A 115,343-nucleotide genomic window follows, 5' to 3' on the forward strand; every position below is an offset into this window, starting at 1 on the left:
CGCCGAGAACTTCGCCGAGACCCTCGGCAAGTACGGTGCCGGCGAGATCCTCGCCGCCGAGTCCGATGAGGCCGGCAAGCACCTGATCACCCCCGAGGTCGGCGTCCTCGTGGGCCTGGCCTCCGAGCGCCAGGTCCCCGTCCTCGTCGCCGCCTCCGCCGCCGGCAAGGAGATCGCCGGCCGCGTCGCCGCCCTGACCGGCTCCGGCGTTCTGTCCGACGTCGTGGAGATCAAGGACGACCGCTCCGTGGTCTACTCGATCTTCGGCGGCGAGTTCATCGTCGAGGGTGCCGGCTACGGCGCCTCCCCGGTCTACGCCCTGCGCCCGGGCTCCGTCGACCCGGTCGAGGCCGCCGCCTCGCCGTCCGTCACCGCCGTGGAGTACCCGGCCGCGGACGACACCGCCGTCGAGATCGTGTCCTTCACCCCGGCCGAGGGCGGCGACCGCCCCGAGCTGACCGAGGCCAAGATCGTCGTCTCCGGTGGCCGCGGCGTCGCGTCCGCCGAGGGCTTCGCCGACGTCGTCGAGCCGATGGCCGACGCCCTCGGTGCCGCGGTCGGCGCCTCCCGCGCCGCCGTCGACGCCGACTACTACCCGGGCCAGTTCCAGGTCGGCCAGACCGGCAAGACCGTGTCCCCGGACCTGTACATCGCCCTGGGCATCTCCGGTGCGATCCAGCACAAGGCGGGCATGCAGACCTCCAAGACCGTCGTCGCCGTCAACAAGGACGAGGAGGCGCCGATCTTCGAAATCGCCGACTTCGGCGTCATCGGCGACCTCTTCAACGTGGCCCCGCAGGCCACCGAGGAGATCAAGAAGGCGTAAGCCTTCCCGATCCGCGAAAGGGGCCGTCCGCAGCATGCGGGCGGCCCCTTCGCCGTGCCCGGTGCACCGGCGAGGCCGCGGCGACGCGCTACTCTGTCCGGGATGTCCAGCACCGATGATTCCCGCACCACCCGGCCGCGCCACCACCTCGACCATGCCGCGACGTCTCCGCTGCGCCCGGCGGCCCGCGAGGCGATGATCGCCGCACTCGGCGCCGGCAACCCCAATTCGCAGTATGCGGAAGGGCGGGCCGCACGGAAGATCCTGGAGGAGGCGCGCGAATCCATCGCCGCCGACCTCGGCGCCGAGCCCGTGGAGGTCGTGTTCACCTCCGGAGGCACCGAGGCCGACAATCTCGGTCTGCGCGGCCTGTACCTGGCGTCGGCGGCGAAGTCGGGCGCGCCCGGCACGGTGGTGACCACTCCCGTCGAGCATGACGCGATCCGCAAGGCCGCCGCGCACTTGGCCGAGCACCATGGCGCCCGCGTCGTGGAGGCCCCGGTGGACGCCGCCGGACGGGTGTGCGTGGGCGCGCTCCGGGAGCCGTGCGCCGACCCCGCCGTCGCCGATGCACCCCACCACGCGTGGACGTGCCAGTGGGCGAACAACGAAACCGGCGCCATCCAGCCCGTGGACGAGTTCATCGCGGCGGCCTCCGACCACGACGCGCCCGTCCACGTCGACGCCGTTCAGGCGGTCGGCCACGTGCCGGTGCATTTCGGGAAGTCGGGGGCGGCCACCCTCGCCGCGTCGGCCCACAAGTTCGGCGGCCCGCGCGGAATCGGCGTCCTGCTGGTGCGGCGTTCGACGTCGTTGACCGCGCTCAACGCCGGGGGCGGCCAGGAACGGGGCCTGCGGTCGGGCACTCCGGACGTCGCCGCCGCCGCCGGAATGGCCGCCGCACTGCGCACCGCGACCACGGCGATGGAGGAGGAACGCCGGGCCGTCGTCACGCTCCGGGATCGTCTGCTCTCCGGCATCCGCGACCTCGACGGCATCGTCGTGCACACCACCGAGCCCGCGTTGCCCGGGCACGTCCACGTCAGCGTGACGGGGGCGGAGGGCGACAGCCTCATCATGCTTCTCGACGCCGCCGGGATTTCCGCCGCGACCGGCTCGGCGTGTGCCGCAGGCGTCAATCGGGCCAGCCACGTGCTCGAGGCGATGGGCGTCGACGTCGCGGTGTCGCGCGGTGCGCTGCGGCTGACGCTGGGCTGGGATTCCACGGCCGCCGACGTCGATGCGGTGCTGTCCGTGATGGGTGATACCGTCGCACGGGCGCGCGCGGCGGGCATGGCCTGATCCCGTGCAGTGCGGTGACGGGGACGACGGAATCGGACGGAAACGAAGGGCGAAGCCCACGGGAGGTAGCGCGATGCGGGTGTTGGCGGCGATGAGCGGCGGCGTGGATTCGGCCGTGGCGGCGGCGCGGCTGGTCGATGCCGGCCATGACGTCGTCGGCGTGCACCTGGCGCTGGCCAAGGATCCCGTCACGCTGCGCGCCGGCGCCCGCGGCTGCTGCTCGCTGGAGGATTCCGGCGACGCCCGCCGGGTCGCGGACCTGTTGGGCATCCCGTTTTACGTGTGGGATTTCTCGGAGCGGTTCCGTGCCGAGGTCGTCGACGATTTCATCGATTCCTACGCCCGCGGCGAGACTCCGAACCCGTGCCTGCGCTGCAACGAGCGCATCAAGTTCCAGGCCTTGCTCGACCGTGGGCTGGCGTTGGGGTTCGATGCGGTGGCCACGGGCCATTACGCGTTGGTCGACGACGACGGTCGGCTGCGGCGCGCCGGCGATCCGGCGAAGGACCAGTCGTATGTGCTCGGCGTGCTCGACCGGCATCAGCTGTCGCGGTCGCTGTTTCCCATCGGCGACACCGAGAAGCCGCAGATTCGCGCGGAGGCGGCGGCCCGCGGCATCTCCATCGCGAATAAGCCGGATTCGACGGACATCTGCTTCATCCCCGACGGCGACACCCAGGCGTTTCTGGGCCGTCACATTCCGCGGCGGCCGGGTGCGGTGGTCGACGGTGCGACGGGGGAGAAGCTCGCCGACCACGGCGGCGTCGACGCCTTCACCATCGGCCAGCGCAAGGGCCTCGGGCTGCCGGGTCCCGCCGTCGACGGCAAGCCGCGTTACGTCACGGGCGTCGATGCCGGCACGGGCACGGTGACCGTCGGACGACGCGAGGACCTGGATGTCCGGGTGCTCCACGTCGATCGGGCGGTGTGGCTTTACGACGACGCCGGCGTCGACGCGGGCGGCCCCCCGGCGGAATTCGATGCGGAGGTGCAGGTGCGGGCGCATGGCCGCCCCGTGCCGTGCACCGTGTCGTGGACCGGCCCGGTGGATGCGGCGGGCACCGGAGGGGCGTTCATCTGCGTCCTCGCCGAACCGTTGCGCGGGGTGGCCCCCGGGCAGGCGGCCGTGCTCTACCGCCCCGACGCCGACGGCGACATCGTGCTGGGGTCCGGCACCATCGCGTCGACGGAGAAGGAGGCGGACCGGTGACCGCGTTTTCGGGTCTGGGGCCGCTGCCGGGTACCGACGTGCGCGCGGCGGCGGAGATCCTCGCCGGGGAATGCGGGGCCACTCCACACCTGCCCATCCTCGCCGACCGGGGACTCGGTGCCGACGCCATCGGGCGGACCGGCGCGATCCTGGCGGACCTGTCGATGGACGTCGGCCCGCGGTCGTGGCGCGTGGCCGATCGACCGGGGGCCGCGGCGTCGCTGGCCGCCGACCACCTGGAACGCGACCTCGACGTCTGCGAGGAGTTCTGGGGCGCGACGCCGGAGACCGTCACCGTGCCCGTCGTCGGGCCGTGGACGCTGGCGGCGTCAATCGAGCTGGCCGACGGTCACCGCATGCTGGTCGACCGCGGCGCCGTGTCCTACCTCGCCGCCGCGCTCGCCGAGGGGTTGGCCGCCCACATCGCCGACGTGCGACGGCGGTTCGGAGCGGAGGTGGCCGTCGTCATGCACGAACCCGCTGCCCCGGCGATCGCGGCGGGCCTGGTCGAGGCGGCGGTGGCGGGAACGTCGCTGCCCGCCGTCGGTTACCGCGAAATGGCCGCGCAGTGGCGGGTGCTCACGGCGGAAGGCTCGGGGCTGCCCGACATCGCCATCGCGGTTCCCGGGCTGGTCGCGCGGACGTCGGGGGAGGGGCCGCGGCCGCCGTCGCTGGAAAAGGCGCTGCTGGAATCGGGCGCCGCCCGAATCGCGCTGCCCATCGGGGCGATCCGTGGCTCGGCCACCCTCGACGAAGTCGGCCGCCTGCGCGCCGCCGGCCTGGATCTGCTGTTCGGCGCCGTGCCAGCGGTCCCGGGCGCCACCGACGAACACACCGGCGCATACCTGGAACCCGAAGCCCGCGACATCGCCGAACGCGTCGCCCGGCTGTGGGACGAACTGTCGTTCCCGCGCGCCGACCTCGTCGACCACGTCGGCGTCACCGTCGACCGCGGTTTCGTCGGTGCGCCCGCGTCGTGGATCGCCCCCGCCTACGCCGCAGGCCGTCGCACCGCGGAATTGATCTCGCGGGCGGCGGGAGACCTGTAGCGCGCCTTTCGGCCGGGTCGATGGCGTTGGAATGTTACGGTTGTCGCGCAAGGAATCGGCGTCAGGGAATCCGGTGTGAATCCGGAACTGTCGCGCAGCGGTGAGAGGGATCCATCCCCCGCATGAGGCCACTGGAGTGCACTGCACCGTCCGGGAAGGCGCGGGGGAGTCGCCTTCGAGTCCGAAGACCCGCCGGTTCGTCATCGACGTCGCATCTCGCGTAAAGATCGCGGCGGTTTTCCACGAAGGTGGACCAATTGAACAAGTTCCCGCTTCGCCCTGCCTCCGCCGCCATCGCCGCCTCGATGGCCCTGCTTCTGGTGTCCTGCTCCGGGACCGACGGCGCCGATGACGCCAACGGCGGCACCGTCAACGCCGACGGCAGCGTCACCGTGGAAAACTGCGGCGAGGAGATGACTTACCCGGCCGATCCGTCGATGCTGGCCTACGACTCGGGAATCATCTCCATCGCCCTCGCCGCCGGTGCGGGCGACAACCTGTCCGCGGTGGCGTCGATCGGGAAGGCCCACGACACCCTGGCCGCCAAGTACGGTGCCGACGTCATCGACGGCTTCGACGTGATTTCGGACAAGCAGCCCACGCTCGAACAGGTGGTGTCGCTGCAGCCCGACATCTACTTCGCCGGCTGGAACTACGGACTGTCGGAAGGCCTCGGCGTGACGCCGGACCTGCTGGACCAGCGCGACATCGCCACGTACCTGCTCACGGAGTCCTGCCGACAGGAGGGCACCGACCACCGCGGTCTCGTCGAACCGTGGGAGGCGCTGGACATCGATCTGCGCAACATCGGCGCGATCGCGGGCGACTCCGAGCTGGCCGAATCCGTCATCGACGACATCGATGACCGGCTGAAGAAGCTGAACGACGCTCCGCAGCCGGAGCAGACCCCCACCCTGTTCGTCTTCGACTCCGGCACCGACGCGATCTTCACGTCCGGCAAGTTCGGCGCGCCTCAAGCGATCATCGAGGCCGCCGGCGCCCGCAACCAGGCCGAGGACCTCGCCGACTCCTGGGTGCAGGTCGGTTGGGAGTCCCTCGCCGCCGACGCCCCCGACGCCTTCGTGTTCGTCGACTACGAGGGGCAGTCGCTGGAGGACAAGATCAAGATCCTGAAGAACCACCCGCTGACCCGCGACCTGCCGGCGGTCAAGGAAGACCGCTTCATCAACCTCAACTACTCGATGTGGGTGTCCTCGCCGCTCAACATCGACGCCGCCGAGCACGTTCGCAAGGGACTCGAGAAGTTCGGCCTCGTGCCGGAGTCGGACATCGAGCCGGCGATGACGCTGCCCGAGAGCCTGGACGGACGGGAGTACATCACCCGGTAGCCGCGACGCTACGGGACACCGGAGAAAAGCGAGGTTTTCGAAAGTGCGGAGCAAGGCGGCGACGCCGCTTCTCGTGTTTTTGTTGGCGGCGCTGACCGCCGTCAGCTTCGTCGCGTCGTTGACGTTCGGTTCGGTGAGTTACTCGCTGTCGGACGTGTGGTCGGTGCTCGCGGCCCAGTTTTCGGGCACGGTGCACCCCGACCGCGCCGTCAACGACATCGTGTGGGAGCTGCGCGCGCCCCGCGGGCTGATGGCGATCATCGTCGGCGCGGGGTTGGCGATGGCAGGCGTCGCCATGCAGACGTTGGTGCGCAACCCGTTGGCAGACCCCTATCTGCTCGGCATTTCCTCGGGCGCGAGCGTCGGTGCGACGGCCGTGATCACCCTGGGGGCGTTTTCCAGTTTCGGCATCTGGGCGTTGTCCGGTGGCGCGTTGGTCGGCGCGATCGCGGCCACCGCCACCGTGTATTTGGTGACGATGTTGCAGGGCGGCATCACCCCGCTGCGGCTGATTTTGTCGGGCGTCGTGCTGTCATCGGCGTTCTCGGCGGTGGCGAGCCTGCTGGTGTTCAAGGCACCCGATTCCCGCTCGGCGCAGTCGGTGCTGTTCTGGATGCTCGGGTCCGTGTCGGGGGCGCAATGGGACCGGCTGCTGCTGCCGCTGCTCGTTCTCGTGCCCGCGGTGATCCTGATGTTCATGTTGAGCCCGCGCCTCGACGCGCTGTCCGCGGGCCCCGAAACCGCGGCGGCCCTGGGCGTGCGGGTCGGACTGCTGCGCAAGGGGCTGTTCGCGGTGCAGGCGCTGTTGGTCGGCGCGATGGTGGCCGTGGCCGGTGGCATCGGCTTCGTCGGCCTGGTCATCCCGCATTTCGCCCGTCTCGTGGTGGGGTCGGTTCATCGCCGGGTCATTCCCGTCGCCGTGTTCGGCGGCGCGCTGTTCCTGCTGTGGGTGGACGTCTTGGCCCGTCTCATCGCGCCGCCGCAGGAGATTCCGCTGGGAGTGGTCACGGGCGTCATCGGCGCCCCGGTGTTCCTGCTGCTGATGGGCCGTTCCCGATACCGTTTTGGAGGACAGTCATGAGCGGGTCGAGCAACGCCGCGATCCTCGAAGTCGAGTCGGTGGCCGTCGACGTGGGGCGGCGCCGCCTGCTGTCGGACGTGACCTTCACCGCCACGCCCGGCTCGCTGACGGCCATCGTCGGCGTCAACGGCATCGGCAAGTCGACGCTGATGCGCGCCTTGGCCGGGATCACCCCGCCGGCTTCCGGACGGGTGCTGTACGGGGGTCGCGACGTCGCCGGCATGCGTCCGCGGGAGCGCGCGCGGTTGGTGGGCTTCGTGGGGCAGGATGAGCGTCCGCCCGGGGAGCTCACCGCCGCGGAATTCGTCGCACTCGGCCGCCTGCCGCACATGAATCCGTGGGATCTCGGCGGCAAGTCCGAACATGCGGCCGTGCGGGAGGCGCTGGAGCTCATGGGCGTCGATGCCCGGGCCGATGCGATGTGCGATCAGTTGTCCGGTGGCCAGGTGCGGCGGGTCGTGCTGGCCCGGGGGTTGGCGCAGGAAACCGGGCTGCTGCTTCTCGACGAACCGACCAACCACTTGGACGTGCACCATCAGATTCACCTGATCGAGGTGCTGCGAGGCTCCGGTCGGACGGTCGTGGCGAACATCCACGACCTGGATCTGGCCATGGCGCACTTCGATCGGGTCGTGTTGCTCCACGACCGTGCCGTGCTGCGGGACGGGGATCCGGCGCATGTGTTGGCGCCGGAGGCGGTGCGGGAGGCTTTCGCCGTGGAGAGCCTGGTGGTGCGGCCGGAGGAATCCTCGCGCCCGCACCTGGTCATCGAGTCGCTGTAGGGGCTCAGCGTTCCGGTTCGTCGATGGGCCAGCCGCCGATGCGGAAATCGGACACGTCGCGGCCCTGGCCGACCAGCCAATCCCGCAACGAGGACTGCGATTCGAAGTGGGACACGGCCTGGTATTCCATGAGCTCGTCGCCGTCCATCTCGGCCAGGTCCGGCCAGACCTTCTTGCTCATCACCCAGGCCAGGCGGGCGGCGGCCAGGGCGTCGGCGGTGGCCTCGTGTGCGTTGTCCAGGCGGACCCGGTAGTGCTCGCACACGTTTCCCAGCGTGCGCTTGCCCTTGCGGTGCGTGTCCCGCGCGCGGTCGATGACGAGCGGGTCGAATACCAGGCCGTCGACGGTGAAATCCGGTTGCCGTGAGCGCAGCACCGTCAGGTCGTAGGCGGCGTTGTAGGCCACCAGCGTCAGTCCGTCGCTCCATGCCCGCCGAATGGCCGCGATGGTGTCGGCCAGGACCTCGTCGTGCGGGCGGCCGTGCTCGCGGGCGTACTCGGTGGTGATGCCGTGCACCCGGGCGGCGCCCTCGGGGATCTCCACTCCCGGATCCGCGAGCAATTCCTCCGTCTGCGGCGGACCCCCGTCGATGCGGACCAGCGCCGAGGTCACGATCCGGCATTCGTGCGGGTCGGTACCCGTCGTCTCCAGGTCGAAGGCGAACATCCTGCCCGCGTCGAAGGTGGTCATGGGCACCACTTTAAACGGGTCCCCGGATTCGGGGCGGCCCGGGTGGAGGGGTCGACGGAGGGGTCGGCGGAGGGGGCGCGATTCCCCACGGTCGGGTGGTTGCCGCGGTGCAGCGTTCGGCTTCGGATGGGGGATCGCCTAATGTCGTTGTCGAAGTTATCGACGGTGCGTCGATAACATTCGTTTTCCGTTTCGGCGCGACTGATGTCGACGCGATTGATTTCGAAAGGTGTCCCACCCATGTACGAGTCATTCCTCCGTGCCGCGTTCGGCACGAAGAAGAGGGCCTGGGCGGTGATCGTCGCCTGGGTGCTGCTGGTCGGGGTCCTCGCGGCGATGGCCCCCGGCATCGACGACGTCAAGGCGGCCGGCGATGACGGCGCCCCGGCCGATTCCCCGTCGGTCATGGCCGAAGAGCGGTTGCGCGAGGAGTTCCCCGGCCGCGACGACGTCCTGCCGGCGATCATCACCGTGCAGGCGGGCAGCGAGAAGGCGGCCGGCGATGCCGCGGCCGCGGTCACCGCGCATTTCCGCGACTCCGCGGGCGACCGGACCCTGGCGCCGATCTCGGCGTCCTGCGCGGAGACGGGGTCCGGACTGCGCCCCGGCCGCGATTGCATGCCCGCGGGGGAGGAGGGCACGCGTTCCGACGACGGCCGCACCCGGTCGCTCATCGTGCCCGTCGTCGGCGATCCGACGACCGAGGAGTTCCGCGACGGCGTCGACGCCATGCGCACAGCCGCAGCCGACGTCGCCGCCGATGCCGCAGAGGGGGCGACGACGCACCTGACCGGCCCGGCGGGCATCGCCACCGACACGGTGAAGGTCTTCGCCTCCGGTGACCGGGTGCTGCTGTTCGGCACCATCCTGCTGGTGTTCGTCATCCTCATCGCGGTCTACCGCTCGCCGGTGATGGCGATCCTGCCGCTGGTCGCCGTCGGCGTGGCCATGCGCCTGGCGGAATCGGTCGGCGCCCTGCTCGCCGACGCCGGCGCCATCGTCATTTCCTCGCAGACCGCGTCGATCATGACCGTCCTGCTGTTCGGCGTGGGCACCGACTACGCGCTGATCATCAACGCCCGTTACCGCGAGGCGCTGGCCGCCGACCGCGACGCCGGTCGTCCCCGCGACCCCCACGGCGCGATGGTCGCCGCGATGGGCCGCACTGGAGAGGTGCTCGCGTCGTCGGCGGGCACGATCATCCTGGCGATGATGGCCCTGCTGTTCACGTCCTCTCCGTCGCTGCAGGGCTTCGGCCCGTACCTGGCCATCGGCGTCGGCTCCATGGCCGTCGTCGCCGCGACGTTCCTGCCCGCCCTGCTGCTGGTCGCCGGCCGTTCGGTGTTTTGGCCCGGCGGCGAGCAGCGCGCCCTGCGACGGGTGGATTCGCCTTTGTGGGAGAAGGTCTCGTCGTTCGTCGACGCACGCCCGAAGGCCGTGCTCGCCGGTGCGCTGGCCCTGCTCGTCGTCCTGTCGGCGGGCCTGGTCGGCTACAAGGAGTCGTACAACTTCCTCACCGGTTTCCGCGTGGACACCGATTCCGCCGCCGGTCAGCAGGTCATCGCCGAAGAACTGGGCGTCGGCGAAATCGCGCCGGTGACTCTGCTGGTCGAGGGCCGGGGCATCGACGCCGCAGCGCTCGAGTCGGCCGCCGGGGCGTTGCCGGACAGCCTGCCGGACACGGTGGCGCGGGCCACCGCCGGCGAGCGCGACGTGGCGGAGTCCGGCGATGCCGGGCGCCTGAACGTCATCCTCGCGGTCGACCCGTACGAGCCGGAGGCGATGGATTCGCTGCCCGCGCTGGAGGACGCCGCCCGCGACGCCCTGGCCGACGCCGGGGTGGAGGAGGTCGAGGTCGCCGCCACCGGCGAGACGGCCACTTCCACGGACATCCGTTCGGCCCTGGAGTCGGACACGCTGCTGCTCATTCCTCTGATCCTCGGCATCATCGGCCTGGTTCTGGGGCTGCTCCTGCGGAGCATCCTCGCCCCGGCGTACCTGGTGGCCACGCTCGCGCTGTCGTTCGTGGCCACCGTCGGCCTGACGACGTTCATCGCGGTGACCCTGCAGGGCGACTCGGGCATCGGCAATCGCGTCACCGCCTACATCCTGGTGTTCCTCACCGCGCTGGGCGTGGATTACACGATCTTCCTCATGTCGCGCGTGCGGCAGGAGCTGGCGCATTCGGGCATGCGCGAGGCGTTGCGGACGTCGCTGGTGCGCACCGGCGGGGTGGTGTCCTCGGCCGGCCTCATCCTGGCGGCGACGTTCTCGGTGCTAATGACGCAGCCGATCCGCGAGCTGTACCAGTTCGGTCTGGCCATGGCGTTGGGCATTCTGCTGGACACGTTCGTGGTGCGCCCGCTGCTCGTCCCCGCCATCGTGCGTCTCATCGGCGACCGTGCGCTGTGGCCGATCGTCCCGGCGAAGTCGGAGGCCCCGGCGGACGACGGGAAGGCGATCCGCGCGACCGCCTAGAATCGGCGCCGTGACCGATCCCACCGAAGACATCGTCGACTCCACCCCCGACAGCGCGCGCGATCCACTGTCCGACGCCCCCGCCCCCGAGGTGCGGCGGGCGTGGGAGGAGTTGGCGGCAGAGATCCGCGACCATTCGGCGAAGTACTACACCGGCCAGCCGGTCATCTCCGACGCCGAATACGACGCGCTGTTTCGCCGGCTGCAGCAGATGGAGGCGGAGCATCCGGAGCTCGCCGTGCCGGACAGCCCCACCCAGCAGGTCGGCGCCCGCGTCGACGCACCCGCCGACGGGGTGGCCTTCGAGCCGGTCGAGCACCTCCAGCGCCTGTACAGCCTGGACAACGTCTTCGACGAGGCGGAGCTGCGGGATTGGCTGGCCCGCACTCCGGCATCGGCCTATCTGACGGAACTCAAGATCGACGGCCTGTCCATCGACCTGATCTACGAAAACGGCCGCCTGGTCCGGGCGGCGACGCGGGGCGACGGCCGCGTCGGCGAGAACGTCACCGCCAACGCCCGCACCATCGCCGACATCCCGCATGAACTCGAGCTTTCCGACGAGTACCCGATTCCCGACGTGCTCGAGGTCCGCGGTGAGGTCTACATCCCCGTCGGCGAGTTCGACGGGCTCAACGCCGACCGTGCGGCGGCGGGTCAGCGCACCTTCGCCAATCCCCGCAACGCCGCGGCCGGTTCGCTGCGGCAGAAGGACCCGGCGGAGACGGCCAAGCGTCCGCTGGCGATGATCTGCCACGGCATCGGCCACGTCGAGGGGTGGCGGCCCGAGACCCAGCACGACGCGTACCTGGCGCTGGCGGCCTGGGGCCTCCACGTGTCGCCGTACACGGAGAAGGTGGAGGACCCGGAAGACGTCGTCAAGCGCGTCCTGTACTGGGGCGAACACCGACACGACGCCGAGCATGAGATGGACGGCCTGGTGGTGAAGGTCGATGCGCTGGCCGAACAGCGCGCGCTGGGTGCGACGTCGCGGGCGCCGCGGTGGGCGATCGCGTTCAAGTACCCGCCGGAGGAGGTCACCACCGAGCTGCTGGACATCCGCGTGTCCATCGGCCGCACGGGCCGCGCCACCCCGTACGCCGTGATGCGCCCGGTGACGGTGGCCGGTTCGACCGTCGAGATGGCCACCCTGCACAATCCCACCGAGGTCAAGCGCAAGGGCGTGCTCATCGGCGACCGGGTGACCATCCGCAAGGCCGGCGACGTCATCCCGGAGGTGCTCGGACCGGTCGCCGACGTGCGCGACGGCACCGAGCGGGAATTCATCTACCCGACGCTGTGCCCCGAATGCGGCACCCGCCTGGCGCCGGCGAAGGAGGACGACGCCGACTGGCGCTGCCCGAACACCCGGTACTGCCCGGGGCAGCTGCGGCGGCGCGTCGAGTTCCTGGCGTCACGTGGCGGCTTCGACATCGAGCACCTGGGCGAGCGCGGCGCGGCCGACCTCATTCACCGCGGCGTGCTTTCCGACGAAGGCGACCTGTTCGCCCTCACCGCCGCCGACCTCGAGCGCACGGAGGTGTACACCACCGCGGCGAAGAAGAAGGTCGGCGACGACGGCGTCGCGCGCGGCACCCTCAACGCCAACGGCCGGAAGCTGCTCGACTTCATCGAGGCCGCGAAGTCCCGCGAGCTGTGGCGGGTGCTGGTGAGCCTGTCCATCCGTCACGTCGGCCCGACCGCCGCCCGCGCCCTGGCGCAGCGGTTCGGGTCGATGGACGCCATCCGCGCCGCGTCGCGCGAGGAGTTGGCGGACACCGACGGCGTCGGCGGGATCATCGCCGATTCGGTCATCGCGTGGTTCGCGGTCGACTGGCACCGCGAGGTCGTGGAGAAGTGGGAGGCCGCCGGCGTGCGGATGGTCGACGAGGTGTCCGATCGTCCCGAGCAGGTCCTCGAGGGGCTGACCGTCGTGGTGACGGGGTCGCTGGAGGATTTCACCCGTGACAGCGCCAAGGAGGCCATCCTCGTCCGCGGCGGCAAGGCGGCGGGGTCGGTGTCGAAGAAGACTTCGGTGGTCGTCGTCGGCGACAACGCGGGTTCGAAGGCCACGAAGGCCGAGGAGCTGGGCGTGCCGATCCTCGACGAGGCGGGTTTCCACCGCTTGCTTGCCGACGGCGCGGCGGCGATCCGCTCGGCCGACTCCGCCGAGTGACGTCAAGACGCGAAAAGCCGGGCCCCGCGCAGATGCGGGGCCCGGCTTTCGTCTGGACCAGTCGATCCGAACTACTTGTGATCCGAACTACTTGATCGGGGTGGCCTTGATCTTCCACACCTCGTCGGCGTAGTCGCGGATGGTGCGGTCGGAGGAGAAGCGACCCGAACGGATGATGTTCAGGAAGCACATGCGCGCCCACTTCAGCTCGTCGCGGTAGTCCTCGGCCATGCGGTCGCGGGTCTCGCGGTAGTCGGTGAAATCGCCCAGGACGTAGTACACGTCGGCCGGCTCGTAGCCGGGGGAGTTGAGCAGCGAGTGGTGCAGGTCGTGGAACATGCCCGATCCGCCGTCGGAGAACGTGCCGTCGATCAGGGAGTCCAGCGCCCGCTTCAGGCCCGGCACCGACTCGTAGACCGCGCGCGGGTCGTAGGTCTTGCGAAGCTCCGGCAGCTCCTCTTCCTTCGCGCCGAAGATGTAGGCGTTGTCGTCGCCGACGGCCTCGACGATCTCGACGTTGGCGCCGTCGAGGGTGCCCAGGGTCAGGGCGCCGTTCATCATGAACTTCATGTTGCCCGTGCCCGAGGCCTCCTTGCCGGCCGTGGAGATCTGCTCGGAGATGTCGGTGGCCGGGATGATGTGCTCGGCGGGGGAGACGTTGTAGTTCTCGACGAACACGACCTTGAGTTTGTCGCCGATCTCCGGGTCGTTGTTCACCAGGTCCGCGATGGAGTTGATGAACTTGATGATCGCCTTCGCCCGGACGTAGCCCGGGGCCGCCTTCGCGCCGAAGATGGCCACGCGCGGCACGACGTCCCACTCCGGGTCGTCCTTGATGCGGTAGTACAGGTCCAGGATGTACAGGGCGTTGAGCAGCTGGCGCTTGTACTCGTGGAGGCGCTTGATCTGCGAGTCGAAGATCGCGTCGGGCGAGATCTCGACGCCCTGGCGGGCCTTGATCCACGCGGCGAAGTCTTCCTTGTTGCCGTGCTTGATGGCCATGACCTCGCGCAGGACGTCCTCGTCGTCGGCGAACTTCTCCAGCTCGGCGAGCTTGTCCAGGTCGGTGACCCAGTCGTCGGATCCCGACAGGCGGGTCAGCAGCTGCGGCAGGCGCGGGTTGCACTGGTTGAGCCAGCGGCGCGGGGTGACGCCGTTGGTCTTGTTGTTGAACTTCTCCGGCCAGATGTCGTGCCACACGCCGAGGGTTTCGCGCTTGATGATCTCGGTGTGCAGCGCCGCGACGCCGTTGATGGAGTACGCGGTGTAGCAGGCGATCCAGGCCATGTGGATGAAGCCGTTGGAGATCGGCGCCATGTAGTCGATGGTGCCGTGGTCGATGCCGCGCTCGGCGAGGTCGAGGCGGAAACGGCGGTCGATTTCCTGGATGATCTCGAGCACGCGGTGGAACAGGCGCTCGAAGATGGAGAATTCCCAGGTCTCCAGGGCCTCGGCCAGCACGGTGTGGTTGGTGTAGGCGAAGGTCTTGGAGGTGATGTCCCAGGCCTTGTCCCAGCCGAGGCCGTGCTCGTCGAGAAGCAGTCGCATTAGTTCGGGGATGGCGAGCACCGGGTGGGTGTCGTTGAGCTGGACGCAGTTGTACTCGGCGAAGGAGTCGAGGGAGCCGTGGTTGTCCAGGTGGGAGTCGATCATCGCCTGGAGGGAGGCGGAGACGAAGAAGTACTGCTGGCGGACGCGCAGCACCTTGCCCTCGTAGGTGGAGTCGTTGGGGTAGAGCACGCGGCACAGGTCGTGGACGCGTTCGCGCTCGACGATGGCGTCGGTGAAGCGCTGGGAGTTGAAGGCGTCGTAGTCGAACTCGCGCATGGGCTCGGAGTTCCACAGGCGCAGGGTGCCGACGTTGTCGGTGCCGTAGCCGGTGATCGGCATGTCGTGGGGGACGGCGCGGACGGTGAGGTCGTCGAATCGCACGATGCGGGACTCGTCCTCGCGGCGGACGACGAAGGGGTAGCCCTCTTCCATCCACGGGTCGGGGTGTTCGTCCTGGAAGCCGTCTTCGAAGGTCTGCTTGAACAGGCCGTAGCGGTAGAGGATGCCGTAGCCGGTGGCCGGCAGGTCCTGGGTGGCGCAGGAGTCGAGGAAGCAGGCGGCGAGTCGGCCGAGGCCGCCGTTGCCCAGCGCGGCGTCGTGCTCGGCTTCGAGGATGTCGGTGAGGTTCTTGCCGTAGGCGGCGACCGCCTCTTCGGCTTCGTCGACCAGGCCGAGGTTGAGCAGGTTGTTCAGCAGGGCGCGGCCCATGAGGAATTCTGCCGAGAAGTAGTGCTGCTGCCGGGTGGCGGCGTAGGCGCGGGTGGTGGCTTCCCAATCGTCGGCGAGGTGGTCGACGACGACGCGGGACATGCCGGACCAGAATTCCATCTCGGAGGAGGCTTCGGGCGTGCGGCCGGATTCGGCGCGCACGTGGGAGGCGAGGCGATCAGTGAAATTCGTCATGGGGCTTTGGATCTCCGATTGCGGGGGTGGGCGGGCGTCGGTGGACGCAGGCGGACTCCGACATTACCCCGCAATGCGGTCGGTCTCGCGCCGAGCGTTCCGGTCGGGGTTGCTTTGCGACGCCGACGTGGCGATCATCCGGCGTCCGATGGCGATGACGGCGATTGCGGTGACGTACATGACGATGGAGTAGACGGCGGCGGGCACGGCGAATTCCTCGTCGCGGACGACGGTCAGCGCGATGACGAGTCCGAGGGTGGAGTTCTTGATGCCGTATTCGACGGCCAGCGCCAGCTGGGAGGCGCGGTCGACGCGGGCGATCCACGCCAGTGCGCCGCCGACGAGAATGACGGCGATGTTGAACACGAGCACGGCCGGGCCGGTGACGATGGTCATGTCGATGATCTCCCCGCCGAGGTCGACGGCGACGGCGCCGATGGCCAGCAGCAGGACCAGCGCGCCGAAAACGGACATGCCGCGCTCGAGCTTGGCGGCGAGTTCCGGCTTCTTGGCGCGGATGACCATGCCGATGGCCACGGGGATGAGGATGATGCCGATGAGCAGGCCGAAGGTCTGGCCCAGCGGCACCGAGACGGAGAGTTCGGTGGCGCCGGGGAGAATGCGGCCCGCGACGTCGAGCCAGCCGGGCAGGGTGACGATGATCACCAGCGATGCGACGACGGTGAGGATGATCGACAGGGCGACGTTGCCGCGCGCCAGGTAGGTGACCAGGTTCGACGTCGATCCGCCGGGGCAGGCGGCGACGAGGACGAGGCCCAGCGCCATGATCGGCGGAAGGTCCATGACCAGCGCCACCGCGATGCCGATGGCGGGCACCAGGAACACTTGGCCGAGCGTGCCGATGATGGTGGCCCGCGGCGTGCGGGCCTGTTCCCGGAAGTCGGCGAGCGTCAGGCTCAGCCCGATGCCCACCATGATGACCGCGAGGGCCACCGGCAATCCGATGGCGATGACCGGGCTGTCCTGCATGCGTCGACGACCTTCCCCTTGGCTTGCGGCACCCGCCGATGACGGGCACATGGTTTTGCGGGGGATGGTATTCGCGTCGAGGGTGGTTGTGGGTGAAAAACGAAAACTTGGTCGCCTTTTGTGTCGTGCGCCCCATGCCCGTGGCTCGGGCGCGGCGGTTCCGGCGTGGCGACTCTAGTCCAGGATCGCGCCGACGATGTCGCCGATGCGGCCGAGGTGGGCGACCTCCGACGGGAGGAAGTCCGGGCCGCCGGGGCGGCCGATGACCAGCGTCCAGCCCTTGCCCATGGGTGCGGCGGCGAGGGAGGACTCCATGAGCGTCCACGACGGGGGAATCCACTGCTCGTTGTCGACGTCGAGGCGGCGCGCGGAATCCACCGGCGGCTCGGACAGCGTGCGGCCGTCATCGGCGGGGGCGGCCATGGACGCGACCACGCGGCGCGTGCCGCCGGAGGAGTGGCCGAGCACCAGCGCCCAGCCGGCGGTCATGGTGCGGGGCAGGCCGTCGACGAGCTCGCCCAGCGCGCGCTGCGGCTGATTGCGGTGCCGCGACAGGTCGGCGAGCATCGCGATCTGGCCGCGGCGGTCGACCGACCCGGAAAACGGGCGAATCGAATCGACTTCGACTCCGTCGAGTGACTGCGCCGCGCTGATGAGGGTGTCCGGCAGGCTGCCGCCGGGCAACTCCACCACGATGTCGTCCACGACCGTCCCGTCGGCGCCGTGCTCCACCACGTCGACGGAACGGATGTCCCCGCCCGTGTCGCCGAGCGCCGCCGCCAGCAGGCCCAAAGAGCCCGGGGCGTCGGGGATTTGCACTCGCAAGAGATAGGACATGGGTTACGGGAACCTTTCGTGGCGGCCGCCACCAGGGGCGATCCCGGGTGACGCCGGCCGGTATGGTCAAGACGGATCACAAGGGTACATGGCCGTCACCCGCCACGGGAATGTGAGTTGCACCACTGCTGAAACGTCGGGTCGAGTGCCGCGACGGTGCAGTAACGGCGCCGCGCCAACCACGCGACGACCCCGTGTCGACCCCGCACGGCGACGAATCCGCCGCAGCGGCTAACCTGTTCGGGGAAAACCCGGAGACAACGAAAGGGGTCACGCGTGCCCGCAATCTCGCGCGACGAGGTCGCCCACCTCGCACGACTGTCCCGCCTGGCTCTGACCGACGCCGAGCTCGACGAGTTCGCCGGTCAGATCGACGGCATCATCAACCACGTCCAGGACGTCCAGGAGGTCGCCGCCGCGGACGTCGAGCCCATGAGCCACCCGTCGTCGCTGTCGGGCGTCATGCGCGAGGACGTGGTCAAGCCCACGCTGACCGCCGAGCTGGCCCTGGACCAGGCGCCCTCCGTCGAGGACGAGCGTTTCGAGGTTCCGCAGATCCTGGGCGAGGAGGAGTGATCATGGCCGACAACGCCGCCAACGCCAAGCTGTTCACCGCCGTCGCCGACGACCCGATCCTGGGTCTGACCGCCGCGGAACTGGCCGAGAAGATCCACGCCCGCGAGCTGACCTCCGTGGAGGTCACCCAGGCGTTCCTCGACCGCATCGCCGCCGTCGACGGGGACATCCACGCCTTCCTGCACATCGGCGCCGAGGAGGCCCTGGCCGCCGCGAAGGCCGTCGACGAGTCCCTCGACGCGGGCGAGGCCCCGGCGTCGCCGCTGGCGGGCGTGCCGCTGGCGCTGAAGGACGTCTTCACCACCGTCGACGCCCCGACGACGTGCGCGTCGAAGATGCTCGAGGGCTACATGAGCCCCTACGACGCCACGGTCACCGAGAAGCTCCGCGCCGCGGGCATCCCGATCCTGGGCAAGACGAACATGGACGAGTTCGCCATGGGTTCGTCGACGGAGAACTCCGCGTACGGCCCGACCCACAACCCCTGGGACGTCGAGCGCACCGCCGGCGGCTCGGGCGGCGGTTCCTCCGCCGCGCTGGCCTCGGCCATGGCTCCGCTGGCCATCGGCACCGACACCGGTGGTTCTATCCGCCAGCCCGCCGCGCTGACCGCGACCGTCGGCGTGAAGCCGACCTACGGCACCGTCTCCCGCCATGGTCTCGTCGCCTGCGCGTCCTCGCTCGACCAGGGTGGTCCGACCGCCCGCACCGTGCTGGACACCGCTCTGCTCCACGCGGTCATCGCCGGCCACGACGAGCGCGACTCCACCTCCACCGATCAGCCCATCGCCGACGTCGTCTCCGCCGCCAGGGAGGGCGCCAGCGGCGACCTGACGGGCATGAAGGTCGGCGTCGTCAAGCAGTTCGACCGCACCGAGGGTTACCAGGCGGGCGTGCTGGACAGCTTCCACGAGGCCGTCGAGAAGCTGAAGGGGGCCGGCGCGGAGGTCGTCGAGGTCGACTGCCCGAACTTCGACCACGCCCTGAGCGCCTACTACCTGATTCTGCCGTGCGAGGTCAGCTCCAACCTGGCCCGCTTCGACGGCATGCGCTACGGCCAGCGCGTCGGCGACGACGGCACCCGCTCCGCCGACGAGGTCATGGCCATGACCCGCGCCGCCGGTTTCGGTGACGAGGTCAAGCGCCGCATCATCATCGGCACCTACGCCCTGTCCGTCGGCTACTACGACGCCTACTACGTCCAGGCGCAGCGCGTGCGCACCCTGATCCAGCAGGACTTCGAGCGCGCCTTCGAGGAGGTCGACGTCCTGATCTCGCCGACCACCCCGACCACCGCGTTCAAGCTGGGCGAGAAGGTCGATGACCCGCTGAGCATGTACATGTTCGACCTGTGCACCCTGCCGCTGAACCTGGCCGGCATGTGCGGCATGTCCGTGCCGTCGGGCCTGGCCCCGGACACCGGCCTGCCGGTGGGCCTGCAGATCATGGCGCCGCGGCACGGCGACGACCGCCTGTACAAGGTCGGCGCCGCCTACGAGAAGGTCCGCGGCCCGGTGGCCTGATCTTCTCGTCAGATCTGGTCGCCCGCGCGGGGTCGCCCCGCGGGTGACGATGACCGCCGTCCCTTCCCGGGGCGGCGGTTTCGTCGTCTGTGGCCACCGCACGCGCGGGCGAAAGTCGGCCGGTCCGTCCGGCCATGAGATCGACGATCGTCCCGCCGACGACGTTCGCCGGATCCTGGAGGCGCCGTCTCGCGGCGAAGAAGGTTGGTGGGAGCCGGCGGCGGCAACGGGGGAGTAGCCGTCGCGTAGCATCACTGCGATGGACGCACGGGGCACGGAAGCGAAAGGCGGTCACATGCGGGATGAGTCGATGCCGGCGCAGCATCATCTGCCGCCCAAGCAGGCGTATCTCGCGTTGTTCGCGCTCTGCGTCGGGTTCTTCATGAACCTCTTGGATCAGTCGATCGTCGCGGTGGCCACGCCGCAGATCATGGACCAGCTCGACGCCGAATACTCCGCCGCGATCTGGGTGACGTCGGCCTACCTGCTCGCCTACGCGGTGCCGCTGCTGGTCACCGGCCGCCTCGGTGACCAATTCGGGCAGAAGCGCGTCTACCAGGTCGGCATGGTCATCTTCACGCTGTCGTCGCTGTGGTGCGGCATGGCGGCGTCGATCGAATCGCTCGTGCTCGCCCGCTTCGCCCAGGGGCTCGGCGCAGCTCTCATCGGGCCGCAGACGTTGGCGATCATCACCCGCATCTTCCCGCCGGAGCGCCGCGGCAAGGCGATGGGCTGGTGGGGCACCGTCGCGGGCCTGGCCACCCTCACCGGCCCGCTGCTCGGCGGCGCGTTGACCAGCTCCGTCGGCTGGGAGTGGATCTTCTTCGTCAACATTCCCTTCGGCATCCTGTCGTTGGTGCTGGTTGCCACGTGGGTGCCGGATCTGCCGTCGACGTCGCGCAGCTTCGACATCCCGGGCATCGTGGTGTCGACGCTGGCGATGGTCGGCCTCGTCTTCGGCCTGCAGCAGGGCCAGCACGCCGGTTGGGCCCCGTGGATCTGGGCGCTGCTGGGCGGCTCCGCGGTGCTGTTCGTCATCTTCGTGCGACTGCAGGCCACGGCTCCGTCGCGCGGGGTGGAGGCGCTCGTTCCGCTTCGGCTTTTCGACGACCCGAACTTCGCCCGGGGAGCGCTGTCCATCGCGACGATGGCCTTCGCCACCGCGGCCAACGCGCTGCCGATCATGCTGTACGTGCAAACCCACGAACACCTCACCGCTTTCCAGGCGGGGCTGCTGGTGGCGCCGATGGCCCTGCTGTCGGGCGTGCTGGCGCCGTGGGTCGGGTCGATGGTCGAACGCACCAAACCCAACCGACTGTCCATGATCGGCTTCGGTTCGATGATCGTCGGCCACGTGGCCATGTTCGCCGTCCTGCGCGACTCGGTGCCCACGGCGGCCATCGCCGTCGTGGTCCTCATCCTCGGCGTGGGCAACGCCTTCGTGTGGGCGCCGAACTCCACCATCACCCTGCGCGGCCTGGACACCCGCATCGCCGGCGCGGGCTCCGGCGTCTACAACGCCACCCGACAGGTCGGCGCGGTCTTCGGCGCGGCCGCCACCGCGGCGTTCATCGAAGTCGGGCAGGCGGCCGGGGCCGGGGCCGCCGTCTTCGGCCGGTCGCTGCTGCTGCATGCGGCGGTTCTGTGCATCGGATTCGTCGCGGTGTCCGGGTTCACCCGACCCCGCGAATCCCACGTCGGGGCGTCGTAAAGCGGGCACCGACACGGAGGGGAACCAGGCACCCGCCGCCCGAAGCGCGGTGACGCCCGGTCGTCGCTATTGTGGAGATCATGCGAATCGCGACCCTGACCTCCGGTGGCGACTGCCCCGGTCTCAACGCCGTCATCCGCGCCATCGTGCGCACCGCCAGCTCCGAATACGGCTCCACCGTCGTCGGCTTCGAAGACGGCTGGATCGGCCTGATGGAAGACCGCAGGGTCCAGCTCTACGACGACGAGAACATCGACAAGATGCTGCTGCGCGGCGGCACCATGCTCGGCACCGGCCGCGTCCACCCCGACATCCTCACGTCGAGCCTGGACCGGATCAAGGAAAACCTCTCCGACGCGGGCATCGACGCCCTCATCCCCATCGGCGGCGAAGGCACCCTCAAGGCCGGCAAGTGGCTGTCGGACAACGGCGTGCCCGTCGTCGGCGTGCCCAAGACCATCGACAACGACGTCAACGGCACCGACTTCACCTTCGGCTTCGACACCGCCGTCGCCGTGGCCACCGAAGCCGTCGACCGCCTGCACACCACCGCCGAATCCCACGAGCGCGTCATGATCGTCGAGGTCATGGGCCGCCACGTCGGCTGGATCGCCCTCCACGCGGGCATGGCCGGCGGCGCGCACTACATCGTCATTCCGGAAGAGCCCTTCGACATCAACGTCATCTGCAAGTCCATGGAACGCCGGTTCCAGATGGGCGAAAAGTACGGCATCATCGTCGTCGCCGAAGGCGCCACCCCCAAGGAAGGCACCATGCGGTACGAGGAAGGCGGCATCGACCAGTTCGGCCACCAGACCTTCAACGGCATCGGCCAGGTCATCGGCAACGAAATCAAGGAACGCACCGGCTACGACGTGCGCACCACCGTCCTCGGCCACATCCAGCGCGGCGGCACCCCCACCGCCTACGACCGCGTGCTGGCCACCCGCTACGGCGTCCACGCCACCCGCGCCGTCCACGAAGGCGACTACGGCAAGATCGTCGCCCTGCGCGGCGAGCACATCGAGCGCATCGACATCGACGACGCCGTCGCCGAGCTCAAGGTCGTGCCGCCCCGCCGCTACGCCACCGCCAAGGCGCTGTTCGGCTAAGCGCCCCCGTGCCCGGCGACCTCCAACACGAAGGAGTCGCACCGGTAGGGAAGCGGCACCACGTCATCCGAGGCGAACCCCAGGTGGTCATGCAGATACCACCGCAGGTTCGCCTCGACCTTTTCCCGCGTCCGCTGCGCCGACCGCAGCCAGTACGACCGGGTGCGGGCCAACATGACGATCTGCTCCGGCGTCAAAAGCTGCTCCCATTCCAGTCTCAGCTCGTCGGTGATGCGCAGCGGGGCGGCGACGTCGGGGACGAAGCCGGGCTTCTGCACGTCGCCGGCGTGCATGATGCGCGTCAGCCGGTGCACCCACGGCACCCGCACGTCGAGGGTGTTCCACGTCAACACCACCCGCCCGCCGGGCCGCAGCAGCCGCGCGAACTCCGCCGACGCCGCCGGCACGTCGACCCAATGCCACGTCTGCGCGCAGGTGATCGCGTCGAACGAGCCGTCCGCCAGGCCCGTGGCCTCCGCCGTGGCCCGCACCCGCGCGACGTCGGGGCAGGCGCGCCCCAGGGCGGCGAGCATCTCCGCGCCGGGTTCCACGGCGGTGACCCGATGGCCGGACGCCACCAGCGCGGCGGTGAGCTTGCCGGTGCCCGCACCGACGTCGAGAACATCGAGCGCTGCGCCAATGGTCCCTGCGTCAGTGGTCCCTGCGCCGACCCCGGCGCCGACGAGGGCGACGACCTCCTGCGGATACCCGGGGCGCACGTCGTCGTAGCGTGCCGCGTCGCCGTCGGAAAGCCCCTCGCCGAAGGCCCCGGCACCGACCCGGCGATGCGCGCCATCGCGGAACACGGGCATCGCCGCCCGCGACGTCGGCGGAATCGGGGGATGATCGCTGGGACCGGGCATGGAACTACAGCAATCCGTGGGCCGACGCGAAGTCGCGGGCCTCGTCCTCGGAACCGTACGGACCGAAACGCAGCACCGAATTCTCCGTCACGTCGTAGATCAGACCCGTCTCCTGCAGCCAATGCACTTCATGGGCGCCATCGGGGGAGGTGCCGAGCTCGATCATGTCGACCCCGCCGGCGGGATCCTTCACCGCATCGGCGAACCCCTCGTCGGTGACCATCGTGGTGGAAATTCCGTTCGGCGAGCCGTCGTCAAGCAAGCAATTCACCGCCGGCACCTCGGCGGGAACGCCATCGTCCGGCGACCCCAAGCCGCGGGGATTGTCCATGAGCAGGAAGCACATCTCCGCATTCCAGCCCTCCGCGAGCTCCGCGGGAAGGGAATCCCGCAGGCCCTCCGGATGCAGCTCCGCGCCGAAACCCTCGTTCGACGTGCCCGTGAACATCGACGCGATCACCGCAATCGACACCACCACCGCCGCACCGATCCCGAGTCCGGCCAGCAGCCCCCTGCGGCGCGGTCGATTCGGCTCGTCCTTGGCGCTGTCATCCTGGGTGCGGGCGTGGGTCATCGGGACTCCCGGTGCGTGATCGGCGGCGACTGTGAAGCAACGAGAACAGGGTAGTCCACCGTCCCGGCCCCGGGGTGCCCGCCTCCACCCGGCCACTAGTACGATGTCCCCCATGACCGCCGCTTACGCTGATGATCTGATGGACTACGACGAGGTCCTCGAGCGCTTCGAACCCGTGATGGGCATGGAGGTGCACGTCGAGCTCGCGACGAACACCAAGATGTTCTCCTCTTCCTCCGCCAACTTCGGTGCCGCACCGAACAGCAACGTCGACCCGTGCAGCCTGGGCCTGCCGGGCGCGCTGCCGGTGGTGAACAAGACCGGCGTCGAATGGGCCATCAAGATCGGCCTGGCGCTGAACTGCGAGATCGCCGAGTCGTCGCGCTTCGCGCGGAAGAACTACTTCTACCCGGACCAGCCGAAGAATTACCAGATTTCCCAGTACGACGAGCCGATCGCGTTCAACGGCCACCTCGACGTCGTCCTCGACGACGGCACCGAGTGGCGCATCGAAATCGAGCGCGCCCACATGGAGGAGGACACCGGCAAGCTGACGCACCTGGGCGGCACGTCGGGCCGCATCCACGGCGCGACCCGTTCGCTGGTCGACTGCAACCGTGCGGGCGTGCCGCTGATCGAGATCGTCACCAAGCCGATCATCGGCGCCGGCGAGCGCGCCCCGGAGGTCGCCCGCGCGTACGTGTCGGCCCTGCGTGACCTGGTCAAGGCGCTGGGCGTGTCGGATGCCCGCATGGATCAGGGTTCCATGCGCGTCGACTCGAACCTGTCGCTGCGTCCGATCGGCCAGGAGGAGTTCGGCACCCGCACCGAGACGAAGAACATCAACTCGCTGAAGTCCGTCGAGCAGGCGGTGCGCTACGAGATGCAGCGCCAGGCGCAGGTTCTCGTCGACGGCGGGTCCATCCGCCAGGAGACCCGCCACTACCAGGAGACCGACGGGTCGACGTCCGCCGGCCGCATCAAGGAGACCGCGGAGGACTACCGCTACTTCAACGACCCGGATCTGCCGCCGGTCATCGCCCCGCGCGAGTGGGTCGAGGAGATCCGCGCGACGCTGCCGGAGCTGCCGTGGGTCCGCCGCGCCCGCATTCAGCAGGAGTGGGGCCTGAAGGACGAGGAGATGCGCGACCTGGTCAACGCCGGCGCGCTGGACCTGGTCGTCGACACGGTCGAGGCGGGCACCACCCCGGATGAGGCGCGTTCCTGGTGGGTGGCGTACCTGTCGCAGCAGGCCAACGAGCGGGGCGTGGACCTGGCGGAGCTGGAGATCACTCCGGCGCAGGTTGCCCGCGTCGTCGCGTTGATCAAGGAGGGCAAGCTGACCAACAAGCTGGCCCGCCAGGCCGTCGACGGCGTGCTGGCCGGCGAGGGCGACGTCGATGAGGTCGTCGAGGCCCGTGGCCTGGAGGTCGTTCGCGACGACGGTGCCATCGAAGCTGCGGTCGACGAGGCGCTGGCCGCGAACCCGGACATCGTGGAGAAGTACAAGGCCGGCAACAAGAAGGTCGTCGGCGCGATCGTGGGTCAGGTCATGAAGGCAACCCGCGGCAAGGCCGACCCCGCGCAGGTCAATCAGCTGATCGCGAAGAAGCTCGGCTAGTTTGCTTGACGACGCCCACGGGCCCGGCATCCGATGTGGATGCCGGGCCCGTGGCGTTTGGTTGGTCGTTGTGCGCCGCTGTACTTTTGCGGTGAATATAGGAGAATAATGGGCATTTGCTGGACCGTGTCGGGTGGGGGAATTTTCAGCCGAGGCTTTATGTGGATCCTGTGAACGCTCTGCATTTTGTTGAAGATATAGTTATCTGAAGCGTATTGCGGCCCCTTTTGCGTGATCGGCTTTCTGACGCTCGGAGGTGCGGGTGACCTATCGGCGCAGCGTGCTGCCATGGTGGGCATGCGGCAAGAGTCGCAATTGTGCAGCGTCAAGGGTGGGGGTGCGCATTGTTGTGGGGTGACCTGCGTTAATTCAAAATGCCGGGGGGTCGCCAAAAAATAGTTGCTCCAAATGGGGGAAATGTGTGCTTATCCTGATGGCGAAGTTGTTCAGCGATGTGGCCGGTGGCGCTATCGCGGCGTGAATGGCCACATATATGTGAGGAGATCACGATGAAGGTCAGGAAGACGACCGTGTGGGCCGGTGCCGCGATTCTCGCCTCCGGTGTGATGACGATGGGGGCTCCGGCGGCTCTTGCCGATGTCGACGATGACGGGGTTCTGATTCAGGCGCAGGAAGCCGGGGGCGACCAGGGCGGTGACGACCAGGGCGGTGACGACCAGGGCGGCGACGGCGGCGGCGACGGCGGAGATGACGGCGGCGACGGCGGCGATGACGGCGGCGACGGCGGCGACGGCGGAGATGACGGCGGCGACGGCGGCGACGGCGGAGATGACGGCGGCGACGGCGATGACGACGGCGGAGATGACGGCGGCGACGGCGGTGACGACGGCGGAGATGACGGCGGCGACGGCGATGACGACGGCGGAGATGACGGCGGCGACGACGGCGATGACGGCGGCGACGACGGCGATGACGGTGGCGACGACGGCGGAGATGACGGCGGCGACGACGGCGATGACGGCGGCGACGGCAACGGGGGCGACGATGAAGACGGCGACGGCAACGGGGGCGACGACAAGGACAAGGACAAGCCCCGTCCGACCGACCCGCGGGAACGTCCGCGGCCGGGTGATCGTGGCGTGCCGGCGCGTACCGGCGACACCACCGCCGCGTGGGCTGCTGCAGGTGGCGTGGTGCTGATCTCGGTTGCGGGTGGCACGTACGCGCTGCGTCGTCGTCAAGCCTGAGTGAGGTTGAGTTTCCGGGAGTGATGCGGACGGCGCCGGACGGGTGAGGGACCAACCGCCCGGCCGGCGCCGAACCCGTCGTTCATCGGTAAGAAGGTGGAAAGTGCGGGTTCGGTTCGGGAGGTGCGGTGATGTCCGGCATGACGCGATCGCGCGGCGGCGTGCGGTTGACGGATGTCGTGGTTGCGTTGGTGGTCATCGCAGCTTTCGCCGTCGGCGCGCACTTCCTCGGTTTCGGCCCGTTCGCGGATTCCCGGTCGCCGGTCGATCGTGTCGACGCCACCGTCGACGTCTCCGAGCCGATTGAGGACATTGCCACGTCGCAGCCCCTCGAGATGGCCATCCCGGCCTTGGGGTTGCGCGCCGACATCGACGCCCAAGCCTGCCCGTTGACGGACGGTGCGCTCGACCCGCCGACATTGGACACCGCTTGCTACTACGTCGCCGATGATCGTCCGTACTCGCTGCCGGGCACCGACGCGCCCGATCTGTCGGTGCTTGCGGGTCATGCCGCAAGTGGCCGGGATGCGGTGTTCGACGACCTCTACGACAACGGCACCGACACCTTCACCCTGGAGAAGGGCGACGAATTGCTCGTGCGCACCCGCGCCGGCGGGGATCGGTGGCTGGTGTACGAGGCGACCGATTTTCACGGCATCGACAAGGCGTCCCTCGGCGGCTCCGCCGAAGTGTGGGGCGATGGTCCGATGCCGGGGCGGATGCTGACCATCAGCTGCATCGAGTCCCGCAATCCCTTCGCCGCTGCGACGCACAACGTCATCGTCGGCTGGACCTTCGCGGGTCTTGCCGATGCCCCGGATCTCTGACGCACGGGGTTGGCGCCCGCCTACGCCATGAACGGCTCCACCACCAGCGACAACACCTTTTCGAATATTCGGCTTAATGCAGTGCCGGTTAATGCAGTGCCAGACCGACTCTTCGACGGACGTGGCGGGTTTCGTGACATCGGAGGGTCGCGACTTTCAGGAGAAGATCATCATGTCCACTTCGCTTGCTCGACCGCGCGGAGTGCGGTCGGCCGTTATCGCGGCATTGGCCGCAGTACCGTTGTTGCTCACCGCGTGCGGGTCGGATACGCCGCCGTCGCCCGCTTCCCCGGAGCCGGGGGAGACCGGGGAAACCGGGGAGGTCGATCAGGCCGCCATCGAGGCGTCGATGCCGGTGGAGATCTCCATGCCGGGCTTGGGTTTGTCGGAGCCTGTGGTCGATGAGTTGTGTCCGATGACGGCCTATGGCGTGGACCCGGTGCAGCTGATGGACGTGTGTTTCTACACCGCCGACGACAAGCCGTACGTGTTGCCGTCGACGGATCAGGAGGATGTCGCCGTGTTGGCGGGTCACGCCAACACCCGGCCCCCGGGTGTTTTCGATGACGTCTACGACTCGGTGAAGCAGGAGTTCAACGTCAAGCTTGGCGACGAGTTGCGCGTGCGGACGGAGGCGTCGGGAAGCAAGTGGCTCGTGTACAAGGCGACCGATTTCCATACGCCGATGAAGGTGGATCTCGCCGTCGACGATGATGTGTGGGGTACCGAGCCCATGCCCGGGCGCCTGGTGCTCTTGACGTGTTTGCGCGCGTCAACTCCCAACGAGCCCGTGTTGCACAATGCGGTGGTGGGGTACCAGTTCGACCGGGTCGAGGATGATGACGGGGTGGATGGCTGACGCTGGTTCGGTCTCAGGCGTCGTCGGGTCGGTTTTCCTTCTTCCAGGTGCGGAAGCCCTCTTCGGTGCGGCCGACGCGCCAGTAACCGGAGATGGAGGCGCCGCGGACCTGGAGGCCGGCGTCTTTCAGCATGGGGCGGATGCGTTTCATCACCGCGTTGGCTTCGCCGTGGATGAAGACCTGGATTCCGGTGGGGTCGAAGTCGGGTCGTGATTCCAGCTTTCCGACGATCGCCGTGGTCATCTCCACCAACGAATCCCCGGGTTCGGCGTCGGGGGCGTTCGACGGGGTGACGTGGGTGATTGCCGCGCCGGGGTGGTTGGGGATCAGGTCGACGTCGGCGTAGGCGGGGGCTTCAACCACGACGTCGGCGATCGCGTCGGCGGGAAGTGCCTTGATGGCGGATGCGATTGCGGGAATTGCGGTCGCGTCGCCGCAGAGGAGGTGGCGGGTGGCGTCGGGGTTGGGGGAGTAGGCGCCGCCCGGGCCGAGTGCTTCGATCACGTCGCCGGGGCGTGCCGACAATGCCCAGGCGCAGGCGATGCCGGAGCCGGAGCCGGGGTTGCCGGCTTCGTCGCCGTGCAGTGCGAAATCGATGGCGAGCGTTGCCGCGTCGGCGTCGATCGAATGGACGGTGTACGTCCGCATGATCCGTGCTGCGGTCTCCGTGGTCGCTGCATCGGTGGCGGCGGCTTCTCCGACCGGGGGTTCGAAGACCAGCTTCACGTAGGCGTCCGTGTTCGGGGAGTCCGCGAAAGGCGTGATGTCCGAGACGTCGAACATCACCCGCTGGATGGTCGGGGAGACCCGGTCGGAAGCGGTGACGGTGAACGTGGAAGTGATTCGAGCCATAAATGGAATCGTAGCCTAACCTTTGTTGATGTGGTCTCGGCCCTGGTGAGGAGTTGTCCTAGAACGGGGATGCGTCAGAAGGGAATGCCCGGTCGCGGCCCCAACGGCTTCGGCGGCTGCGGCACGCGGTGGGCATCCACATCAGCCCGACACCACCCAAACCCCTGCTCACGCCGACGCCTGGCCACCCGCGCCGAGACCTGCTGCCGCGACCACACCACATCATCGACACACGGCCACCCATCATCAGCCGCGACCACCAACCCACCGGCCTGTTGCCGCACATCCGGGTCACCGGAATTAAGCGGCCCGGCAACGAAATCAGCCAACTCCTCCTCGTACCGTCTGGTCTGACGGGCGTGTGTGCGCAGTGCGGCATCGATATCGGCCTGCTCCATCGCCGCCTGCCTGTCGGCTTCGGCTTTCATCCGCCGCAGATTATCCCCGTGAATCGTCGACGCCCGACGGGTGGCCCGCTGCGAAAACGTCTGCCGGCCGATATGGGCAATCGGACCATGAGCCACCGTGGTGGCAAACACATGTCCGGCATGGTCGACCCACGTCACCGACCCATCGGCATGCATCACCGCGCGCCAATGCTTCGAGGTCTTCAAGTTGTGGTGGCGCTGGCACAAACACTGCAGATTCCACGTCGCCGTCACCCCCAACCCATAACCACTGCCGGAACCACCACCGCCACTGGTGGTGTGGGTGGGGTCGTAGTCGATGACATGGTCGATCTGACATCGATGCGCCGGCACATCACACCCCGGGAACCGACACTGACCATCACGGCCGCGTACCCGCGCTTTTTGTGCTTCGGTGGGCACATACCCACCGGTGACCGAGTCCGACGACAACCGAACAGTCGCCGCCCGGGACAGCCACGCCTTGGTCAGGTACTTCGGCAACCAGCCGGCACCGTCGAGCCAGACCTGCACATCAGCCTCATCAGCAGTGCCGGTGGTGTTGGCGGCGCCGGTAGTGCTGGTGCCGGTGGTGTTGGTGCCGTCGACGTAGACGTTCATCGTCACCGACACCCCCTCACCGCCACCGCGACACAACGCCACAAGAGCATCGGGCAAAGAACACTCGTTGCCGTCGTTGCCGTCGTTGGCCTTCGCATCCCTAATCGCCCGCACGGTGGCGTCGAACTCGGCGAGACGGTCTTTGCGCAACACCACGATCAACTGCCCGAAATCACCAGCTCCCTCATTGTCGACCGCGTACGACTCACCGACAATCGGCCTCGGTTCATCGTCGGGTGGGGTCGACACCGGTTCGATGGCTTCGACGATGCGGCGCAACTCCCGGGCGAAGACCCTCGGCCCGGGCAGGGCCTGGAAGTCCTTCCTCGGGCACAGGTAGGCGACGAACTTGTCTTCCACCGCAGCGAGATTGTCGTCGGATACCGCGGCAATGGCCGCGGCAATCGTGGCCAGACGTTCATGCGGCCACGCTCCCGACCGGCATACGCCCAAGACTTTGGGCATGCGGCGCAGCATCACCCCGACGTCGCAGTATCGGGCGGCTTTGCCGCGTGACAGGCCCAGGCGCGTGGCCACGCAGGCGAGGTGGGAGTCGACGTCGTCGTCACCATCGGGGGCGACTGCAAGGCAGATGTCGATGTCGACGATGTTGCGCCGCCGGGCGAGGTTGCTCACCGGTTCATCGCGTTCGGTGGCCCACCGCTTCCGCGCAGGTGGTGGCTCGGTGTCGTGATGATCGTGATCGTGATGGTGGTGGTTGTTGGTTGCGTCATGGTCGAATGCCATGTCGATTCCCCCCGGCGCTGGATGCGCGTGTCGAAAGTGACTGTGTCGCGTGATCGCTGCTGCTGATCTGCCCCGATGCGGCAGCCTCCCCCGGCCCCGCCGTCACCATTCGTGATACAAGTGTTCGAGTCGATTCCTTCGAACATTGGGTAACGATTCGGGTTCGTTTCGCCCCACCGTTCACATGTGCATCAGGGCGCATGCGTACCCGCCGCCGTCGTCAAGCAAACAAGTCCCGGCCCCGCACCACCGGCTAATCCGGGGAGCCGCCCGACGAACCGCCGGAGGGAATGCGGAACACGCGCTCATCCGACGTGCCGCCCGAACGCCCCTCGGCGGTGTTGACGGTGCCGCCCCACACCTCGACGCCTTCTTCCGCCACCACCGGCGCAACCCAGCCGACGTGGCCGAACTCGCCCTCGAGCAACGTCGTCGGCGACCCCGCCACGGTCCAGGCCCCGAACGGCCCCGGCTCCGGAGGAGTGATCGGAATGGATACCACGCGCTGCGCCCCCGGCACCGCCACGACCACGTCCGGGCCGATTACCGCGCAGCCGCCCAACGAATCATCCAGGTCCACGCCGCCGACCGGCTCGATCAGCCCACCCGACCACTGCGCGAGCATCGGCGTCCCGTCGAGACGCACCGTCATCAGCGGCGGCGCCCCATGCGGGCCATGGCACATGGAAATCACCTCGATGCCGGGATCGCCGGCCAGCAGCGTGTTCACCTCGCCGTCCTCGTCGAGATACAGGCCCAGGGTCATCGCGTCTCCATGCTCGGGCAGTTCCCGCAGATCCGTGCCGCCACCCGGCAGCAGGGTCAGGCGCGCCACCGATCCGTCGGCGCGCAGCAGAAAAAGCTGTCCATCTTCGGCGACCGTCGGGCCAGCCGTGATCTGGGCGACGCGGGAACCGGCATCGGCGATCTCCACCGGCTCCGCCCCGGCGACGACCAGGTGCAGGCGCCCGTCGGCAGTCGCCACCACCGCCCGCCCCGGCCCCGGCGACGCCATCGCGGTGACCTCCGGCAGGCACGCGGCGAGGACGACGTCATCGATGGCGCATGGATCATCCGAACCCCGCGGCTCCCGCTGGACGCCCGGGGCGGGCATCGCGTCGCGCATGCCGGAATCGGGCATCGGCAGGCCGGTCGGCTCGGACTCCCGCGCCTCGAACGGCGTCTGCGTCGCGGGGGAATCGTCCATGCACGCGGACGTCGTCAGCGCCATCACGGCAGCTGCAGCCACCGCGACCGCGCGTCCCATCCGGTTGCGTCCCATGCCAGCCAGAATAGAAAAAGCGCCGCACCCCCGGCACGGCACCCGCCCGAACCGGTGTCCGGCGCTTACTGTTGACCATGTGAGCGACAACACCAAGAACCCGAATCCCCGCAACCTGGGCGACTACGAGGAGGGGCTTGACGACGACTTCGACGTCCCGACCTACCGTCGAATTGCCGACGACGGCCCCGAAGCCGATGTCGCCCCCGACACCGATGCAGAGTCCGACACCGAGCCGGAGGCGCGGATGGAGCCCGAGCAGGACGCGCCGACCGAGATCCTCGACGGCACCGGCGCCGGCCCGATCGCCGGCGATGCGGACGGATCCGACGAGGCCATCGCCGCCGCGACGTCTTCTTCGCTTGACGACGCCGACGTCGACGCCGCAGAAGCCGACGCGCCGGAAGTGGCCGGGGAGGCCGGGGAGGCTGCGGAAACGCAGGTGATCCCGCGCCGCGACATTTACGACGTGGCCGGGCGCACCGCCCCGCAGACGATCGAGCCGTTGGCCAAGACGGAGGATTACCGCGAGGCCGACGCCGACTTCGCCGACGCCGCCGACCAGCCGACGCAGGTGGCCCCGGCCGTCGCCGACGATGACGCCCCGGAGACCATGGTCGTCGACGATCGCGGCGACCTCGATGGGCGCGACGACTACGCCCGCGATCACGGCCGCGACGACTACGACCGCGACGATGCGTTGCTCGACGAGGGCGCTGCGCCGACCGCCGGTGCGGCAGGAGTCGCGGGAGCAACCGTCGCGGACTCGGACGACCCCGATTTCCGCGACGATGACCGTGACCGCGATTTCGACCCCCGCCGCGGCACCCTCGACTTCGGGCTCCTGCTGCTGCGCCTCGGCGTCGGCGGCATGGTGCTCATGCTCGGCCTGGCCACCTTCTTCCAGTTCGGCGGCGCCCCGGGCATCGGCACGCTGGAGGCGCAGTTCGCCGCCAACGGCTACAACTTCGCCGGGGTCATCGCCGTGGCCATCCCCACCGTCCAGGTCATCGCCGGCGGATTGCTGGTCCTCGGCTTGGCGACGCCGCTCGGGGCGGCACTGGCCCTGGCGATTTCCGCGTTCCTCACCATGTTCGAGGTAGCCGTGGGCGACTCCGGTTGGAACGTGCTCGCCGCCGGCGCCGAACCCGTTCGCCTGCAGCTCGCGCTCACCGCTTCGGCGCTGGCCCTGCAGTTCACGGGGCCGGGCCGATACGGCATCGATTTCAGCCGCGGATGGGCGCGACGTCCGCTGGCGAGTTCCTGGATCTTCTGCCTCTTGGCGATCGCCGCGGCCGTCGCCCTCTGGTACTTCTCGGCCGGCCAGCTGCCGTTCGTGAACACCACCACGGGCGTGACCGCCTGACTTTCTGCAGAGCTTTTTGACCGGCACCCCTCGCGGCGCGCGAGGGGTGCTTTCGCGTATTCGCGGGGTGAAGGTGCGTTGCGCGGCCGGAGTGGCAGGGGTGCCGCACGGGGGGAGGGGAGGAAATGTCGGCCGGTGAGCATGTCCCGAATTCGGCGGAGACACCCTTGAGTGGGTGTAACGCTGCGTTAACCGTCAAGCCAACTCGATGTCACGCGGCCGTGGCCGCTTCGGCGTGGTGTCGAGCCGTTGCGGCGTGCGGTCGCAAAGGGGATCGCCGGCTCCTTGTCCTGGCATAACTGCTGGAGAAGCGAGGGGTATTGGTGGTTTGGGGTGTTGGCGTGCGGAGCTCGGGCGTGGTGGGTCACGCGGAGTGCTGAGGGAGAGTATCGGCATGACAACAGATGTAACGCTGTAATGGGGTGCGGTAGGTGCATGTGTAAAGGAAAGATTCTTCTGGTTTTGTCGATGCGCGTCGAGGCATGTGATCTTCGCCTCGCCCACTAGTTATTCGAATGCCTTCGGGTGATGATGGTTCCGCCTTGCCCCGGCAATGCAAAAAAAGGGAGAACTCATATGCACTCGGAGAGTCACGGGCGATCGAAGTACGTCGTGACCGGAGGAGCGGGCTTCATCGGCTCGCATCTGTGCGATCGGCTGCTCGCCGACTCGCGCACGGAGACGGTCGTCTGCGTCGACAACCTGCAGACGGGCACCATGGACAACATCGCGGAGGCGCTGCGCGACCCCCGCTTCCACTTCGTCGAGGCCGACGTCCGTCAACCCATCGCACTGGACGCCGAACTCACCGTCGGCCTCGACGCCGTTTTCCACCTCGCCAGCCCGGCCTCGCCGCCGGCCTACATGGAGGACCCGGTGGGCACGATGCTCACCGGCGCCGTCGGCACTCTCCACGCCGCGCAGTTCGCCCTCGAGCACGGGGCCCGGATCGTCTACTCGTCGACGAGCGAGGTTTACGGCGACCCGATGCAGCACCCTCAGGCGGAGTCCTACTGGGGCAACGTCAACCCCATCGGTCCGCGCGCCTGCTACGACGAGGGCAAGCGCTTCGGCGAGGCGCTGCTGACGTCGATGAAGCAGCAGCACGGCCTCGACGCGGGCATCGTCCGCATCTTCAACACCTACGGCCCCCGCATGCTGCCCACCGACGGGCGCATCATCTCCACCTTCGCCGACCAGGCGCTGGCCGGCGAGCCGATCACCGTGTTCGGCGACGGTTCCCAGACCCGATCGTTCTGCTACGTCGACGACCTGGTGTCCGGGCTGGTGAAGATGATGGACTCCGCCGAGCCCGGCCCGATCAACCTGGGCAACCCGACCGAGCGCACCGTTCTGGAGATCGCCCACATCATCCGCCAGGCCACCGACGCCTCGTCGGAGATCACGTTCCACCCGCTGCCCGTCGACGATCCCACGCGCCGCCGTCCGGTCATCGACGAGGCGAAGGAAAAGCTCGGGTGGGAGCCCCAGGTGCCGCTGTCCGAGGGCCTGCTCAAGTGCCTCGACTGGCACATCGAACGCCGCAAGAACGCGGTCGCGGATCGGGTGAAGTGACCGCCCATTCCGACGGCTCCGCGCCACTGACCGACACGATCACCCCGCAGGTCCCCGATCGCCCCCGGCCCGCAGGCCCCGGCGACTCCGGGGATCTCGCCGGGTTCGCACCCGACGGGCCGCTGTTCGCCCGCACCCGCCCCGTGGCGGAGCACGTGGCGGCCCCGTCCCTGTTCGTCCCGGCCCTCACTCGACCCCAGCGCTTCGAGATGGCCCTGTACTCGCTGCTGTGGCTGGTGGCGGTCGTCGTCTTCTGGGTGTGGTGGGCCGATCCCGCGCATATCCTGGGGCCGTGGGCGTACGCGCTCAACACCGCGCTGCTGGCGTACCTGATTCTCCTGCCGGCGGTCTTCGTCTACCGCATGCAGCGGCTGCGGAAGGTGCGCCCCGACGCTCCCGTCCCGGATCTGCGCGTCGCCTTCGCGGTGACCCGCGCCCCGAGCGAGGGCTGGGACGTCGTCGGACGCACGCTGCGGGCCATGCTCGACCAGGACATTCCCATCGCCTACGACGTGTGGCTGTGCGACGAAGCGCCCACGCCGGAGATCAGGGAATGGTGCGCCGACCACGGCGTGCGAATATCCACCCGCAACGGCATCGAGGAGTACCACCGCGCGGAATGGCCCCGCCGCACCCGATGCAAGGAGGGCAACCTCGCCTACTTCTACGACACGGTGGGGTACCGCGACTACGACGTCGTCACCCAGCTCGACTGCGACCACGTTCCGGAACGCGGCTACCTGGCGGAGATGGTCAAGCCCTTCGCCGACCCCGGCGTCGGCTTCGTCGCAGCGCCGAGCGTCTGCGACTCCAATGCGGCCACGTCGTGGGCCGCGCGCGGCCGCCTGTGGTTCGAGTCCTTCTTCCACGGGGCCTTCCAGCTGGCGCACAACGGCGGCGCCGTGCCCGTGAGCATCGGATCGCACTATGCGGTGCGTACCTCCGCACTGCGCGAAGTCGGCGGCATCGGCCCGGAATTGGCGGAGGACTTCTCCACGTCCTACATCCTGCGTCTCGGCGGCTACGACGGCGTGTTCGCCATCGACGCCCGCGCTCACGGCCTCGGGCCGGACACCTGCGCGGCGATGCTCACCCAGGAATTCCAGTGGACCCGCAGCCTGACGGCCATCGCCCTGACGCTCGTGCCGCGCACCCTCCACCGGGTGCCCATGCGCCTGCGCCTGCGGTTCTTCTTCGCGGTCACGCACAACGCCGTGTTCGGCTTGCTCGCCTTCGTCGGTTTCCTGTTGGCGCCGATGGCGGTTATTTTCGACCACCCGTGGGTGTCGGTGAACTTTCTCGAGTTTCTGCTGTTGACCTGGCTGACGTCGCTGCCGTTGATCGGCATCGTCCTGTTGCTCAGGTCCGCCGGCCTGCTGCGTCCCGACGACGCCCCGGTGCTGTCGTGGGAGACCGCCCTGTACAAGATCGCCCGTCTGCCCTACCTGTGGCGCGGAGCGTTGGCCGGCATCGTCCAGGCGACCACCGGCAAGATCACCCAGTTCCGGGTCACCCCGAAGGACCGCGAGGGCATCGAGCCGTACACGGTGGGCCAGGTGATGCCCTATGTCGTGCTCACGCTGGCCAATGTCGCCGTCGGCGCCTGGGGGACGTGGGCGGACCGGGCCTTCGGCTACGCCGGCCTGACGTTGCTCGCCGCGGTGTCCTTCGCGGTCGTCGCCATCGCCGTGCCCGCGTTGCACGCGCGGGAGCTCAGGGCCGTCGAGTCGGCCGCGGGCCCGCGGTGGAAGGCGGTGGCCCCGGCGCTGACGCTCGCGCTTGCGGTTGCCGCACCGACTTTCGCGGTGGCGATCTGGTACTGCGTGGAACTTGCCGCCCTCATCGTCGCGTGACGACGACCCCCGCATCCCTTCACACCGTTTTTCCGAGGAGCAGGAACATGACCACCACCCCCCGCACCGTCCTGGTGACCGGAGGCGCCGGTTACATCGGCAGCCACGTCGTCGTCGATTTGATCGCGTCGGGCCACGTGCCCGTGGTCATCGACGACTTCTCCAACTCCGACCCGTCGGTGTTCGACCGCATCCGCGAACTCGCCGACGCCGACGTCGAATGGGTGCGCGGAGACATCACCGACGCGGCCGCACTGCACGATGTGTTCGAATCCCACGACATCGACGCCGTCCTCCATTTCGCCGGTCGCAAGGCGGTGGGGGAGTCCTGCGAGAAGCCCGAACTCTACTTCGACGTCAACGTCGGCGGGACGGCGGCGCTGCTCGCCGCGATGAACGACCACGGCGTGCGCGAGATGATCTTCTCGTCGTCATGCTCGGTGTACGGGGAAGCCGGCGGCGGCCCGCTGACCGAAGAATCGCCGACCGGCCCCACGAACCCGTACGCCTGGTCCAAGCTGACCTGCGAAACCATGCTGGAGCAGGTCGCGCAGCGACGGGAGGGGTTCGGCGCGGTGTCGCTGCGCTACTTCAACCCCATCGGCGCCCACCCCAGCGCCCTGCTCGGGGAGGACGGCCGCGAGAACTCGCCCAACATCATGCCGCGTCTGCTGGAGGTGGCGTCGGGGGACCGCGACCACCTGACCGTGCTCGGCGACGACTACCCCACCCGCGACGGCAGCTGCATCCGCGACTACCTCCACGTCATCGACGTGGCCCGGGCGCACGTGCAGGCGCTCGACCTGGTCTCCGAACCGGGCCACCGCGTCATCAACCTCGGCACCGGCGTCGGCACCACCGTCTTCGAGCTGGCCCGGGCGATGTCCGAGGCCTCGGGCAACGAGGTCGCCACCGTCGTCGGCGATCGCCGTCCGGGCGACGTCAGCGAGCTCGTCGCCGACCCGTCGCTGGCGCGGCGCGTGCTGGGGTGGTCCGCCGAATACGACGTCGCCGACATGTGCGCCGACGCCTGGCGCCACCACCTGGCCCGCGCGCGGCGGAGCTAGGGGCGCACGGCTCCGGCGAAGATCTTTCCGTCGGTCTTGCGGCCCGCGAGATCCGTGGTGTCGCCGGAGACGGCCGGCTCGCAGCCGCGGCCGAGGGTGACCTGGGAATCCGGGAGGAGGTCGGCCGCCTCGGCATGGGGATCGTCGATGGTGGCGTCGGTGACGACGGAACCGGGATCGTCGACGAGATTCCACCAGTAGGTGAAGTCGACGTAGGTGACGCCGTTGAGCCAGCCGACCGCGCTTCCGGTGCCCGGGGAGTAGGCGTTGCACCGGAACTCGGCACCGTCGGAATCCTTCAACGTCCGTGCGCCGATGACGCCGCCGTAGCCGCGGACGTCGAAGAAGTTGGCGATGACCTCCGCGCCGGTGACGTCACCGTCGATGGACAGCGCGGGGGCGGGGGAGTCGGCGCCGATGACGACCGTGTTGTGGGCGATGTAGAGGTCCTCGACGGTGGAGCCCTCCGGGCTCTGGGGCAGTCCGCCGTGCACGCTGATGGCGCCGTGGAACGAATCGTTCGTGGAATCGTCGATGCTGGCGTTGAACATCACGGCGTTGTCCGCGGTCGGGAGGCCCGAGTTGGCGAACACCAGGTAGCCGGGACCCATGTTGTCGCGGGAGATGTTGCCGATCAGGGCGGAATTGTCGACGTCGACGTCGATGGCGAAGCCGCCGCCGTCGGCGTTCGACGTCTTGTTGTCCTCGGCGAGGTTGTTGCGGATGGCCACCCGCGACGACGAGTACGCCCAGATGCCGATCGGGCCCTCCACCGCGTCGGACAGCCGGCCGTTGTCCTCGGCGACGTTGTGCTCCACCACGCCGCCGTCGACGGCGCCGATGACGATGCCGCTGCCGGTATTGCCCGTGGCGCCGGCGATGCCGGTGGTGCCGGAGACCTTCGAATACGACACGTTGACGTCGGTGTGGGCACGTTCGCCCAGCTCATCGGAGTAGAAGAGGATGCCGTTGCGGATGTTGTCCACCGCCGCGACGTGGGAGACCGTGACGCCGTCGAATCCGGCGCCCCCGCCGACGGCGCCGACGGCGATGCCGTTGCGCAGGCCCTCCACGGCGACGCGCTCGATGCGGATGCCGGCGCCGCGCGCCCCGGGAGTCGACGCCCACACCACGATGCCGTCGGGGATCTTCGCGGCGGATTCCGGCGACTGCCCGGCGTCGCCATCGTCGTTGAGGCCGGAGCCGTCGACGACGTCGATGTCGCGCACCGTGACGTACGACGAATCGGAGATGCGGATGCCCGCGCCATCCTCGGCGGCGATGATTCCCCGCTTCTCCGGCGCGGAGGTCACGACGATGGGGTCGTCGGCGGTGCCGTTGCGGCCGGACAGGTTCAGCGTGCCGGGGACCCGACCGTGGACGACGATGACCGTGCCCGGTTCGATCTCGGCGTCGGAGACGCGGTCGAGGGTGCGCCACGCTTCCTCCGCCGAGGAGCCGGATGCGGCGTCGTCGCCGGTGGCCGACACGTGGATCTCGACGGTCCGGTCGCCGATGCGGCGGTCGGCCACGTAATAGATCGCCGCGGCGAGGAACAGGACCAGGACGATGGCGAGGACTACGCGCGAGGCGGTGCTGTTGCGGGACAAGACGGGCTCTCCGGACGATGACGTCGATGGGTCCGGGGCCGGACCCGTGAATCCTCCCAACAATAACGCACCGCGTGTGACCTGGCGCGATTGGCGGGTCTAATCGACGATGCGGACCGCACCCTTGTCGGCGCTGGACGCCATCTTCGCGTAGGCGCGCAGGGCCTTGGAGACCTTGCGCGGGCGTTCCTTGCGCGGGGTGAAGGGCTTGTCGCGCTTGAGCTCCTCTTCGCGGCGGCGGGCCAGCTCGGCGTCGTCGACCTGGATTTCCAGGCGACGTTCGGCGACGTCGATGTAGACGGGGTCGCCGTCGCGGACCAAGGCGATGTCGCCGCCGGCCGCGGCCTCGGGGGAGATGTGGCCGATGGACAGGCCCGAGGAGCCGCCGGAGAAACGGCCGTCGGTGACCAGGGCGCACACCTTGCCCAGGCCCGCGCCCTTGATGAAGGCGGTCGGGTGCAGCATCTCCTGCATGCCCGGGCCGCCGGCGGGGCCCTCGTAGAGGACGAAGAGGACCTCGCCCGGTTGGAGGGTGCGGTTGAGGATCACCGATACGGCCTCCTCCTGGCTTTCCACGACGCGGGCGGTGCCCTCGAAGTGGAACTGGTCCTCGGAGATGCCGGCGGTCTTCAGGATCGCGCCGTCGCGTGCGATGTTGCCGCGCAGCACGCACAGGCCGCCCTCGGCGGTGTAGGCGTGGTCGACGGAGCGGATGCAGCCGTTTTCGGCGTCGACGTCGAGCGATTCCCAGCGGTTTTCCGTCGAGAACGGCTCGGTGGTGCGCACGCCACCCGGTGCGGCGTGGAAAAGTTCGATCGCCTCGTCGGTGGCGGAGCCACCGCGGATGTCCCAGTCGTCGAGCTGCTTTTCCAGCGACGGGGCGTGGACGGAGTTGGCGCCCATGTTCAGCAGGCCGCCGCGACGCAGCTCGCCCATGATGGCGGGGATGCCGCCGGCGCGGTGGACGTGCTCCATGTAGTAATCGGAATTCGGCGCCACCTTGGACAGGCAGGGCACGCGACGGGAGATTTCGTCGATGTCGGCGAGGTCGAAGTCGATCTCGCCCTCCTGCGCGGCGGCGAGGATGTGCAGCACCGTGTTGGTGGAGCCGCCCATGGCCACGTCGAGGGTCATGGCGTTGACGAAGGCGTCGCGGTTGGCGACGTTGCGCGGCAGCACCGACTCGTCGCCGTCGTGGTAGTAGCGGTTGGCCAGGTCGACGATGAGTTCGCCGGCGCGGGTGAACAGGTCGCGGCGGGCGACTTGGGTGGCCAGGGTGGAACCGTTGCCGGGCAGCGACAGGCCCAGGGCCTCGGTGAGGCAGTTCATGGAGTTGGCGGTGAACATGCCGGAGCAGGAGCCGCAGGTCGGGCAGGCGGAACGTTCGATGTCGAGCAGCTGATCGTCGTTGACGCCGTCGTTGGCGGAGGCCGAGATCGCCGAAATCAGGTCCGATCCGGGCTTGACGACGCCGTCGATGACGACGGAGGAGCCGGATTCCATGGGGCCGCCGGAGACGAACACGACGGGGATGTTCAGCCGCAGCGCCGCGTTGAGCATGCCCGGGGTGATCTTGTCGCAGTTGGAGATGCACACCAGGGCGTCGGCGGTGTGGGCGTTGACCATGTACTCGACGGAGTCGGCGATGATTTCGCGGGACGGCAGCGAGTAGAGCATGCCGTCGTGGCCCATCGCGATGCCGTCGTCGACGGCGATGGTGTTGAACTCGCGGGGAACGCCGCCGGCGGCGACGACCGCTTCCGCGACGATGTCGCCGACGTTCTTGAGGTGCACGTGTCCGGGCACGAACTGGGTGTAGGAGTTCGCGATGGCGATGATCGGCTTGCCGAAGTCGCTGTCGGTCATGCCGGTGGCGCGCCACAGCGAACGGGCGCCCGCGGCGTTGCGGCCGGCGGTGGTGACCTTGGAACGAAGGGGGATCATGGCTGCCCCATTCCTCTCTGGTAGGCGGCGATTTCTTCCGATGATAGACGCCGCACGCGGCGGTTGTCCCACCGGGCGGACTTATGTGTCCACTATGTGGACGGAGAAAAACCCGCCCGGCACAATGCCGGGCGGGTTCGCATGAGGTCCGTGAGGCCTACTCCTTCGGGGCCTCGTCGGCCTTGTCAGCCTTGCCGGCTTTGTCGGCTCTGGCCCGGGCGGCCGCCTCATAGGTGGCGTACTCCTCGCGGGTCATCTTGACGGATTTGCCGTCGCGGTCGAAGACCTCCACCTTCTCGTCGTCGGCCAGTCGGGCCGGGGTGACGGGGTCGGGGATCCGGCCGTCGGTCGCCTCGCTCAGGGCGGGCAGGGAATTGAAGGTGATGGCCGGCAGCGCGAAGCGGACGTCATCGTCTTCCGCGCCGTCCGTGGAGCGGCCCACCGCGTAGGCCCGGCCCCGCTTGTCGAACAGCACGCCCCGGAAGCGGTTCCACGGCAGCGAACGGCGGCCGCCGAGGAAATACACGGCGGTGATGCCGCGGGAGCTGACCGTGGTGCGCACCCGCAGAATCCACAGGGCGTAGACCACCGGCACCAGCAGCAGCGGGGACAGCCACAGGGAGAAGCCCATCGCCACGATCGCCAGGAACACCAGGAAGGTCACGGCCAAAAAGTGCGTCTTCTGGGGACGGAAGCGGGTCGTGGGCAGCGCGGTCGGCTGATCGTTGCTCATGGGGGCTCATTGTAGGGCCACGGTGCGCGCCCGCGGCACTCGGCCCGCGCCTAGTTCGACGCGGTGCCGCCGCCCCCGGTGCCGGAGTTCGCGCCCGCGTCCGCGCCGGTGCCGGTTCCGGTGCCGGTGTCGCCGGTGCCCGTGTCGCCGGTGTTGCCGGTGTTGCCGGAGTTTCCGGTATTCCCGGAGTCGCCGGTATTTCCGGAGTTGTCGGTATTGCCGGTGTTGCCCCCGTCGCCGGTGTTGCCGGTGCCGGCGTCGGTGCCCTGCTGGCCGCGGCCGCCGTCCGGTTGGCTCGGCGCGTCGGTCGGAGCGGTGGTGGTGGCGCCGCCCGTGCCGGTGTTGCCCGATCCCGTGCCGGTGCCGACGTCGGTGCCGTCGTCGTCGGCTTCCTCGTCGCCGCCGGTGAATCGGCTCGGAGCCAGCCAACCGGCGACGCCCTCTTCGCCCTCGCCGGGCTCGACGGTGGCGAGGTTGAGCATTCCCAGGATCAGGAGGGTCACCAGCAACACGACCGTCGACGGCCGCGCCCGTCCGCCGGCCGACAGGATCCGGCGCACGCGCTGGCGCTTCGACAACTCGGACCACGCGACCCGGTCGGTCGCCGTGGCCTGCTCGTCGGAGTCATCGGCATCGGCGTCGACGGCCGGCGCCACCTTCGTCTCGTCGAGATCGGCGGAGTCGGAACCGTCGGAGTCGTCGGCGTCACGAGCTTTGCGACGCCGCTCGTCGAGTGCGGCGCCCGCGGACGGAAGATCGCTGCGGCGACGATCGTCGTCGTCAAGCGAACCGGAGGTAGACTGCGCCTGCTTCGCCGAATTCGCCTGCTCGACCTCGAGGGAACCGGTGCCGCGATTCGATCCGGGCGTCGAGCCGCCGGCGTCGACGAAGGTCGTCGTCTTCGCATCGTCGCCGGAAGAATCCGGTCGAATGACGGGGGAGCGGCGCATGCCCTGATCCGGCGACGCCGACAGTGCGCTCAACTGTGCGGTGAGGGCCTCGGTCTGACGCAGCGGATTCGCCTCCGCGCGCTCGCCGTAATCGTCCCACCACGTGTCGATGATCTCCGACCGCACCGCACGTTCGATCAGCCACTGGTCGCCCGGGTCGCAGTCGGCGATCAGACGCATGGTCACCGTCCACGGCAGGCCCATCGCCGTGGGGGCGACCAGCTGCGTCGAGGACTGGATGCGGATCTCCGACAGGACGTGCTCGCGCACGCCTTCCGCCGCGACCGCGCGCTTGGCGGCCTCCAACGTACGTTCCTCCAGATCGCGCACCGAACCGCCGGCCGTCATGGGCACCGGAATCTCGATGACCGCGCGCGACCACCGCGACGAGTAGTTCACGCACATGCGGGCCTCGGAGTTCGGGACCACGATCTCCTCGCCGTTGAGCGTGCGGATCGTCGTCGCGCGGAGCGTCATGTTGACGACGTCGCCCTGCACCGTGCCGCTGGGGGAATGGAACTCGACCCAGTCGCCGATGCCGTACTGCTTCTCCGCGATGATGAATACGCCGCCGATCAAGTCGCCGATGACTCCCTGCGCGCCGAAACCGATCGCAGCCGAGATGACCGTCGCTGGAATCGCCGCCGCCGTCAGCGATACGCCGAACTGATTGAGCAGGGCGATGCCGAGGACGAAGTAGGCGACCATCTCGACGAGGTAGACCACCGCGCCGATCAATGCGCGGCGCCCCTTCGTCGACTCCTCGCCGTCGGTCATGTTGGATGTGGCCACGGCGATGACGAATCGCCGGATCCGTGGGACGAGGACCAGAAGGATCAGCAGCGCGGCGATGGACAAGCCGTGTGCGGCGATCCATGCCCACGAGCGCTGCAATAGATATAGAAGGAAGTCCATGGGCGCCACGGTAGGGACGCAGACTTAGAGGACGCTGAGGCGCGAGGCATAATGTGCGGGAGATCCGCGCACGCCGCGGGTGGTCGCGGCGGGTGGTGTCCAACTATGTGGGATTGACTGTCCACTATGTGGACGCTAGTCTCGGAAGGGACATGGGACGCCGGTGATGCCCCACCACGGGCGCATTCGGCGGCCCATCGTGCTCGGACCCGCCCGTACCCGACTACAGGAGCGCACCGGAATGAACGCCGCCCCACAGAACAGCCCCTCGCCCGCCACCGTGGCCGCACAGACGCGCCGCACGACGCCCGAGCGCATCACCGGCGCCAAGGCCATCGTCCGGTCCCTCGAGGAGCTTGGCGCGGACGTCGTATTCGGCATTCCGGGCGGCGCGATCCTGCCGCTGTACGACCCCCTGTTCGACTCGGAGAAGATTCGCCACGTGCTGGTCCGCCACGAGCAGGGCGCCGGCCACGCCGCCACCGGCTACGCGCAGGTCTCCGGCAAGGTCGGCGTGTGCATCGCCACCTCCGGCCCCGGCGCCACCAACCTGGTCACCCCGCTGGCCGACGCCCAGATGGACTCCGTGCCCGTCGTCGCCATCACCGGCCAGGTCGGCATGCCGCTGCTGGGCTCCGACGCCTTCCAGGAAGCCGACATCCGCGGCGTGACCATGCCCGTGACCAAGCACAACTTCATGGTCACCGACGCCAACGACATCCCGAAGGCCATCGCCGAGGCGTTCCACCTGGCCTCCACCGGCCGCCCGGGCGCCGTCCTCGTCGACGTGCCGAAGGACCTGCAGAACACCGAGATCGACTTCGTCTGGCCGCCGGAGGTGGACCTGCCGGGCTACCGCCCGGTGACCACCCCGCACTCCCGCCAGATCGAGGAGGCCGTGCGCATGATCGCCGCGGCCGAGCGCCCGGTGCTCTACGTCGGCGGCGGCGTCATCAAGGCCGATGCCTCGGCCGAGCTGCTGGCGTTCGCCGAGCTCACCGGCGTGCCGGTCGTCACCACCCTCATGGCCCGCGGCGCGTTCCCGGACTCCCACGAGCTGCACATGGGCATGCCGGGCATGCACGGCAAGGTGTCCGCCGTCGCCGCCCTGCAGAAGTCGGACCTGCTCATCACCATCGGCGCGCGTTTCGACGACCGCGTCACCGGTCAGCTGTCCACCTTCGCGCCGCACGCCAAGGTCATCCACGCCGACATCGACCCGGCCGAGATCGGCAAGATCCGCGAGGCCCACGTGCCCATCGTCGGCGACGCCCGCGAGGTTCTGGCCGCGCTTGCCGACGCCTACCGCGACCTGGACCTCCCGGCCCCGTCGATCGCCCCGTGGCTGCGCGAGCTCAACGAGCTGCGCGACGACTTCCCGCTCGGCTGGGAGGAGCACGCCGACGGGTCGCTGTCCCCGCAGTTCGTGCTGAAGACCCTGTCGGAGGTCGTCGGCCCGGACGCCATCTACTGCGCCGGCGTCGGCCAGCACCAGATGTGGGCCGCCCAGTTCATCCAGTACGAGAACCCGCGCACCTGGCTCAACTCCGGTGGCCTGGGCACCATGGGCTACGCCGTGCCGGCCGCGATGGGCGCCAAGGCCGCCGCTCCGGACAGGGAAGTCTGGGCCGTCGACGGCGACGGTTGCTTCCAGATGACCAACCAGGAGCTGACCACCTCCGCCATCGAGCACTTCCCGATCAAGGTCGCCCTGATCAACAACGGCAACCTGGGCATGGTGCGCCAGTGGCAGACGCTGTTCTACGAGGAGCGTTACTCCAACACGAAGCTGCGTCCGGAGGACAACTCCTACGTGCCGGACTTCGTGCGCCTGTCCGAGGGCCTGGGTTGCGTGGCCATCCGCGTGACCAAGGAAGAGGAGGTCATCCCGGCCATCCAGAAGGCGCGGGAGATCAACGACCGCCCGGTGGTCATCGACTTCATCGTCGGCGAGGACGCCCAGGTGTGGCCGATGGTCGCCGCCGGCAAGTCCAACGACGAGATCGAGTCGGCCCGCGGCCTGCGTCCGCTTTTCGACGAAGACATGTCGGCGGGGGAGTCCCCGGCGGACATTCACGAAACGATGGCGGACAACGTCGAGGACGCCGCGAAGGCGCCCGAGGCCAACCACCCGACCATGCAGACCCGGTAATCCCGGCAACCAGACGAAGAGGAAAGGGAAGCTCATCATGGCCGAACTGCACACCCTGTCCGTGCTGACCCTCGACGAGCCGGGCATCCTGGTCCGCATCGCGGGCATGTTCACCCGCCGCGGGTTCAGCATCCAGTCCATCACCTCGGGCACCACCGAGGTGGAGGGAGTCAACCGCATCACCCTGGTGGTTGAGACGGAAAATCTGCCCATCGAGCAGATCACCAAGCAGCTGAACAAGCTGGTGCCGGTGCTCAAGGTCGTCCGCCAGCCGGACGATCAGCTGGTGTCGCGCGCGCTGCTGCTGGTCAAGGTCACGGCGGACAACAACAACCGTCCGCAGGTGGTCGACGCGGCGAAGCTGTTCCGCGCCCGCGTCGTCGACGTGGCGCAGGAGTCCGTGGTCATCGAGGCCACGGGCGAGCGTTCGAAGCTGCGCGCCCTGCTGGAGGTTCTCGAGCCGTTCGGCATCCGCGAGCTGGTGCAGTCCGGCGTCGTCGCGGTGGCCCGCGGCCCGAAGCCGATGCTGGCGTCCCGGGCGCTGTAACCTCCGACACAATCTCCCGGCTAGACTGTTCCCGTGCAACCGGGGCGGTGGCCGCCGGGCGCACACGAAAAACAGATTTCCACGAAAGGCTTTTTCACTTCCATGGCTATTGAACTGCTGTACGACGACGACGCCGACCTGTCGATCATCCAGGGCCGCAAGGTCGCGGTGCTGGGCTACGGCTCCCAGGGCCACGCCCACGCCCAGAACCTGCGCGACTCGGGCGTCGAGGTCGTCATCGGCCTGCGCGAGGGGTCGAAGTCGGCGGAGAAGGCCAAGGAGGCCGGCTTCGAGGTCAAGTCCAACGCCGACGCCGCCGCGTGGGCGGACGTCATCATGCTGCTGGTGCCGGACACCACCCAGGCGAAGGTGTACGCCGAGGACATCGCCCCGAACCTGAAGGACGGCGACGCGCTGCTCTTCGGCCACGGCCTGAACATCCACTTCGACCTGATCCAGCCGGCCGACAACGTCACCGTCGGCATGGTCGCCCCGAAGGGCCCGGGCCACCTGGTCCGCCGTCAGTTCGTCGACGGCAAGGGCGTGCCCTGCCTCATCGCCGTCGACCAGGACCCGAAGGGCGAGGCCAAGGAGCTGTGCCTGTCCTACGCCGCGGCCATCGGCGGCGCCCGCGCCGGCGTCATCCCGACCACCTTCGAGGCGGAGACCGTCACCGACCTGTTCGGCGAGCAGGCCGTGCTGTGCGGCGGCACCGAGGAGCTGGTCAAGGTTGGTTTCGAGGTGCTGGTCGAGGCCGGTTACGAGCCGGAGATGGCGTACTTCGAGTGCCTGCACGAGCTGAAGCTCATCGTTGACCTGATGTTCGAGGGCGGCATCGCCAACATGAACTACTCGGTGTCCGACACCGCGGAGTTCGGCGGCTACCTCTCCGGCCCGCGCGTCATCGACGCCGACACCAAGAAGCGCATGAAGGACATCCTGGCCGACATCCAGGACGGCACCTTCACCAAGCGCCTCATCGCCAACGTCGAGAACGGCAACAAGGAGCTGGAGGGCCTGCGCGCCGAGTACGCCAGCCACCAGATCGAGGAGACCGGCGCGAAGCTGCGCGACCTCATGTCCTGGGTGAAGAACCCGCTGGACGCCACCGCCTAAGGCCTTTTCCCGCTTTACGACGGTCGACCTCCCCCGCACCACGGTGTGCGGGGGAGGTTTTTCGTCGTCAAGCGAGGGAAACGGCGACTAGTCGACGCACGTCGGGGACGATGTCCGTTAGTCTGATCGGGTACCCGTTTACCGTGCCCCCGTGAAAGGCAGGCCCGCCTTGGTTTGGTCAGCTGCTCGCCCCACCCCCGCCCGCCGGGCCCTGGCCCTCGTGGCCGGGGCCGCGACCGTGTTCGGTCTCGTCGCCTGCTCCGGCGACGACGGCGCCTCGAAGGCCGCGAAGGCCCCGTCGGAGTCGATCACCGTCGACACCGAGCTCGCCGCGTCGCAGAAGCTCCTGGATTCCGCCGACGCGGTCGTCGTGTCCGCCGATGACGACGATTCGCAGCGCCGGGCCGCAGGCATCGCCGTGTCTTCCGGCGTGCCCATGCTGGTGCAGCAGGGCGGCGACGCGTCCTCCGTGGAAGAGGAGATCGATCGTCTGGGCGCGGAGACCGTCGTCACCGTCGGCGACGCCGACGTCGCCGCCGAAGGGGAGCGCACCGTCGTCGCCGCCCCGGAGGGCCTGGACGGCCTGAAGAAGCTGACCGGCGTCGAGTTCGAAGCCGCAGAGGACGAGGACGAGCCGGCCCGCGCCGTCACCGAGATGGACGCCGCGAAGCCGACCGTGCCCGAGGTCGAGGCAGATGACGCCGAGGAGGAGTCCGCCGACGGGTCCGACGCCCTGGCCTCCGCCAAGCCGGCGTCGCCGAAGACCGGCGACGGCGACCCCCTGGCGTTCGCCGCCCCGGGCACCCCGCTCGGCGCCATCGCCACCGCCCGCGCCGCGGGCCTCGAGGTCGCCTGGCTGCCCATCGGCGACGCCCGCGCCACCTCGGAGTCCATCGAAGCCGCACGCGACGGCCGGACCCTCATCGGCCTGGGTGATGCGTTCGGCGGCGACGACAAGTTCGCCGCGTCCGCCGAGCTCGCCGCCGACGAGGACATCGAGGAGCTGCCCGGCGGCGGCCAGCTCGTCTTCCCCGGCCGCCACATGATCGCCACCTACGGCCACCCGGGCGCCCCCGTCCTGGGCGTCATGGGCGAGGAAACCCCCGAAGAGGCCGTCACCCACGCCAAGCAGCTCGTCGAGGAGTACCAGGGCCTGACCGGCGACAAGGTCATCCCGGCCTTCGAGATCATCGCCTCCGTCGCCCAGGCCTCGCCCGGCCCGCGCAACGACTACACCGAGCCGGCTCCCATCGAGGTGCTCAAGCCGTACGTCGACGCCATGACCGAGGCCGGCGGCTACGTCATCATCGACCTCCAGCCCGGCCGCGCCGACTTCGTCGACCAGGCCAAGTTCTACGAGGAATTGCTCAAGCTGCCCAACGTCGGACTCGCCCTCGACCCCGAGTGGAAGCTGACCCCGGACGGGTTGCCCAACGTCGCCGTCGGCCACGTGCAGGCCGAGGAAGTCAACCGCGTCATCGACTACCTCGCCGACCTGACCGCCGAGAACACCCTGCCGCAGAAGGTGCTCATGCTGCACCAGTTCCAGCTGCAGATGCTCCGCGACCGCGAAACCATCGACCTGTCCCGCCCGGAGCTGGCCGTCGTGCTGCACGCCGACGGACACGGCACCCCGGAGCAGAAGTTCGAGACGTGGAACGTGATGCGCCAGGACCTCCAGCCGGAGATCTTCATGGCCTGGAAGAACTTCATCGACGAAGACCAGCCGATGTTCACCCCGGAGCAGACCATGGACATCGAGCCGCGTCCGTGGATCGTCACCTACCAGTAGCCGCCCGGCCCCGACGACCGGCCGGGGCGACGCCCTCCCACGTTCCGGGGACTGACGCCCCCGTGGGCCACACCCGGGGGATATGATGGGTGGGTCCACGCCAACGAGCCGGCGTGGGCCCATCCTTTCGGGCGCGGTCGTGCCGGATCGGATCGGACGCATACGCACATAATCAGGAGTTGCTCGTGAGCCAGAACGCTCGCCCGGTCGTCCTCATCGCCGACAAGCTCGCGCAGTCCACCGTGGACGCGCTCGGAGATTCCGTGGAGGTGCGCTGGGTCGATGGCCCGAACCGCCCGGAGCTCCTCGCCGCCGTCGTCGACGCCGACGCCCTGCTGGTCCGTTCCGCGACCACCGTGGACAAGGAAGTCCTCGAGGCCGCCCCCAACCTGAAGATCGTCGGCCGCGCCGGCGTGGGCCTGGACAACGTCGACATCGACACCGCCACCGAGCGCGGCGTCATGGTCGTCAACGCCCCGACCTCGAACATCCACTCCGCGTGCGAGCAGGCCATCGCGCTCCTGCTGGCCACCGCCCGCCAGGTCCCCGCCGCCGACGCCACGCTGCGCGACGGCGAGTGGAAGCGCTCGTCCTTCAAGGGCGTCGAGATCTTCGGCAAGACCATCGGCATCGTCGGCTTCGGCCACATCGGCCAGCTGTTCGCCCAGCGCCTCGCGGCCTTCGAGACCACCATCATCGCCTACGACCCGTACGCCAACCCGGCGCGCGCGGCCCAGATGAACGTCGAGCTGGTCGAGCTCGAGGAGCTGGTCTCCCGCGCCGACTTCGTCACCATCCACCTGCCCAAGACCAAGGAGACGGCCGGCATGTTCGACGCCGACCTCCTGGCGAAGTCGAAGAAGGGCCAGATCATCATCAACGCGGCCCGCGGTGGCCTCGTCGACGAGCAGGCCCTGGCCGACGCGATCAAGTCGGGCCACATCCGCGGCGCCGGCTTCGACGTCTACGAAACCGAGCCCTGCACCGACTCCCCGCTGTTCGAGCTGCCGCAGACCGTCGTGTCGCCGCACCTGGGCGCCTCCACCGTCGAGGCGCAGGACCGCGCCGGCATCGACGTGGCCAAGTCCGTGCTGCTGGCCCTGGCCGGCGAGTTCGTGCCGGATGCCGTCAACGTCTCCGGCGGTGCCGTGGGCGAGGAGGTTGCCCTGTGGCTGGAGCTCGCCCGCGAGCTCGGCCTCGTCGCCGGCGGCCTGCTGGAGGGCGCCCCGACCGCGGTGGAGGTCACCGCCCGCGGTGAGCTGTCCACCGAGGACGTCGACGTCCTGGGCCTGGCGGCCGCCCGCGGCCTGTTCTCCACGATGATCGAGGAGCCGGTCACCTTCGTCAACGCCCCGCGCATCGCCGAGGAGCGCGGCGTGGACATCTCCGTGGGTACTGCCCCGGAGTCCGTGTCGCACCGCTCCGTGCTGGAGGTCAAGGTCATCGCCGCCGACGGCACGTCCTCGACCGTCACCGGCGCCCTGACCGGCCTGGAGCGCGTGGAGAAGATCGTGCGCATCAACGGCCGCGGCGTGGACATGCGTTCCGAGGGCCGCAACCTGTTCCTCACCTACAAGGATCAGCCGGGCGCCCTGGGCAAGGTCGGCGTCGCGCTGGGCCAGGCGGGCATCAACATCGAGGCCGCCGCCCTGTCCCCGGAGGCCGACGGCGACAACGCCATCCTCATCCTGCGCGTCTCGCAGGAGGTGCCGGAGGATCTGGTCGAGTCGATCGTGGACGAGATCGACGCCAACCGCGCGCTGCAGCTGGTGCTCAACTAGCTCCACCGGCCGTTTGCGTCGCGTGATGTGAACGGTGAGCGCAACAAATCCCCGGGGCCCTTTGGGCCCCGGGGATTCTTTCTTCCCGCCGTCCCACCGGAATTCGCGGTACCCGCCCCTACCAGCACGAGCAAGGGTAGCCTTGTCAAATGGGTGACGGGTCACCTATGGTGCTCCCGTGCGGCGGTGCGCCGCGTCAACGACGAACGGGAGTTCAGAATCGTGAACAACAACCATGGCCGGAAGATGATCGCCAAGGCGGTGGCGCTCGTGGCAGCGACCGCGCTGGCCGTGACCGGCTGCTCGCGCGGCGACGGTGGAGCCGAAACGGCCGCCGCCGGCGCGAACGGGGAAGGCGTCGAGCGAGTTGCGGCCGTCGGCCTCGGCGACGCCGACACGCTGCTGGCACTGGGCATCGACCCCGTGCTGATCGCTCCGTGGGGCGCCGAGGGCGACGTCGACGAATCCGGGGTGGGCCCGTGGTCGATGGAGCTGCTCGGCGACGCCAGGCCCGACGTCGTCTACGGCACGGGCACCGGATTCACGGCCGAGACCGTGGAGAAGATCGCCGCGTCCGACCCGACGCAGATCATCGCGGTCAACAACGCCGTCGACGAGCAGGCCAAGAAGGACCTCGAGGCCATTGCGCCGGTGACCCTCCACGACGACGAGTACGCCGATTGGCAGGTGCCGTGGGATTCCCAGGTGCGAACCATTTCGGAGGCCGTCGGCAAGCCCGAGGAGGGCGCGAAGCTGATCGCCGACACCGAGGCGAAGTTCACGGAGTTCAAGAAGGAGCATCCGGAGACCGCCGACCAGACCGCGGCGATCGTCATGCCCTACGACGGAAGGATCGGCCTGTACACCGACGGCGACGGCCGTGGCCAGTTCGTCGAGAACCTGGGCTACACCATCCCCGATGATCTGCAGAAGACCGACGACGGCATCTTCTACAAGGATTTCGCGCCGGAGAATTACGCGGATCTCAACGACGTCGACGTGTTGTTCGTGCTCGACTACATGGGCGCCGTCGATGCATTGAAGAAGGACCCGACGTTCATGAATCTCGACGTGGTCAAGGATGGTCGCGTGCGTTTCCTCGGTTCCGACACGGGCAACGCCATGAGCATGCCGAACCCGGTCACCATTCCGTGGGCGATCGACAAGTTCGCCGACCAGCTGTGACCGGAGCCCGCCGCGTCTGGCCCGTCGCCCTCGCGGCGACGCTGATCGCCTGTGCGGCGGCGTCCGTGTTCATCGGCGCCAGGCCGACGTCTCCGACCGAGGTGCTCGCAGTACTCCGCGACGGGCCCTCCGCGGCGACCAGCGTTTTCGGTGACCTGGTCCACGTGGTCTGGGAGCTGAGGGTGCCCAGGACGATCCTCGGATTGGGGGTCGGGGCTTCGCTGGCCATGGCCGGGGCGATCGCGCAGACGTGGACGCGCAATCCGTTGGCGGACCCCGGGATCATCGGCATCACCTCCGGCGCCGCCTTCGCGGTTGCGGTGGGCCTGACCGCCGGGGCGGCGGGATCGTTCGCCCGGGCCCCGCTGGCCATGGCCGGCGCCGCCGCGGCCGCGCTATTCGTGTTCGGGGCGTCGCGCGCATCGGCGGATCCGTTGACCCTGATCCTCGTCGGCGTCGGCGCGTCGGCGGCCTTCACCGCGGCCACGACGCTGCTGGCGCTGCAATCCCATGCGGTGCTCGACGGCATGCGGCAATGGACCGTCGGTTCCATGTCGGGAAAGGCGGCCGAGGACGCGGCGCTGGCGGCAGGCGGGCTGGTCGTCGGCGGAGTCATCGCCGCCACCTTCGCACGGTCGATGGACCTGCTGACCATGGGCGATGACGTCGCGGCGGGGCTCGGTGCATCGCCGGGGGCGGTCAGGGCCGCGATGCTCGCCGCCGTCGTCGTGCTCGCCGGCTCCGCGACGGCGGCGGTGGGGCCGGTGGCCTTCGTGGGATTCGCCGCTCCGCACCTGATCCGGCCGTTGACGGGGCCGTCGCTGGTCCGGTTGCTGCCGGCTGCTGCGGTCGCGGGAGCCGCGCTCACGGTCTTCGCCGACGTCGTCGGACGGATGGTGGTGCGGCCGGGCGAGGTCGAGGTGTCCATCGTGCTGGCCCTCGTCGGCGCCCCGTTGTTCGTGTACGCGGTCCGAAAGGGGGAGCGTCGTGCCCGCAGCTGATCGCAGGATCGTCGCCGCCGGGCTCACCGCCGCAGGATTCGGGGCGGTCGCGGCAGTCGCGTACGTGCTCATGCTCGGCCTCGGTCCGGTGTCGATCCCGCCGTCGACGGTCCTGTCCGTGCTCATGGGCGGCGGCACCGGTCGCGAGATCGCCGTCGTATGGGACCTGAGGATGCCGGTGGCCATCGCCACACCACTCGTCGGCGCGGCGCTCGGTCTGGCCGGGGCGTGGACGCAGACGTCGTCGCGCAACCCGATCGCGTCGCCGGACGTGCTGGGCGTGTCCGGGGGAGCGGCGGTGGCCGTGGTACTGGGCACGCTGGTGGCGCGGCCGGAGTTCGCCGATGGAATCCCGACGTTCTGGTGGCGCTGTCTGCTCGCGATGACGGGCGCCGCGGCGATCGTCGCCCTGTTGTTCGCATTCGGCGGACTCGGCACGTCGAGCCGGGTCATCCTCGTCGGCGTCGCCCTGTCGCTGATGTGTCATGCGGCGGTGTCCTACCTCATGGTCCGCGCGGACCTGTCGCGGGCGGCCGAGGCGCAGACCTGGCTGGCCGGGTCGACCGGCCTGGTCCGCTGGGAGGCGATTCCGCCGCTGCTCGCCGCCACGGTGCCGTTTGCGGCGCTCGGTGCCTGGTGCACGCGGGACCTTCCGTTGCTGGCGCATGACGACGATTCGGCGCGCGCGCTCGGCGTCGACGTCGAGCGAGTGCGGGCCACGCTGCTCATCGCGTCGACGGGCCTCGTCGCGGTGACCGTGTCGGTGGTGGGGCCCATCGGGTTCGTCGCGCTCGTCGCCCCGCAGCTGGCGCGGCTGGCGTCCCGAGCCCCCACCGCGCCGCCGGTGGCATCCGCCGCCGCGGGCGCGGCGCTCATCTCCGGGTGTGCGGTCATCGCGTCGCTGCTCCCGGTGACCGTGCCGGTGGGCCTGATCACCGCCATCATCGGCGGACCCGTTCTGGTCGCGCTGGTCGTGCGCGGATCGATTTCGAGGAGCATCCCATGAACATCACCGTCGAGGCGGTCGTCGCCGGATATGGCGAGGGCCCGGACATCGTCCGCGGGACGTCGTTGACCGCGTCACCGGGAGACGTGACCACGCTGCTCGGGCCCAACGGCTGCGGCAAATCGACTCTTCTGCGGACCATGTCCCGTCTGCTCGTGCCGCGTTCGGGTCGGGTGCGCATCGGCGACGTCGACGTCCACTCGCTCTCGGCCCGCGATTGCGCCCGCCGCGTGGCCGTGCTCCCTCAGCATCCGGTGGCGCCGGAGGGGCTGACCGTCGGTGAACTCGTCGCCCGCGGCCGACACCCTCACCGTCCTCGGTGGCGGGGGATCTCGGCCCGCGACCGCGCGGTCGTCGCCGAGGCGCTGGAACGCACCGGCACCGCCGAGCTCGCCGACGTCGACCTGGCCACCTTGTCGGGCGGGCAGAGGCAGCGCGCGTGGTTGGCCATGGCGGTGGCGCAGGAGACCCCGGTGCTGCTTCTCGACGAGCCGACCACCTATCTCGACCCCGCGCACGCCATCGAGATGCTCGACCTGGTGCGCGGGCTCGCCGACGAGGGCCGCACCGTCGTGATGGTGCTGCATGACCTGTCGATGGCGGCGATGTATTCCGACCGCGTGGTGGTGATGAAGGACGGTGCGATCCTCGCCGACGGCGGCCCCCGCGACGCCATCACCCCGGAGCTGCTCGCCGAGGCCTACGGCCTGCGCGCCGACGTCCTCGACGACCCGACCGGGGGGAAGGCGCCGCTGATCGTGGCCCGCGGCACCGTCTGAACCTTCAGGCGCCTTCGCGGCCGGCGCGCCAGTATCCCATGAACGAAACCCGCGACTTGTCGACGCCGAGGTCCCGCACCAGATGGCGGCGCAGCCCGGTCACCGCAGAGGCTTCTCCCGCCAACCACGCGTAACCGCCGCCGTCGGGATGATCCGCGGCGAGGTCCCAGACGACTTCTCCGGCGTCCGCCTCGACATCGTCGGGTCCGTCGTGCCCGGCGGTTCGTCCGCGGAGGAATCCCGGTTCGTCGGCGAGGAAGGCGCGCACGGCGTCGGAAAGCAATTCGCCGGGGGCGATGTCGTCCGGGCGGGCCAGCCTGACGACGTTCCATTCGGCGGGGGTGCGGAGATCGTCGAGATCGCGCAGATCAGGCGCTTCGACGACGATGCGCACCCGTGCGTCGGCGGGAACTCCGCCCTGTTCGACGATCCCGGCGATGGCGGGCAGGGCGGTCTCGTCGCCGGCGATGAGGATGGACGACGCCGCGCCGGGCCGCCACTCGATGCCGCCGAGACGCCCCGCGGACAACTCGTCGGGGCCCAGGATGGTGAGCGGATCGCCCGGCCGGACCTGCGCCAGCCAGCGCGCGGACGGGCTCGTGGTGCCGTGGGCGACCAGATCGACGTCGAGGGCCGTGCCGTCGGGGTCGATCCGGCGCACCGTATATGTGCGCACGTGCGGGGCGTCGGGCGCGGACTTGATCGACCGCAGCCGAGCGAAAGCGGTGTCGTCGCCGGCACCGTCCGCGTCGAAGAGATCCGGGCCGAGGTCGGGCAGGGGCAGTGCGCGATCGGTGACGTCGTCGATGCGGGGGAAGAAGAGCTTGATGCGCTGGTCGAGTCCGCCTCGACCGAAACGGCGGAGGCAGTCGCCGCCGAAGGTCACGCGGACTATGTTCGGGCGCGACCGATCGATCGTCGTGACGGTGGTCCGGAAAAGCCGGAAGGGCGCCAGACCGGGGGAGGAAGCGCTGATGACTTCTTGACTCATGAGGGTAGGCTACCCAAAACATCGATGCGCCTCCAGTGTGCGAGCGGCCCCACCGCATGGGATCCGGGGGTGGCTGCTGGCTAAGGTAAGACTTCCTTGCCGCCAGCATCGACCCGGGAGGTTCCCCTTTGCCGCTCATCACCGCGCTGGCCACGCCGCCGTCGATTGCGCCGCCCGCCTTCGACGCGACGACGTCGCCCGCGAAGTATCAGCTGCGGGTGATGTTCTCGCGCAAGCCGGTGACGATCCCGGCGATGCTGCTGATGATCGTGCACCAGGTGTGCGAGGCCCTGGTGCCCGTCGTCGCCGGGCGCACGGTCGACACCGCCATCGCCGACGGCAATTCCACGGCGCTGTGGTCGTGGATGCTCGTGCTGGCGGCGGTCTTCCTGGCGCTCGACCTCGCGGCACGCTTCGGCGGCCGTTTGGGCACCATCGCGATGCTCACCGTCGAGCACGCCCTGCGCATGCAGCTCACCGACCGCATCATCGACCGGCGCGGCTTCGCCAACGGCACCCGTCCGCCGGGCGCGTTGCTGGCCGTGGCCACGACGGACGCGCAGAACACCGCCCGCGCGGTCATGGTGGGTCTGCGCCCCGTGGCGGAGGTCGCGGCGCTGATCTTCGCGTCGATCATCCTGCTCACCGTCTCCGTGCCCGTCGGCCTCGTCGTCCTCGTCGGCGGCGCCCTGCTCACCTGGGGGTCGATGGCGGCGGGGGCGCCGCTGCGCCGTCGGGTGGGCCGTCGTCAAGCCGCGGCCGCCCGGGCGTCGGCCACCGCAGCTGACCTGGTGGCGGGTTTCCGCACGTTGGCGGGTCTCGGCGCCCGCCGCACCGCCGCCTCCCGGTACCGGGCACGTTCCCGCGAGGCGCTGGACGCCACGGTCCACGCCGTCGACGCCGAGGCCCGGCTCATCGGCTCCGTGGAGGTCCTCGGCGGCGTGTTCGTCACCCTCGTCGCAGTAGGCTCCGGCGTCGCGGCGATTCAGGGACACCTCACCGTCGGCGAACTCATCACGGTCGTGGGGCTGGCGCAGTTCATCATCGATCCGATGACGGCCCTGGGCAAGAACGCCTCGGCGGTGTGGGCGACGTCGGTGGCCTCGGCCGAGCGTGTCCTCGGCCTGCTCCGCGAGCCCTACGCGGTGGAGGAGGACGGCACTCCGGTGGGCCGGGATCTGCGTGACGACGACCCCGCCCGCATCGTCATCGACGGCGAGGCCGTGTCGCCGGGGGCGCATCGCGTCATCGCCGTCGGCGCGGAGGAGATGCAGACGATCGTCGACGCGCTGACGATCACCCGTCGCCCGCAGGCGGGCACGTACTTCGTCGACGGCGTGGACCTGGCGGAGGCCGACCTCGGCGACGTCCTGGACCGCGTGGTCACCGCCCCGCATTCGGCGGACCTGTTCGACGGCACCGTCACGGAGAACCTGCTGGCCGTGCGCCCCGACGCCACGGGGCCGGAGATCGACGCCGCGCTCGCCGCCGCAGGCTGCATCGACGTCATCGAGGTACTGCCCGACGGCACGGACACCCGCATCGGCGACGCGGGGGTCATGCTCTCCGGCGGCCAGCGACAGCGCATCGCATTGGCCCGGGCCCTGCTGGCGGATCCGCCGGCATTGGTGCTGGTGGATCCGACCACGGCCGTGGACTCGGTGACGGAGCAGGCCGTCGCCCGCGGCGTCGCCCGGCACCGAGCCGGCCGCACCACGATCGTGCTGACCTCCGCCCCGGCGTGGGCGGCCGAAATGGAGGTGGCGTGACATGCGCGCCATGAATCGCCTGGCCCGGGCACTGCGGCCGACGTTCGCCGCCGACAGCCGCGACGCCTCCGTCACCGCCGACCGGTTCCCGGTGGCGAGTGCGGGGGAGACCCTCCGGCACCTGCGCACCCTCGTGCGCGGGCGCGGACTCCGGTTGGGCGTCGCGGTCACCGTGCTCATCGGCGCCGCGTGGTGCGGCGTGCTCGTGCCCAAGCTGATGGGCGGCATCGTCGACGTCGTCGCCGGGGGCGGCACCACCGGCGACATCGGGGAACTCGCCCTGCGGATGGTGGCCGCGGCGATCGGCTCCGGCGTGCTGTCGGCGGTCGGCTTCACCCTCGTCGCCCGGCTCGCCGAGACCGCCATCGCCGACCTGCGCGAGGACATGGTCGCCACCGCGCTGGGCCTGCCCGTCGAGCGCGTCGAACGGGCCGGCGCCGGCGACGTGGTCTCCCGCGCCACCGACGACGTCGCCCAAGTGTCCGCGTCGGTCACCCAGACCCTGCCCATCGTCGCCGGCGCCGCGTTCACCGTCCTGGTGTCCATCGCCGGCGTCGGTTCGGTGGATTGGCGGTTCATGGTGGCGTTCCTCATCGTCGCGCCGGTCCACGTCATCGCGGTGCGCGGTTACCTGCGCACCGCCCCCGCCGTGTTCGCCGCCGAGCGCGGCGCGATGGGCGAACGCGCCCGCACGGTGCTGTCGACCATCCACGGCCTGCCCGCGGTGCGCGCGTTCGGCCTCGCCGCTTCACGACGACACGGCATCGCCGACTGGTCCTGGAAGGTCGTCCGCCACGGCGTCGACGCCCGCATCACCAACAACATCATCATGGCGCGCATGCACCTGGCTGAGTACCTGGGCATGGCGTCGACGCTGGTGCTGGGCTTTTATCTGGTGCGCGCCGGGCACACCACCATCGGCGGCGCCACCGCCGCGATGCTGCTCTTCATGCGCCTGTTCGCACCCCTGACGCGCATGGTCATGGTCCTCGACGTCGCCCAGTCCGGCGCGACGTCGCTGACCCGCATCGTCGGCGTGTTCGCCGAACGTCGCCCCGAACACGCCGACGCCGACCCCGATCCCTCCGCCGGCGTGGAACTGCGCGGCGTGAACTTCTCCTACGGTCGCGGCATCGCCGTCACCGACGTCGACCTGATCATCGCACCGGGGGAGACGGTCGCACTCGTCGGATCCTCCGGCGCCGGCAAGTCCACCCTCGCCGCCATCGTCGCCGGTCTGCGCATCGCCGACTCCGGCACCGTCTCCGTCGGCGGCCAGGATCTCACAGTCGACGCGGAAGCCGCCCGCGGGCGCACCGTCGCCCTGGTCACCCAGGAAGTCCACGTCTTCGAAGGGGCCCTGCGCGACGACCTGACGCTGGCCGCCCCCGACGCAGACGACGCCGCCGTCGTCGACGCCCTCGAGCGGGTCGGGGCCGACTGGTTCCACCGCCTGCCCGACGGCCTGGACACCATCGTCGGGCTCGGCGGCCACCGTCTCGACCCCGTCGCCGCCCAGCAGGTGGCGCTGGCCCGGGTGCTGCTGTCCGACCCGCCGGTCATCGTCCTCGACGAAGCCACCGCCGAAGCCGGATCCGTCGGCGCGGACTCCCTGGCCGACGCCGCCGACGAAGTCACCCGCGACCGCACCGCCCTCATCGTCGCCCACCGCCTCGACCAGGCCGCCGCGGCCGACCGCATCGTCGTCATGGAAGGCGGCCGCATCGTCGAATCCGGCCCCCACGCCGACCTCGTCGCCGCCGGCGGCCGCTACGCCACCCTGTGGGCCGCCTGGTCCGAAGGCCGCAGGAAACAAGCCTGATCCGCCCCCGAACAACGGACAAACGCCCGGCCCGCACACTCCGAAGGGAATGTGCGGGCCGGGCGTCGCAAAGCGGGGGAGAGGCCGTCGGCCCCGGACCCTACTTCTGCTTCATGGAACCGGTCTCGACGAAGCGCTGGTGCCAGCCCAGGGCCTCCTTGAGGTCGTGCGGGGTGTGCAGCGCCGACTGGCCGCCCTTCTCGGCGCGCTCCACGTACTCGTACAGCGCCTCCTTGTAGTCGGGGTGCGCGCACTTGTCGATGACGACCTTCGCGCGCTGGCGCGGGCCCAGGCCACGCAGGTCGGCCAAACCCTGCTCGGTGATGATGACCATGGTGTCGTGCTCGGTGTGGTCGTGGTGCGACACCATCGGCACGATGGCGGAGATGTCGCCGCCCTTCGCCGTCGACGGGGAGACGAAGGTGGAGATGTAGGCGTTGCGGGTGAAGTCGCCGGAACCGCCGATGCCGTTCATCATCTTCGTGCCCATGATGTGGGTCGAGTTCACGTTGCCGTAGATGTCGGCCTCGATCAGACCGTTGCAGGAGATGACGCCGAGACGACGGATGACCTCGGGGTTGTTGGAGACGTCCTGCGGGCGCAGCACGATCTTCTTGGCGTACTCCTCGGCCTGGTCGTTCATGCGCTCGGCCGCCTCCGGGGACAGGGCGAACGAGGTGGCCGACGCCACCGACATGGTGCCCTTGTCCAGCAGCTCGACCATGCCGTCCTGGATGACCTCGGTGTAGGAGGTCAGGTTCTCGAAGTCGGAGTCCAGCAGGCCGGCGAGCACGGCGTTGGCGATGTTGCCGACGCCCGACTGCAGCGGCAGCAGGTTCTCCGGCAGGCGACCCTGGGCGACCTCGTTTTCGAAGAAATCGATGAGGTGGCCGGCGATGGCCTTCGAGTCGTCGTCAAGCGGCTTGAACGGCGAGTTGCGGTCCGGGGCGTCGGTCTCGATGACCGCGACGACCTTCGACGGGTCGATCTGGATGGCGGTCTCGCCGATGCGCTGGCCGGAGCCGACGATCGGGATGATCTGGCGGTTCGGCGGCAGGCCCGGGTTCCAGATGTCGTGCATGCCCTCCAGGCCGAGCGACTGCCAGGAGTTGACCTCGACGATGATGCGGTCCGCGGCGTTGAGGTAGGAGACGCTGTTGCCCACCGAGGAGGTGGGGACCAGGCCACCGGACTCGGTGATGCGGGTGGCCTCGACGACGGCGACGTTGAGCTCGCCGAAGAAACCCTCCTCGGTCTGCGGACCCGAGTGCGACAGGTGCATGTCGGAGTACAGCGACGTGCCGTCGTTGATGGCCTTGCGCATGCTCGGATCGGACTGGTACGGCATGCGCCAGGCGACGCCGCCGGTCTCGGCCAGCACGGCGTCGAGTTCCGGAGCGGTGGAGGCGCCGGTGAGGACCTTGACGCGGAACTCCTCGCCGCGCTCGGTGGCCTCGGTGATGCGCTTGGCCAGCGCGCCGGGCAGCTCCTTCGGGTAACCGGCGCCGGTGAAGCCGGAGAAACCGATCATGTCGCCGGGGTTGATGAAGTTCGCGGCCTCATCGGCGGTCATCACCTTGCCGCGGAGACCCGCGTGTGCGATGCGGTCGGTCATGTCGTTGATTCCTCCTGGATCGTTTGGGCCAATGTGCGTGCGGCCTCATGCGTTCGCCGGTGCGTGACTCCGGCATTGGTCCACCGTCGAGTGTGGGCGATCACACCTTCGGTTTGGCCCTGAATCTACCAGATCGCTAACGGTGGTTCTCGGACCGATTTCGGGGTGGTTGGCGGCGATGCTTCCCGGATGGAAAATATTCATGAAGGGCCATTGGCGGGCGCACGTTTCGGTGCGGAATTCCCCTGTGGCGCACGTCGTGGGCTATCACTGTTGTGCTGCATGTCACGTCGTCGTTGGCGGGTGTCGACGATCGGGGGAGGGTGTCCGTGGCGCCGATAAAACTATGCATGACGACGGATAGGATTGGGGCAGCGGCCCACCGTCGCTTCAGCCCGTTTTTTTCAAGGAAGGATTCACGATGTCCGATCGCATCGCCCACGCGGGTCTCCGCGGGAAGATCATGTCCGCCGAGGAGGCGGCCGCATTCATCAACCACGGCGACCTGGTGGGTTTCGCCGGTTTCACCGGCGCGGGCTACCCCAAGGTCGTTCCCCCGGCCCTGGCCGAGCGCATCAGGGCCGCCCATGCCCGAGGCGACGAATTCAAGATCAAGATGATGACGGGCGCGTCGACGGCCCCCGAGCTCGATGGTGCGCTGGCGGACGTGAACGGCGTCGAGTGGCGCATGCCGTACCAGTCGGATCCGCACATGCGCAATCGCATCAACGCCGGTGACGCGGGATACTCGGACATTCACCTGTCGCACTCGGGTCCGCAGGTCGAGCAGGGCTTCTTCGGTCCCGTCGCCGCGGCCGTGGTCGAGGTGTCGCGCATTCGCGAGGATGGTTCGCTGGTGTTCGCCTCCTCCGTCGGCAACAACCTGTCCTACCTCAACGCCGCCGAAAAGATCATCATCGAGGTCAACTCCTGGCAGTCAGAGGATCTGGAGGGGATGCACGACATCTACGACGTGGGCCTGCCTCCGCTGCGCAAGGAGATCCCGATCACCAACCCGGGCGATCGCATCGGCTCCCCGTACATGACCGTCGACCTGGACAAGGTCGTCGCCGTCGTGGAAACCCACGCGGAGGATCGCAACTCCGCGTTCAAGCCGCTCGACGACGATTCGAAGGCCATCGCCGGCTACCTGCTCGATTTCCTCGACGGCGAAGTCAAGGCCGGCCGTCTGCCGGAGAATCTCCTGCCGATGCAGTCGGGCGTGGGCAACATCCCCAACGCCGTGCTCGCCGGCCTGTTGGACTCGAAGTACGAGAATCTGACCTCCTTCACCGAGGTCATCCAGGACGGCATGATCGACCTGATGGACGCCGGCAAGCTGACGGTCGCCTCCGCCACCGCGTTTTCGCTGTCGCCGGAGTACGCCGCGCGCATGAACGAAAAGGCGGCCGACTACCGCGAGAAGATCGTGCTGCGCCCCCAGGACATCTCCAACAACCCGGGGCTGGTGCGCCGCATGGGGCTGATCACCACCAACGGCATGATCGAGGCCGACATCTACGGCAACGTCAACTCCACGCACGTCGCCGGCTCGCGCATGATGAACGGCATCGGCGGTTCGGGCGACTTCACCCGCAACGCCTACATCTCCACCTTCGTGTCCCCGTCCATCGCGAAGGGCGGCGACATTTCCGCCATCGTGCCGATGGTGTCCCACGTGGACCATACCGAGCATGACGTGATGGTCATCATCACCGAGCAGGGTCTGGCCGACCTGCGCGGACTGGCCCCGCGCCAGCGTGCCCGGAAGGTCATCGAGAACTGCGCGCACCCGATGTACAAGGAGGCGCTCCTCGAATACGTCGAGCGCGCCGAGAAGGCCACCCCGTTCATGCACACGCCGCATGACCTGGACACCGCCGCCGACTTCCACCGCCGTTTCCTCGCTAACGGCTCCATGAAGCCGGAGTAGGCCGGAGCCCGTCGGTTACCCGCGTTCGGCCAGCAGCGCCATGGTCTCATCGTCGGTGAGCATGGCGGCGTCGAACGCGGCCACTGCGGCATCGGCGTCGAAGTTCACGCCGATGAGCACGACCTCGTTGGACGGCGCCACATCGGTGCGTGCCCACTCCACGGCCGGCTGGATGGACAGGTTCGGGCCGGCCTGGCTCCACACCTGCGCGATCTCCAGCCGGTCGGCGATCCAGCAGTGGCCCTTCGACCGCACCAGCCCGCGGGTGCCGCGCAGTGCGGCGATGAGGCGATCCCGGTCGAAGGGTCGGTCACCGCGGAACGTGACGGAGGAGATCCCGTACTCCTCGGTCTCCGGGGTGTGGGGAGCGGCGAGTTCTTCGGCGTAACCGTGGTAGGTCGCGGCGGTGGCTTCGTCGTAAAGCCCCGCATCGAGGATGACGCCCGCGCCTACCTCGCCATCGGTGACGCGCAGGATGCGCGCCCGGGGATTCATCGCGCGCACCGCATCCTCCGTGGCTCGGGCGACGCGCTCGTCGACGAGATCCGTCTTGGTGACGAGGATGAGATCCGCGAACTCGACCTGATCGACGAGAAGATCGGACACCGTGCGCTCGTCATCCGGCGTGGCCTGGCGATCGGCGTCGGCCAGCGCCGTGCCCGAGCGCAGCATGGTGAGGAACTGGGAGGCGTCGACCAGCGTCACCATCGTGTCGATGGGGGCGATGTCCGCCAAACGCGTGCCGTCGTCGAATTCCCACTCGAACGTCGCGGCGACCGGCATCGGCTCCGAAATGCCCGTCGACTCGATGACGATCTGGTCGTACTTGCCCGAACGGGCCAACGCTCCGACGCCCTCGACGAGGTCCTCCCGCAGCGTGCAGCAGATGCAGCCGTTGGACAGCTCGACCAAACGATCCTCGCCGCGGGTGAGATGCGATCCGGCGGCGATGAGCTCGGCGTCGACGTTGACCTCCGAGAAATCGTTGACGATGACGGCGAGTTTGCGGCCGCCGCGATTGGCGAGCAAGTGGTTGAGCAGCGTGGTCTTTCCCGAGCCGAGGAATCCGGAGAGGACGGTGACGGGGGTTCCGGCGGAGACGGGGGCGGGGTTCGTGTTCGGCATGGGGGACATCATCACGCAAGTGAAAACCGATTGCAACAAGGTGGAAAAGTCCCGCTGGATGACCGTGGCCTGAATGTGACCTGAACGCAGGCTTGACATTGATGGTGGATTAGGTCACAAAAGTAGGTAACCGTCAACGGTGCAATTCACGGTTTACGAGGGTGAATGACGCAAATTCGCCCGTTCCACCAGGCAACCGACGGGCGGAACCCTCCCACAGCCCCGGGCCACCACCCCGGGACCGACGAAAGGCAGGACCATGAAGTCACAGAAGAAGGCGATCCTCGCCGGACTCACCGCCATCGCGGCGAGCGCCGCGATGGTCGCGTGCAGCTCCGACGACGGAACCGGAGGAGGCGGCGACGGATCCGCCGTCATCAACGCCTACGGCTGCGAACCGCAGTCGCCGCTGCTGTCCACCGACACCAACGAAGCGTGCGGCGGCAACATCATCGACGTCCTGTACACCGGCCTGGTCACCTACGACGTCAACGGCGAAACCGACATGGCCGTCGCCGAGTCCATCGAGGCCAACGACGACGCCACCGAGTTCACCATCAAGCTCCGGGACGACTGGACCTTCACCAACGGCGAGGCCGTCACCGCCGATTCCTTCATCGACGCCTGGAACTACGCCGCCGCCTCGAAGAACGCCCAGAAGCAGCAGTACTTCTTCGAAAACATCCAGGGCTACGACGAGGTCGCCGAAGAGGGCGCCACCGCCGACGAGATGTCCGGCCTGGAGAAGGTCTCCGACACCGAATTCATCGTCAAGCTGACCAACCCGGAGGCCTCGTTCCCGATGCGCCTGGGCTACGCCGCGTACTACCCGTGGCCGTCCGTCGCCTTCGACGACGTCGAGGCCTACGGCCAGGCCCCCATCGGCAACGGCCCCTACAAGCTCGAATCCGACTCCGCCTGGCAGCACAACGTCGGCCTGAACACCGTCGTCAACGAGGACTACGCAGGCGACGCCCCGGCCAACGGCGGCGTGAACTTCGTGTTCTACCAGAACCTCGACACCGCCTACGCCGACCTCCAGTCCGGCCGCCTCGACGTCATGGACACCATCCCGACCTCCGCCCTGTCGAACTACGAAAACGACTTCCCGGACTCGCACGACTCCAAGGCGAAGATGGTCTCCCAGACCTTCGTCATCCCCGAAAACCTGGAGCACTTCGGCGATGACGAGGAAGGCAAGCTCCGTCGTCAAGCAATCTCCCTCGCCTTCGACCGCCAGCTGATCGTCGACACCATCTACGCCGGCGCCGCCGACCCGGCCGTCGACTTCGGCGTGCCGACCCTGCCCGGCCTGCAGTCCCCGGACAGCTCCGACACCATCGGCTACGACCCCGAACGCGCCAAGGAGCTGTGGGCGAAGGCCGACGACATCAACCCGTGGTCCGGCAAGTTCGAAATCGCCTACAACGCCGACGGCGACCACCAGGCATGGGTCGAAGCCATCACCAACGGCATCGCCGACACCCTCGACATCGAAGCCACCGGCAAGGCCTACCCCCTGTTCAAGGGCCTGCGCGACGACGTGACCAACAAGACCATCGGCTCCGCCTTCCGCGCCGGCTGGCAGGCCGACTACCCGTCGCTGGCCAACTTCCTGGAGCCCCAGTACATGACCACCGGCTCCGCCAACGACGGCGGCTACTCCAACGAGGAATTCGACCGCCTGCTGGCCGAAGCCGCCGCCGAAACCGACGAGACCAAGGCCAACGAGCTGTACAAGCAGGCCCAGGAAATCCTCGTCGACGAGCTGCCCGCCATCCCGATGTGGGTGCCCAGGGCCTCCTACGCCTGGAACCCGGACGTCTCCGGCGTCGACATGCTGTGGAACGGCACGTTTGACTACGCACCCATGAAGAAGGGCTGATCGCGGTGCCGTGGTACATCGGCAAGCGGCTGCTCCAAATGATCCCGGTGTTCTTCGGGGCCACCTTCCTCATCTACGCGATGGTGTTCCTCACCCCGGGCGACCCGATCCAGGCGTTGGCGGGCGACAAGCCCCTGACGCCGGCGGTCGAAAACGAGCTCCGCGAGCGATACAACCTGGATAAGCCGTTCCTCGTGCAGTACCTCATGTACGTCGGCGGCATCTTCCAGTTCGATTTCGGGCAGACCTTCTCCGGTCGGCCCGTCACGGCCGTTTTGGCGGAGGCGTTCCCCGTCACCATCAAGCTGGCCCTGATGGCGCTGGTGATCGAGACGGTGTTCGGCATCGGCTTCGGCGTCATCGCCGGCCTGCGCAAGGGCGGCTGGTTCGACTCGACCGTCCTGGTCGCGTCGCTGTTCATCATCGCCGTGCCGATCTTCGTCATCGGCTTCGTCGCCCAGTACCTCTTCGGCATCAAATGGGCGGTGGTGCCGCCCACGGTGGGCGGAAACGCCGGCTTCATCGACCTGATCATGCCCGCCACCGTGCTGGGGCTGGTGTCCTTCGCCTACGTGCTGCGACTGACCAGATCCTCGGTCGCCGAAGCCGTCGGCTCGGACTTCGTCCGCACCGCCTACGCCCGCGGCATGTCCCGCAGGGAAGTCGTCGCCTCGCACGTTCTGCGCAATTCGCTGATCCCCGTCGTGACGTTCATCGGCGCGGACCTGGCGGCCCTGATGGGAGGGGCGATCGTCACCGAGGGAATCTTCAACATCCCCGGCGTCGGCGGCCTGATCTTCCGGTCCGTCACCATCGGCGAAACGCCGACCGTCGTCAGCGTGGTCACCGTCCTGGTGATCATCTACATGGTGGCCAACCTGCTCATCGACCTGCTGTACGCGGCACTCGACCCGAGGATCCGATATGCCTGACCCAAGAAACGTCCCCGCGGGCACCGGCCTCGCCGCCGGCGACCCCAGGCTGGTGCGCGGCCATGCGCCCGTGTCCACCGAGGACGTGCTCACCCGCGACCAGAAGCTGCCCGACACCGTGCCGCTGGGCATGTGGGGGGAGGCGTGGCGACGCATGCGCCGGCGACCCCTGTTCTGGGTGTCGATGGCGATCATCGCCCTCGTGGCCGTCGTCGCGATGTTCCCCGGCCTGTTCACGTCGGTGGATCCGCGCGCCGCGGACCTGCGCAACTCGCTCGGCGACCCCGTCGACGGGCACCCGTTCGGGTTCACGCAGCAGGGCTATGACGTCTATGCGCGCGTCATCTACGGCGCCCGCCCGTCGGTGATCGTCGGCGTGTGCGTGACGTTGCTGGTGACGCTGCTGGGCATCCTCATCGGCGCCACCGCCGGCTGGGTCGGCGGCATCCTCGACTCCTTCCTGTCGCGCATCACCGACATCTTCTTCGCCATTCCGCTGCTGCTGGCCGGCATCGTCCTGATGCAGGTCTTCCCGCAGCGCGACGTGTGGACGGTGACGCTGGTGCTGTCGCTGTTCGGCTGGCCGTCGATGGCCCGCGTGGTGCGGTCGGCGGTGTTGTCGGTGAAGAACAACGAGTACGTCATGGCGTCGCGCGCGTTGGGTCTGTCCGGCGGGCGCATTCTGCTGCGGCACGTTCTGCCGAACTGCCTGGCGCCGATCATCGTCATGGCGACGACGTCGCTGGGCATCTACATCGTCGCCGAGGCCACGCTGTCCTACCTGGGCATCGGCCTGCCGCCGACCGAGGTGAGCTGGGGCAACGACATTTCCGTCGCCCAGAACACGCTGCGTCAATCGCCGGCGACGCTGTTTTACCCGGCCGGCGCCCTGGCCATCACCGTGCTCGGCTTCATCCTGCTGGGCGACGTGGTCAAGGACGCCCTCGATCCGAAGGAGAGGAAGAAGTGAGCGAAGCCCGCGAACCCGCTCACGCGGACGAGCCGCTGCTGTCGATGCGCGGCGTGGACATCGCCTTCGGCGGCAAGAAGGACCCGGCGCCGACGGTCTTCGACGTCGACCTGGACATCTATCCGGGCGAGACGGTGGCCATCGTCGGAGAGTCCGGTTCCGGCAAGTCGACGCTGGCGCATTCGATCATCGGCCTGCTGCCGGGCGGCGGTCACGTCACCGGCGGCACGATCACCTTCGACGGCGAGGACATCACCCATGCGTCGCAGCGCCGCATGACGGAGATCCGCGGCGCGGAGATCGGTCTGGTTCCGCAGGACCCGATGTCGAACCTGAACCCGGTATGGAAGGTCGTCCACCAGATCAAGGAGTCGTTGCGCGCCAACGGCATCGCCACCGGGTCAAAGGCGCACGCCCGCGCCATCGAGCTGTTGGAGGAGGCGGGGCTTCCCGACGCCGCCCGCCGCATCGACCAGTACCCGCACGAGTATTCCGGGGGCATGCGCCAGCGCGCGCTCATCGCCATCGGGTTGTCGGCGCGGCCGAAGCTGCTCATCGCCGACGAGCCGACGTCGGCGCTGGACGTGACGGTGCAGCAGCAGATCCTCGACCACCTCGACGGCCTGACCAAGGAGCTGGGCACGTCGGTGCTGTTGATCACCCATGATCTGGGCCTGGCGGCCGAGCGTGCGTCGCGGATCATCGTGATGAGCCAGGGCCACGTCGTCGAGTGGGGTCCGGCGTTGGAGATCCTGCAGGATCCCCGGCACGAGTACACCAAGCGTCTGGTGGCGGCGGCACCGTCGTTGCGGGCCCGGCGCGATGACGTCCTCGACGCGCGTGCGGAGGTCCGCGAGGAGGCCATGGTCCAGGCGACGGAGGCCGTCGAGGAGCAGGATCTTGCGCCGGAGGTGCCGATCCTCGAGGTCCGCGAGCTGACGAAGGTGTTCAAGGTCCCGGGCGGTCGCCCGTGGAAGAAGGACACGTTCACCGCCGTCGACGACGTGTCGTTTTCCATGCCGCGCGGCACGACGACGGCCATCGTCGGCGAGTCCGGTTCGGGCAAGTCGACGGTCGCCCAGATGGTGCTGGGCCTGTTGGAGCCGACGTCGGGCACTGCGGTGTTCGACGGCATCGACGTCGCGAAGCGGTGCGCGCACCGGCGGGGCGAGTCCGGCGAGTTGGATTTCCGGCGCCGGGTGCAGCCGATTTTCCAGAATCCGTACGGTTCCCTCGACCCGATGTATTCGGTGTACAACACCATCGCGGAGCCGTTGCGCATTCACGGCATCGGCGACGAGAAGTCGCGGCAGGAGCGGATCAACGAGCTGCTCGATCGCGTGTCCATTCCGCGGCAGATGGCGCACCGGTACCCGGGTGAGCTGTCCGGCGGTCAGCGTCAGCGCGTGGCCATCGCCCGTGCCCTGGCGTTGAATCCGGAGCTGGTGGTGTGCGATGAGGCGGTCAGCGCGCTGGATGTGCTGGTGCAGTCGCAGATCCTCGATCTGCTCAATTCGCTGCAGGCCGAGCTCGGTTTGTCGTACCTGTTCATCACGCATGACCTGGCGGTGGTCAAGCAGATCGCCGATCAGGTGCTGGTGATGGAGAAGGGCCGCATCGTCGAAACCGGCGGCACCGACGAGCTCTTCGAGAATCCGACGGAGCCCTACACCCGTCGCCTCATCGATTCGATTCCCGGTGGCAGCATCGAGCTCCACGCGGGATAGGGTCACCGCTTTTTCACTTGACGACGCCCCGTCCCCGACCTTCGTGGTCGGGGGCGGGGTTTCGCCGTGGTGCGGTGGTCAGCGAAGGTCGTCGTCCTCGAGTTCGTCCTCGAGTTCCAGGATGGCGTCGCGGAACGCGCCGTCAGACAGTCGGACTTCGCCGGTGATGGGGTGCGTCGCGAACGTCACGGCCTCGATCTCCATGTCGCCGCCGTTCCAGTGCATGAACCACGGGCCGGGCATGCCGGTCTGGTCGCGTCCGGCACGAACGGCAGCTTCGAGGCGACCAGATTCGATTCGCCCTTGAAGGACCACAACATGGAGCCCTTCTCGGGGTGCGTCATCAGATCGATGTCGCAGTGCAATTTCTCGGTGTTCTTGCGGGCGGCGTCGTAAAGCAAATCCACGTCCCGACCCTCGACCTGGAGATCCGACAGGTACGCCAGGTGTGGTCCCATCTTCATCTGCAGGACCTCGTGGAACGGGCCGAACTTCCGCGCGTAGGTGTAGGCGTCGGGTCCGAACTCGGCCGGCAACTCCCACAACAGGCGCGAATAGGTGTTCCGCAACAGTTCGACTTCGCCGATCCCCGGCACGTCCGGAGGGCCGTCCACCGCCGGCTTGATGAAGTCTTCGATGATGCGCCGCCACTTCGTGCGCGGGGCGTTGCCGAGCATGTGCTCGAGATTGTGCGTGTTGAAGATGGTCCCGTTGTCCAGCTCAAGGCGTGCGCCGACGCCGTCGTCGACGATCCCCTCCACCGTGATGCCGGACCACTTGAGCGTGCGGATGATCATTGCCAGGGACGGCCGTGCCGTCGTCGTTTCCCCCATGGCACGAAAAACTAGCGGGACCGAGGCGGGTCCGCAGAAGTGCAGTCACGGGGGTACGGCGACGGGGGAGACTGGACGTCGTTGGCCGCTGGTGGCGCCGGGTACTATCGTGGGCGATATCAATCGGCGCTGGCGCCACGGAAAGAAGGGCGGCACGCGATGATCCGCAGCGAGAAGGACGAGAAGGAACCGCTTTTCGACGACAACCCGTGGGACGACGGAAAGCCCGGAAATTTCGGTCCTGCCGACAACCGCCTGTCAGCGGGGATGAAGGCGGCGATAATCATCGCCGCGTTGGTGGCGGTCATCGCCGTCGCCGTGGCGGTGGCCGTTGTGGCGTTGACGGGGAACGACGGGGAGCCGGCGGCGGCTGCATCGTCCGAAACGGCGGGTCCTGCCATGGGCTCCACTTCTTCGTCGGAGACCGATGCCGAGACCGAACCCGAAGAACCGGCCATGGATTCGGCGGCGATGCTCGAGGGGGCCGGTTTCGACGTGGTGATTTCCGGGCCCGCCCCGAAGGCCGTCGAGAGCTGGGGCGACTACCGGCTGGAACGTTCGGAGAGCGGTCGCGTGCGCGTGGGCCAAAACTCGGGGCCGACGCAGGCAACGCTTGACGGGGGCCAATGGCCGATGTCGATGAATTCCTGCGGCATCGTGACGTATCTGGTCGTGTTCCGGAGCGCGAACGAAAACGTCATGCTCAACGCGAGTCTGGCCAATTCGGTGGGTGACGTCGTCGCCTCTCAGCAGGGCGACCGGGGCTGGATGCTGCTGACCAACTGTGCGACCCCGCAATGGGAGTTCATGTCGTCGACGGATGAGGGCAATCTCGGTGACGTCGTCTACGACGTCCACGAGTACCGGCAGTCGGCGACGGCGGCGGGTGCGGGGCAGGGTGCTGATGACGGTTCCGGGGTCAGCGCGGATGGTGGCGGCGAGGCGAAGTACTTTTACTATTGCGTCGAGGATTCTCCTGGTCAGGCGATCATGACCGACGGCTCCGTCGGCTACGAGGAATACTGCGTGCAGAATCCCCAGGCGACCCGCGCTTCGTTGGGGGAGCGGTGCTGCGGCGGCTTGAACGGGTCCCAAACTTGTGGTCAGGATCTGTGGTACGACGTGTGCCAGTCGCGCCCGCCGGGCTGGTGACGCCACCACCGTGACCCCGCCAATCTCATTTGGTAGGATTGCCGCGTCCATATAGTGAGAAGGGATCCCCGCGACAATGAGCGACACCACCGCCACCACCGGCCCGCTGAAGATCGCCGTCATCGACGGCGACGGCATCGGCACCGAGGTCACCGCCGAGGCCCTCAAGGTCCTCCGCGCGACCATCGGCGACTTCGAGACCACCGAGTACGACCTGGGCGCCCGCCGCTACGAGCGCAACGGCGAGCTGCTCACCGACGCCGACCTCGACAGCCTGCGCGAACATGACGCGATCCTCCTGGGCGCCATCGGCGACCCGCGCAAGGTGCCGCCGGGGGTCCTCGAGCGCGGGCTGCTGCTCAAGATGCGCTTCGCCCTCGACCACCACGTCAACCTGCGCCCGTCGAAGCTGTACCCGGGCGTCGAATCCCCGCTGAAGAACCCGGGCGACATCGACTTCGTCGTCGTCCGCGAGGGCACCGAGGGCGCCTACACCGGCAACGGTGGCGCCATCCGCGTCGGCACGCCCCAGGAGGTGGCCAACGAAACCTCGGTCAACACCCGCTTCGGCGCCGAGCGCGTGGTCCGCTACGCCTTCGACCTGGCCATGACCCGCCGCAAGAAGCTCACCCTGGTGCACAAGAGCAACGTGCTCGTCTACGGTGGTGGCCTGTGGCAGCGCACCGTCGACGAGGTCGCGCGGGAGTACCCCGAGGTCACCGTCGACTACAGCCACATCGACGCCGCGACCATCTACATGGTCACCCAGCCGTCGCGCTTCGACGTCATCGTCACCGACAACCTCTTCGGCGACATCATCACCGACGAGGCCGGGGCGATCTCCGGCGGAATCGGCCTCGCCGCGTCCGCCAACATCGACGCTTCCCGCACGAACCCCTCCATGTTCGAGCCGGTCCACGGTTCCGCCCCGGACATCGCGGGCCAGGGCATCGCCGACCCGACCGCGGCGATCCTCTCCGGCGCGATGATGCTGCGCCACCTCGGCCGCGAGGACGACGCCGCCCGCATCGAGCGTGCCGTGGAGGCCGACGTCGCCGCCCGCGGTGACGCTCCCATCGTCACCTCCGAAGTCGGAGACCGCATCGCGGTCGCCGTCGCGCAGGGGTAGGTCCACTCCGCAAGCGTCCATGGGGCGGCGGTGGCGCCGCCCCATGGAACGGCGCCGGGGACTGCCCTACGGTGGGTCAGGTTAGGCTAAGATTGGTCCATTCATGAAGTAGGTCCCAACCTTTTCCACCGTCAGGATTCAGCATGTCCCACGCAGACCACACCCGGCACGGCTTCGACCTCGAGCGCGCAATGGCCTCGGCGAAGGCGGACTGGGAAGCGGGTGCCACCCTGGGCACCCTCCGCCGCAACATTGACGAACTCGACGAGGAGATCGTCGCCCTGCTCGCACGCCGCCAGCACTGGGTCACCCTCGCCGCATTCGTGAAACGGGAATCCGGGGAAGAAGCGGTGCGGGCGCCCGAACGCGTCGACGAGGTCCTGGGCAAGGTGAAGGCCCTCGCGGATGAAAACGGGCTGTCCCGCGACATCGCCGAACCCACCTACCGCGCTCTGATCGCCGCATCCATCGACCATCAGCTGGGGGCGCACCGCCTGTTGCGGGCCCGGGACACCGCCCCGCGGGTCACCGCGGGACGATGAGGGGACCGCCCGCAACCGGATCCTCCACGATGAGGGCATCCAGGCCGAAGACGTCGGCAAGCAAACCCTCCGTGAGCACCTGCCCCGGCGACCCGGTCGCCGCGATCGCCCCCTCGTGCATGACCACCAGATGATCCGAGTGACGCACGGCCAGGTTGAGGTCGTGGAGGACCATCACGACCGTGCGCCCCAGGCGGTCCCGCAGAGTGCCGACCAGCTTGAGCACGTCGATGGCGTGGGCCAGATCGAGGTACGTGGTCGGCTCATCGAGCAACAGGGTCGGCGTCTGCTGGGCCAGCACCATCGAAATCCAGACCCGCTGGCGTTGCCCTCCCGACAACGACGACAACGGGCGCTCCGCCAGATCCGAGATGCCCGTCAAGGACAGGGCCTCCGCGACCTCCATCTCGTCCGACCCCGACCACTGGCGCAGCCAACTCTGATGCGGATGGCGCCCCCTGGACACGAGATCCGCCACCACGATTCCATCCGGGGCCAACGGCGACTGCGGGAGCATCCCCACCATCCGGGCCAGCTCCCGCCTCGCCACCGACGTCACGTCGCGCCCATCGACGTGCAGGGAGCCCTCCGCCGGGTGCGTGCGCGCCAATGACTTCAGCAGCGTCGACTTCCCGCAGCCGTTGGGGCCGATCACCGTGGTGACGGCCCCCTTGGGGATGTCGACGTCGACGCCATCGAGAATGACGCCTCCGCCGTAACCGGCCCGCAGCCCGCGTGCCCTGATTCCGATTTCGGTCGTTGTGGTCATGCGCTGGTCCTCCGATTCGAGCGGATGAGCAGATGGATGAGGAACGGGGCGCCGATGGCGGAGGTGACGATGCCCACCGGCAATTCCCACGGCGCGATGCCGCGGGCGATGACGTCGGCCACCGTCACCAGCGCGGCACCCGCCGCGGCGGACGTGGCCAGGGGAGGGGACGGTACGCCGGCCAGCCGCAGCGCCAACTGGGGCGCGACGAAGGCCACGAATCCGATCGGGCCCGCCGCGGCCACCGACGACGCGGCCAATGCGACGGCCACGAGCAACAGGGCGACCAGGCTGAGCTGGACCCGGCCGCCCAGGGCCGACGCCGTCGCCGGCCCGAGCTGCAGGACGGACAGGCGAAACGCCATCCACCCGAACAGGCCCATGGCGACGGCGACGCACAGCGCCACCGCCGCCAGCCCCGACCACGACGCCCCCGACAGGCTGCCGGACAGCCAGGTCCGCGCCGCGGCCGCATCCCGCAAATCGGACGCCGCCATCAAGTAGATGATGTACGCCTGCAGCAGCGCCGACACGGCGATGCCGATCAGCACCAGCCGGAAGGGATCCACGCCGCGGCGCCACGCCAGCAGCCAGATCGCCGCCGTCACCGTCAACGCGCCGGCGAACGCGGCGAGCGGGATGCCGACGCCCGACAGCGTCGGCGCCGCCGCCCCGTAACCGCCGCCGCCGAGAACCGTGCCCGCGACGATGATCGTCACCGCCATCGCCGAGGCGCCTTCGGTGATGCCCAGGACATCGGGGCTGGCCAGCGCATTGCGCGCGATCGACTGCGTCAACGCCCCGGCAATGCCCAGGGCAGCGCCCACGATCACGCCGCCCACCACCCGGGGCAGGCGCGAACCCAGCACCACCGTCCGGTCCAGCGAGGAGCCGCCGCCGAAGAGGACCTCGATGACGCGGGCCGGCGAAATCGCGTAGTCGCCCATGCCCAGGCCGACGACGACCGTCGCCAAGCACAGGACCGCGAGGCCACCGGCGGCGAGGGCCGCACGCGGCCGCCACACCGCCGACATGCCCGCGAACCGCAGGGGCGGACGCCCCGGCACCACCGGTGGGCCGATCAATGTGGGGGTCATGCCGTCACCAACTTCCTGCGGCGCACGACCGCGATGAAGAACGGGGCGCCGACGAACGCGAGCACGACGCCGACCTCGAGTTCGCCCGAAGGGATGATCACGCGCCCGACCACGTCGGCGAAGGTGAGCAGCGCGGCACCGGCCGCCGCCGAGGCCGGCAGCAGCCAACGATGGTCCGGCCCCGTGAAACTGCGGACCAGGTGGGGGACCATCAGCCCGACGAAGCCGATCGGCCCCGCCGCGGCCGTCGAGGCCCCGGCCAAAACCGCGACGATGACCATCGCCGCGATCCGGGCCATCGGGACGTTGACGCCGAGCCCCGCCGAGACGTCGTCGCCCAGGGCCAGGAGATTGAGCGTCGGGGCCGTGGCGAATCCCGCGAGGATCCCGATCGCCAGAATTGGGGCGATGGTCAGCGCCACCCCCAGATCGCCGGCGGCCACCGACCCCACCGTCCAGAACCGCACCCGGTCGAGGGCCCGCGCATCCGACAGGACCAGCGCGGACGTCAGCGAAGCGAGCAGGGCGGTGATGGCTGCGCCCGCGAGGATGAGCGTCAGCGGGTTGAGCCCGCCCCCGAAGGAGGTCACGCCGAACACCGCGAATGCCGCGATCGCCGCGCCGACGAAGGCCAGGGCGGCCGTCGCCGGAGTGGACAGCGACCCGGCGAGCAGCGTCCCCGCGACCACCGCGAAGGCGGCGCCGGCGGAAATCCCGAGAATCCCGGGCTCCGCGAGGGGATTGCGGGTGTAGCCCTGGATGATCGCCCCCGCCACGCCGAGCGCGGCGCCCACGGACAACGCCAGGATGGTGCGGGGCACCCGGAGGTTGGCGATGATCTCGCCGTCCGACCCGCCGCGCGACCCGGTGCGCAGGGACTCCAGGGCCGGCCCGATGGCATCGGCCAGTTGATCGGCCGACATCGGCCTCGAGCCGATGGCCAGGCTCATTGCCGAGGCCGCGATGATGAGCACGGGCAGCGCGATCATCCAGCCGGATCTGCGCCGGCGACATGGTGCGCCCGCGACTCCGGCGCTCGGGGCCCGGACGGTTGTGTGTGACATGTGATTCTCCGCAATAGGGGTTCCATTGATGCTGGCTAGGACATAGGCTAGCATTCAGGTTAGGCAAGCCTGCATTGCCTGTGAATGGTGGGCCTAAATCCCGTGCGTGGCGCGGGTGGCGCACCCCGGAACGAGTTAAGGAAACCAGATTCAGTGAAGCGAACCATTGGGAAAGCCGCGGCGATCGTCGCGGCGGCCGGCCTCCTCCTGACCGGCTGCTCGAAAGCCGATGAACCCGCGGATGGCGACCGGAAGGACGCCGGAACGGTCAGCATCGCCCATGCGTGGGGGACCGACGAATACCCCGTGAAGCCCGCCAAGGTGGTGGCCTCCGGCGTCGCCGTCGACAATCTCCTCGCCCTGGGCGTGACCCCCGACGTGGTCATCGAAACCCCCGAGGACAAGGGCGCCCCGTGGCGCGCCGAGGCGCTGAAGGGGGTCGAGCGCATCGACGTCCCCGATTTCCGCACGGTTCCCGTCGAGAAGATCGCCGCCGCGAAGCCCGACTTCATCGTCGGCGACTTCTGGCGGATCACGCAGGAGACCTACACGAACCTCAAGGAGATCGCCCCGACCCTCGGCGGCATCGGCGCGGAGGGCGAATCCCTCGGCTGGAAGCCGCAGCTGGAGGCCCTGGGCAAGATCTACGGCAAGGAGGGTGATGCGAAGAAGGTCATCGACGAAGACGCCGGGCGCTTCGACTCCGTGAAGTCGGACCTGCCGAAGCTCGAGGGCAAGACGGGCGTCATCGCCCAGTACGCGCCGCAGCGGGGCATGGGAGTGGTCGCGGATCCGGAGGAGCCGGGCAACTCCGCGCTCTACGACCTGGGCATGAAGGTGCCCGATTCCTTCGCGTCCCTCCCGCAGCGATCGGGCCGCGCCATGGTGTCCCCCGAGAACATCTCCGTGATCGACGCCGACTTCATGGCCGTGTACGCCGTCTCCGGCGGTCCCGACGAGATTCGCGCGATCCCCGGCTTCTCGGACCTGCGCCAGGTCAAGAACGACACGACCATCTTCGGCGATGCCGTGCTGGTGCAGGCGCTGAACAACCCGAGTTCCCTCAGCCGCGCCTGGGTGCTCGAGCAGCTCCGCCCGACCCTCGAAAAGGTCGCGAAGCAGTAGTCCCCGACGGGCCCCGCCCGGCGGGGCCCGAAGAAAGGTGCAGAAGAAAGGTGCAAACGATGAGTTCGAAACTGCTGCGGCGCTGCTCCGTGGCGTGCGCGCTGAGCATGTCGCTGGCTTTCGCGGCGGCTCCGGTCGCCGAAGCCGGCGTCGTGCGGGGCCCCGGTCCCGCCGCGTCGATCGATGAGTCCGAGAAGCTGCCGGTCATCTACGTCTCTGGCTCGAACGAGCCGAAACAAATGGCGGATGCCTTCGCCGCCTCGATGCGGCGCTTCGACGTGGACGTCCACCCGTTCATGGTGTGGGAGCCGTCCGATCCCGCCACCAGCCCCTATGTCACGGTGAAGGGAAATTCGGCCCGGATTCCAGCTTTCATCGAGAAGCTCAAGGCCGAGACCGGCCACGACAAGTTCGACGTGGTCACGTATTCGCAGGGTGGCCTGGTGACGAGGTACTGGCTGAAGGACTTCGACGGAGCGCGCCACGTCCGAAAGGTCGTGAGCCTCTCGGGGCTGATCAAGGGGTCGCCGTTCCAGGCCGATGCGGTGCGCAACGGCCAGTGCCCGCCGCCCGGGCTGGAGCTACTCGTGCCCCCGGAACTGGCGAAGAACCCCTCCGACGCCTGCCTGGAAATGTCCTCGGAGGGTGATGAGGTGCGCCGGTTGAACACCCCGTCCGAGGCGTTGCCCGGCATCCGGTACTACAACATCACGACGACCCTGGAATACGATGCCTCGCCCTACCGCATCAATCTGATGGACGGTCCGGGCGACTACTACAACATCGTCACACAGGACCTGTGCCCGAATGATCCGGTCGTCCATCTGACGATGACGATGACCCCGTCGGTGCAGTCCCTCGTCGCCTCCGCACTGAAGGGGGGTCCGCTGGAAATGAAGTGCATGACCCCCGATTCTCCGCCGGGGGCGCCGTCCCTGAAGGACGTCCCGCCGGTCGAAAACGGCCCCAAGGTCATCTGATCCGGTGGCCGGGCCGATGGGCCCGGCGGAAATGAAGCGGTGCCCTCCTCCTCGGCGGGCACCGCTTTCGCGTGCGCGGGGGCTTTCCTTCCGGGGCCGTTCAGGGCGGATGCCGCAGTGAAAATATGATTATTGCCACAGAGTGAGGAAAGCCTGGCCATAGCAAGCGAGGGCAACCTAATATCTTGCTTTGGCCCGGCCCCGGTTTCCCCGGAGGCCGGGAACCGACACCCCGGGGCCGCCGTACGCGGCGCACCCCCAGAAAGGAACCAATCAGATGACGAACCTCATGATCGTGGGCGCCGGGCCCAAGGCCGTCGCCGTCGCGGCCAAGGCGCACGCAATGCGGGAAGTCGGCCTGGATGCGCCGGAGGTCACCGTGGTCGAGCCGCACGGGATCGGCGCGAACTGGCGGGCGGTCGGCGGCTGGACCGACGGCAAGCACCTGCTGGGCACCCCGCCGGCCAAGGACATCGGCTTCCCGTACCGGTCCGAGATCGCGGGAACGCTGGGTCCCGCGGTCGATCAGCGCCTGCTGGCCAATGGATGGGTCCAGTACCTCATCGAGTCGGGCCGCTACTCCGAATGGATCGACCGCGGCAACCCCTGCCCCCGCCATGACCTGTGGGCCGACTACCTCGAATGGGTCGCCGGCCGGGTCGGCATGGACGTCATCGCCGGAACGGTCACCCGGGCGTCGCGGCACCCCGGCGATCCTGCGGCGTGGAGCGTCTCCATCGACGAAGTCGGCGGGGGCACGCGCACCATGTCGGCCGACGCCCTGATGATCACCGGACCGGGCCGCAGCGACCGGCGATTCGCGGAGATCCCGGGGGTGCTCTCCGTGGCCGCCTTCTGGGAGACGGTGGTGGCGGGTTCGCTTCCCGACGCCGCCCGTGTCTCGGTGATCGGCGGTGGGGAAACCGCGGCCAGCGTCATCGACGAGCTCGTGCGCCACGACCTCGAGATCATCGACGTCATTTCGCCCCTGGCCGCCATCTTCTCCCGCGGTGAAAGCCAGTTCGAGAACGCCCTGTACACCGATCCCCGGAAGTGGGCGATGTTGGACGACGACGAGAGGCGGGACGTCATCCGCCGCACCGACCGCGGTGTCTTCTCCGGGCGCGTGCAGGGATCCCTCCATGCCGAGGATCGGGTGCATCACGTCCACGGCCGCGTCGAAAAAGTGAACGCGGCGGGCGACGGCGGGCCCGCGCTCGCGGTCACCGTCGTCGACAGCCGGCATTCGGCGCAGGTGCTGAGCACGGACCTCGTCATCGACGCCCGCGGCAACTCCCCGATGTGGTTCGCGGGCTTGCTCGGCGACGACATCGTCGCCGAGCTCCGCGTCGCCGCAGGGGGCGACTTGGCGGTCGAATCCGTGGAGGCGGTGATCGGCCGCGACCTTTCGGTCGAGGGGATGACGCCGAAGCTCTTCCTGCCCGGCCTCGCGGGCATGGCGCAGGGCCCCGGGTTCGCCAACCTGAGTTGCCTGGGCGAGCTGTCGGACCGCGTCCTCGGCGGTTTTCCGCCCGCCTCCGCGCAGCGCGCACTCGAAGCCCGGGCGGAGGTGAAGGCATGAGCCGGGCCCTGGCTCGCTTCGCCGCCCGCGTCATCGGCCCGGACCGGCCGCATGACCGGGTCGCGGCGGACGCGGCGGCCGTCGTGGGCCCCGAATCCGTGCGCGTCGCGGATGACCCGTCCACCCCGGTGCCGGCGATTCTCTGCGCCGACGCCGACGCCGATGCCGGCGAGGACCTCGGGGAGCCCCGCGTCGCCGTTCATCCCCGGCCCTCGGGAACGCTGGTGACCGTATGCGGGAACGATGCGCCGTCCGTGGCACATCGCATCTGCGCGGGGTCGGGCGACGGCGTAACCGCCGCCCCGACTCCGTCCGGCGACGCGGCGGAGAACGCCGCCCGGTTCTGGACCGATGAACTGGAGGGGACCGTCGGCGTGCCCGCCATCGCCGAAGTGCCCGGCATCGAGGAGGACCGGGCGATCGGCGTGGCGAAGGGGAGGGTGCCGCGCGAGGCGTTGGGCGCGAACCCCGTCGCGGCGTTGGTCGCGGCAGTCGCGGCCTGCACCGGGGCACCCCGCGATTCGGTCGTGGGGGTCGTCCCCGAGACCGGCCCGGACACGTGGTCCGGGCAACCCCTGCCCGTTCGCGTGCGGCCGCGGCCGGGGCAGTCCCGCGAAGACGCCGCCGCCGAAGCTCTCGCGCGGATCGCAGCGGCCGACGATGGCGTCCGCCGTGTGGGTTTGCCCGGCATCGTGGCGGCGCTGGGCAGGCCGCCGTTTCCCGTGGCCGTCGTCATTCGGTCGCCCCACGATTGCGGAGGGGCGCGGATCGTCGACGATCGCGCCCCCGTGCCGGAATTTTGCCTGGCCGGAATCGACGCGGTCATCGGCGACGCCTCCGCGGTGTCCCTGAGCGTGCGTGCCCGCGGCGGGCAGGCCGGCGCCCGCTCACTCCTCGCCGCGGTCACCGCCGCGATCGAGGGGACCGGGCAGAAGGCCGCCCCGTCCGGCGCATCGGAACTGGGCGCATCGGAACCCGGCGCGGAAGCCGGCTCCGGGGCGCCCGGAGGCGCCGCCGGCGCGAACCTCGGCGTCCTGTGCGCCGCGGTGGCCGAAGTCCTCGACCTTCCGGAGGAAAAGGCGCCGGGCCCCGGCGACGACTTCTTCCGGCTCGGCGGCGACAGCATGGCCGCGTTGAGGCTCAGCGCCGCGTTGTCCGCGCGCGGGATGTCCCTCGAGGTCCGCGGCATTTTCGAGCATCCGGTGCTCGGCGAGCTCGCCGGCCTGATGCGCCCCGGCGCCGCGGATGGGTCCGGAACGGATGCCGCCGGCGGGGCGGCGGAGACGGCCGCGTCCGCCGAACCCATGTCCGCGTCCGGGCTCAGCGCCGAGCAGCTCTCGGCGCTGCTCGGGGAGGAGAACCGATGACGGGTGCCATCGCCGACGTCGTCGCGCTGACCCCGCAGCAGTCGGGCCTGTGGGCGACCGGCGCCGCAACGGAAGAGTATGACCCTTACCTGGTCGTCCTCCGGCTGCGGCTGACCGGTCCCGGAGCGCTCGATCGCTTTCGGGAGGCCCTTGGCACCGTCGTCGGGCGCCATCCGCACCTCGGGGGCCGGGTGCTGTCCGCCGGCGTGCCCCACCCCGTGCTCGTCGTGCCCGGGGCGCCCCGGTTCGACTGGTCCGAGATCGACGCCCGTGGGGCCGCGGATCCCGGCGCCGAATTGCAACGGCATGCGGAGCGGGAGCAGGCCCGGCCCCTGGACACGATCGCGGGCCCGTTGACCAGGGTCAAAGCCGTCCGGCTCGGTGAATCTGAGTGGGGGATCCTGATCACCGTCCATCACATCGTCATTGACGGATGGTCGATCCCGATCTTCCTGGGCGAGATCGTCGCGGCCATGGCAAACGAGGCCGACGAGCTGCCGCCGGCGCCGCCGATCCGCGATCACGCCGCTTGGGTGGCCGCGGCGGATCCCGGGGAAGCCCGCGACGCCTGGCGCCGCGCCTTCTCCGGATTCGCCGAAATGCCGATGGTGGGGCCCGCGGGAAGGCCGGCGGGCGCCCCCGAAGTGGGCGAAGTCGTGCTCGGCGAGGCCGATACCGCCGGGCTGCTGGCCTTCGCCCGGGAATCCGGTTTGACCGCGAACACACTCATGCAGTTGGCGTGGGCGCGGATCCTGTCGGGGCTCGTGGGCCGCGACGACGTGTGCTTCGGGCAGACCGTCGCCGGCCGGCACCCGTCGATCCCCGGTGCGGACCGCATGATCGGGGGCCTGGTTTCCACGGTCCCGGTCCGCGTGGACGTCGGCGATGCGTCGCCCGCGGAGGCGGGTGCCCGTCTCCAGTCGGTCACCGGAGCCCTGCGGGACGCGGATCACATCGGCATGTCCGACATCATCAAGTCGATCGGCGCGGGCGACCTTTTCGACACCCTCCTCGTCTTCGAGAACACGCCGCGCGGGGACGCCCCCGCCCACGGCGACGATTTCGATTGCGGCGGCGGTGCGCGCCTGGGCCTGGACCGCATCGACTCTCCCAGCCACTATCCGCTGACGGTCGTGCCGGTCATCGAGGGCGGGCGCCTGGTGGTGCGGGTCGAATCGGCTCCCGGGTCGGGATTCGACCCGGACATCATGGCGCGCCGCTTCGTGGCGGTTCTCGGCCGTTTGGCGGGGGCGGGCTCGCTCGCTTCCGTGGACGTACTGCTCGATTCCGAGACGCCGATCATCCGGGGCGCCCGGCCGGATCCCGGGCCGGGGCCGGAAACGGCGGATGAAGCGCTGCGCGCCATCGCGGACGAGTGCCCCGGTGCGGACGCGATCGTCGACGTGCACGGGACCGTCGATTTCCGGGGCGTGGCCGAGCTCGCCGAGGCGATGGCGTCGGGGCTGCGCGCCGCCGGGGTCTCCGCCGGCGACGCCGTGGCCGTGATGCTGCCGCGGGATCGCCGCGTGCTCGCGGCCCCCTTCGCGGTGGCGGCCCTCGGGGCGCACACCATCCACATCGATCCGGATTCGCCGCCGCAGCGCGCCGCGGCGATCATCGAGGATTCCGGGGCGCGCCACCTGTTGGCCGCCGACGGCGTCGCCGGCCGGGTGCGCGCTTGCCTGGGGGAGGACGACCCCGGGAACGCGCCGTCGTCGGAAGAGGACGCCAACTGGCGCTTGACGACGGCCATGCCGGACCTCTCCGGCGAACTGCGCTGGTGGGGGCCGCTGCGTGCTTCGGCCGGGACGAAAGCCCCGGCACCGGAGGACCCCATGTACGCGGTGTTCACCTCGGGCACGACGGGCCGGCCGAAGGGCGTCCTGGTTCCGCACCGGGCGCTGCTCAATCTGTGGCGGCACCACGGCCGGAACATCCTGGCGCCGCTCGCCGCCGAACTGGGGCGGCAAGTGCGCGTCGGGCATGGCTGGTCGACCGGGTTCGACGCCGCGTGGCAGCCGGGGATCGCCCTGCTCAGCGGGGCGACCGTCGTCATGCTGGACGGCCCCGACCGCTCGGATCCGGCGCGGCTGGTCGCGGCCCTGCGCGACAACGCCATCGATGTCTTCGACACCACCCCGTCGATGCTGGCGGAACTGGAACGCGCCGGGTTCTTCGCGGAGGGCGCGCCCCTGTCCGTCCTCGCATTGGGCGGGGAGGCCATCTCCCGCGACGTCTGGCGGAGGCTGCGCGGCATGGCCGGCCTCGAGGCGATCAACTGCTACGGCCCGACGGAAACCACGGTCGAGGCCCTCATGGCCCCCTTGTCCGAGTACCCGGAGCCGACGATCGGGCGACCGTTGGACGGGATGGCCGTCGCCGTCGTCGACCACCGTTTGCGCCCGGTGCCGCCCGATGGGTCGGGCGAACTGATCATCTCGGGCCCGCAGTTGGCGATCGGCTACATCGGCCGGCCCGAACTGACGCGGCGTTCCTTCGTAGAAAGTGAGGGCCGCCGCTGGTACCGCACCGGGGACATCGTCCGCCGCCGCAGCGGCGACGGGCTGCTGGTGTTCGGGGGGCGCGCAGACGAGCAGATCAAGATCAACGGTTACCGCGTCGAACCGGCCGAAGCCGGAGTGGTGCTCCGCTCCATCGACGGAGTCGAGGCCGCCGAAGTGATCGCGCACCGGGTCGGCAACCGGATGCGGCTGGCGGCCCTGGTCGTCGCATCGTCGCCGGTGGCGGACATCCGGGCTGAGGCGGCGAAGCTGCTGCCGTCGTACCTGCTGCCCTCGCCCGTGGTCGAATGCGCGTCGATCCCGCTCAACCGCAACGGCAAACTGGACTCCGCCGCGGCGGCGGCGATGGTCCGCGAAGAGATGGCGCGCACCGACGGGGCGCCCTCCACTCCCGAGGAGAAGGCGGTGGCCCGGTGCGTCCGCGCCATGACGGGCATGGACGTCGCATTGTCCTCCGGTCTCGCCGACGCCGGCATCGACAGCCTCGGCGTCATGGATCTCATCGTGCGCCTGCGCGCCGAGGGACTCGACGTCGGCGCGGCCCCGGCATTGGGCGCCGCGGACCTCAGGTCGCTGGCGGCGATCGTCCGGCCGATCGCGGCCGAGCCCCCGGCTCCCGCTGCCGGCGCCGACCCCGGCCGGCCGATCGAACTGGCCCCGCTGGCGGCCCGGTTCGCGGTGCTCGGCGGAGCAGTTGAATCGACCCATTCACAGGGCCTGCGCCTGCGCCCGGGCATCTCGGCCGATGCCGCCGAGTCCGCGTTGCGGCGCGTGATCGGCGCGCACCCCGCACTCGGCGCCCGGTACGACGATTCCGGCCCCCGGGCACGGCTGATCCCGCGGGAGGACCCGGAATTCGTCTTCCGCATCGCCGGATCCGGCGAACGGGACGAGGGCGGCGTCCTCGATGCCCACCACGGCGCACTCGATCCGGCCGCCGGCCGGATGGTGGCCGCCACCTATGGCGGCGGAACCGAACCCTGGCTGGTGGTCACCATCGCCCATCTCGCGGTTGACATGATGTCGTGGCGCTTCATCCTGGAGGATCTCGCGCTGGCCCTGGGCGGGCAGCCGCCCCTCGGCGAAGAAGCGCGCGGCGATGCCCCGCACGGCCCGTCCGAGACGGAAGCCCCCGGCAGCCCGTTCCGGCGGGTGCCCGTCCCCCCGGTGGGGCTGCGGCACGCGGACCCGCGGGTCGACCGGCCCGCCGACGTCCGCGCCCGGCACGAGGTTCTCGACGCCGCGACCACCGCCGCGGTGGAACGCGCGGCGCTCGAGCGCGGCGCATCCCTGCGGGACGTCCTGGAATCGGCCGTCGCCGTCGCCGCGACCCCAGATGAATCGGGGATGACGGCAATCACCCGCACCACGCTGGGCCGCCCCGACGGTGGCGCCGATCGGCGGGTCGGCTGGTTGACCGCCGAAGAAGCCGTCCTCATTCCCGCGGCCGACGCGAGGGGCTTCATCGCGGGCGGCGGGCCCCCGCCGTCGCCGACGACGGATCCGTCGGCGGTGGGCGCCGTGAACGTCAACTACCTCGGGCGCATGGACATGGCGATGCCCGAGACCCGCGAATGCCGGCTGATCGGCCAGGGGGAGTTCTTCCGGCGATTCGGCGCACCGGGCCATTCCGCCGTCCCCCCGTGCCACGGAGCGCAGATCACGGCGGCCATGGACCGGGGCCCCGGGGGACCCGTGCTCGGCCTGCGGTTCGAAATCGACGTCCCCGCCGTCGGCGAGGACGCGGCCGCACGATTCCGCACCGGCGTCGTTCGGGCGCTGGAAACCTTCGCCGGATCGGCGATGAACGAGAAAGACGAAAACGACTAATGATTGACCTGGAAACCCTCCGCGGCATCCTCGCCGAAGAACTCGGCGTGAGCCCGGCCGACATCGGCGCCGGCGATGATCTGGTGAACCTCGGCCTCGATTCCCTCGGCGTGATCGGGATCAGCGAGGAACTCCGCCGCAGAGGTTGCGGCGTCCACTATTCGGCCCTGGTGCTGGAGCCGACGCCCGAAGCGTGGTTGCGGATCATCGGCGAATCCGCCGCCGCCGAAGGTGGGGCGGACCCCTCGGGCGGGATGACCGTCCCCGGTGGCGCGGACGAGGATGATGGCGAGCCTTTCCCCATGGCTCCCATGCAGCACGCCTACTGGGTGGGCCGGCGCGACGACCTCGGCCTCGGTGGAGTCGCGGCGCACCTCTACGTCGAGTTCGATGGCGGGGGAATCGACGCCGCGGCGCTGGAGCGCGCCGCCCGCGCCCTCATCGACCTGCACCCGATGCTCCGCACCCGGGCGCTCGGCGACGGGCGGCAGCGGGTGCTGCCCGCCTCGCCCGGGCCGGCCCTGACCATCGACGACGCGACCTGCCTGCCGGAAGAGGAGATCGAGCGGCGGCTGCGGGAAAAGCGGGAGGCGAAGAGCCACCAGAAACTCGACGTGGATGCCGGCGAGGTCATCGACCTCACCCTCACGCTGCTGCCGGGGGACCGCCATCGCCTGCACGTCGACGTCGACATGTTCGCCTGCGACGCGATGAGCTACCGCACGCTCCTGGACGACCTCATGCGCATCTACCGGAGCGAGCTGGCGCACGGGACGGAGCCCGCCGACGGCGACGACGACCGCACCGTCCCCGAGCGACCCGGCGTGACGTACCGGGAGTACCGCCTGGCCATGGCGGATTCCGGCGGACCGGACCCGGAGGACGCGCGGTACTGGGAAACGCGGGTGCCCGAACTGCCGCCGCCCCCCGCCCTGCCCTTCGTCGAGGAGGCCCGGCGCGCCGACCCCCGGCGCAGCATCCGGCTCGAGCACAGAGTCGGGGCACTCGACGTGGCCCGGTTCGGCGATGCGGCCCACGCCGCGGGCGTGACGCCGGCGATGGTGCTGGCCACGTTGTTCACCGAGGTCATCGCCCGCTGGTCGACGCAGCGGAGGTTCCTGCTCAACGTGCCGTTGTTCGCCCGCGAGCAGGTGCACCCGGACATCGGCGGCGTCGTCGGCGACTTCACGAACTCCGTGATCGTCGGGGTGGACGCGGGTCCGGGAGCATCGTTCCTCGACCGCGTCCGGGCGCTGTCCCGCGAAGTCCATCTCGCGGCCTCGCACTCGACGGTGACGGGGCTCGACGTGCTCCGGTCGCTCGGCGCCCACCGGGGCGAGCCGGTCATGGCCTCGGTGGTGTTCACGTCCGGCCTCGATCTCGGCGAGGTCTTCTCGAGCCGGGTCCGGGACATCGCCGGCGATCCCGTGCACATCCTTTCGCAGGGCCCGCAGGTCGACATCGACGCCCAGGTCGTGGAATTGGACGGGGGACTGTTGGTCAACTGGGACGTCCGGCGCGATTGCCTGCCCGAGGGCGTCATCGGCGACATGTTCGGCGCGTTCACGCGCCTGCTCGACGCGGTCGCCCGCGATGTCCCGGACTGGAACCGCCCGCTGTCGGTGCCGCTGCCCCCGGCGCAGGCCTCGCGCCGGGCGGCCATCGCCCGCGACTCGGCCGATGGCGGCGCCGCGATCGGGCGGCGGACGCTGCACCGGGAGTTCCTGCGCCGCGCGGAGGAGGCCCCGGAGCGGGTCGCGGCCGTGTCCGCGGACGGCGCCGTCTCCTACGGCGAATTGGCGGACGGAGCCGCGGCGCTGGCGGCCGAACTGCGCCGTCGCGGGGTCCGATCGGGAGACGTCGTCGCAGTGTCCCTGCCCCGGGGAGTCGGCCAGATCACCGCGATCCTGGCCGTCCTCATGGCGGGCGCCGCCTACCTGCCCATCGGCGTCGGGCAGCCGGGTCCGCGCCGGGATGCGATTCTGCGGAGCGGCGGTGCCCGGCACGTCATCGCCGCTCCGGCCCGCATCGGCGAACTGCCCCCGGAGGTCGCCGTCGTCGATCCCGCGGCCGTCCCGGACGGGGCGGCGGATGGCGTGGACGCCGGCGCGGGGCCGGAGGACCTGGCCTACGTGCTGTTCACCTCGGGTTCCACCGGCGAGCCCAAGGGGGTGGAGGTCGCTCATGGCGCGGCGGCCCACACCATCGACGCGATCGCGTCGAGGTTCGGGTGCGGGCCGGAGGACCGGACCATCGCCCTGTCGGCGTTCGACTTCGACCTCTCCGTCCTGGATCTGATGCTCCCGCTGTCCGTCGGCGGCGCCGTGGTGCTCGTCGGCGAGGAGTCGACCCGCGACGCGGCGGAATGGGCGCGTCTGATCCGCGAGCACTCCGTCACCGTCGTCAATGCCGCGCCCGGGCTGGTGGGGATGCTCCACGACATCGCGTCGGACGACGAGCTGGCGGGCGTCCGGCTGATCCTCACCGGAGGTGATCGGGTGCCGCCGTCGTTGGGCCGCGCCCTGTCGAGGCGCGTCCCGGGGCTCCGGTTCATCGCCATGGGCGGCGCCACCGAAGCGGCGATCCACTCCACCCGCGAGGAGGTGGGGCCCGATTACCCGGACGACTTCGCGTCGGTCCCGTACGGGCTGCCTCTGGACGGGGTCCAGCTGAAGGTGGTGAACGAACGCGGCGAGGAATGCCCCGATCACGTAATCGGCGAAGTGTGGATCGGCGGCGCCGCCGTCGCGCGGGGCTACCGCGGCATGCCGGAATTGACCGCGTTGAAGTTCATCCGGTCCGGTTCCGTGGATTGGTATCGCACGGGCGATCTGGGCCGCGTGCTGCCCGACGGGCGCGTGGAGTTCATCGGCCGCGCCGACGGTCAGCTGAAGATCCGCGGCTACCGCGTCGAGCTGGGCGAGGTGGAGGCGGCGCTCGAATCTCTGCCCGGGGTTTCCGGTGCCGCGGCGACCGGGGCCGATGGCGCGATCGTCGCGGCGATCGTGCCGGCGCCGGATGCCGGGCGTGTGCCCACCGGCGCCGAGGCGCGCGCGGCGCTGGCGGGGATCGTGCCGGAGTACATGATCCCGGATGCGATCGCCGTCATCGAGGAGCTGCCCGTGACCGCCAACGGCAAGAAGGACCGGTCCGCCGTGTCCGCGCTGGTCGACCGTGGGCCGCGCGGCGTCGCCGAGCCCCCGGACGGTCCGGTCGAGTCGGCGGTGGCCTACCTGTTCGGGGCCCTGACCGGGGCCGGCGGCTGTTCCGCCGCGGACGATTTCTTCGACGTCGGCGGCAACTCGATCCTGGCCACGACCCTGACCGCCCGGATCCGCGAGCTTCTCGACGCCGCGGCGTTCTCGGTCGCGGACGTTTTCGAGGCGCGGACGGTGCGCGGCATCGCCGCGCGGGTGAGCGAGTCCGGCCGATCGCCGGGGGACGTCGCCGCGATGGCGGCGATGCTGATGGAGTTCGCCGATGGCGGGGAGGACGCGCGATGAGGGACCTGGAAGAGGTGCGGCGGCTGATGGCCCGGCACCGCGGCGAATCCGGCACGGTGGCCGACCGCCCGGCCCGGTCGCTGCCGGATCGGGCGCCCGCGTCGGCGGCGCAGAAATCCGTGTGGCTGGCCTCGGCGCTCGACCCGGACGACGTGTCGTACAACCTCTGCCTGAAGTTCACCTTCGAGGGCCGCATCGACGCCGAAGCGCTCGCGGGGGCCTTCGGGGATCTCGTCGACAGGCACGAAGTGCTGCGCACGACGTATCACGCAGACGACGAAGGAGCCCTGCAACAGCGCATCCACGCCGACCTCGAACCGGAGATCACCCGGCACGCGATGCCGCCGGGCGACGCGGGCGACGCCGCCGTCGATGCGCTGGCCGCCGAGCAGGTCCGCCGGCCCTTCGACCTGGCGGCGCAGTCGCCGCTGCGCTTGGCCATCTGCGAACGGGGCCCCGGGCGGGTGGATGCGGTGATGGTGATCCAGCACATCGCCTGGGACGGGATGACCATGCCCGTGCTGGCCCGGGACGTCGCCCGCGCGTATCGGCTGCGCACCGGCCGGCCCACCGAGGGGGACGGCTCCGTCCCGCCGTTGGCCGTCCAGGTCGCCGACTTCGCGGAATGGGAGGCGACCCATCCGGACGCTTCCGGAGAGGACCATTGGCGTTCCGTGTTCCCGGACGGTGTGCCGCAGATGAGGCCGATGCTCGGCGGGGCCGCGGATGCTCCCCCGAACGCCGGTGGACGGGTCGACGCAGTGCTTCCCGACGACGCCGCGCGGGCGCTGACGGCCATCGCGGAGGAGTCGTCGGTGACCCCGTTCGCCGTGTTCCTCGCGGCGCATCATCTGGTGCTGCGCGCGGTGACCGGGGCGCGGGACACGGTGACCGGCACGACGGTGGCCAACCGGGAGGCCGTCGGCGCGGATGAGCTGATCGGCAACTTCAGCAACCAGGTGCCCATCCGGATCTCGGACGGGGGAGCGGAGACGTTCGGCGATCTGGTGCTGCGGGCCGCGCGGTCCATCACCGGCGCGATGTCGGCGAAATCCATCCCGTTCGATCGGATCGCCGCCATCGCGGGGGTCGACCGGGCGGCGGGGGAGACCCTGTTCCCGGTGCTCGTCCTCTTCCTCCACGAGGGCATCGCCGGGCCGCGGCTGCCGGGCGCGGAGACCTCGTGGGAGCTGGTCCACGCCGATGCCGCGCTCCACGCGGTGGCCACGGAGGCGTTCATGCACCCGGGCCGGGTGGAGGTCCAGATGACCCACCGCCTGGACTCCGTGTCGGCCGAGGGGGCGCGGGCCCTGCAACGGGCGTTGGCCGCGGTGCTGTCGAACGCGGGCGCCGACGTGCCGACGGAGGAATTGGCGCAGGTGGCGCGGGCCGAGATCGAGTCGGCCGCCGCGCCCGCCTCCGCGATGGGCCGGGGCCGCCGGGTGCCGGTCGAGCCCGGCGACGTCGACGCGATGATCCGCGCGGCGTCGGCCGCGTCGCCGGATGCGGTGGCGGTGGTCGCGGAGGACCGCACTCTCACCTACGCCGAGTTCGATGCGCGGGTCTCGGCCTTGGCCGCGCGGCTCGCGGAGGCGGGGGCGCGCGCCGGCGAGATCGTCGCCGTCGTCGCCGAACGCGGTTCGTGGCTGCCCTGCGCGATCACCGCCGTGATCCGCACGGGCGCGGCGGTGGTCCCGGTGGATCCCCGGTACCCCGCCGAGCGGATCCGGATGATGCTCGACGACGCCGCACCCGCGGCCATCGTCCGCGCCGGCGATGTCCCGCTGCCGGACACGGCGGCCGCGATCATCGACGTGGAGCGTATCGATGAGGAGGGGCCGGAAGCCGGAACGCCCGAATTCGTTCCGGCGCGGCCCATCCGCGGCGACGACCCGGTCTACCTCATTTACACGTCGGGGACGACGGGCCGGCCCAAGGGAGTGGTCAACCACCACCGGGGCGTCGCGTCCCATCTGCAGTGGATGGCCCGCACCTTCGGCGACGGCCCGATCCGGATGCTGCACAAGGCGCCGATCTCGTTCGACGTGGGCATGGGCGAAGTGCTGCTGGCCCTGACTTCCGGGGGCACGGCCGTGATTCCCCCGGCCGATTGGTGGGCGGGGGACGCCGAGGGCCTTGCCTCGATGATCGAGGAACACCGGGTCACGGTGCTGTCGCTGGTGCCCGGCCTGCTGCGCGAGCTGCTCGCGGCGGGCGCGGCCGGGCGGCTGAGGACGCTGCGCCACCTGCTGCTCGGCGGCGAAGCGGTGCCCACCGATCTCGCGCGCCGGGCGAGGGCGGAGATCGGCTGCCGCGTGCACGGCCTCTACGGCCCGAGCGAAACTGCGATGGACGTCGCCTGGGTGGAATACGGCGATGATTTCCCGGAGGACGGCTTCCTGCTCGGCGCCGCCGAGGACAACAACGACCTCCACGTCCTGGACGAAAACCTGCGGGAGCTGCCCGTCGGCGAGGCCGGCGAGCTGTGCATCGGCGGGGTGCAGGTCGGCCACGGGTATCACGGGGCCCCGGACGCCACCGCGGATGCCTTCGTGGACGACCCCTTCGAACCCGGCGGAACCCTGTACCGCACCGGCGACGTGGCGAAATGGGGAGCCGACGGCATGCTGCGCTTCCTCGGCCGCATCGGCGACCAGGTGAAGATCCGGGGCAACAGGGTGGAACTGCTCGACATCGACGCGGCGCTGTGCAGGGTGCACGGGGTCGCGGCCGGCGCGTGCCGGCTCTTCGGGGTAACCGGCGCACCGGCGCGGCTCGTGGGCTACGTGGTCGCGGCCGACGGCGGAAAGCCGGACGAGCGCGCCATTCTCGCGGAGCTGGACCGGGCCCTGCCCGCGTACATGGTGCCCAGGACGATCGTCGCAGTGGATTCCCTCCCCACGACCGCGACCGGGAAACTCGACCGCGCGGCCCTGCCGGAACCCCCGGGCGCACATGCCGCCGGAGGCGACGCCGACGAACCGCGCGGGGCGGCCGAGCTGGCCGTCGCCGATGCGTTCGCGCGCGCCATCGGGAAGGATGTCCGGCCGACCGCGCAGTCCGGGCTGATCGAGCTCGGGGGCGATTCCATCACGGCGATCCGCGCGATCTCGCTGTTGCGCCGCAGCGGCTGGGAGGCCGAGGTGCGCGACATCCTCGGCGGCGGGACCGTCCGCACCGTGGCCGCCGCCGCGCGGCCGGTGTCCGCGACCGATCCCGCCGACGGGGCGGACGGCGGGGGATTCGCCGCGCCGGCTCCCGTCCATCCGTTGGCCGCGGCGCTGCTGGAGTCGGCCCCCGGCGGCGGTGGCCTGTGCCAGGCGCGGCTGCTGACCGCGCCGGCGGATTTCGGCGCGGAACGGCTGTCGGAGGTTCTGGAACGCCTGGCCGGGCTCCACCCCATCCTCTCCCGCGCGGTGGCCGGCGACGGCGGATGGCCGATGTTCGCGGAGCCGCCCGCCGGCGCCGAACCATTCACGATGGCGGAGGCGGAGGCGGAGGTCGCCGCCGCGGACGGGGCCGGGGAACTGATCGGGGAGCTCGCCTCCCGGCTCGATCCCGCCCGCGGGACGATGCTCGCCGGCGCGGTGGCCGAACTCCCCGCCGGGCGCCGCATCGTGCTGGTCGCCCATCACCTCGTCGTCGACGCGGTGTCCTGGGAGACCCTCATCGACGACTTCCGCGATCTCCGCGGCGTCGCAAAGCACACCGCCGCCGCCCGCCGGCCGGAAGCGGCCGTCGCGGACCATGCGCGCCGCCTGCGCGCCGCCACCCTGTCGGGCGAACTCGACGAAGATCTCGCCGCCTGGGAGAAGATCGCCGCGGACGCATCGGGGACGCTGGCCATCGACCCGGCCCGCGACACCGAAGCGACGGTCGACATCGCGGAGATCACCATGCCCGAAGCGTCGTCCGCCGCACTCGCTGCCGGCGTGGAGCGGGCCTTCGGGTGCCGCGGGCAGGACCTGCTCATCGCCGGGCTGGCCATGGCGCTGCGCCGTCTGGGCCTCGACGCCGACGGCACGGTCGGGATGACCCTTGAATCCCACGGCCGCGACGCGACCGGCTCCGTGCCACCGGTGCCGCCCGACGCGGTGGGCTGGTTCACCGCCGCGTACCCCGTCGCGGTGGAGGTCGGCGACGGCCTCGACCCCGTCGCCGCGGTGCACGCCGTGCGCCGGGCCCGCCGGCGCCTGCCCGATGACGTCCACGTCCACGGCTGCGCCATGTGGGTGGGCGGGCGACCGGCGCCCCGGCCCATCGCCTGCCTGAACCACCTCGGGACCGTCGCCTCCGATGCCCGGGAAGGGGACTTCGCGCCCGCCCCGGAAGCCCCCGCCCTCATCGGCGCGGCCGATGCGTCGGCGCCGCTGCCCAACGTCATCGACGTGATGTCGCACGTCGGCGCGGACGGGCTGCTGGCCGCGACCATCAGGGTCGCCGCGGAGGTGCCCGGCGCACCCGGCGCCGCGGACGTCGGCCGGGAGCTCGGGGCCGCGCTGGCGGACATCGCGGCCGCGGCGGCGACGGGGGATGCCCGGCGCGCACCCGCCGATTTCACCGCCCCCGGCATCACGGACGCCGACGTCCGCGCCTGGGGCGGCGAGATCGAGGACGTGCTGCCGCTGACGCCGATGCAGGAAGGGCTGATGCTTTCGTCGCTGACCTCGGGCGATCCCGCGGGATACGCGGTGCAGACGCCGCTGCGCGTGCGCGGCCGCGTCGATGCCGCGGCTCTGGGCCGAGCCGTCGGCGCCGTGCTGCGGCGGTTCCCCAACCTGCGCATCCAACCCGCGGCCACGGTGGACGGCACCCCGGTGGGCGTCGTCAGGCCCTGCGGCGCGTTCGGCTGCCGGGTCCGCGACGCGAACCGGGCCCCCGACCTCATCGCCGCCGACGCCGCCGAGGGATTCGACTTCGCCGCCGCGCCCCTGCTGCGGATCACGGTCGCGCACCCCGGCGACGGCGCCGACGGCGAGACGCTGGTGCTCATCTCGGCCCACCACATCCTCACCGACGGTTGGACCGGGCAGCTGCTGCCCTTGGCCATCTTCGCCGAATACGCCCGAGAGATCGGGGCCGACCCGGGCGTCGGCCGCATCGGCGACCCCGGGGCGTTCCCGGCGCTGCTCGAGGCGATCGCGGAAGACGGGCCGGAGGCCCGGAGGGCCTGGGAAGCCAGGCTGCGCGGGGTCGTCCCGGCGCTGGTCGGGCCGGAGGCCACGCCCACCCGGGCGGGTCAGTCGTCGCGGATGAGCTCGGTCGGCCAGGACGTCGTGGACCGGCTCCACGCGGTCACCCGCCGACTCGGGGTCACCCCGGCCGTCGCCTACCAGGCGGCGTGGGCGCGGACCCTCGGGATCGTCCTCGGCAGGGACGACGTCGTGTTCGGGGAGGTCGTGTCCGGGCGCGATCCCTCCATCGCCGGAGTGGCGGAGGGCATCGGCTGCTTCGCCAACCTCGTCGCCGTCCCGGCGTCGGTCGACCCCTCCGGCACCTGGGCCGGCGCGCTGGCGCAGATGCGCGACGAGCGCCTGCCGCTGCTGGGCCACGACCATTTCCCCATGACCCGGGCGCTGTCCGTCACGGGCGCGCGCCGGTTGTTCGACACCATGTTCGTGCACCAGTCCTACCCCCCGCACCAGGACCGGCTCGCGTCGATCCTGGAGTCCTGCGGGCTGGGCCACGTCGGCACCGACCCGGGCGGCACCACGGACAACGCGGCGCTGCTGATGGTGTTCCCCGGGGACTCCGTCATCGGGGGAGCGGGGACCCGGTTCCTGTTCACCTTCGCCGCGGGCGTCATCGACGACGCCGCGGCGGAGGTCATCGAAAAGCTCTTCCTCGGGTGCGTGCGCGCCATCGCCGACGCCCCGGACGCGGCGATCGCGGACGGGCCCGTGCCCGACGAATTCGATGCCATGGCCCTCGGGGGGATTCTCCGCTGACGACCCCGACCGGGACCCGAATCACACACTTCGAAAGGAAACACATGCAGACCCAGATCGGATCCGCTTGGCTGCGCCGCTTCGGGCGCGCAGCGGTGCGGGGGGCGACGCCCCTCGTGATCTGCCCCCACGCGGGCGGCGGGGCGGCGGCCTACCGGCCGTTGGCCGCGGCAATCGAGGAAGCGGCGCAAGGGGCGGTGGACGTCATCGCGCTGCAGTACCCGGGCCGCCAGGACCGCATCGCCGACCCCGCCCCGGAGACCATCGGCGGCTACGCGGACGGCGCGCTCGCCGAGCTGCGATCCCTGCTTTGCGACGGCCCGGCGCCCATCCTGTTCGGCCACAGCATGGGGTCGATGGTCGCCTTCGAACTGGCGCGCCGCCTCGAGGAGGAGGGGGTCGCCGTGGGGCGCCTGTTCGTCTCCGGTGCCGTGGCGCCGTCGCGGGTGGCCGACCTGCCGCCCCATCCCACCGACGATGAAGGGATGGTCCGCCACCTGGCGGCGCTGCGCGGAACCGGCGGGGACGTGCTGGGCCACCCGGACATCATGCGGCTCGCGCTGCCGGCCCTGCGCGCCGACTACGCGGCCTTCGACCGCTACGAGACGGCCGGGGAGGCGCCGCTGGCCGCCCCCATCAGCGCCTTCGGCGGCGAGGACGACGAACACGTCACGCCCGGCGACCTCTTCGGTTGGTCGGGGCACACCTGCGGCGGCTGCGACGTGCGGCTGTTCCCCGGCGGACACTTCTACATCGACGACCGCGTCGGGGCCGTCGCCGCCGCCATCGTGGGACTGGTGCGGCCATGAGCTCCATCGTGATCACCGGAATGGGCGTCGCCGCCCCTGGGGGCGTGACCGGGCCGACCTCCCTGTGGCGGATGCTGGAGGCCGGGCGCGACGTGCTCGGCCCCCTGCCCCGGGACCGCGGCTGGCCGTTGGACCTGCTGTTCTCCCTCGGCGACCGGCCCGGCTGGGCGCCGGTGCCCGATTCGGGCGGGTTCCTGGACGATGCCGCGGAGTTCGATGCCGCGTTCTTCGGGGTGGCTCCCCGCGAAGCGCCCGCGCTCGATCCCCAGCAGAGGGTCGGGCTGAGGGTCGCGTGGGAGGCGCTGGAGAACGCCGGATTGAACCCGGCGTCCCTGTCCGGGCAATGGGGCGGCTGCTTCATCGGGGCGTCCTACACCGAATACGGCCCGCGCATCGACGAAGTCAACGAGCTCTCCGGGTTCCGCGGGACCGGCGTGTCCCTCTCCGCGGTGTCGGGGCGGGTGTCGCATGCGCTCGGCCTGCATGGGCCGTCGATGACCGTCGACGCCGCCTGCGCGTCGTCCCTCGCGGCGATTTCCGCGGCCGTCGCCTCCGTCGCGTCGGGGGAGAGTGACTGGGCGCTGGCGGGCGGGGTCTGCGTCATGGGCTCCGCGGCACCCTTCGTCGAATTCTCGGCGAACGGCGCGATTTCGGCGGACGGGCGCTGCCGGCCGTATTCGTCGCGGGCGTCGGGGACCGTGTGGTCGGAGGGGGCGGCCCTGTTCGTGGTGGAACGGGAGGACGCCGCCCGGGCCCGGGGCGCGCGGATCCTGGGCCGGGTGCGGGCGGCCGTGGTCAACCACAACGGCTCCGGTGCCCCGCTCGCGGTGCCTTCCCAGCGGGCCCAGGAGGCGCTGTGCCGCAGGGCGCTGGCCGTGTCCGGCCTGGCCGCGGCGGACATCACGATGATCGAGGGCCATGGCACCGCCACGGCCGTCGGAGATCCCATAGAACTCCGGGCGCTGCACGGCACCTACGGGCAACCGGGCCCGGATGGCGCTCCGTCGGCGTCGATCGGGTCCATCAAGGCCAACCTGGGCCACGCCCAGGCCGCCGCCGGTGGCCTGGGCCTGGCCAAGGTCCTGCTGTCGGGATGGCACGGCCGGATTCCGCGGAGCCCGCACATCGGGGAGCCGACGCGGGCATTGGATTGGGAAGAGACGAGACTCCGGCCGGCGATGGCATCCGCCGAGTGGCCCGCCTGCGACGGGCGCCGCTGCGCCGTGGCGTCCTCCTTCGGGATGGCGGGGACCAACGCGCAGTTGATCATCGAAATGGACGAACGCGGGGGCGATTCCGCGCCCGGCGACACTGAAGGAGCATCACGATGAACACCGCACACCACGATGGCGCGCCGCCGATGGTCGTCGTCTCGTCGGCGCACCGCGGCGGAGTCGCCCGCGAGGCCGCCGCCATCGCCGCCTTCCTGCGGGAGTCGCCGGACGTCTCCGTCGGCGACGTCGCGGCGGCCCTCGACGCGACCCGCGGGTGGAGGCGCTTCCGCGCCGTCATCGTCGCGGCCGACCGGGCGGAACTGCTCGAGAACCTGGACGCGCTGGCGCAGGGCCGCGCCGCCGGGAAAACCGCGGCCGGCGAAGCCTCCGCCCGAACCATCGCGATGGTGTTCCCGGGACAGGGGTCCCAGCGCCCCGGCATGGGGCTGCTGGCGCACTCCGCGTCGCCCGGGTACCGCGCGACGGTCGCCGAATACGACCTGCTTTTCGACGAGATCTTCGGGTTCCGCCCCGGCAGGTACCTGCTGGAACCCGAACACGGCGACGACATCCGCGTCGTGCAGCCCGCCCTGTTCGTGCACATGATCGGGCTCGCCGAACTCTGGCGCGAGCACGGGGTGGAACCGGACATGGCCATCGGGCACAGCCAGGGGGAGATCGCCGCCGCGCGGGTCGCCGGGCTGATCGGGGCGCGCGACGCCGTCAGGGTCGTCGGGTCGCGGGCGCGGCTGGTCCACGACCTCATCGCCGACGGGCGGTTGGCCGCCGACAACGCGATGGCGGTGATCGGCGCGGACCGCGACACCGTCGAGGCGGCCCTGGCCCGGCAGGTCGGATGGGCGGAACTGTCCGTGGTCAACGCTCCGGGCATCCACGCCATCGCCGGAGAGACCCCCGCCATCGACGGCATCGTCGGCGACATGGCCGACCGGGGCGTGTTCGCCCGCCGCATCCGGGTCGACTACCCGGCCCACACTTCGCTCGTCGGCGCCTTCCGGGACGATTTCCTGGGGCTGCTCGATGACCTGGATGAGCCGCGCTTCGATCCGGCGGCGATCCCCTGTTTCGGCGGTGCGCTGGGCGGGCCGATCACCCCCGACCTCGACCCGGCGACGTACTGGTACTGGAACCTGCGCAACCGGGTCCGCTTCGATCTCGCGGTCGAACGGGCCGCCGAAGCCGGCGCCGACGTGTTCATCGAGGCTTCCGAGCATCCCACCCTCCAATTGTCGATCAATGGGATCCTCGCGGGAATCGGCGGGGCCGGCGGCCCGGGCGCCGTCAACATCGGGACGTTGCGCCGGGATGACGGCGACCTCTCCGGCTTCCTCGGGTCCCTCGCCGCCGTCCGCGCGGTGCATCGGGGCCTGGACGCGCCGGTCGGGACGTCGCCCGGGGCCGTGCCGTGGGGTTTCCCCGCCACCGTCTGGGAACGGGCGGAGTACTGGGCACCGGGACCGGACGCCCCGGTCCCGGGCGGCGGCGTGCCCGCGCGTCCGGCCCCGACTCCGGCCCCGGTTCAGAATCCGTTGACGCGGGCGGGAGAACCGCCGCTCGTTTTGTCGGAACGATGGTCCGCCCTCGGCGAAGGAGAGCTCGCCGCACCGGACTCCCTGTGCATCGTCGGCGCGGATGACGCCTTCCGCGCCGAATTGGCGGCCGCGGCGGCCCGCTTCGGCGACCGGATCGTCGATGAGCCGGCCGCCGCGGGACGCATCCTGGTGCTGCCGCCCGACGGCGGGACCGGAGACGAACCGGCGGAGGCCATGGCGGCGTTCCTCGCGGACGCCCACCGGGAGCTCGCGGATGCCGCGGGCACGGCCGGCACCGCATGCCTGGTCACGCGGGGCGGGGAATCCGCCGGAGACGCGGCACCGGGACGGGTCGACGCGGGGCACGCCGCGGCGGCGGCCATGATGCGCTGCATCGGCGCCGCGACCGGCCCGGGACCGATGCGCATCGACGTCGAACCGGACGACGACCCCGCCGAGACCGCCCGATCGGTGATCAGGGCCCTCCACGCCACGGGGGAACCGGAAATCGCCGTCCGGGGCCGCGAGCTTCTGGGACGCCGGTTCGTCCCGATTTCCGCCGGCACGCCCGACGTTCCGCCCACCGTGGTGATCATCGGGGGCACCGGACCCGTCGGCAGGGCCTTCGCGGCCCGGTGCGTCGCCCTCGGGGCCGCCGACGTGGTGCTCGTGTCCCGCAATGCACCGTCGGCGGCGGTCGCGGCCGAGATCGCCGGGCTGGCGGACGGGGGAACCGCCGCCGTCCGCCACGTGCGCTGCGACGCGACCGATCGGGCGCAGCTCGCCCGGCTGGCCGCGGACCTGGGCTCCGCCGGCCCGCGCCTGATCGTCCACTGCACCGTCGATTACGCCTCCGCCGAATCGGCCGCCGCGGACGACGGTGCCGCGGATGCCGGTGCCTGGCACCGCGCGGACGCCGCCAAGCGGGGATCGTTGGCCGCCGTCGTGGCGGAGCTGGCCCGCCCCGGGGACCGGGTGCTGGCCTGTTCGTCGCTGTCCGCGGGAATCGGGGGTCGGGGCCACGCCGCCTATGCCGCCGTCAACCGGCTCCTCGAAGTCGAGGCGGCCCGGGCCCGCGAAAACGGGGTGGACGCCCTCGCCATCCGGTGGGGCCTGTGGCACGGGGTCGGGGCCGACAACGACGGGGCGATCGGCGAGATCGAGGCCATCGGCCTTCGCCCGATGGACCCGGATGCGGCCGTCGATGCCGCGCTCGGGCTGTTCGGCTGCGATGACGCGATGGCCACGGTCGCCTCGGGCGATTGGCGCAAGGTGGCGGCGGTCCACGAACTCCGGGGAATGCCCGGGCTGTTCTCGCGCATCGCGGGGCCGCCTGCCCCGGAAACACCGGTGAAGGACGGGGAACCGGCGGCGGCCGAAACCGCCCCGGCCCCGGGAGCCTCCGCCGGAGCGGGGGCGATCGCCCGGTCGGTGCTGCTGGAGACCCTCGGATACGCCGAAGGCGACGACCCCGACCCGACCGTGCCCCTGGTTTCCCTGGGGCTGGACTCGGTCCAGGCCCTCGACGCATGCAACCGCATCACTTCGGCGACGGGTGCGGAGGTGCCGATCGCGGGCATCCTCTCCGGCGCCTCCCTCGACGACGTAGTCGCAATGATGACCGAGAAAGGACGAGATTGATGGACAACGATGACCGGAACGCGACGGAGACGGAGGCCGGCGGGTACCCCGACATGGTGGAATACCCGGCCGACGTCGCGCGCGCCTACCGGGAGGCGGGGTACTGGACCGGGGAGACGCTGCCGGGGTTCATCGGCCGCGTCTGCGCCGAGCACGGCGACGCCCCCTGCGTGACGGACGAATCCGGCACGCTCACCTACCGGCAGTTGATCGAATCGGCGGATCGCGCCGCGCAATGGCTTCGCGAGAGCGGCATCGCCCCGGGGGACCGGGTGCTGATCTACATGCCGAACACAGTCGCCTTCGTCGAGGTCTTTTGCGCCATCCTGCGGGTCGGCGCGGTACCGGTGCTGGCGCTGGCCGCCCACGGGCGCGCCGAACTCGTCCACGTCGCACGGCACTCCGGCGCGCGGCTGCTGGTCACGGAGGAGCGGAAGGGCATGACCGACCCCCTGGCCATCGCCGAGACGGTGGCCGGGGAAGTCGGCGATCTCCGCGTCGCGGCCGTCGGCGCGCCCGGGGCGAGGGCGTGGCGGGCATGCGGGGACGAGGGCGAGGCGCCTCATGAGGCGCCGCCGTCCTCGATGGCGCTGATGCTGCTGTCCGGCGGCACCACCGGGGCGCCGAAGCTGATCCCGCGCACGCACGACGACTACCTGTACTCCGTGCGGGAGAGCGTCGACGTGTGCCGGCTGCGCAAGGGCGACGTCATGATGATCGCGTTGCCGTGCACCCACAACTTCACGCTCAGCGCCCCCGGGATCCTCGGCGCGATGCAGGTGGGCGCGGAAATCGTGATGGCCCCGGACCCGTCGCCCGCGACGTGCCTGGAGCTCGTCGGCCGCCACCGAATCACCCACGTGGCGCTGGTTCCGCCGCTGTTGCTGGCATGGCTCAATTCGCTGGACCTGGCGGGCTCGGACCTGTCCTCGCTGCGGACGGTGTGGGTCGGGGGCGCGAAGCTGTCCGAGGCGGCGGCGCGCCGGGTGACGCCCGAGCTGGGCTGCCGGCTGCAGCAGGTCTTCGGCATGGCCGAGGGGCTGTTGAATTACACCCGCCTCGACGACCCCGACGAGGTCGTGGAAAAAACCCAGGGGCGGCCGGTTTCGCCGGCCGACGAAGTGCTCGTCGTGGACGACGGTGGAGAGCCGGTGCCCGCGGGAACGGAAGGCCATCTGCTGACGCGTGGCCCGTACACCATCCGCGGCTACTACCGGGCCCCCGACCACAACCGCCGCAGCTTCACGGACGACGGCTTCTACCGCACCGGGGACCTGGTGCGGGTGGACGAGCGGGGCAACATCACCGTCACCGGCCGCTCGAAGGACATCATCAATCGGGGAGGGGAGAAGATCGCCCCCGAGCTGGTCGAAAACGGCCTGCTCACGCACCCGGGGGTCCACGACGCCTCGGTGGTCGGCATCCCGGACGAGGTGCTGGGCGAGAAGATCCGGGCGCTGGTCATCCCCCGGTCGCGGGAGGAGGGGCAGTGCCCCACCCCGGCGCAACTGCGAATGCATCTGCGGCGCCACGGGCTGGCCTCGTTCTCGATTCCCGATGTGATCGACCTCGTCGACGAATTCCCGTTTACCGCGGTGGGAAAGGTGGACAAGGGCAATCAGCGGACCGGCGGCCGGTGACCCGGGCCCGGGTCACCCGCCGCCGAGGCGGAGGAAACCGAGCAGCAGGGCATTGAACGCCTCGGGCCGCTCCAAGTACCCCCAGTGCCCGGTCCGCGGAAGCTCGACGTACCCGCACCGCGGGATGGAGTCGGCGACTTCGCGGACCTGGGCGGGTGGAATCACGGCGTCATCGGCGTAGGCGAGGGCCAGGCAACGCGCCGTGATCCGCCCGTAGGCCTCCCTGCGGTCCCGGCCGTCATCGACCATCGCCTGCAGGCGGGCGCCGTAGCCGGGCGCGGGGGCGTGGCGGACGATGTCCATCCAATCGCGGCACGCGACGTCGTCGAGAAGCGTCGACGCCGACAGGTTGCGAGACACCTCCGCCGCGGCCGCGAACTCGGGGTGTTCCGCCCGCAGCGTGGCATCCGCGTCCGCGGAATTCCGGGACATGGCCAGTTGGGCCGGCGTCTGGCGGGCGTGGCCGGCGGCGAACACCGCCCCGCGCACCAGATCCGGGCGCGACAGGGCGAGTTCCTGGCAGATCCGCGCGCCCAACGACGTGCCCACCACGAAGGCCGGCTGTCCGTGCTCGGACTCGATGATGCCGGCGAGATCCGCGACCATGTCGTCGAGGGTGAAGGGGATGGAGTGACCGGCGGAGACCCCGGAGCCGCGGTTGTCGAACACGGTGACGCGGTATCCCGCCCGCACCAGCGCCGGCACCTGGTGCAGCTCCCACACGCGCCCGCCGTGCCCGCGGCCCATGACCAGGACGACGGGCGGGCCGTCGCCGCGGGTGCGCACGCCGTGGCCGCCCTCCGGCGGCGCCGCGGCCGTCATCGGCCGGTGCCCCGTTCGTAGGTGAACAGCCTGATCCTGCGGTCGGGCCGGGCGTCGAATTCCCCTTCGTCGCGCCACCCGGCGCCGCGCAGGATCTTGTGGACCACGGTGTTCCGGTAGTCGGGTTCCACCGCGAGCTTTTCGCACTCCGGGTCGCTGCGCAGCATCGCCGGGCCGAGTTCGGCCATGAACCGGCCGAAGATGCCCCGCCCGGTCAGCTCCGGGCGCCCGATCGCGATGTGGTAGCCGAGGTCATGGGGGGATGCCCCGTACAGGACGCCGATTTCGTCCCGCATGGGGCGGTAGACCTCGAGGTACCCGACGTCGCGGTCCTCGTACCGGATGATCGCCGGCATCGAATAGGTGCCGTCGAGCCGCGCGCGTGCGTCCGCGCGCCACCGGTCGGGGCCCCAGTCCTGCTCCCAGGCGGCGACGAGGTGGGGAAGGGCCATCCACCCGGCGATCAGTTCGGGGTCCCCGGAGTCGGGGTCGACTGGCCGGAGCCCGAAGGGGGGCGGCATGTCGGGCAGCGGGGGGCGTTCGGCGAGCACGGCGTCGGCGGGGACTTCGCGGAGCCGGGGCAGGATTGCGGCGGGATCGTTCACTGCGCGGCACCCGAGGTCGCGGGTTCGCCGGCTGCGGAGGCGGCCGCCCATTCCGGGCCGAGCCAGAACACGTCGGTGACCGGGCCGAACTTGGCGGTCGTTTCGGCGGTTTCGGCGGCGGGGACGGAATCGGCGACTATGCCGCCGCCGGCATGCGCGGTCACCCGCCGGCCGCGGAGCAGGGCACCGCGGATGGCGACCCTCCATTCGCCGTCCCCGTTGGCCCGGGACCATCCGACCGCCCCGGCGTAGAAGCCCCGGTCCGGCTCGTGCTTTCGCAGGTAGCGGAGCGCCTCGGCGGCGGGGTGCCCTCCGACGGCGGGCGTCGGGTGCAGCAGTTCCGCGAGCTCGAGGGAGGTGCACGAGGGGTCTCTGAGGATGCCGGAGATCGGGGTGCCGAGGTGCCAGGTGTGCTCGGTCTTCATCAGCGAAGGGCGGTCCGGCACATGGAGTTCCAGGCACAGCGGCGACAGCGCGCGCTTGATCGCGTCGGTCACGACCGCGTGCTCGGCGCGGTCCTTCTGCGAGAGCATCAGTTCCGTGGCGCGGGCGTGGTCCTTGACGGGGTCCGCGCACCGGGGCGCCGTTCCGGCGAGGGGATGCGACGAGATGATGGACCCGCGCTTGCGGATGAGCAGTTCCGGGCTGGAACCGACCAAATGGGCCGCATCGGATTCGGGCCCGGAGGGCGTGAGCAGGGCGAGGTACGCGTTGCCGCCGCCCGCGGCGAACGCGTCCGCCAATGCGGCGGGATCGGGGCGGGATTCGAGGTCGAGCACGAGGGCGCGCGACAGCACGAGCTTTTCCGCGTATCCGTCCCTGATCAGGTCCACGGCCTCGCGCACGCGCCGCGTGTGTTCGTTCCTGCCGGGGATTTCCCGCCATCCCGTCACCCGGGGCGGGACCCCCGGTCGGGGCGGTGGGGCGGCCCGGAATGTCTCGGGCGCGAAGAGTGCTGGTGCGTCGCCGTGATGGAACGGTAGCGCGCCGACGATCACCGGACCCCGGCGCCGGCGGAGGAGCCGGATCGCTTCATCGGTGCCGGACGGCACTTCGGCGATGCCTTCGCCGGCCACGCCGCGGCCCTGGGTTCGGAGGAGAAACGAGATCATCGGATTCCTTTGGGATCGGTTGCCGGATGGGGAGCGGACGGATCCGCACGACAGGTAAGGCTAGCCTTAGACCATATGGTTATTCAAGTATTCGCGGGCGGCCGGGCTTTTGCCCTTGGGGGTATGCGCGGGGGTGGCGTGGCGACGCTTCCCATAGGTGCGCCTATCCTTAGGTCAGTAGCCCACGCTAATTCGCCCGCCCCGGCATCCGGGGCACGGAAGCAAGGAGGACCGGCATGACCGGCAATCCCATTCTCGAACTCGAAGGCGTCGCCATCGCCGCGGGCGACGACGTCATTTGCCGCGACATCGGCCTGACGGTCAACGAAGGGGAGAGGCACATCCTGATCGGCCCCAACGGCTCCGGGAAGTCGTCGCTCCTCTGCGGCCTCATGGGGGTGCGGCCGTTCCGCATCGTCGCCGGCACCGCGACGCTGCTGGGCCGCGACCTCGCCGACATGTCCATCGACGAACGTGCCCGCGCGGGCATCGGCATGGCCTTCCAGCGCCCGCCGAGCCTGACCGGCGTCACCGCCCGCCGGCTCGTCCAGACGCTCGACGAGCACGGCGCCGGGGCAGATGCCGAGGACCATCCCTTCATCGCGGACCTGGGCGTGGACCACCTGCTGGACCGCGAAGTCAACCGCGGGTTCTCCGGCGGCGAAGTCAAGCGGTGGGAGGTCGCCAAGCTCGGGGTCCAGGGCCCGTCGCTGTGCCTCTTCGACGAACCGGAATCCGGGGTCGACCTGGAGCAGGTCGGCATCGTCGCCGAGGTCATCGATGACCTCCTGTCGAAGCCCGACGCCGGGGGCCGGGACCGTGCGGCGATCATCATCACGCACACGGGCTTCATCCTCGACGGCGTCGAGGCGACTACCGCGCACCTGATGATCGACGGGCGGATCGTCGAGTCGGGCGACGCACACGAAATGTTCGAACGAATTCGCCGCGACGGCTACGCGCCGGCGCGCGCCTGATCCGGCACCGCCGGAGCAACGAAAGGAATCGCGATCATGAGCACCGATCTCAGCGCCAACAGGGTGCCGCTCGGCGCCGCCACGGCCACCCCCGAACTGCTCTCGCCGGTCGGCTGGGCGCCGGAGGAGACCCGTTCCAGCACGAGCATCATCGTGGACCACGCCCACGGGACGCTCGACGTCAACGACGACGGCGTCGTCGTCATGCCCCTGTCCCGCGCCCTCGTGGAATACCCGTGGGTGCAGGACCTGATGTTCAGCCTGGTCTCCCCCGACGAGGACGAGGTGCTGCGGCGCGCGTTCGAGTCGACCCGGGAGCCGCTGGGCACGTTCACCTGGGTGCGCCCCGGCGCCACGGTGGACCTGCCGTCGCAGTCGTTCTGCGTGATGACGGTCCCGCAGGAGCGCCAGTTCATCCACGACGTCACCGTCATCGGGGAGGGGGCCGTCGTGGACATGGTGTCCGGCGCGGCCGTCGCCCCGGCGCTGACCCGCGGCCACCACGTGTCGCTGTCCGAGACGTTCATCGGCGACGGCGCGCAGGTCCGTTCCGTCGACGTCGACCGCTGGGGCTCGGACATGGACGTGACGTCCTATGCCCGCACCAAGATCGGCGAGAATGCGTCGGCCAGCAGCGTGTCCGTCGCGGTGTGGCCGCTGCGCCGCTGCCGCTCGGACTCCCGCACCGAGGTGGGCGCCGGTTCATCGTGCGTGAACCATTCGATCATCCTGGCCACGGGCGGGTCGGAGCGCGTCCTCGACACGGCCATCACCCTCGCCGGCCCGGAGGCCCGAGCCGAGCAGGTGTCCCGCATGGTGTCCGACGGCGGCACGATCCGCAACCACAACGTCCTCCAAGCGACCAGCGGCGACACCCGCGGGTTCCTCGAGTGCGACGGCCTGATGCTGCGGGCCGGCGGCCGGGTCGAGTCCATTCCGGTGCTCGACGCCGGGGTGGCGCGGGCGCAGCTGTCCCACGAGGCGTCGGTCGGCATGATCGACGACGAGAAGATGGATTACCTCATGTCCACCGGCCTGACGGAGTCCGAGTCCCGCGACCTCATCGTCCAGGGGTTCCTGAACCTGGACGATGAACGGATCCCGTCGTCGATCCGCAAGACCGTCCAGGGGCTGGTCGAAGCCGCCCGCGGCGCCGAGAACATGTAGGCGCGCGGCGGGCGCCGGCCCGCTAGTCCTCGAGCAGCGCGATGAGCTGCTCGCGGACCACCCACCGGCGGCGCTGCGAACGTTCCGGGCCGGCGACGCCGTCGGAGACGCGGATGCAGGCGGCCTCGATGTCGACGGTGCCCAGCTGCTTGCCGTCGGTGGTGGTGATGAGGTGCCCGCCGTAGTACTCGTCGGGCTCGATGGCATCGGCGGGGTGGCCCTGGCGGTCGAGCTCGTCGATGATCAGGTCCAGCACCGACCGCTTCTGGCCGGCGCGCGGCAGCCCGGCGAGCAGGGCGTCGCGGGTGATCTCCAGGTGGCCCAGGTGCTGGGCGCACTCGTTGTAGACGTGCGCCATCACGCCGCCGATGGTCGGTAGCCACCAGCGTTCCTTGTCGGTCGGGGGAGCGGCGGGCGCGGCCTGCGGGTCGGCGTCGCGGAGCTTTTCCAGGGCGGCGACGATGACCTCGCGCTGCGCGGCGTGACGCTCGAGCTCGTCGGCGACGGTGCCGGAGGCGGAGAACTCGTCGGTGCGGTCGCGGACGTCGGCGTTGCCCAGGCACACGTGGTCGAGCCAGTACCGCGAGGAGCCGCCGACGTGGCGCAGCAGCACCAGCGGGGAGTTCACGCCGGGGATGTCCGGGCGGGCGTTGGCCAGCTCGTCGTCCATGCCGCCGACGATCGCGGCGATCGCGTCAAATGCCGTGAGAATGTGGGATTCCAGGGGGCGGGCGGGGTTCTGCGTGTTCATGCACCCACCATAGCGGTGATGGATGTCACACTGCATGCTTCGCGACGCCTGCGGCGGTCACTGCCCGCCGGGGTTGATCAGGCCCGCGCGCATCATGGCGTCTTCGAAAGCCCCGTCGACGACGACGGAGGGTTTGCCGCCCGGGCCGTCGGGTCCGCGGACGTCCTGGATGAAAGGCCCGTCGCTGAAACCGCTGTCGACGGTGGCGGAGGACACCTCCGGGTCGTGGATGTAATACAGCCCGTCGAAACCCGTGTCGTCTCCGAAACGCTCGAGAAAATCGAAGAGCATGCCCACGCCCTGCAGCGACGCGTCGTCGACGAGCGGGACTCCGATGATCGAGCCGCGCCGCGGGGCGACGGCGAGCACCCCTTCGCCAAGTGCCGGGACGCCCACCCGCTCCGCGATGCGCGACGGCAACGACGCCAACTGCGAGGACACGAAGAAATGATCGCCCTCCAACAGCCACAGCGGGCCACCGCCCTCCACCTCCACCGACGACAGATCCGAGGGTTCGACCTCGGTGTTCTTCCGCGCCGCCGCGAAGAGCAGATCCAAATCCCGGCCGGCCAGCTGGGCATCGGTGAGCGTGGTGACGTGCGTCGGCAGATCCCGGCACATCACCTCCACGAACGGGCCGATGCGGCGCGAGTACGCGAACATCTCGTCATGGGCCTGCCCGGTCATCCGATCAAACAGACGGGACCGCAGCGAAGGCATCAATTCCGCGTCACCGGAAGGGATGTCGTCGTTAAGCGAAAAAGCCTCGTCGGCCGCGGGGGCGGAATCGGGGGTATCCCGGGAATCGGGCGTGCGGCGTCGGGAGAACATGGGGCCAACCTAGCAGCGGCGTTCGATATTCTGGAGGAAACAAACGCCGTCGGGCGGCGAAGGCCCGACCGGAGCCCCGGGAGACCCCATGACCGTCGAGCTCGACGAAATCCGAGAATTCCTCCGCGCCACCCCGCCCTTCTCGGAATTGCCCGAAGCGGAACTGAAGACGCTGCCCGGCCGACTGACCATGCGCTACGCCCGCCGCGGCCAGACGATCATCTCGGCCGGACGCGCCAACGACGTCCTGTACATCGTCCGCTCCGGCCTCGTCGACGTCTTCGACGCCTCCGGCACCCTCCTCGACCGCCGCGACGACGGCGGCACCATGGGCTACTCCACCATGATCTCCCACGAGCCGTCCCTGTACACCATGACGGCCGTGGAAGACACGCTGCTGCTCGTGGTGCCGCAGGACGTCTTCGACGACCTCATGGGCCGCTACCCGCAGGTCAGCCGCCACTACGGCGGCGAGAACGCGCGCATCCGCGCCGTGGCCTCCGACCTGCGCAGCTCCGCCTCCTCCGACGCCCTGCGCACCCGCGTCGCCGACCTCATGGCCGGCCCTCCCGTGCACATCGAATCCACAGCCACCATCGGCGACGGAGCCACGCTCATGACCGAGCGCGGCGTGTCCTCGCTGATCATCATCGACGACGGCGAACTGAGGGGAATCCTCACCGACCGCGACCTGCGCCGCCGCGTCCTCGCCGCCGGGCACGGACCCGAACTGGCCATCGCCGAAGCCATGACCCCCGACCCCGTCACCGTCGACCCGTCGATGCTGGCGTTCGAGGCCATGCTGCTCATGGCCGAACGCGGCTACCACCACCTGCCCGTGGCCGACGACTCCGGCGTGGTGGGCATGGTCGTCATCGGCGACCTGCTGCGTACCCTGCACACCGACCCCGTCTACGCCACCGCGACGCTGGCGCGGAAGAAGACCGTCGAGGAAATCGCCGAAGTCGTCGCCAACGCCCGCCTGGTGGTCAGCCGCTTCATCGAGCGCGGCGTGTCCGCCGACGAAACCTCCCGCCTGCTCACCGTCACCGCCGACGCCGTCGCCCGCCGACTGCTGGACATGGCCGAAGACAGGTTCGGGCCCCCGCCGGTGCCGTACTCCTTCGTCGTCCTCGGCTCGCAGGGCCGCCGCGAAATGGGCATGGCCTCCGACCAGGACAACGCGCTCATCCTCGACGACTCCTACGACGAAGCCGCCCACGGCGAGTACTTCGAGAAGCTTTCCGAATTCGTCTGCGGCGCCCTCGCCGAATGCGGCTACCCGCTGTGCCCCGGCGACATGATGGCGTCCAACCCGGACTGGCGCATGAGCCTGTCGAAGTGGAAGACCGTGTTCCATCAGTGGATCACCAAACCCGACCCGGACGCCCTGCTGCATGCCCAGACGTTCTTCGACATCCGCGGCGTCCACGGTGAAGACCAGCTCGTCGACGACCTGCGCGCCTCCTACGTGCCCATCGCCGAAGGCTCCAAGCGCCTCCACGCGCACCTGGCCAAGCTCGCCGCGCACCGCGAACCGCCGCTGGGCTTCTTCCGTGGCCTGGTGCTGGAAAAGGGCGGCAGCCACGAAAACACCCTGGACATCAAGAAGGGCGGCATTGCCACGGTCGTGCAGATGGCCCGCCTGTTCGCCGTCTCCGCCGGCTTGCCGCAGATCGGCACCCGCGAGCGCCTCAACGCCGCCGCGGGCGCCGGTGCGGTCAGCCGCCAGGGCGCGGCGGACCTGCGCGACGCGTTCGACTTCCTGTCCACCGTGCAATTCGGCCACCAGCAGGCAGCCGTCAACGCCGGCGGCGAGCCGAACAACCACGTCAAACCGAAGAAATTGTCCCGCCTCGAACGCGAGCACCTGCGCGACGCCTTCGGCGTGATCCGACGCCTTCAGCAGTCGCTGGCCACCAAGTACCCCATCAACCAGATGTCGTGACGGGGCCGCGGACATGGGATTCTTCGATTCACTCTTCGGCGGCGGGCGCCGCGGGGCCACCGGTGCGCTGGCCGAGTTCTACGACACGCCGACCCGCGACGAAGCCTGGCTCGCCGTCGACGTCGAGACCACCGGCCTCGACCCCAACAATGCGCGGCTGCTGTCCATCGGCTGGGTGCCCGTCGACGGCGACGAGATCATCCTCGGCGGCGCGGGCCACGTGATCGTGCGCGGCGAGGCGGGGGAGGGGTCCGTCGGCGAGTCCGCGACGCTGCACGGCCTGACCGACGACGAGGTGGCCAAGGGCGTCGAACCGCGCGAGGCCGTCGAGATGGTGCTGCATGCCCTGAAGGGGCGGAAGCTGCTGGCGCACTTCGCCAAGCTGGAGACCGGTTTCCTGGACAAGGCCTGCCGGCGGCATTTCGGCGCCGGCCTCAAGGTCGACGTCGCCGACACGATGCAGCGGGAGTACATGAAGTACATCGCCGCTGATCGCGAACCGCGCCGCGACGATCTGCGCCTGTGGACGTGCCGCGAGCGTTACGGTCTGCCGCCGTACAAGGCCCACCATGCGCTCACCGACGCGCTGGCCGGTGCGGAGCTGTGGTTGGCGCAGGACGCGGCGAGGCTGCCGCGATAGCCGTGAAGTGGGGCCGATCACGCGGCCCTCGATGCGGCCATGTAACCTGTCCCGCATGCGTATTGCTCGAATCGCCCATCCCGAGGGCATGTGCTTCGCGCTCGTGGAGGGCGAAGGTGACGGTGTCCAGCTGCATGAAATCGAAGGTCACCCGTTCGGCGAGGTGACCAAGACCGGCCGTGCGTGGCCGCTCGCCGACGTGCGTCTGCTCGCGCCGATGCTGCCGTCGAAGGTGGTCGCCATCGGCCGCAACTACGCGGACCACGTCAAGGAGGTTTTCAAGACCTCCGGCGAGTCGCTGCCGCCGACGCTGTTCCTGAAGCCGCCGACGGCGGTCATCGGCCCGGAGGCCCCGATCCGCATCCCGGATTTCGCCACGAAGGTGGAGTTCGAGGGCGAGCTGGCGCTGGTGATCGGCAAGCCGTGCAAGAACGTCAAGGCGGCCGACGCCGAGTCGGTCATCTTCGGCTACACCATCGTCAACGACGTGTCGTCGCGTGATCTGCAGTTCGCGGACGGCCAGTGGGCGCGCGCGAAGGGCATCGACACGTTCTGCCCGCTGGGTCCGTGGATCCAGACGGAGCTGGATTACGAGGATCTGCCGATCAAGGCGCACCTGACGCAGAACGGCGTGACCGAAACCAAGCAGGATTCGAACTCCAACCAGATGATCATGTCGATTCCGGAGATCATCGAGTTCATCACCGCGTCGATCACCCTGCTGCCGGGTGACGTCATCTGCACCGGTTCGCCGGCCGGCACCGCGTCGATGTTCCCGGGCGACCGCATCGAGATCGAGATCCCGGGCATCGGTTCCCTGGCCAACCCGGTCGAGCGCGCTTAGCTTTTCGTCGCGTTTTCGCTTGACGACGACGCCCCTCCCGGACCTTCGCGGTCGGGGAGGGGTTTTCGCGTGTCAGAGTCCGAATGCCCGCAGGACGGTGCGGAGTTTCGCGGTGGTTTCGGCGAGTTCTTCTTCCGGGTTGGATTCGGTGACGATGCCGCCGCCGGCCCACAGTCGGGCGTCGGTGCCGGCGGCGTCGATTTCGGCGCAGCGGATGGAGACGACGAATTCGCCGTCGCCGTCGGAGTCGCACCAGCCGACGCAGCCGGCGTAGAAGCCGCGGTCGGATTCGACGGCTTCGATGACGCTCATGGCGGATTCGGTGGGGGTGCCGCAGATCGCCGGGGTGGGGTGGACCAGCAGCGCCAGGTCCAGGGCGGAGATGACGGGATTCTTCAGTTCGCCCCGGATGAACGTGCCCAGGTGCCACATCTCGGAGGTGCTCAGCAGCTGGGGTTCGTGGGGCACGTCGAGGTGGGAGCAGATCGGGTCGAGGTTGTCGGCGATGTCGTCGACGACGAAGGCGTGCTCCTCGTTGTTCTTGCGCGAGGCGGCGAGTTTCGCGGCGGCGGCTTCGTCTTCGTCGCGGTCGCGGGAGCGGGGAGCGGAGCCGGCCAGCGGGAAGGCTTCGACGATGGTGCCGCGGCGGCGGACGAGCATCTCGGGGGAGGAACCCACGAGCAGACGACCGGTGAACCGACCGCCCGCGGGGCCGAGGTCGGCGACGAAACCGTCGCGGTTGGGCGACTGGTCGATGAGCCGCGCCGACAGCTGCAGGGGGTCGATGGCGGGGTTGATGGCCAGGTCGACGGCGCGGGCCAGGACGATCTTCTCCAGGCCCGAGACCTTCATGGTGCGGATCGCGGCGTCGATGCGCTCGAGGTGTTCCGCGGGCGCGGGGTCGTGTCCGAGGATGCGGGCCTTCATCTCCGGCGAGTTCCACCGGTAGTGGGCCGGCGGTTCGAGGGGTTGCTCGGAGCGGATGATCTCGCGGGGCACGGTCAGCGCGGCGGGGCGTTCCGGGTTGAACGGGATCGCGCCGACGACCATCTGGTGCTCGCCGCGGCGCAGGCGCTCGGCGGCCAGCCACGGGTCGGTGTACGTGGCCAGCGACCCCTGGGTGCGCACCGAGCCGTGGCTGCGGGAGAGCAGGAAATCCGGGGCGGTGGCGGGGCGGCCGTCGAAAGTGGCGCGTTCGTCGCCTTCCGAGTTCATCGGATCCGTTCACCGCCTTCCCGTGCTCGACCTTGCGGAACACCGGAAAAGGGCTGGTCGACGCGGTGCGTCGCCGTGGCCGGTCCGGTGTTCCGGGGCTGGTTCGATGATACCCAGCGGGTGCCGGGGAACCGATTCGTCCCCGATACCTCCACGTCAGAGGGATTCACGGCGGCGGCTCAGCCCCGCCCGGCGAAGGGCATTCCGGCGGCGGTGACGGTGAGTTGGTCGACGACGGCGCTCGGCGGCAGCGATGCGGCGTAGACGAAGGCGCGGGCGGCCTCAGCGGCCGGGAACGTCGGCTCGACCAGGCGGGAGCCGTCGGCCTGCAGTGCGCCGGTCGACGCCCCGAATCCGGCGAGCAGTCCGGTGGCGGCGTTGCCGATGTCGATGCGGGTGGCGGTGATTCCGTGCGGCCTGCCGTCGAGCGAGGTGACGGCGGCCAGTCCGGCCAGGCCGGCCTTCGACGCGGCGTAGGGCGCGGAGTGCGGCCGCGGGGTTTGGGCGGCGATGGAGCCGTTGAACAGGATGCGCCCGCCGGACGGGTCCTGTGCGGCCATGGCGCGGAAGGCGGCGCGGGCGGTGAGGAACGCGCCGGTCAAGTTGATGTCGATGGTCTCGCGGAAGCCCGCGGGGTCGACGTCGCCGAGCGGGGCGGTCGGCCCGGGCACTCCGGCGTTGACGACGGCCAGGTCGAGGCGCCCGTGGTCGGCGATGATGTCGGCGACCAGCGCGTCGACGTCGTCTTCGTCGGTGACGTCGCAGCGCGCCCAGCTCAGCCTGGCGGGGTCGGCGGCGCACGTCGTCTCGAGCGGTTCGGGCGTGCGGCCGCAGATGCGCACGGTCCATCCGTCGGCGGCCAGTGCGGTGGCGACTTCGGCGCCGATGCCGGCTCCGCCTCCGGTCACGAGGGCGATGCGCGGGGTCGCGTCCGCGGGTGCATGGTCCTTGACCTGGTTCATGCCGAAGATTGTGGCATGTGCCACTAGCCTGGCGGGCATGACCCCCGCCACGCACGTCGCCAATTGTTCGACCCTCTTTCCGGGGCTCGCCCCCGCCGAGGCCGCCCGCGCCGCCGCCCGGGCCGGGTACCGCGAGGTCGAGTTCTGGTGGCCGTTCGCCGTCGAGGATCCGTCGGAGGCCGACATCGTGGGCTTCGCCGATGGTCTGCGCGACGCCGGCGTCGAGTTGGTCGCCGTCAATTTGTGGGGCGGCGACATGGCGGCGGGGCAGCGGGGGGTGTTGCACGAAAGGATGCTTTCCGACGCGCACCTGGACGCCGTCCGGCGGTTGATGCGGCTGACGGGGGTGTCGATGGGCAATCTGCTGCCCGGCGCGGGCGGGCCCGAGGTGACGGAGGTGCAGCGGCGACACGTGCGTGCCGTGGCGGATGCGTTGCCGGGGTTCACGCCGCTGATCGAGCCGATGTCCGGCAACCCGGATCTGCCGGTGCGCGACCCGTGGACGGCGACGCAACTGTGCCGGGAGACGGGCGCGGGGCTGCTGCTCGACGTGTTCCATCTCGCCGAACTCGGCGTCGACGTCGACGACTGGCTCGACGACGTGGCGGCGGGGAAGCAGCCCCTGCCGCATCACGTGCAGATCGCCGATTCACCGGGCCGGGGCGCGCCGGGCGGCGGGGACGCGCCGATCGAGGCGTGGCTGGGGCGGCTGGCCGACCTCGGCTACGAGGGGCGCGTCGCCGACGAGTGGCTGGGGTAGCGCCCCCGGGTCACTCCGCGACGAAGATTCCGCCGCGGGCGATGGCGTTGACGGTCTTGCCCCACAGCCACGCGATGACCAGCGAGGCGATGGCGAGGAAGAAGATGCCGAACACGGTGGAGTAGAGCAGCGTCGCGGCGGCCATGGCGGCCAGGGGGAAGGACATCGCCCAGTGGGGGATGTTGAACGGCAGCTCGATGATCTCGGGGAGCATGGTCAGCGCCAGCAGCAGGAACGCGCCGGCGGTGGACAGCAGCGC

87 protein-coding genes and 1 riboswitch (2 of these 88 only partly in view) are annotated in these 115,343 nt (G+C 70.0%); of the genes, 58 read left to right on the forward strand and 29 right to left on the reverse strand.

Annotated features, from left to right (window positions below; translation table 11 throughout):
* The 7 genes from CFREN_RS04985 to CFREN_RS05015 form a co-directional block, all read left to right on the forward strand.
* A protein-coding gene (locus CFREN_RS04985; protein WP_070522821.1) for an electron transfer flavoprotein subunit alpha/FixB family protein crosses the window boundary here: on the forward strand, positions 1 to 826 show its 3' portion. It extends 125 nt beyond the left edge of the window; only the last 826 of its 951 coding nucleotides appear in the window; its start codon lies off the left edge, out of view; it ends in the stop codon at positions 824 to 826.
* Between the two features lie 102 nt (positions 827 to 928).
* Entirely contained in the window at positions 929 to 2,128 is a 1,200-nt protein-coding gene (locus CFREN_RS04990) for a cysteine desulfurase family protein (RefSeq protein WP_209653428.1), read from the forward strand.
* Between the two features lie 73 nt (positions 2,129 to 2,201).
* Complete coding sequence (gene mnmA, locus CFREN_RS04995) at positions 2,202 to 3,338, forward strand: tRNA 2-thiouridine(34) synthase MnmA (RefSeq protein WP_209653426.1); 1,137 nt, start codon at positions 2,202 to 2,204, stop codon at positions 3,336 to 3,338.
* Positions 3,335 to 4,387: a uroporphyrinogen decarboxylase/cobalamine-independent methonine synthase family protein gene (locus CFREN_RS05000; protein WP_209653424.1), complete on the forward strand. Its 1,053-nt coding sequence runs from the start codon at positions 3,335 to 3,337 to the stop codon at positions 4,385 to 4,387. The genes mnmA and CFREN_RS05000 overlap by 4 nt, the downstream gene beginning before the upstream one ends.
* A gap of 20 nt (positions 4,388 to 4,407) precedes the next feature.
* A riboswitch (cobalamin riboswitch) is annotated at positions 4,408 to 4,598 on the forward strand.
* Positions 4,599 to 4,692: 94 nt separating this feature from the next.
* On the forward strand, positions 4,693 to 5,736 hold the full coding sequence (locus tag CFREN_RS05005) for an ABC transporter substrate-binding protein (protein WP_209654714.1): 1,044 nt from the start codon (positions 4,693 to 4,695) through the stop codon (positions 5,734 to 5,736).
* A gap of 43 nt (positions 5,737 to 5,779) precedes the next feature.
* On the forward strand, positions 5,780 to 6,817 hold the full coding sequence (locus tag CFREN_RS05010; RefSeq protein WP_209653421.1) for a FecCD family ABC transporter permease: 1,038 nt from the start codon (positions 5,780 to 5,782) through the stop codon (positions 6,815 to 6,817).
* The gene (locus CFREN_RS05015; RefSeq protein WP_209653419.1) at positions 6,814 to 7,599 is read left to right on the forward strand and encodes an ABC transporter ATP-binding protein; all 786 of its coding nucleotides are present in this window, start codon (positions 6,814 to 6,816) and stop codon (positions 7,597 to 7,599) included. The genes CFREN_RS05010 and CFREN_RS05015 overlap by 4 nt, the downstream gene beginning before the upstream one ends.
* A gap of 4 nt (positions 7,600 to 7,603) precedes the next feature.
* Here CFREN_RS05015 and CFREN_RS05020 read toward each other — a convergent pair whose 3' ends face one another.
* The gene (locus CFREN_RS05020; protein ID WP_209653417.1) at positions 7,604 to 8,290 is read right to left on the reverse strand and encodes a 3'-5' exonuclease; all 687 of its coding nucleotides are present in this window, start codon (positions 8,288 to 8,290) and stop codon (positions 7,604 to 7,606) included.
* Positions 8,291 to 8,530: 240 nt separating this feature from the next.
* Between CFREN_RS05020 and CFREN_RS05025 the strand changes: the two genes are divergently transcribed.
* Positions 8,531 to 10,768, forward strand: a complete 2,238-nt coding sequence (locus CFREN_RS05025) for an MMPL family transporter (protein WP_209653415.1) — start codon at positions 8,531 to 8,533, stop codon at positions 10,766 to 10,768.
* Positions 10,769 to 10,835: 67 nt separating this feature from the next.
* Positions 10,836 to 12,944 carry an NAD-dependent DNA ligase LigA gene (gene ligA / locus CFREN_RS05030; protein WP_209654712.1) on the forward strand — a complete coding sequence of 703 codons (2,109 nt, stop codon included), beginning with the start codon at positions 10,836 to 10,838 and terminating at the stop codon, positions 12,942 to 12,944.
* An 87-nt stretch (positions 12,945 to 13,031) separates the two neighbouring features.
* On the opposite strand, the gene CFREN_RS05035 is transcribed toward ligA, so the two are convergent.
* From CFREN_RS05035 to CFREN_RS05045, 3 genes are all read right to left on the reverse strand, one after another.
* Positions 13,032 to 15,398 (reverse strand): glycogen/starch/alpha-glucan phosphorylase, encoded by a 2,367-nt coding sequence (locus CFREN_RS05035; RefSeq protein WP_209653413.1) that lies wholly within the window; start codon positions 15,396 to 15,398, stop codon positions 13,032 to 13,034.
* Positions 15,399 to 15,461: 63 nt separating this feature from the next.
* On the reverse strand, positions 15,462 to 16,388 hold the full coding sequence (locus CFREN_RS05040; RefSeq protein ID WP_070522845.1) for a bile acid:sodium symporter family protein: 927 nt from the start codon (positions 16,386 to 16,388) through the stop codon (positions 15,462 to 15,464).
* Positions 16,389 to 16,562: 174 nt separating this feature from the next.
* Entirely contained in the window at positions 16,563 to 17,225 is a 663-nt protein-coding gene (locus CFREN_RS05045; protein ID WP_209653411.1) for an ACT domain-containing protein, read from the reverse strand.
* Between the two features lie 276 nt (positions 17,226 to 17,501).
* Between CFREN_RS05045 and gatC the strand changes: the two genes are divergently transcribed.
* The 5 genes from gatC (at position 17,502) to CFREN_RS05070 (ending at position 22,147) form a co-directional block, all read left to right on the forward strand.
* Positions 17,502 to 17,801, forward strand: coding sequence for an Asp-tRNA(Asn)/Glu-tRNA(Gln) amidotransferase subunit GatC (gene gatC / locus CFREN_RS05050; RefSeq protein ID WP_070522850.1), 300 nt, complete (start codon positions 17,502 to 17,504; stop codon positions 17,799 to 17,801).
* A gap of 2 nt (positions 17,802 to 17,803) precedes the next feature.
* Positions 17,804 to 19,324: an Asp-tRNA(Asn)/Glu-tRNA(Gln) amidotransferase subunit GatA gene (gene gatA / locus CFREN_RS05055; protein WP_244979543.1), complete on the forward strand. Its 1,521-nt coding sequence runs from the start codon at positions 17,804 to 17,806 to the stop codon at positions 19,322 to 19,324.
* A gap of 49 nt (positions 19,325 to 19,373) precedes the next feature.
* Positions 19,374 to 19,562: a hypothetical protein gene (locus CFREN_RS05060; RefSeq protein WP_209653409.1), complete on the forward strand. Its 189-nt coding sequence runs from the start codon at positions 19,374 to 19,376 to the stop codon at positions 19,560 to 19,562.
* Between the two features lie 57 nt (positions 19,563 to 19,619).
* Complete coding sequence (locus CFREN_RS05065) at positions 19,620 to 21,035, forward strand: DHA2 family efflux MFS transporter permease subunit (protein ID WP_209653407.1); 1,416 nt, start codon at positions 19,620 to 19,622, stop codon at positions 21,033 to 21,035.
* Between the two features lie 80 nt (positions 21,036 to 21,115).
* Positions 21,116 to 22,147 (forward strand): ATP-dependent 6-phosphofructokinase, encoded by a 1,032-nt coding sequence (locus tag CFREN_RS05070; protein WP_035123519.1) that lies wholly within the window; start codon positions 21,116 to 21,118, stop codon positions 22,145 to 22,147.
* On the opposite strand, the gene CFREN_RS05075 is transcribed toward CFREN_RS05070, so the two are convergent.
* Together CFREN_RS05075 and CFREN_RS05080 are read right to left on the reverse strand one after the other, a co-directional pair.
* Positions 22,144 to 23,010: a class I SAM-dependent methyltransferase gene (locus tag CFREN_RS05075; protein WP_209653405.1), complete on the reverse strand. Its 867-nt coding sequence runs from the start codon at positions 23,008 to 23,010 to the stop codon at positions 22,144 to 22,146. The two genes, CFREN_RS05070 and CFREN_RS05075, sit on opposite strands and share 4 nt — an antisense overlap.
* Before the next feature lie 4 nt (positions 23,011 to 23,014).
* The gene (locus tag CFREN_RS05080; RefSeq protein ID WP_070522859.1) at positions 23,015 to 23,584 is read right to left on the reverse strand and encodes a hypothetical protein; all 570 of its coding nucleotides are present in this window, start codon (positions 23,582 to 23,584) and stop codon (positions 23,015 to 23,017) included.
* A 112-nt stretch (positions 23,585 to 23,696) separates the two neighbouring features.
* Here CFREN_RS05080 and gatB point away from each other — a divergent pair, with 112 nt between their 5' ends.
* The 4 genes from gatB (at position 23,697) to CFREN_RS05100 (ending at position 28,099) form a co-directional block, all read left to right on the forward strand.
* Positions 23,697 to 25,205, forward strand: coding sequence for an Asp-tRNA(Asn)/Glu-tRNA(Gln) amidotransferase subunit GatB (gatB, locus tag CFREN_RS05085; protein WP_070522862.1), 1,509 nt, complete (start codon positions 23,697 to 23,699; stop codon positions 25,203 to 25,205).
* Between the two features lie 509 nt (positions 25,206 to 25,714).
* Positions 25,715 to 26,413: an LPXTG cell wall anchor domain-containing protein gene (locus tag CFREN_RS05090; protein ID WP_209653404.1), complete on the forward strand. Its 699-nt coding sequence runs from the start codon at positions 25,715 to 25,717 to the stop codon at positions 26,411 to 26,413.
* Positions 26,414 to 26,553: 140 nt separating this feature from the next.
* On the forward strand, positions 26,554 to 27,240 hold the full coding sequence (locus CFREN_RS05095) for a sortase family protein (protein ID WP_209653402.1): 687 nt from the start codon (positions 26,554 to 26,556) through the stop codon (positions 27,238 to 27,240).
* Positions 27,241 to 27,412: 172 nt separating this feature from the next.
* A complete protein-coding gene (locus tag CFREN_RS05100) occupies positions 27,413 to 28,099 on the forward strand; it encodes a sortase family protein (RefSeq protein WP_209653400.1) in 687 nt (228 codons plus the stop codon).
* A 13-nt stretch (positions 28,100 to 28,112) separates the two neighbouring features.
* On the opposite strand, the gene CFREN_RS05105 is transcribed toward CFREN_RS05100, so the two are convergent.
* From CFREN_RS05105 to CFREN_RS05115, 3 genes are all read right to left on the reverse strand, one after another.
* Complete coding sequence (locus CFREN_RS05105; protein ID WP_209653399.1) at positions 28,113 to 28,952, reverse strand: siderophore-interacting protein; 840 nt, start codon at positions 28,950 to 28,952, stop codon at positions 28,113 to 28,115.
* 74 nt (positions 28,953 to 29,026) lie between these two features.
* On the reverse strand, positions 29,027 to 30,727 hold the full coding sequence (locus CFREN_RS05110) for an HNH endonuclease signature motif containing protein (RefSeq protein WP_209653397.1): 1,701 nt from the start codon (positions 30,725 to 30,727) through the stop codon (positions 29,027 to 29,029).
* Positions 30,728 to 30,980: 253 nt separating this feature from the next.
* Positions 30,981 to 32,009, reverse strand: coding sequence for a glucose dehydrogenase (locus CFREN_RS05115; protein ID WP_209653395.1), 1,029 nt, complete (start codon positions 32,007 to 32,009; stop codon positions 30,981 to 30,983).
* 79 nt (positions 32,010 to 32,088) lie between these two features.
* On the opposite strand from CFREN_RS05115, the gene CFREN_RS05120 reads away from it, so the two are divergent.
* The 4 genes from CFREN_RS05120 (at position 32,089) to galE (ending at position 37,870) form a co-directional block, all read left to right on the forward strand.
* Positions 32,089 to 33,375 (forward strand): DoxX family protein, encoded by a 1,287-nt coding sequence (locus CFREN_RS05120; protein ID WP_209653393.1) that lies wholly within the window; start codon positions 32,089 to 32,091, stop codon positions 33,373 to 33,375.
* Between the two features lie 576 nt (positions 33,376 to 33,951).
* Positions 33,952 to 34,950 (forward strand): UDP-glucuronic acid decarboxylase family protein, encoded by a 999-nt coding sequence (locus CFREN_RS05125; RefSeq protein WP_209653391.1) that lies wholly within the window; start codon positions 33,952 to 33,954, stop codon positions 34,948 to 34,950.
* Positions 34,947 to 36,803 carry a glycosyltransferase family 2 protein gene (locus CFREN_RS05130; protein WP_141743065.1) on the forward strand — a complete coding sequence of 619 codons (1,857 nt, stop codon included), beginning with the start codon at positions 34,947 to 34,949 and terminating at the stop codon, positions 36,801 to 36,803. Before CFREN_RS05125 ends, CFREN_RS05130 begins: the two co-directional genes overlap by 4 nt.
* 47 nt (positions 36,804 to 36,850) lie before the next feature.
* On the forward strand, positions 36,851 to 37,870 hold the full coding sequence (gene galE, locus CFREN_RS05135) for a UDP-glucose 4-epimerase GalE (protein WP_070523004.1): 1,020 nt from the start codon (positions 36,851 to 36,853) through the stop codon (positions 37,868 to 37,870).
* Here the strand turns inward: galE and CFREN_RS05140 are convergent.
* The 4 genes from CFREN_RS05140 to CFREN_RS05155 all read right to left on the reverse strand — a co-directional run bounded on the left by CFREN_RS05140 (position 37,867) and on the right by CFREN_RS05155 (position 44,022).
* Positions 37,867 to 39,480, reverse strand: coding sequence for a right-handed parallel beta-helix repeat-containing protein (locus tag CFREN_RS05140; RefSeq protein WP_209653389.1), 1,614 nt, complete (start codon positions 39,478 to 39,480; stop codon positions 37,867 to 37,869). The genes galE and CFREN_RS05140 overlap by 4 nt on opposite strands.
* Before the next feature lie 99 nt (positions 39,481 to 39,579).
* Positions 39,580 to 41,424 carry a dihydroxy-acid dehydratase gene (ilvD, locus tag CFREN_RS05145; protein WP_209653387.1) on the reverse strand — a complete coding sequence of 615 codons (1,845 nt, stop codon included), beginning with the start codon at positions 41,422 to 41,424 and terminating at the stop codon, positions 39,580 to 39,582.
* Positions 41,425 to 41,581: 157 nt separating this feature from the next.
* Positions 41,582 to 42,157, reverse strand: coding sequence for a PH domain-containing protein (locus tag CFREN_RS05150; protein WP_070522997.1), 576 nt, complete (start codon positions 42,155 to 42,157; stop codon positions 41,582 to 41,584).
* Positions 42,158 to 42,207: 50 nt separating this feature from the next.
* A complete protein-coding gene (locus CFREN_RS05155; protein ID WP_209653385.1) occupies positions 42,208 to 44,022 on the reverse strand; it encodes a mechanosensitive ion channel family protein in 1,815 nt (604 codons plus the stop codon).
* A gap of 241 nt (positions 44,023 to 44,263) precedes the next feature.
* On the opposite strand from CFREN_RS05155, the gene CFREN_RS05160 reads away from it, so the two are divergent.
* The 9 genes from CFREN_RS05160 to CFREN_RS05200 all read left to right on the forward strand — a co-directional run bounded on the left by CFREN_RS05160 (position 44,264) and on the right by CFREN_RS05200 (position 55,381).
* Positions 44,264 to 46,174, forward strand: coding sequence for an acetolactate synthase large subunit (locus tag CFREN_RS05160; protein ID WP_209653383.1), 1,911 nt, complete (start codon positions 44,264 to 44,266; stop codon positions 46,172 to 46,174).
* Positions 46,175 to 46,211: 37 nt separating this feature from the next.
* Complete coding sequence (gene ilvN, locus CFREN_RS05165) at positions 46,212 to 46,721, forward strand: acetolactate synthase small subunit (protein ID WP_209653381.1); 510 nt, start codon at positions 46,212 to 46,214, stop codon at positions 46,719 to 46,721.
* 102 nt (positions 46,722 to 46,823) lie between these two features.
* Positions 46,824 to 47,837 (forward strand): ketol-acid reductoisomerase, encoded by a 1,014-nt coding sequence (gene ilvC, locus CFREN_RS05170; protein ID WP_209653373.1) that lies wholly within the window; start codon positions 46,824 to 46,826, stop codon positions 47,835 to 47,837.
* Between the two features lie 220 nt (positions 47,838 to 48,057).
* A complete protein-coding gene (locus CFREN_RS05175; protein WP_209653370.1) occupies positions 48,058 to 49,629 on the forward strand; it encodes a hypothetical protein in 1,572 nt (523 codons plus the stop codon).
* A gap of 185 nt (positions 49,630 to 49,814) precedes the next feature.
* Positions 49,815 to 51,410: a phosphoglycerate dehydrogenase gene (serA, locus tag CFREN_RS05180; protein ID WP_209653368.1), complete on the forward strand. Its 1,596-nt coding sequence runs from the start codon at positions 49,815 to 49,817 to the stop codon at positions 51,408 to 51,410.
* Positions 51,411 to 51,656: 246 nt separating this feature from the next.
* On the forward strand, positions 51,657 to 52,595 hold the full coding sequence (locus CFREN_RS05185) for an ABC transporter substrate-binding protein (RefSeq protein WP_209654711.1): 939 nt from the start codon (positions 51,657 to 51,659) through the stop codon (positions 52,593 to 52,595).
* The gene (locus CFREN_RS05190; protein WP_209653366.1) at positions 52,592 to 53,596 is read left to right on the forward strand and encodes a FecCD family ABC transporter permease; all 1,005 of its coding nucleotides are present in this window, start codon (positions 52,592 to 52,594) and stop codon (positions 53,594 to 53,596) included. Before CFREN_RS05185 ends, CFREN_RS05190 begins: the two co-directional genes overlap by 4 nt.
* Complete coding sequence (locus CFREN_RS05195; protein WP_281420911.1) at positions 53,583 to 54,602, forward strand: FecCD family ABC transporter permease; 1,020 nt, start codon at positions 53,583 to 53,585, stop codon at positions 54,600 to 54,602. The genes CFREN_RS05190 and CFREN_RS05195 overlap by 14 nt, the downstream gene beginning before the upstream one ends.
* On the forward strand, positions 54,599 to 55,381 hold the full coding sequence (locus tag CFREN_RS05200) for an ABC transporter ATP-binding protein (RefSeq protein WP_070521350.1): 783 nt from the start codon (positions 54,599 to 54,601) through the stop codon (positions 55,379 to 55,381). Before CFREN_RS05195 ends, CFREN_RS05200 begins: the two co-directional genes overlap by 4 nt.
* A gap of 4 nt (positions 55,382 to 55,385) precedes the next feature.
* Here the strand turns inward: CFREN_RS05200 and CFREN_RS05205 are convergent, their stop codons facing one another.
* Entirely contained in the window at positions 55,386 to 56,372 is a 987-nt protein-coding gene (locus tag CFREN_RS05205; RefSeq protein ID WP_070521348.1) for a siderophore-interacting protein, read from the reverse strand.
* A gap of 128 nt (positions 56,373 to 56,500) precedes the next feature.
* On the opposite strand from CFREN_RS05205, the gene CFREN_RS05210 reads away from it, so the two are divergent.
* Both CFREN_RS05210 and CFREN_RS05215 read left to right on the forward strand, forming a co-directional pair.
* Positions 56,501 to 58,141 (forward strand): ABC transporter transmembrane domain-containing protein, encoded by a 1,641-nt coding sequence (locus CFREN_RS05210; RefSeq protein ID WP_209653363.1) that lies wholly within the window; start codon positions 56,501 to 56,503, stop codon positions 58,139 to 58,141.
* Position 58,142: 1 nt separating this feature from the next.
* Positions 58,143 to 59,963, forward strand: a complete 1,821-nt coding sequence (locus tag CFREN_RS05215) for an ABC transporter ATP-binding protein (RefSeq protein ID WP_244979541.1) — start codon at positions 58,143 to 58,145, stop codon at positions 59,961 to 59,963.
* 100 nt (positions 59,964 to 60,063) lie between these two features.
* On the opposite strand, the gene scpC (CFREN_RS05220) is transcribed toward CFREN_RS05215, so the two are convergent.
* Positions 60,064 to 61,578: a succinyl-CoA:acetate CoA-transferase ScpC gene (gene scpC / locus CFREN_RS05220; RefSeq protein WP_209653361.1), complete on the reverse strand. Its 1,515-nt coding sequence runs from the start codon at positions 61,576 to 61,578 to the stop codon at positions 60,064 to 60,066.
* 421 nt (positions 61,579 to 61,999) lie between these two features.
* Between scpC (CFREN_RS05220) and scpC (CFREN_RS05225) the strand changes: the two genes are divergently transcribed.
* Positions 62,000 to 63,511 carry a succinyl-CoA:acetate CoA-transferase ScpC gene (gene scpC, locus CFREN_RS05225; protein ID WP_209653358.1) on the forward strand — a complete coding sequence of 504 codons (1,512 nt, stop codon included), beginning with the start codon at positions 62,000 to 62,002 and terminating at the stop codon, positions 63,509 to 63,511.
* A 15-nt stretch (positions 63,512 to 63,526) separates the two neighbouring features.
* Here scpC (CFREN_RS05225) and CFREN_RS05230 read toward each other — a convergent pair whose 3' ends face one another.
* A complete protein-coding gene (locus CFREN_RS05230) occupies positions 63,527 to 64,636 on the reverse strand; it encodes a GTP-binding protein (protein ID WP_209653356.1) in 1,110 nt (369 codons plus the stop codon).
* A gap of 259 nt (positions 64,637 to 64,895) precedes the next feature.
* On the opposite strand from CFREN_RS05230, the gene CFREN_RS05235 reads away from it, so the two are divergent.
* The 4 genes from CFREN_RS05235 to CFREN_RS05250 are packed head-to-tail and all read left to right on the forward strand — an operon-like array spanning position 64,896 to position 70,150.
* Entirely contained in the window at positions 64,896 to 66,521 is a 1,626-nt protein-coding gene (locus CFREN_RS05235) for a peptide ABC transporter substrate-binding protein (protein WP_209653354.1), read from the forward strand.
* 5 nt (positions 66,522 to 66,526) lie between these two features.
* On the forward strand, positions 66,527 to 67,453 hold the full coding sequence (locus CFREN_RS05240; RefSeq protein ID WP_070521334.1) for an ABC transporter permease: 927 nt from the start codon (positions 66,527 to 66,529) through the stop codon (positions 67,451 to 67,453).
* Entirely contained in the window at positions 67,446 to 68,423 is a 978-nt protein-coding gene (locus CFREN_RS05245; RefSeq protein ID WP_244979540.1) for an ABC transporter permease, read from the forward strand. Before CFREN_RS05240 ends, CFREN_RS05245 begins: the two co-directional genes overlap by 8 nt.
* A gap of 44 nt (positions 68,424 to 68,467) precedes the next feature.
* On the forward strand, positions 68,468 to 70,150 hold the full coding sequence (locus CFREN_RS05250) for a dipeptide ABC transporter ATP-binding protein (protein ID WP_209654707.1): 1,683 nt from the start codon (positions 68,468 to 68,470) through the stop codon (positions 70,148 to 70,150).
* 78 nt (positions 70,151 to 70,228) lie between these two features.
* Here the strand turns inward: CFREN_RS05250 and CFREN_RS05255 are convergent, their stop codons facing one another.
* Complete coding sequence (locus tag CFREN_RS05255) at positions 70,229 to 70,354, reverse strand: hypothetical protein (RefSeq protein ID WP_263440905.1); 126 nt, start codon at positions 70,352 to 70,354, stop codon at positions 70,229 to 70,231.
* Positions 70,336 to 70,983: a hypothetical protein gene (locus CFREN_RS05260; RefSeq protein WP_209653352.1), complete on the reverse strand. Its 648-nt coding sequence runs from the start codon at positions 70,981 to 70,983 to the stop codon at positions 70,336 to 70,338. Before CFREN_RS05260 ends, CFREN_RS05255 begins: the two co-directional genes overlap by 19 nt.
* A 159-nt stretch (positions 70,984 to 71,142) precedes the next feature.
* Here CFREN_RS05260 and CFREN_RS05265 point away from each other — a divergent pair, with 159 nt between their 5' ends.
* From CFREN_RS05265 to CFREN_RS05275, 3 genes are all read left to right on the forward strand, one after another.
* The gene (locus tag CFREN_RS05265; RefSeq protein ID WP_209653350.1) at positions 71,143 to 72,135 is read left to right on the forward strand and encodes a hypothetical protein; all 993 of its coding nucleotides are present in this window, start codon (positions 71,143 to 71,145) and stop codon (positions 72,133 to 72,135) included.
* A 106-nt stretch (positions 72,136 to 72,241) separates the two neighbouring features.
* Complete coding sequence (locus CFREN_RS05270) at positions 72,242 to 73,264, forward strand: 3-isopropylmalate dehydrogenase (RefSeq protein ID WP_141743017.1); 1,023 nt, start codon at positions 72,242 to 72,244, stop codon at positions 73,262 to 73,264.
* 143 nt (positions 73,265 to 73,407) lie between these two features.
* Complete coding sequence (locus tag CFREN_RS05275; RefSeq protein WP_052054332.1) at positions 73,408 to 73,806, forward strand: chorismate mutase; 399 nt, start codon at positions 73,408 to 73,410, stop codon at positions 73,804 to 73,806.
* Here the strand turns inward: CFREN_RS05275 and CFREN_RS05280 are convergent.
* The 3 genes from CFREN_RS05280 to CFREN_RS05290 are packed head-to-tail and all read right to left on the reverse strand — an operon-like array spanning position 73,790 to position 76,661.
* Positions 73,790 to 74,575 carry an ABC transporter ATP-binding protein gene (locus CFREN_RS05280; RefSeq protein ID WP_035122870.1) on the reverse strand — a complete coding sequence of 262 codons (786 nt, stop codon included), beginning with the start codon at positions 74,573 to 74,575 and terminating at the stop codon, positions 73,790 to 73,792. The genes CFREN_RS05275 and CFREN_RS05280 overlap by 17 nt on opposite strands.
* Complete coding sequence (locus CFREN_RS05285; RefSeq protein WP_035122873.1) at positions 74,572 to 75,672, reverse strand: FecCD family ABC transporter permease; 1,101 nt, start codon at positions 75,670 to 75,672, stop codon at positions 74,572 to 74,574. Before CFREN_RS05285 ends, CFREN_RS05280 begins: the two co-directional genes overlap by 4 nt.
* Entirely contained in the window at positions 75,669 to 76,661 is a 993-nt protein-coding gene (locus CFREN_RS05290) for a FecCD family ABC transporter permease (protein ID WP_035122875.1), read from the reverse strand. Before CFREN_RS05290 ends, CFREN_RS05285 begins: the two co-directional genes overlap by 4 nt.
* A gap of 228 nt (positions 76,662 to 76,889) precedes the next feature.
* Here CFREN_RS05290 and CFREN_RS05295 point away from each other — a divergent pair, with 228 nt between their 5' ends.
* From CFREN_RS05295 to CFREN_RS05345, 11 genes are all read left to right on the forward strand, one after another.
* Entirely contained in the window at positions 76,890 to 77,861 is a 972-nt protein-coding gene (locus CFREN_RS05295) for an ABC transporter substrate-binding protein (protein WP_246580183.1), read from the forward strand.
* A gap of 59 nt (positions 77,862 to 77,920) precedes the next feature.
* Entirely contained in the window at positions 77,921 to 78,841 is a 921-nt protein-coding gene (locus CFREN_RS05300; RefSeq protein WP_035122877.1) for an esterase/lipase family protein, read from the forward strand.
* A gap of 277 nt (positions 78,842 to 79,118) precedes the next feature.
* Complete coding sequence (locus CFREN_RS05305; protein WP_035122879.1) at positions 79,119 to 80,423, forward strand: SidA/IucD/PvdA family monooxygenase; 1,305 nt, start codon at positions 79,119 to 79,121, stop codon at positions 80,421 to 80,423.
* Complete coding sequence (locus CFREN_RS05310) at positions 80,420 to 81,790, forward strand: acyl carrier protein (protein WP_209653346.1); 1,371 nt, start codon at positions 80,420 to 80,422, stop codon at positions 81,788 to 81,790. Before CFREN_RS05305 ends, CFREN_RS05310 begins: the two co-directional genes overlap by 4 nt.
* A complete protein-coding gene (locus tag CFREN_RS05315; RefSeq protein ID WP_070521305.1) occupies positions 81,787 to 86,142 on the forward strand; it encodes a non-ribosomal peptide synthetase in 4,356 nt (1,451 codons plus the stop codon). The genes CFREN_RS05310 and CFREN_RS05315 overlap by 4 nt, the downstream gene beginning before the upstream one ends.
* Positions 86,142 to 89,645 (forward strand): non-ribosomal peptide synthetase, encoded by a 3,504-nt coding sequence (locus CFREN_RS05320; RefSeq protein WP_209653344.1) that lies wholly within the window; start codon positions 86,142 to 86,144, stop codon positions 89,643 to 89,645. Before CFREN_RS05315 ends, CFREN_RS05320 begins: the two co-directional genes overlap by 1 nt.
* Positions 89,642 to 95,593: a non-ribosomal peptide synthetase gene (locus CFREN_RS05325; protein ID WP_209653342.1), complete on the forward strand. Its 5,952-nt coding sequence runs from the start codon at positions 89,642 to 89,644 to the stop codon at positions 95,591 to 95,593. Before CFREN_RS05320 ends, CFREN_RS05325 begins: the two co-directional genes overlap by 4 nt.
* A 44-nt stretch (positions 95,594 to 95,637) precedes the next feature.
* A complete protein-coding gene (locus CFREN_RS05330; RefSeq protein ID WP_035123829.1) occupies positions 95,638 to 96,402 on the forward strand; it encodes a thioesterase II family protein in 765 nt (254 codons plus the stop codon).
* Positions 96,399 to 97,733 carry a beta-ketoacyl [acyl carrier protein] synthase domain-containing protein gene (locus CFREN_RS05335; protein WP_209653339.1) on the forward strand — a complete coding sequence of 445 codons (1,335 nt, stop codon included), beginning with the start codon at positions 96,399 to 96,401 and terminating at the stop codon, positions 97,731 to 97,733. The genes CFREN_RS05330 and CFREN_RS05335 overlap by 4 nt, the downstream gene beginning before the upstream one ends.
* Positions 97,730 to 100,810: an acyltransferase domain-containing protein gene (locus tag CFREN_RS05340; protein ID WP_209653337.1), complete on the forward strand. Its 3,081-nt coding sequence runs from the start codon at positions 97,730 to 97,732 to the stop codon at positions 100,808 to 100,810. Before CFREN_RS05335 ends, CFREN_RS05340 begins: the two co-directional genes overlap by 4 nt.
* The gene (locus CFREN_RS05345; RefSeq protein ID WP_371327331.1) at positions 100,810 to 102,450 is read left to right on the forward strand and encodes a (2,3-dihydroxybenzoyl)adenylate synthase; all 1,641 of its coding nucleotides are present in this window, start codon (positions 100,810 to 100,812) and stop codon (positions 102,448 to 102,450) included. The genes CFREN_RS05340 and CFREN_RS05345 overlap by 1 nt, the downstream gene beginning before the upstream one ends.
* Before the next feature lie 12 nt (positions 102,451 to 102,462).
* On the opposite strand, the gene CFREN_RS05350 is transcribed toward CFREN_RS05345, so the two are convergent.
* From CFREN_RS05350 to CFREN_RS05360, 3 genes are read right to left on the reverse strand one after another with little or no spacing between them, the layout of a single operon-like run.
* Positions 102,463 to 103,272 carry an alpha/beta fold hydrolase gene (locus CFREN_RS05350; RefSeq protein WP_070521288.1) on the reverse strand — a complete coding sequence of 270 codons (810 nt, stop codon included), beginning with the start codon at positions 103,270 to 103,272 and terminating at the stop codon, positions 102,463 to 102,465.
* Complete coding sequence (locus CFREN_RS05355; protein ID WP_052054479.1) at positions 103,269 to 103,877, reverse strand: GNAT family N-acetyltransferase; 609 nt, start codon at positions 103,875 to 103,877, stop codon at positions 103,269 to 103,271. The genes CFREN_RS05350 and CFREN_RS05355 overlap by 4 nt, the downstream gene beginning before the upstream one ends.
* Positions 103,874 to 104,989, reverse strand: a complete 1,116-nt coding sequence (locus CFREN_RS05360) for an isochorismate synthase (protein WP_244979539.1) — start codon at positions 104,987 to 104,989, stop codon at positions 103,874 to 103,876. Before CFREN_RS05360 ends, CFREN_RS05355 begins: the two co-directional genes overlap by 4 nt.
* A 236-nt stretch (positions 104,990 to 105,225) precedes the next feature.
* Here CFREN_RS05360 and CFREN_RS05365 point away from each other — a divergent pair, with 236 nt between their 5' ends.
* Both CFREN_RS05365 and CFREN_RS05370 read left to right on the forward strand, forming a co-directional pair.
* On the forward strand, positions 105,226 to 105,966 hold the full coding sequence (locus CFREN_RS05365; RefSeq protein WP_052054476.1) for an ATP-binding cassette domain-containing protein: 741 nt from the start codon (positions 105,226 to 105,228) through the stop codon (positions 105,964 to 105,966).
* 36 nt (positions 105,967 to 106,002) lie between these two features.
* Positions 106,003 to 107,133 carry a SufD family Fe-S cluster assembly protein gene (locus tag CFREN_RS05370; protein ID WP_070521282.1) on the forward strand — a complete coding sequence of 377 codons (1,131 nt, stop codon included), beginning with the start codon at positions 106,003 to 106,005 and terminating at the stop codon, positions 107,131 to 107,133.
* A 22-nt stretch (positions 107,134 to 107,155) separates the two neighbouring features.
* Here CFREN_RS05370 and CFREN_RS05375 read toward each other — a convergent pair whose 3' ends face one another.
* Together CFREN_RS05375 and CFREN_RS05380 are read right to left on the reverse strand one after the other, a co-directional pair.
* The gene (locus CFREN_RS05375) at positions 107,156 to 107,884 is read right to left on the reverse strand and encodes a mycothiol transferase (protein WP_209653330.1); all 729 of its coding nucleotides are present in this window, start codon (positions 107,882 to 107,884) and stop codon (positions 107,156 to 107,158) included.
* Between the two features lie 57 nt (positions 107,885 to 107,941).
* Positions 107,942 to 108,715, reverse strand: a complete 774-nt coding sequence (locus tag CFREN_RS05380; RefSeq protein ID WP_209653328.1) for a hypothetical protein — start codon at positions 108,713 to 108,715, stop codon at positions 107,942 to 107,944.
* 88 nt (positions 108,716 to 108,803) lie between these two features.
* Here CFREN_RS05380 and CFREN_RS05385 point away from each other — a divergent pair, with 88 nt between their 5' ends.
* Genes CFREN_RS05385 through CFREN_RS05395 form a run of 3 tightly spaced genes read left to right on the forward strand, consistent with a single transcriptional unit; the run spans position 108,804 to position 112,147 of the window.
* The gene (locus tag CFREN_RS05385) at positions 108,804 to 110,663 is read left to right on the forward strand and encodes a DUF294 nucleotidyltransferase-like domain-containing protein (protein ID WP_209653325.1); all 1,860 of its coding nucleotides are present in this window, start codon (positions 108,804 to 108,806) and stop codon (positions 110,661 to 110,663) included.
* A 13-nt stretch (positions 110,664 to 110,676) separates the two neighbouring features.
* Complete coding sequence (locus CFREN_RS05390; protein WP_209653323.1) at positions 110,677 to 111,303, forward strand: exonuclease domain-containing protein; 627 nt, start codon at positions 110,677 to 110,679, stop codon at positions 111,301 to 111,303.
* Positions 111,304 to 111,358: 55 nt separating this feature from the next.
* Complete coding sequence (locus CFREN_RS05395) at positions 111,359 to 112,147, forward strand: fumarylacetoacetate hydrolase family protein (RefSeq protein WP_035123816.1); 789 nt, start codon at positions 111,359 to 111,361, stop codon at positions 112,145 to 112,147.
* A 72-nt stretch (positions 112,148 to 112,219) separates the two neighbouring features.
* Here the strand turns inward: CFREN_RS05395 and CFREN_RS05400 are convergent, their stop codons facing one another.
* Both CFREN_RS05400 and CFREN_RS05405 read right to left on the reverse strand, forming a co-directional pair.
* On the reverse strand, positions 112,220 to 113,362 hold the full coding sequence (locus CFREN_RS05400; RefSeq protein ID WP_209653321.1) for an isochorismate synthase: 1,143 nt from the start codon (positions 113,360 to 113,362) through the stop codon (positions 112,220 to 112,222).
* 179 nt (positions 113,363 to 113,541) lie between these two features.
* Positions 113,542 to 114,324, reverse strand: a complete 783-nt coding sequence (locus CFREN_RS05405; RefSeq protein ID WP_209653319.1) for an SDR family oxidoreductase — start codon at positions 114,322 to 114,324, stop codon at positions 113,542 to 113,544.
* A gap of 37 nt (positions 114,325 to 114,361) precedes the next feature.
* Between CFREN_RS05405 and CFREN_RS05410 the strand changes: the two genes are divergently transcribed.
* Positions 114,362 to 115,084 (forward strand): TIM barrel protein, encoded by a 723-nt coding sequence (locus CFREN_RS05410; RefSeq protein ID WP_209653317.1) that lies wholly within the window; start codon positions 114,362 to 114,364, stop codon positions 115,082 to 115,084.
* 10 nt (positions 115,085 to 115,094) lie between these two features.
* On the opposite strand, the gene CFREN_RS05415 is transcribed toward CFREN_RS05410, so the two are convergent.
* Positions 115,095 to 115,343, reverse strand: the 3' portion of a protein-coding gene (locus tag CFREN_RS05415; protein WP_209653314.1) for an SLAC1 anion channel family protein. 753 nt of this gene lie beyond the right edge of the window; the window shows 249 of its 1,002 coding nt (coding positions 754-1,002); the start codon falls outside the window, past its right edge — the gene reads right to left on this strand; its stop codon occupies positions 115,095 to 115,097.

It is taken from the genome of Corynebacterium freneyi, from assembly GCF_030408835.1.
GTDB lineage: Bacteria > Actinomycetota > Actinomycetes > Mycobacteriales > Mycobacteriaceae > Corynebacterium > Corynebacterium freneyi.

Excerpts from the sequence above, each read along its gene's own strand:
- CFREN_RS04990 (WP_209653428.1), top strand. The coding sequence starts at position 929 with ATGTCCAGCACCGATGATTCCCGCACCACCCGGCCGCGCCACCACCTC.
- mnmA (WP_209653426.1), top strand. The coding sequence starts at position 2,202 with ATGCGGGTGTTGGCGGCGATGAGCGGCGGCGTGGATTCGGCCGTGGCG.
- CFREN_RS05005 (WP_209654714.1), top strand. The coding sequence starts at position 4,693 with ATGGCCCTGCTTCTGGTGTCCTGCTCCGGGACCGACGGCGCCGATGAC.
- CFREN_RS05015 (WP_209653419.1), top strand. The coding sequence starts at position 6,814 with ATGAGCGGGTCGAGCAACGCCGCGATCCTCGAAGTCGAGTCGGTGGCC.
- CFREN_RS05020 (WP_209653417.1), bottom strand. The coding sequence starts at position 8,290 with ATGACCACCTTCGACGCGGGCAGGATGTTCGCCTTCGACCTGGAGACG.
- CFREN_RS05025 (WP_209653415.1), top strand. The coding sequence starts at position 8,531 with ATGTACGAGTCATTCCTCCGTGCCGCGTTCGGCACGAAGAAGAGGGCC.
- CFREN_RS05035 (WP_209653413.1), bottom strand. The coding sequence starts at position 15,398 with ATGACGAATTTCACTGATCGCCTCGCCTCCCACGTGCGCGCCGAATCC.
- CFREN_RS05040 (WP_070522845.1), bottom strand. The coding sequence starts at position 16,388 with ATGCAGGACAGCCCGGTCATCGCCATCGGATTGCCGGTGGCCCTCGCG.
- CFREN_RS05045 (WP_209653411.1), bottom strand. The coding sequence starts at position 17,225 with ATGTCCTATCTCTTGCGAGTGCAAATCCCCGACGCCCCGGGCTCTTTG.
- gatA (WP_244979543.1), top strand. The coding sequence starts at position 17,804 with ATGGCCGACAACGCCGCCAACGCCAAGCTGTTCACCGCCGTCGCCGAC.
- CFREN_RS05060 (WP_209653409.1), top strand. The coding sequence starts at position 19,374 with ATGACCGCCGTCCCTTCCCGGGGCGGCGGTTTCGTCGTCTGTGGCCAC.
- CFREN_RS05065 (WP_209653407.1), top strand. The coding sequence starts at position 19,620 with ATGCGGGATGAGTCGATGCCGGCGCAGCATCATCTGCCGCCCAAGCAG.
- CFREN_RS05070 (WP_035123519.1), top strand. The coding sequence starts at position 21,116 with ATGCGAATCGCGACCCTGACCTCCGGTGGCGACTGCCCCGGTCTCAAC.
- CFREN_RS05075 (WP_209653405.1), bottom strand. The coding sequence starts at position 23,010 with ATGCCCGGTCCCAGCGATCATCCCCCGATTCCGCCGACGTCGCGGGCG.
- CFREN_RS05080 (WP_070522859.1), bottom strand. The coding sequence starts at position 23,584 with ATGACCCACGCCCGCACCCAGGATGACAGCGCCAAGGACGAGCCGAAT.
- gatB (WP_070522862.1), top strand. The coding sequence starts at position 23,697 with ATGACCGCCGCTTACGCTGATGATCTGATGGACTACGACGAGGTCCTC.
- CFREN_RS05090 (WP_209653404.1), top strand. The coding sequence starts at position 25,715 with ATGAAGGTCAGGAAGACGACCGTGTGGGCCGGTGCCGCGATTCTCGCC.
- CFREN_RS05095 (WP_209653402.1), top strand. The coding sequence starts at position 26,554 with ATGACGCGATCGCGCGGCGGCGTGCGGTTGACGGATGTCGTGGTTGCG.
- CFREN_RS05100 (WP_209653400.1), top strand. The coding sequence starts at position 27,413 with ATGTCCACTTCGCTTGCTCGACCGCGCGGAGTGCGGTCGGCCGTTATC.
- CFREN_RS05105 (WP_209653399.1), bottom strand. The coding sequence starts at position 28,952 with ATGGCTCGAATCACTTCCACGTTCACCGTCACCGCTTCCGACCGGGTC.
- CFREN_RS05110 (WP_209653397.1), bottom strand. The coding sequence starts at position 30,727 with ATGGCATTCGACCATGACGCAACCAACAACCACCACCATCACGATCAC.
- CFREN_RS05115 (WP_209653395.1), bottom strand. The coding sequence starts at position 32,009 with ATGGGACGCAACCGGATGGGACGCGCGGTCGCGGTGGCTGCAGCTGCC.
- CFREN_RS05125 (WP_209653391.1), top strand. The coding sequence starts at position 33,952 with ATGCACTCGGAGAGTCACGGGCGATCGAAGTACGTCGTGACCGGAGGA.
- galE (WP_070523004.1), top strand. The coding sequence starts at position 36,851 with ATGACCACCACCCCCCGCACCGTCCTGGTGACCGGAGGCGCCGGTTAC.
- ilvD (WP_209653387.1), bottom strand. The coding sequence starts at position 41,424 with ATGATCCCCCTTCGTTCCAAGGTCACCACCGCCGGCCGCAACGCCGCG.
- CFREN_RS05150 (WP_070522997.1), bottom strand. The coding sequence starts at position 42,157 with ATGAGCAACGATCAGCCGACCGCGCTGCCCACGACCCGCTTCCGTCCC.
- CFREN_RS05155 (WP_209653385.1), bottom strand. The coding sequence starts at position 44,022 with ATGGACTTCCTTCTATATCTATTGCAGCGCTCGTGGGCATGGATCGCC.
- CFREN_RS05160 (WP_209653383.1), top strand. The coding sequence starts at position 44,264 with ATGAACGCCGCCCCACAGAACAGCCCCTCGCCCGCCACCGTGGCCGCA.
- ilvN (WP_209653381.1), top strand. The coding sequence starts at position 46,212 with ATGGCCGAACTGCACACCCTGTCCGTGCTGACCCTCGACGAGCCGGGC.
- ilvC (WP_209653373.1), top strand. The coding sequence starts at position 46,824 with ATGGCTATTGAACTGCTGTACGACGACGACGCCGACCTGTCGATCATC.
- CFREN_RS05185 (WP_209654711.1), top strand. The coding sequence starts at position 51,657 with ATGATCGCCAAGGCGGTGGCGCTCGTGGCAGCGACCGCGCTGGCCGTG.
- CFREN_RS05200 (WP_070521350.1), top strand. The coding sequence starts at position 54,599 with ATGAACATCACCGTCGAGGCGGTCGTCGCCGGATATGGCGAGGGCCCG.
- CFREN_RS05205 (WP_070521348.1), bottom strand. The coding sequence starts at position 56,372 with ATGAGTCAAGAAGTCATCAGCGCTTCCTCCCCCGGTCTGGCGCCCTTC.
- CFREN_RS05215 (WP_244979541.1), top strand. The coding sequence starts at position 58,143 with ATGCGCGCCATGAATCGCCTGGCCCGGGCACTGCGGCCGACGTTCGCC.
- scpC (WP_209653361.1), bottom strand. The coding sequence starts at position 61,578 with ATGACCGACCGCATCGCACACGCGGGTCTCCGCGGCAAGGTGATGACC.
- scpC (WP_209653358.1), top strand. The coding sequence starts at position 62,000 with ATGTCCGATCGCATCGCCCACGCGGGTCTCCGCGGGAAGATCATGTCC.
- CFREN_RS05230 (WP_209653356.1), bottom strand. The coding sequence starts at position 64,636 with ATGCCGAACACGAACCCCGCCCCCGTCTCCGCCGGAACCCCCGTCACC.
- CFREN_RS05235 (WP_209653354.1), top strand. The coding sequence starts at position 64,896 with ATGAAGTCACAGAAGAAGGCGATCCTCGCCGGACTCACCGCCATCGCG.
- CFREN_RS05245 (WP_244979540.1), top strand. The coding sequence starts at position 67,446 with ATGCCTGACCCAAGAAACGTCCCCGCGGGCACCGGCCTCGCCGCCGGC.
- CFREN_RS05250 (WP_209654707.1), top strand. The coding sequence starts at position 68,468 with ATGCGCGGCGTGGACATCGCCTTCGGCGGCAAGAAGGACCCGGCGCCG.
- CFREN_RS05255 (WP_263440905.1), bottom strand. The coding sequence starts at position 70,354 with ATGGAGATCGAGGCCGTGACGTTCGCGACGCACCCCATCACCGGCGAA.
- CFREN_RS05260 (WP_209653352.1), bottom strand. The coding sequence starts at position 70,983 with ATGGGGGAAACGACGACGGCACGGCCGTCCCTGGCAATGATCATCCGC.
- CFREN_RS05265 (WP_209653350.1), top strand. The coding sequence starts at position 71,143 with ATGATCCGCAGCGAGAAGGACGAGAAGGAACCGCTTTTCGACGACAAC.
- CFREN_RS05275 (WP_052054332.1), top strand. The coding sequence starts at position 73,408 with ATGTCCCACGCAGACCACACCCGGCACGGCTTCGACCTCGAGCGCGCA.
- CFREN_RS05280 (WP_035122870.1), bottom strand. The coding sequence starts at position 74,575 with ATGACCACAACGACCGAAATCGGAATCAGGGCACGCGGGCTGCGGGCC.
- CFREN_RS05285 (WP_035122873.1), bottom strand. The coding sequence starts at position 75,672 with ATGACCCCCACATTGATCGGCCCACCGGTGGTGCCGGGGCGTCCGCCC.
- CFREN_RS05290 (WP_035122875.1), bottom strand. The coding sequence starts at position 76,661 with ATGATCGCGCTGCCCGTGCTCATCATCGCGGCCTCGGCAATGAGCCTG.
- CFREN_RS05300 (WP_035122877.1), top strand. The coding sequence starts at position 77,921 with ATGAGTTCGAAACTGCTGCGGCGCTGCTCCGTGGCGTGCGCGCTGAGC.
- CFREN_RS05305 (WP_035122879.1), top strand. The coding sequence starts at position 79,119 with ATGACGAACCTCATGATCGTGGGCGCCGGGCCCAAGGCCGTCGCCGTC.
- CFREN_RS05310 (WP_209653346.1), top strand. The coding sequence starts at position 80,420 with ATGAGCCGGGCCCTGGCTCGCTTCGCCGCCCGCGTCATCGGCCCGGAC.
- CFREN_RS05315 (WP_070521305.1), top strand. The coding sequence starts at position 81,787 with ATGACGGGTGCCATCGCCGACGTCGTCGCGCTGACCCCGCAGCAGTCG.
- CFREN_RS05320 (WP_209653344.1), top strand. The coding sequence starts at position 86,142 with ATGATTGACCTGGAAACCCTCCGCGGCATCCTCGCCGAAGAACTCGGC.
- CFREN_RS05325 (WP_209653342.1), top strand. The coding sequence starts at position 89,642 with ATGAGGGACCTGGAAGAGGTGCGGCGGCTGATGGCCCGGCACCGCGGC.
- CFREN_RS05330 (WP_035123829.1), top strand. The coding sequence starts at position 95,638 with ATGCAGACCCAGATCGGATCCGCTTGGCTGCGCCGCTTCGGGCGCGCA.
- CFREN_RS05335 (WP_209653339.1), top strand. The coding sequence starts at position 96,399 with ATGAGCTCCATCGTGATCACCGGAATGGGCGTCGCCGCCCCTGGGGGC.
- CFREN_RS05340 (WP_209653337.1), top strand. The coding sequence starts at position 97,730 with ATGAACACCGCACACCACGATGGCGCGCCGCCGATGGTCGTCGTCTCG.
- CFREN_RS05345 (WP_371327331.1), top strand. The coding sequence starts at position 100,810 with ATGGACAACGATGACCGGAACGCGACGGAGACGGAGGCCGGCGGGTAC.
- CFREN_RS05350 (WP_070521288.1), bottom strand. The coding sequence starts at position 103,272 with ATGACGGCCGCGGCGCCGCCGGAGGGCGGCCACGGCGTGCGCACCCGC.
- CFREN_RS05360 (WP_244979539.1), bottom strand. The coding sequence starts at position 104,989 with ATGATCTCGTTTCTCCTCCGAACCCAGGGCCGCGGCGTGGCCGGCGAA.
- CFREN_RS05365 (WP_052054476.1), top strand. The coding sequence starts at position 105,226 with ATGACCGGCAATCCCATTCTCGAACTCGAAGGCGTCGCCATCGCCGCG.
- CFREN_RS05370 (WP_070521282.1), top strand. The coding sequence starts at position 106,003 with ATGAGCACCGATCTCAGCGCCAACAGGGTGCCGCTCGGCGCCGCCACG.
- CFREN_RS05375 (WP_209653330.1), bottom strand. The coding sequence starts at position 107,884 with ATGAACACGCAGAACCCCGCCCGCCCCCTGGAATCCCACATTCTCACG.
- CFREN_RS05380 (WP_209653328.1), bottom strand. The coding sequence starts at position 108,715 with ATGTTCTCCCGACGCCGCACGCCCGATTCCCGGGATACCCCCGATTCC.
- CFREN_RS05385 (WP_209653325.1), top strand. The coding sequence starts at position 108,804 with ATGACCGTCGAGCTCGACGAAATCCGAGAATTCCTCCGCGCCACCCCG.
- CFREN_RS05390 (WP_209653323.1), top strand. The coding sequence starts at position 110,677 with ATGGGATTCTTCGATTCACTCTTCGGCGGCGGGCGCCGCGGGGCCACC.
- CFREN_RS05395 (WP_035123816.1), top strand. The coding sequence starts at position 111,359 with ATGCGTATTGCTCGAATCGCCCATCCCGAGGGCATGTGCTTCGCGCTC.
- CFREN_RS05400 (WP_209653321.1), bottom strand. The coding sequence starts at position 113,362 with ATGAACTCGGAAGGCGACGAACGCGCCACTTTCGACGGCCGCCCCGCC.
- CFREN_RS05405 (WP_209653319.1), bottom strand. The coding sequence starts at position 114,324 with ATGAACCAGGTCAAGGACCATGCACCCGCGGACGCGACCCCGCGCATC.
- CFREN_RS05410 (WP_209653317.1), top strand. The coding sequence starts at position 114,362 with ATGACCCCCGCCACGCACGTCGCCAATTGTTCGACCCTCTTTCCGGGG.